This is a genomic window from Portibacter lacus (genome assembly GCF_021533215.1).
Taxonomy (GTDB): Bacteria; Bacteroidota; Bacteroidia; order Chitinophagales; family Saprospiraceae; genus Portibacter; species Portibacter lacus.
This window is the reverse complement of the sequence record NZ_JAJNKA010000006.1, coordinates 1-115,343: the sequence shown is the minus strand read 5'-3', so window position 1 is coordinate 115,343 and position 115,343 is coordinate 1. Positions and strand designations below refer to the sequence as shown.

General features: G+C 36.2%; 108 protein-coding genes, 1 tRNA gene and 1 pseudogene (1 of these 110 running past the window's edge). 57 read left to right on the top strand and 53 right to left on the bottom strand.

Annotated elements, in window-relative coordinates; all coding sequences use genetic code 11:
• The 5 genes in view from L2586_RS11655 to L2586_RS11635 are tightly spaced (at most 38 nt apart) and all read right to left on the bottom strand, a layout consistent with a single transcriptional unit that may run on beyond the window.
• Positions 1 to 1,479 carry the 5' portion of a glutamine--tRNA ligase/YqeY domain fusion protein gene (locus L2586_RS11655; protein ID WP_235293075.1) on the bottom strand. 174 nt of this gene lie to the left of the window's left edge, so 1,479 of the gene's 1,653 nt are visible here — the first part of the coding sequence; it begins with the start codon at positions 1,477 to 1,479; its stop codon lies off the left edge, out of view.
• 12 nt (positions 1,480 to 1,491) lie between these two features.
• Entirely contained in the window at positions 1,492 to 3,336 is a 1,845-nt protein-coding gene (gene argS / locus L2586_RS11650; protein WP_235293074.1) for an arginine--tRNA ligase, read from the bottom strand.
• A gap of 33 nt (positions 3,337 to 3,369) precedes the next feature.
• Complete coding sequence (locus L2586_RS11645; RefSeq protein ID WP_235293073.1) at positions 3,370 to 3,915, bottom strand: RsmD family RNA methyltransferase; 546 nt, start codon at positions 3,913 to 3,915, stop codon at positions 3,370 to 3,372.
• Entirely contained in the window at positions 3,906 to 4,637 is a 732-nt protein-coding gene (locus L2586_RS11640; protein ID WP_235293072.1) for a DUF3822 family protein, read from the bottom strand. Before L2586_RS11640 ends, L2586_RS11645 begins: the two co-directional genes overlap by 10 nt.
• Before the next feature lie 38 nt (positions 4,638 to 4,675).
• Complete coding sequence (locus tag L2586_RS11635; RefSeq protein WP_235293071.1) at positions 4,676 to 5,254, bottom strand: hypothetical protein; 579 nt, start codon at positions 5,252 to 5,254, stop codon at positions 4,676 to 4,678.
• Positions 5,255 to 5,333: 79 nt separating this feature from the next.
• Between L2586_RS11635 and tsaD the strand changes: the two genes are divergently transcribed.
• The 6 genes from tsaD (at position 5,334) to L2586_RS11605 (ending at position 11,325) form a co-directional block, all read left to right on the top strand.
• Complete coding sequence (gene tsaD, locus L2586_RS11630; RefSeq protein WP_235293070.1) at positions 5,334 to 6,338, top strand: tRNA (adenosine(37)-N6)-threonylcarbamoyltransferase complex transferase subunit TsaD; 1,005 nt, start codon at positions 5,334 to 5,336, stop codon at positions 6,336 to 6,338.
• Complete coding sequence (locus tag L2586_RS11625) at positions 6,332 to 6,985, top strand: alpha/beta hydrolase (protein WP_235293069.1); 654 nt, start codon at positions 6,332 to 6,334, stop codon at positions 6,983 to 6,985. The genes tsaD and L2586_RS11625 overlap by 7 nt, the downstream gene beginning before the upstream one ends.
• Before the next feature lie 82 nt (positions 6,986 to 7,067).
• A complete protein-coding gene (locus tag L2586_RS11620; protein ID WP_235293068.1) occupies positions 7,068 to 7,457 on the top strand; it encodes a cytochrome c maturation protein CcmE domain-containing protein in 390 nt (129 codons plus the stop codon).
• Positions 7,458 to 7,463: 6 nt separating this feature from the next.
• Entirely contained in the window at positions 7,464 to 10,271 is a 2,808-nt protein-coding gene (ccsA, locus tag L2586_RS11615) for a cytochrome c biogenesis protein CcsA (RefSeq protein WP_235293067.1), read from the top strand.
• Positions 10,271 to 11,053 (top strand): Rossmann-like and DUF2520 domain-containing protein, encoded by a 783-nt coding sequence (locus tag L2586_RS11610; RefSeq protein WP_235293066.1) that lies wholly within the window; start codon positions 10,271 to 10,273, stop codon positions 11,051 to 11,053. Before ccsA ends, L2586_RS11610 begins: the two co-directional genes overlap by 1 nt.
• On the top strand, positions 11,050 to 11,325 hold the full coding sequence (locus L2586_RS11605; protein ID WP_235293065.1) for a hypothetical protein: 276 nt from the start codon (positions 11,050 to 11,052) through the stop codon (positions 11,323 to 11,325). Before L2586_RS11610 ends, L2586_RS11605 begins: the two co-directional genes overlap by 4 nt.
• Here the strand turns inward: L2586_RS11605 and L2586_RS11600 are convergent.
• The 3 genes from L2586_RS11600 to L2586_RS11590 form a co-directional block, all read right to left on the bottom strand.
• A complete protein-coding gene (locus L2586_RS11600) occupies positions 11,318 to 12,334 on the bottom strand; it encodes a glycosyltransferase family protein (RefSeq protein WP_235293064.1) in 1,017 nt (338 codons plus the stop codon). The two genes, L2586_RS11605 and L2586_RS11600, sit on opposite strands and share 8 nt — an antisense overlap.
• Positions 12,331 to 13,104: a UDP-2,3-diacylglucosamine diphosphatase gene (locus L2586_RS11595; protein ID WP_235293063.1), complete on the bottom strand. Its 774-nt coding sequence runs from the start codon at positions 13,102 to 13,104 to the stop codon at positions 12,331 to 12,333. Before L2586_RS11595 ends, L2586_RS11600 begins: the two co-directional genes overlap by 4 nt.
• A 403-nt stretch (positions 13,105 to 13,507) precedes the next feature.
• Positions 13,508 to 14,557, bottom strand: a complete 1,050-nt coding sequence (locus L2586_RS11590) for a PA0069 family radical SAM protein (protein ID WP_235293062.1) — start codon at positions 14,555 to 14,557, stop codon at positions 13,508 to 13,510.
• Positions 14,558 to 14,676: 119 nt separating this feature from the next.
• Here L2586_RS11590 and L2586_RS11585 point away from each other — a divergent pair, with 119 nt between their 5' ends.
• The 3 genes from L2586_RS11585 (at position 14,677) to L2586_RS11575 (ending at position 17,887) form a co-directional block, all read left to right on the top strand.
• On the top strand, positions 14,677 to 15,114 hold the full coding sequence (locus L2586_RS11585; protein ID WP_235293061.1) for a hypothetical protein: 438 nt from the start codon (positions 14,677 to 14,679) through the stop codon (positions 15,112 to 15,114).
• A gap of 83 nt (positions 15,115 to 15,197) precedes the next feature.
• Positions 15,198 to 17,582, top strand: coding sequence for a TonB-dependent receptor (locus L2586_RS11580; RefSeq protein WP_235293060.1), 2,385 nt, complete (start codon positions 15,198 to 15,200; stop codon positions 17,580 to 17,582).
• The gene (locus L2586_RS11575) at positions 17,579 to 17,887 is read left to right on the top strand and encodes a hypothetical protein (RefSeq protein WP_235293059.1); all 309 of its coding nucleotides are present in this window, start codon (positions 17,579 to 17,581) and stop codon (positions 17,885 to 17,887) included. Before L2586_RS11580 ends, L2586_RS11575 begins: the two co-directional genes overlap by 4 nt.
• Here L2586_RS11575 and L2586_RS11570 read toward each other — a convergent pair.
• The gene (locus tag L2586_RS11570) at positions 17,877 to 18,821 is read right to left on the bottom strand and encodes a hypothetical protein (protein ID WP_235293058.1); all 945 of its coding nucleotides are present in this window, start codon (positions 18,819 to 18,821) and stop codon (positions 17,877 to 17,879) included. The genes L2586_RS11575 and L2586_RS11570 overlap by 11 nt on opposite strands.
• A 234-nt stretch (positions 18,822 to 19,055) precedes the next feature.
• On the opposite strand from L2586_RS11570, the gene L2586_RS11565 reads away from it, so the two are divergent.
• Positions 19,056 to 20,174, top strand: a complete 1,119-nt coding sequence (locus L2586_RS11565; RefSeq protein ID WP_235293057.1) for a hypothetical protein — start codon at positions 19,056 to 19,058, stop codon at positions 20,172 to 20,174.
• A gap of 1 nt (position 20,175) precedes the next feature.
• The gene (locus L2586_RS11560) at positions 20,176 to 20,619 is read left to right on the top strand and encodes a hypothetical protein (RefSeq protein WP_235293056.1); all 444 of its coding nucleotides are present in this window, start codon (positions 20,176 to 20,178) and stop codon (positions 20,617 to 20,619) included.
• Positions 20,620 to 20,807: 188 nt separating this feature from the next.
• Here the strand turns inward: L2586_RS11560 and L2586_RS11555 are convergent, their stop codons facing one another.
• Complete coding sequence (locus L2586_RS11555; RefSeq protein ID WP_235293055.1) at positions 20,808 to 22,031, bottom strand: MFS transporter; 1,224 nt, start codon at positions 22,029 to 22,031, stop codon at positions 20,808 to 20,810.
• Positions 22,028 to 22,504, bottom strand: a complete 477-nt coding sequence (locus tag L2586_RS11550; protein WP_235293054.1) for a DUF6495 family protein — start codon at positions 22,502 to 22,504, stop codon at positions 22,028 to 22,030. The genes L2586_RS11555 and L2586_RS11550 overlap by 4 nt, the downstream gene beginning before the upstream one ends.
• 57 nt (positions 22,505 to 22,561) lie before the next feature.
• Between L2586_RS11550 and L2586_RS11545 the strand changes: the two genes are divergently transcribed.
• The 4 genes from L2586_RS11545 to L2586_RS11530 all read left to right on the top strand — a co-directional run bounded on the left by L2586_RS11545 (position 22,562) and on the right by L2586_RS11530 (position 25,141).
• A complete protein-coding gene (locus L2586_RS11545; RefSeq protein WP_235293053.1) occupies positions 22,562 to 23,743 on the top strand; it encodes an MFS transporter in 1,182 nt (393 codons plus the stop codon).
• Positions 23,744 to 23,947: 204 nt separating this feature from the next.
• Entirely contained in the window at positions 23,948 to 24,577 is a 630-nt protein-coding gene (locus tag L2586_RS11540) for a peroxiredoxin (RefSeq protein ID WP_262914148.1), read from the top strand.
• An 11-nt stretch (positions 24,578 to 24,588) separates the two neighbouring features.
• On the top strand, positions 24,589 to 24,903 hold the full coding sequence (locus tag L2586_RS11535; protein WP_235293051.1) for a thioredoxin family protein: 315 nt from the start codon (positions 24,589 to 24,591) through the stop codon (positions 24,901 to 24,903).
• Complete coding sequence (locus L2586_RS11530; RefSeq protein WP_235293050.1) at positions 24,884 to 25,141, top strand: DUF6952 family protein; 258 nt, start codon at positions 24,884 to 24,886, stop codon at positions 25,139 to 25,141. Before L2586_RS11535 ends, L2586_RS11530 begins: the two co-directional genes overlap by 20 nt.
• A gap of 330 nt (positions 25,142 to 25,471) precedes the next feature.
• Here L2586_RS11530 and L2586_RS11525 read toward each other — a convergent pair whose 3' ends face one another.
• Genes L2586_RS11525 through gatC form a run of 3 tightly spaced genes read right to left on the bottom strand, consistent with a single transcriptional unit; the run spans position 25,472 to position 27,329 of the window.
• Positions 25,472 to 26,452, bottom strand: coding sequence for a YpdA family putative bacillithiol disulfide reductase (locus L2586_RS11525; RefSeq protein WP_235293049.1), 981 nt, complete (start codon positions 26,450 to 26,452; stop codon positions 25,472 to 25,474).
• Between the two features lie 6 nt (positions 26,453 to 26,458).
• Positions 26,459 to 27,004: a cob(I)yrinic acid a,c-diamide adenosyltransferase gene (locus tag L2586_RS11520; protein ID WP_235293048.1), complete on the bottom strand. Its 546-nt coding sequence runs from the start codon at positions 27,002 to 27,004 to the stop codon at positions 26,459 to 26,461.
• A 7-nt stretch (positions 27,005 to 27,011) separates the two neighbouring features.
• Positions 27,012 to 27,329 carry an Asp-tRNA(Asn)/Glu-tRNA(Gln) amidotransferase subunit GatC gene (gatC, locus tag L2586_RS11515; RefSeq protein ID WP_235293047.1) on the bottom strand — a complete coding sequence of 106 codons (318 nt, stop codon included), beginning with the start codon at positions 27,327 to 27,329 and terminating at the stop codon, positions 27,012 to 27,014.
• Between the two features lie 85 nt (positions 27,330 to 27,414).
• On the opposite strand from gatC, the gene L2586_RS11510 reads away from it, so the two are divergent.
• The 4 genes from L2586_RS11510 to L2586_RS11495 are packed head-to-tail and all read left to right on the top strand — an operon-like array spanning position 27,415 to position 31,961.
• Positions 27,415 to 28,047 (top strand): deoxynucleoside kinase, encoded by a 633-nt coding sequence (locus L2586_RS11510; RefSeq protein ID WP_235293046.1) that lies wholly within the window; start codon positions 27,415 to 27,417, stop codon positions 28,045 to 28,047.
• The gene (locus L2586_RS11505) at positions 28,034 to 28,669 is read left to right on the top strand and encodes a YggS family pyridoxal phosphate-dependent enzyme (RefSeq protein ID WP_235293045.1); all 636 of its coding nucleotides are present in this window, start codon (positions 28,034 to 28,036) and stop codon (positions 28,667 to 28,669) included. The genes L2586_RS11510 and L2586_RS11505 overlap by 14 nt, the downstream gene beginning before the upstream one ends.
• Entirely contained in the window at positions 28,666 to 30,294 is a 1,629-nt protein-coding gene (ade, locus tag L2586_RS11500; protein ID WP_235293044.1) for an adenine deaminase, read from the top strand. Before L2586_RS11505 ends, ade begins: the two co-directional genes overlap by 4 nt.
• Before the next feature lie 35 nt (positions 30,295 to 30,329).
• A complete protein-coding gene (locus tag L2586_RS11495; RefSeq protein WP_235293043.1) occupies positions 30,330 to 31,961 on the top strand; it encodes an aspartate:alanine exchanger family transporter in 1,632 nt (543 codons plus the stop codon).
• On the opposite strand, the gene L2586_RS11490 is transcribed toward L2586_RS11495, so the two are convergent.
• Entirely contained in the window at positions 31,945 to 34,134 is a 2,190-nt protein-coding gene (locus tag L2586_RS11490; RefSeq protein WP_235293042.1) for an FG-GAP-like repeat-containing protein, read from the bottom strand. The two genes, L2586_RS11495 and L2586_RS11490, sit on opposite strands and share 17 nt — an antisense overlap.
• Before the next feature lie 36 nt (positions 34,135 to 34,170).
• On the opposite strand from L2586_RS11490, the gene L2586_RS11485 reads away from it, so the two are divergent.
• Both L2586_RS11485 and L2586_RS11480 read left to right on the top strand, forming a co-directional pair.
• Positions 34,171 to 35,247 (top strand): Gfo/Idh/MocA family protein, encoded by a 1,077-nt coding sequence (locus L2586_RS11485; RefSeq protein WP_235293041.1) that lies wholly within the window; start codon positions 34,171 to 34,173, stop codon positions 35,245 to 35,247.
• A complete protein-coding gene (locus L2586_RS11480) occupies positions 35,244 to 36,380 on the top strand; it encodes a BaiN/RdsA family NAD(P)/FAD-dependent oxidoreductase (protein WP_235293040.1) in 1,137 nt (378 codons plus the stop codon). Before L2586_RS11485 ends, L2586_RS11480 begins: the two co-directional genes overlap by 4 nt.
• Here the strand turns inward: L2586_RS11480 and L2586_RS11475 are convergent.
• Positions 36,352 to 37,050, bottom strand: a complete 699-nt coding sequence (locus tag L2586_RS11475; RefSeq protein ID WP_235293039.1) for an SDR family oxidoreductase — start codon at positions 37,048 to 37,050, stop codon at positions 36,352 to 36,354. The genes L2586_RS11480 and L2586_RS11475 overlap by 29 nt on opposite strands.
• A 40-nt stretch (positions 37,051 to 37,090) precedes the next feature.
• Here L2586_RS11475 and L2586_RS11470 point away from each other — a divergent pair, with 40 nt between their 5' ends.
• Positions 37,091 to 37,651 (top strand): TlpA family protein disulfide reductase, encoded by a 561-nt coding sequence (locus tag L2586_RS11470; protein WP_235293038.1) that lies wholly within the window; start codon positions 37,091 to 37,093, stop codon positions 37,649 to 37,651.
• The gene (locus tag L2586_RS11465) at positions 37,652 to 38,719 is read left to right on the top strand and encodes a hypothetical protein (RefSeq protein ID WP_235293037.1); all 1,068 of its coding nucleotides are present in this window, start codon (positions 37,652 to 37,654) and stop codon (positions 38,717 to 38,719) included. It begins immediately after the preceding gene.
• A gap of 3 nt (positions 38,720 to 38,722) precedes the next feature.
• On the opposite strand, the gene L2586_RS11460 is transcribed toward L2586_RS11465, so the two are convergent.
• Positions 38,723 to 39,250 (bottom strand): hypothetical protein, encoded by a 528-nt coding sequence (locus tag L2586_RS11460; protein ID WP_235293036.1) that lies wholly within the window; start codon positions 39,248 to 39,250, stop codon positions 38,723 to 38,725.
• A gap of 117 nt (positions 39,251 to 39,367) precedes the next feature.
• Between L2586_RS11460 and L2586_RS11455 the strand changes: the two genes are divergently transcribed.
• Entirely contained in the window at positions 39,368 to 39,826 is a 459-nt protein-coding gene (locus L2586_RS11455) for a DUF1569 domain-containing protein (RefSeq protein WP_235293035.1), read from the top strand.
• Between the two features lie 90 nt (positions 39,827 to 39,916).
• Here the strand turns inward: L2586_RS11455 and L2586_RS11450 are convergent, their stop codons facing one another.
• From L2586_RS11450 to L2586_RS11440, 3 genes are all read right to left on the bottom strand, one after another.
• Positions 39,917 to 40,078 (bottom strand): hypothetical protein, encoded by a 162-nt coding sequence (locus L2586_RS11450; RefSeq protein WP_235293034.1) that lies wholly within the window; start codon positions 40,076 to 40,078, stop codon positions 39,917 to 39,919.
• On the bottom strand, positions 40,068 to 40,253 hold the full coding sequence (locus tag L2586_RS11445; RefSeq protein ID WP_235293033.1) for a DUF5060 domain-containing protein: 186 nt from the start codon (positions 40,251 to 40,253) through the stop codon (positions 40,068 to 40,070). Before L2586_RS11445 ends, L2586_RS11450 begins: the two co-directional genes overlap by 11 nt.
• A gap of 387 nt (positions 40,254 to 40,640) precedes the next feature.
• The gene (locus L2586_RS11440; protein ID WP_235293032.1) at positions 40,641 to 41,888 is read right to left on the bottom strand and encodes a DEAD/DEAH box helicase; all 1,248 of its coding nucleotides are present in this window, start codon (positions 41,886 to 41,888) and stop codon (positions 40,641 to 40,643) included.
• 121 nt (positions 41,889 to 42,009) lie between these two features.
• On the opposite strand from L2586_RS11440, the gene L2586_RS11435 reads away from it, so the two are divergent.
• The 3 genes from L2586_RS11435 to L2586_RS11425 all read left to right on the top strand — a co-directional run bounded on the left by L2586_RS11435 (position 42,010) and on the right by L2586_RS11425 (position 46,270).
• Positions 42,010 to 43,593, top strand: a complete 1,584-nt coding sequence (locus L2586_RS11435) for an alanine/glycine:cation symporter family protein (protein ID WP_235293031.1) — start codon at positions 42,010 to 42,012, stop codon at positions 43,591 to 43,593.
• A 15-nt stretch (positions 43,594 to 43,608) separates the two neighbouring features.
• A complete protein-coding gene (locus tag L2586_RS11430; RefSeq protein WP_235293030.1) occupies positions 43,609 to 44,088 on the top strand; it encodes a YkgJ family cysteine cluster protein in 480 nt (159 codons plus the stop codon).
• 142 nt (positions 44,089 to 44,230) lie between these two features.
• A complete protein-coding gene (locus L2586_RS11425) occupies positions 44,231 to 46,270 on the top strand; it encodes an alpha-L-fucosidase (protein WP_235293029.1) in 2,040 nt (679 codons plus the stop codon).
• A gap of 74 nt (positions 46,271 to 46,344) precedes the next feature.
• On the opposite strand, the gene L2586_RS11420 is transcribed toward L2586_RS11425, so the two are convergent.
• The 6 genes from L2586_RS11420 to L2586_RS11395 form a co-directional block, all read right to left on the bottom strand.
• Positions 46,345 to 47,733 carry a hypothetical protein gene (locus L2586_RS11420; protein ID WP_235293028.1) on the bottom strand — a complete coding sequence of 463 codons (1,389 nt, stop codon included), beginning with the start codon at positions 47,731 to 47,733 and terminating at the stop codon, positions 46,345 to 46,347.
• A 135-nt stretch (positions 47,734 to 47,868) separates the two neighbouring features.
• Positions 47,869 to 48,522 (bottom strand): 30S ribosomal protein S16, encoded by a 654-nt coding sequence (gene rpsP / locus L2586_RS24665; protein ID WP_284283326.1) that lies wholly within the window; start codon positions 48,520 to 48,522, stop codon positions 47,869 to 47,871.
• A 103-nt stretch (positions 48,523 to 48,625) separates the two neighbouring features.
• Positions 48,626 to 50,905 carry a TonB-dependent receptor gene (locus tag L2586_RS11410; protein ID WP_235293027.1) on the bottom strand — a complete coding sequence of 760 codons (2,280 nt, stop codon included), beginning with the start codon at positions 50,903 to 50,905 and terminating at the stop codon, positions 48,626 to 48,628.
• Positions 50,906 to 50,913: 8 nt separating this feature from the next.
• A complete protein-coding gene (locus L2586_RS11405) occupies positions 50,914 to 51,297 on the bottom strand; it encodes a hypothetical protein (protein ID WP_235293026.1) in 384 nt (127 codons plus the stop codon).
• Between the two features lie 134 nt (positions 51,298 to 51,431).
• Positions 51,432 to 51,788, bottom strand: a complete 357-nt coding sequence (gene rplS, locus L2586_RS11400; RefSeq protein WP_235293025.1) for a 50S ribosomal protein L19 — start codon at positions 51,786 to 51,788, stop codon at positions 51,432 to 51,434.
• Between the two features lie 91 nt (positions 51,789 to 51,879).
• Positions 51,880 to 54,156, bottom strand: coding sequence for a PKD domain-containing protein (locus tag L2586_RS11395; protein ID WP_235293024.1), 2,277 nt, complete (start codon positions 54,154 to 54,156; stop codon positions 51,880 to 51,882).
• A 208-nt stretch (positions 54,157 to 54,364) separates the two neighbouring features.
• Here L2586_RS11395 and L2586_RS11390 point away from each other — a divergent pair, with 208 nt between their 5' ends.
• Complete coding sequence (locus tag L2586_RS11390) at positions 54,365 to 54,928, top strand: Sua5/YciO/YrdC/YwlC family protein (protein WP_235293023.1); 564 nt, start codon at positions 54,365 to 54,367, stop codon at positions 54,926 to 54,928.
• A gap of 2 nt (positions 54,929 to 54,930) precedes the next feature.
• Here the strand turns inward: L2586_RS11390 and L2586_RS11385 are convergent, their stop codons facing one another.
• On the bottom strand, positions 54,931 to 56,565 hold the full coding sequence (locus L2586_RS11385) for a S41 family peptidase (protein WP_235293022.1): 1,635 nt from the start codon (positions 56,563 to 56,565) through the stop codon (positions 54,931 to 54,933).
• Positions 56,566 to 56,733: 168 nt separating this feature from the next.
• Between L2586_RS11385 and L2586_RS11380 the strand changes: the two genes are divergently transcribed.
• On the top strand, positions 56,734 to 57,207 hold the full coding sequence (locus tag L2586_RS11380; RefSeq protein ID WP_235293021.1) for an Lrp/AsnC ligand binding domain-containing protein: 474 nt from the start codon (positions 56,734 to 56,736) through the stop codon (positions 57,205 to 57,207).
• Positions 57,208 to 57,244: 37 nt separating this feature from the next.
• On the opposite strand, the gene L2586_RS11375 is transcribed toward L2586_RS11380, so the two are convergent.
• Positions 57,245 to 58,114, bottom strand: a complete 870-nt coding sequence (locus L2586_RS11375; protein WP_235293020.1) for a sigma-70 family RNA polymerase sigma factor — start codon at positions 58,112 to 58,114, stop codon at positions 57,245 to 57,247.
• 280 nt (positions 58,115 to 58,394) lie between these two features.
• Between L2586_RS11375 and L2586_RS11370 the strand changes: the two genes are divergently transcribed.
• Entirely contained in the window at positions 58,395 to 58,772 is a 378-nt protein-coding gene (locus L2586_RS11370) for an START-like domain-containing protein (protein WP_235293019.1), read from the top strand.
• Between the two features lie 42 nt (positions 58,773 to 58,814).
• Positions 58,815 to 59,573 carry a class I SAM-dependent methyltransferase gene (locus L2586_RS11365; RefSeq protein WP_235293018.1) on the top strand — a complete coding sequence of 253 codons (759 nt, stop codon included), beginning with the start codon at positions 58,815 to 58,817 and terminating at the stop codon, positions 59,571 to 59,573.
• A 69-nt stretch (positions 59,574 to 59,642) separates the two neighbouring features.
• Here L2586_RS11365 and L2586_RS11360 read toward each other — a convergent pair whose 3' ends face one another.
• From L2586_RS11360 to L2586_RS11345, 4 genes are all read right to left on the bottom strand, one after another.
• Complete coding sequence (locus L2586_RS11360) at positions 59,643 to 60,656, bottom strand: T9SS type A sorting domain-containing protein (RefSeq protein WP_235293017.1); 1,014 nt, start codon at positions 60,654 to 60,656, stop codon at positions 59,643 to 59,645.
• Positions 60,657 to 60,769: 113 nt separating this feature from the next.
• Positions 60,770 to 61,540 (bottom strand): enoyl-CoA hydratase/isomerase family protein, encoded by a 771-nt coding sequence (locus L2586_RS11355; RefSeq protein WP_235293016.1) that lies wholly within the window; start codon positions 61,538 to 61,540, stop codon positions 60,770 to 60,772.
• Entirely contained in the window at positions 61,537 to 63,951 is a 2,415-nt protein-coding gene (locus L2586_RS11350; protein WP_235293015.1) for a YfhO family protein, read from the bottom strand. The genes L2586_RS11355 and L2586_RS11350 overlap by 4 nt, the downstream gene beginning before the upstream one ends.
• Before the next feature lie 64 nt (positions 63,952 to 64,015).
• On the bottom strand, positions 64,016 to 65,500 hold the full coding sequence (locus L2586_RS11345) for a S8 family peptidase (RefSeq protein ID WP_235293014.1): 1,485 nt from the start codon (positions 65,498 to 65,500) through the stop codon (positions 64,016 to 64,018).
• A 174-nt stretch (positions 65,501 to 65,674) separates the two neighbouring features.
• On the opposite strand from L2586_RS11345, the gene L2586_RS11340 reads away from it, so the two are divergent.
• The 3 genes from L2586_RS11340 to L2586_RS11330 all read left to right on the top strand — a co-directional run bounded on the left by L2586_RS11340 (position 65,675) and on the right by L2586_RS11330 (position 68,246).
• Complete coding sequence (locus L2586_RS11340) at positions 65,675 to 66,283, top strand: hypothetical protein (RefSeq protein ID WP_235293013.1); 609 nt, start codon at positions 65,675 to 65,677, stop codon at positions 66,281 to 66,283.
• Between the two features lie 158 nt (positions 66,284 to 66,441).
• The gene (locus L2586_RS11335) at positions 66,442 to 67,668 is read left to right on the top strand and encodes a DUF4272 domain-containing protein (RefSeq protein WP_235293012.1); all 1,227 of its coding nucleotides are present in this window, start codon (positions 66,442 to 66,444) and stop codon (positions 67,666 to 67,668) included.
• 113 nt (positions 67,669 to 67,781) lie between these two features.
• On the top strand, positions 67,782 to 68,246 hold the full coding sequence (locus L2586_RS11330; protein ID WP_235293011.1) for a hypothetical protein: 465 nt from the start codon (positions 67,782 to 67,784) through the stop codon (positions 68,244 to 68,246).
• 66 nt (positions 68,247 to 68,312) lie between these two features.
• Here the strand turns inward: L2586_RS11330 and L2586_RS11325 are convergent, their stop codons facing one another.
• The 4 genes from L2586_RS11325 to fbp all read right to left on the bottom strand — a co-directional run bounded on the left by L2586_RS11325 (position 68,313) and on the right by fbp (position 74,343).
• Positions 68,313 to 69,983 (bottom strand): AMP-binding protein, encoded by a 1,671-nt coding sequence (locus L2586_RS11325; RefSeq protein ID WP_235293010.1) that lies wholly within the window; start codon positions 69,981 to 69,983, stop codon positions 68,313 to 68,315.
• A gap of 84 nt (positions 69,984 to 70,067) precedes the next feature.
• Positions 70,068 to 70,859, bottom strand: coding sequence for a DUF4249 domain-containing protein (locus L2586_RS11320; protein WP_235293009.1), 792 nt, complete (start codon positions 70,857 to 70,859; stop codon positions 70,068 to 70,070).
• Between the two features lie 4 nt (positions 70,860 to 70,863).
• Entirely contained in the window at positions 70,864 to 73,185 is a 2,322-nt protein-coding gene (locus L2586_RS11315; RefSeq protein ID WP_235293008.1) for a TonB-dependent receptor, read from the bottom strand.
• Between the two features lie 150 nt (positions 73,186 to 73,335).
• Positions 73,336 to 74,343 carry a class 1 fructose-bisphosphatase gene (gene fbp, locus L2586_RS11310; RefSeq protein ID WP_235293007.1) on the bottom strand — a complete coding sequence of 336 codons (1,008 nt, stop codon included), beginning with the start codon at positions 74,341 to 74,343 and terminating at the stop codon, positions 73,336 to 73,338.
• 127 nt (positions 74,344 to 74,470) lie between these two features.
• Here fbp and leuC point away from each other — a divergent pair, with 127 nt between their 5' ends.
• From leuC to L2586_RS11280, 6 genes are all read left to right on the top strand, one after another.
• Entirely contained in the window at positions 74,471 to 75,877 is a 1,407-nt protein-coding gene (gene leuC / locus L2586_RS11305) for a 3-isopropylmalate dehydratase large subunit (protein WP_235293006.1), read from the top strand.
• Between the two features lie 7 nt (positions 75,878 to 75,884).
• Positions 75,885 to 76,481: a 3-isopropylmalate dehydratase small subunit gene (gene leuD, locus L2586_RS11300; RefSeq protein ID WP_235293005.1), complete on the top strand. Its 597-nt coding sequence runs from the start codon at positions 75,885 to 75,887 to the stop codon at positions 76,479 to 76,481.
• A gap of 3 nt (positions 76,482 to 76,484) precedes the next feature.
• A complete protein-coding gene (locus L2586_RS11295) occupies positions 76,485 to 78,011 on the top strand; it encodes an alpha-isopropylmalate synthase regulatory domain-containing protein (protein ID WP_235293004.1) in 1,527 nt (508 codons plus the stop codon).
• A 49-nt stretch (positions 78,012 to 78,060) separates the two neighbouring features.
• On the top strand, positions 78,061 to 79,116 hold the full coding sequence (gene leuB, locus L2586_RS11290) for a 3-isopropylmalate dehydrogenase (RefSeq protein ID WP_235293003.1): 1,056 nt from the start codon (positions 78,061 to 78,063) through the stop codon (positions 79,114 to 79,116).
• A 121-nt stretch (positions 79,117 to 79,237) separates the two neighbouring features.
• Positions 79,238 to 79,660, top strand: coding sequence for a VOC family protein (locus tag L2586_RS11285; RefSeq protein WP_235293002.1), 423 nt, complete (start codon positions 79,238 to 79,240; stop codon positions 79,658 to 79,660).
• A gap of 11 nt (positions 79,661 to 79,671) precedes the next feature.
• Positions 79,672 to 80,628: a carbon-nitrogen hydrolase family protein gene (locus L2586_RS11280; protein ID WP_235293001.1), complete on the top strand. Its 957-nt coding sequence runs from the start codon at positions 79,672 to 79,674 to the stop codon at positions 80,626 to 80,628.
• Here the strand turns inward: L2586_RS11280 and L2586_RS11275 are convergent.
• Positions 80,625 to 81,227 carry a hypothetical protein gene (locus L2586_RS11275; RefSeq protein ID WP_235293000.1) on the bottom strand — a complete coding sequence of 201 codons (603 nt, stop codon included), beginning with the start codon at positions 81,225 to 81,227 and terminating at the stop codon, positions 80,625 to 80,627. The two genes, L2586_RS11280 and L2586_RS11275, sit on opposite strands and share 4 nt — an antisense overlap.
• A gap of 149 nt (positions 81,228 to 81,376) precedes the next feature.
• A complete protein-coding gene (locus L2586_RS11270; RefSeq protein WP_235292999.1) occupies positions 81,377 to 82,309 on the bottom strand; it encodes a hydrogen peroxide-inducible genes activator in 933 nt (310 codons plus the stop codon).
• A 101-nt stretch (positions 82,310 to 82,410) separates the two neighbouring features.
• Between L2586_RS11270 and L2586_RS11265 the strand changes: the two genes are divergently transcribed.
• Positions 82,411 to 83,904 carry a catalase gene (locus L2586_RS11265; RefSeq protein WP_235292998.1) on the top strand — a complete coding sequence of 498 codons (1,494 nt, stop codon included), beginning with the start codon at positions 82,411 to 82,413 and terminating at the stop codon, positions 83,902 to 83,904.
• A 110-nt stretch (positions 83,905 to 84,014) separates the two neighbouring features.
• On the opposite strand, the gene L2586_RS11260 is transcribed toward L2586_RS11265, so the two are convergent.
• Positions 84,015 to 84,575, bottom strand: coding sequence for a type 1 glutamine amidotransferase domain-containing protein (locus L2586_RS11260; protein ID WP_235292997.1), 561 nt, complete (start codon positions 84,573 to 84,575; stop codon positions 84,015 to 84,017).
• 174 nt (positions 84,576 to 84,749) lie between these two features.
• Here L2586_RS11260 and L2586_RS11255 point away from each other — a divergent pair, with 174 nt between their 5' ends.
• The gene (locus tag L2586_RS11255; RefSeq protein WP_235292996.1) at positions 84,750 to 85,208 is read left to right on the top strand and encodes a hypothetical protein; all 459 of its coding nucleotides are present in this window, start codon (positions 84,750 to 84,752) and stop codon (positions 85,206 to 85,208) included.
• Position 85,209: 1 nt separating this feature from the next.
• Here L2586_RS11255 and L2586_RS11250 read toward each other — a convergent pair whose 3' ends face one another.
• On the bottom strand, positions 85,210 to 85,641 hold the full coding sequence (locus tag L2586_RS11250; RefSeq protein WP_235292995.1) for a hypothetical protein: 432 nt from the start codon (positions 85,639 to 85,641) through the stop codon (positions 85,210 to 85,212).
• 131 nt (positions 85,642 to 85,772) lie between these two features.
• On the opposite strand from L2586_RS11250, the gene L2586_RS11245 reads away from it, so the two are divergent.
• Both L2586_RS11245 and L2586_RS11240 read left to right on the top strand, forming a co-directional pair.
• Positions 85,773 to 87,380, top strand: a complete 1,608-nt coding sequence (locus L2586_RS11245; RefSeq protein WP_235292994.1) for an ABC-F family ATP-binding cassette domain-containing protein — start codon at positions 85,773 to 85,775, stop codon at positions 87,378 to 87,380.
• Positions 87,381 to 87,503: 123 nt separating this feature from the next.
• Positions 87,504 to 87,577 (top strand) — tRNA-Arg (locus L2586_RS11240).
• A 529-nt stretch (positions 87,578 to 88,106) separates the two neighbouring features.
• Here L2586_RS11240 and L2586_RS11235 read toward each other — a convergent pair.
• From L2586_RS11235 to gyrA, 5 genes are all read right to left on the bottom strand, one after another.
• Positions 88,107 to 90,440, bottom strand: coding sequence for a M14 family zinc carboxypeptidase (locus L2586_RS11235; RefSeq protein WP_235292993.1), 2,334 nt, complete (start codon positions 90,438 to 90,440; stop codon positions 88,107 to 88,109).
• Between the two features lie 229 nt (positions 90,441 to 90,669).
• The gene (locus L2586_RS11230; RefSeq protein ID WP_235292992.1) at positions 90,670 to 91,701 is read right to left on the bottom strand and encodes an Omp28-related outer membrane protein; all 1,032 of its coding nucleotides are present in this window, start codon (positions 91,699 to 91,701) and stop codon (positions 90,670 to 90,672) included.
• Between the two features lie 29 nt (positions 91,702 to 91,730).
• Positions 91,731 to 92,345 carry an HAD family hydrolase gene (locus tag L2586_RS11225; RefSeq protein WP_235292991.1) on the bottom strand — a complete coding sequence of 205 codons (615 nt, stop codon included), beginning with the start codon at positions 92,343 to 92,345 and terminating at the stop codon, positions 91,731 to 91,733.
• A gap of 109 nt (positions 92,346 to 92,454) precedes the next feature.
• Complete coding sequence (locus L2586_RS11220; RefSeq protein ID WP_235292990.1) at positions 92,455 to 93,756, bottom strand: tetratricopeptide repeat protein; 1,302 nt, start codon at positions 93,754 to 93,756, stop codon at positions 92,455 to 92,457.
• Positions 93,757 to 93,872: 116 nt separating this feature from the next.
• A complete protein-coding gene (gyrA, locus tag L2586_RS11215; RefSeq protein WP_235292989.1) occupies positions 93,873 to 96,341 on the bottom strand; it encodes a DNA gyrase subunit A in 2,469 nt (822 codons plus the stop codon).
• A 252-nt stretch (positions 96,342 to 96,593) separates the two neighbouring features.
• Between gyrA and porT the strand changes: the two genes are divergently transcribed.
• The 3 genes from porT to L2586_RS11200 all read left to right on the top strand — a co-directional run bounded on the left by porT (position 96,594) and on the right by L2586_RS11200 (position 98,251).
• Positions 96,594 to 97,295, top strand: a complete 702-nt coding sequence (porT, locus tag L2586_RS11210) for a type IX secretion/gliding motility protein PorT/SprT (protein ID WP_235292988.1) — start codon at positions 96,594 to 96,596, stop codon at positions 97,293 to 97,295.
• 87 nt (positions 97,296 to 97,382) lie between these two features.
• Complete coding sequence (gene parS, locus L2586_RS11205) at positions 97,383 to 97,799, top strand: type II RES/Xre toxin-antitoxin system antitoxin (protein ID WP_235292987.1); 417 nt, start codon at positions 97,383 to 97,385, stop codon at positions 97,797 to 97,799.
• Positions 97,796 to 98,251: an RES family NAD+ phosphorylase gene (locus tag L2586_RS11200; protein WP_235292986.1), complete on the top strand. Its 456-nt coding sequence runs from the start codon at positions 97,796 to 97,798 to the stop codon at positions 98,249 to 98,251. Before parS ends, L2586_RS11200 begins: the two co-directional genes overlap by 4 nt.
• A gap of 10 nt (positions 98,252 to 98,261) precedes the next feature.
• Here the strand turns inward: L2586_RS11200 and L2586_RS11195 are convergent, their stop codons facing one another.
• On the bottom strand, positions 98,262 to 98,846 hold the full coding sequence (locus tag L2586_RS11195; protein ID WP_235292985.1) for an acyl carrier protein phosphodiesterase: 585 nt from the start codon (positions 98,844 to 98,846) through the stop codon (positions 98,262 to 98,264).
• A gap of 80 nt (positions 98,847 to 98,926) precedes the next feature.
• Between L2586_RS11195 and ychF the strand changes: the two genes are divergently transcribed.
• On the top strand, positions 98,927 to 100,024 hold the full coding sequence (gene ychF / locus L2586_RS11190; RefSeq protein ID WP_235292984.1) for a redox-regulated ATPase YchF: 1,098 nt from the start codon (positions 98,927 to 98,929) through the stop codon (positions 100,022 to 100,024).
• Positions 100,017 to 100,571, top strand: coding sequence for a pseudouridine synthase (locus L2586_RS11185; protein ID WP_235292983.1), 555 nt, complete (start codon positions 100,017 to 100,019; stop codon positions 100,569 to 100,571). The genes ychF and L2586_RS11185 overlap by 8 nt, the downstream gene beginning before the upstream one ends.
• Positions 100,572 to 100,712: 141 nt before the next feature.
• Here the strand turns inward: L2586_RS11185 and L2586_RS11180 are convergent, their stop codons facing one another.
• Both L2586_RS11180 and L2586_RS11175 read right to left on the bottom strand, forming a co-directional pair.
• On the bottom strand, positions 100,713 to 101,702 hold the full coding sequence (locus tag L2586_RS11180; protein WP_235292982.1) for a pyruvate dehydrogenase complex E1 component subunit beta: 990 nt from the start codon (positions 101,700 to 101,702) through the stop codon (positions 100,713 to 100,715).
• Positions 101,703 to 101,746: 44 nt separating this feature from the next.
• Positions 101,747 to 103,090 carry a UDP-N-acetylmuramate--L-alanine ligase gene (locus tag L2586_RS11175; RefSeq protein ID WP_235292981.1) on the bottom strand — a complete coding sequence of 448 codons (1,344 nt, stop codon included), beginning with the start codon at positions 103,088 to 103,090 and terminating at the stop codon, positions 101,747 to 101,749.
• A gap of 170 nt (positions 103,091 to 103,260) precedes the next feature.
• On the opposite strand from L2586_RS11175, the gene L2586_RS11170 reads away from it, so the two are divergent.
• The 5 genes from L2586_RS11170 (at position 103,261) to L2586_RS11150 (ending at position 106,695) form a co-directional block, all read left to right on the top strand.
• Positions 103,261 to 103,401: a hypothetical protein gene (locus L2586_RS11170; protein ID WP_235292980.1), complete on the top strand. Its 141-nt coding sequence runs from the start codon at positions 103,261 to 103,263 to the stop codon at positions 103,399 to 103,401.
• A gap of 15 nt (positions 103,402 to 103,416) precedes the next feature.
• Positions 103,417 to 103,770, top strand: coding sequence for a bacillithiol system redox-active protein YtxJ (ytxJ, locus tag L2586_RS11165; RefSeq protein WP_235292979.1), 354 nt, complete (start codon positions 103,417 to 103,419; stop codon positions 103,768 to 103,770).
• Positions 103,757 to 104,422 (top strand): tRNA (5-methylaminomethyl-2-thiouridine)(34)-methyltransferase MnmD, encoded by a 666-nt coding sequence (gene mnmD / locus L2586_RS11160; RefSeq protein WP_235292978.1) that lies wholly within the window; start codon positions 103,757 to 103,759, stop codon positions 104,420 to 104,422. The genes ytxJ and mnmD overlap by 14 nt, the downstream gene beginning before the upstream one ends.
• Positions 104,423 to 104,500: 78 nt before the next feature.
• Positions 104,501 to 105,313: a hypothetical protein gene (locus L2586_RS11155; protein WP_235292977.1), complete on the top strand. Its 813-nt coding sequence runs from the start codon at positions 104,501 to 104,503 to the stop codon at positions 105,311 to 105,313.
• Positions 105,314 to 105,384: 71 nt separating this feature from the next.
• On the top strand, positions 105,385 to 106,695 hold the full coding sequence (locus L2586_RS11150) for a dicarboxylate/amino acid:cation symporter (RefSeq protein ID WP_235292976.1): 1,311 nt from the start codon (positions 105,385 to 105,387) through the stop codon (positions 106,693 to 106,695).
• A 13-nt stretch (positions 106,696 to 106,708) separates the two neighbouring features.
• Here the strand turns inward: L2586_RS11150 and L2586_RS11145 are convergent, their stop codons facing one another.
• The 4 genes from L2586_RS11145 to L2586_RS11130 form a co-directional block, all read right to left on the bottom strand.
• Entirely contained in the window at positions 106,709 to 107,323 is a 615-nt protein-coding gene (locus L2586_RS11145) for a hypothetical protein (RefSeq protein ID WP_235292975.1), read from the bottom strand.
• Between the two features lie 70 nt (positions 107,324 to 107,393).
• Entirely contained in the window at positions 107,394 to 108,473 is a 1,080-nt protein-coding gene (locus L2586_RS11140) for a hemolysin family protein (protein ID WP_284283310.1), read from the bottom strand.
• Positions 108,474 to 108,603: 130 nt separating this feature from the next.
• Entirely contained in the window at positions 108,604 to 111,825 is a 3,222-nt protein-coding gene (locus L2586_RS11135) for a S41 family peptidase (RefSeq protein WP_235292973.1), read from the bottom strand.
• A 46-nt stretch (positions 111,826 to 111,871) separates the two neighbouring features.
• The gene (locus tag L2586_RS11130) at positions 111,872 to 112,213 is read right to left on the bottom strand and encodes a hypothetical protein (protein WP_235292972.1); all 342 of its coding nucleotides are present in this window, start codon (positions 112,211 to 112,213) and stop codon (positions 111,872 to 111,874) included.
• Positions 112,214 to 112,451: 238 nt separating this feature from the next.
• On the opposite strand from L2586_RS11130, the gene L2586_RS11125 reads away from it, so the two are divergent.
• The 3 genes from L2586_RS11125 to L2586_RS11115 are packed head-to-tail and all read left to right on the top strand — an operon-like array spanning position 112,452 to position 115,075.
• Positions 112,452 to 112,988 (top strand): hypothetical protein, encoded by a 537-nt coding sequence (locus L2586_RS11125; protein ID WP_235292971.1) that lies wholly within the window; start codon positions 112,452 to 112,454, stop codon positions 112,986 to 112,988.
• Between the two features lies 1 nt (position 112,989).
• Positions 112,990 to 114,303, top strand: coding sequence for a peroxiredoxin family protein (locus L2586_RS11120; protein ID WP_235292970.1), 1,314 nt, complete (start codon positions 112,990 to 112,992; stop codon positions 114,301 to 114,303).
• On the top strand, positions 114,296 to 115,075 hold the full coding sequence (locus L2586_RS11115) for an SDR family NAD(P)-dependent oxidoreductase (protein WP_235292969.1): 780 nt from the start codon (positions 114,296 to 114,298) through the stop codon (positions 115,073 to 115,075). The genes L2586_RS11120 and L2586_RS11115 overlap by 8 nt, the downstream gene beginning before the upstream one ends.
• A 9-nt stretch (positions 115,076 to 115,084) precedes the next feature.
• On the opposite strand, the pseudogene L2586_RS11110 reads toward L2586_RS11115, so the two are convergent.
• Positions 115,085 to 115,216 (bottom strand): annotated as a pseudogene (locus tag L2586_RS11110) (helix-turn-helix domain-containing protein); the annotation flags it as partial.
• Positions 115,217 to 115,343: the final 127 nt, after the last annotated feature.

Below are 115,343 nucleotides of genomic sequence, written 5' to 3'. Positions count from 1 at the left end.
GTTATAAAAGTCTAAAAAGTCTTTGTCATCATGACCATCTGGAGTAGGATCAGTAAACAAGTAATCTAATAATCTTAATTCACACTTGACAGCTTGTTCTGCAGATACAAAATGAAGAGTACCTTTCGCTTTCACGCCTGAAACGTCTTCTCCTGATTTACTGTTTTCATAATAAGTACAGTAGATCTCTTCGATTTCTCCAGTTTCCTCGTTCTTCTTATAGTCCTCACAATGCAGGATGTATCCATTTTTCAATCTTACATTCCTTCCTGGCCCCATTCGGTAGTATTTCTTATTAGGTGCCTCTCTGAAATCCTCTCTTTCTATCCATATCTCTCTTGAAAATGGGATCATTCTAGTTTCAGAACCTTCATCTTCAGGATTATTAATGGCTTCTATCATTTCCACCTTTCCTTCTGGGTAATTAGTAATAATTACTTTTAGAGGATCGATGACTACATGAACTCTATCAGATATTTTGTTTAGTTCGTCTCGCACGCACGATTCTAATAATTCGATTTCTATTAAATTCTCTCGCTTCGCTACACCTGCTTTATCACAAAAAGTTCTTAAAGCAGCTGCAGGATATCCTTTCCTACGCATCCCTGCGATGGTAGGCATTCTTGCATCATCCCAACCTGAGACTAGACCTTTCTCAACCAGTTTCAATAACTTCCTCTTACTCGTAATCATGTATTCAACATTCATTCGAGCAAATTCAATCTGTCTAGAAGGATAGATTCCTAATTTCTCAATAAACCAATTATACAAAGGTCTATGATGAATAAACTCAAGACTACATAAAGAGTGTGTAATGTTCTCAATAGAATCTGACTGACCATGTGCAAAATCATACATCGGGTAGATACACCAATCATCTCCAGTTCTGTGATGGTGCGCATGCTTAATCCTATATATTAGAGGATCTCTTAACAACATATTTGGAGATTCCATGTCAACTTTTGCTCTTAACACTTTAGCACCATCCGGAAAATCTCCGTTCTTCATTGCTCTAAAAAGCTGTAAGTTCTCCTCAACAGAACGATCTCTAAACGGACTATTCTTTCCCGGTTGATTCGGTGTGCCTTTCATTTCAGCAATTTCATCAGAAGTAGAATCATCTACATAAGCCAAGCCATTCTCTATTAACTTTTCAGCAAATTCGTATAACTGACCAAAATAATCTGAAGCAAAATATAGTCTGTCTTCCCAGTCGAATCCAAGCCATTTGATATCTCTTTGAATAGCCTCTACAAATGAGGTGTCCTCCGTAGTCGGATTCGTATCATCGAATCTAAGGTTAGTAATTCCACCATACTTTGCTGCCGTTTCGAAATTGATACATATAGCCTTCGTGTGACCAATATGTAAAAAACCATTAGGCTCCGGAGGGAAACGCGTATGTACTTCGCCATTATGCTTTCCTGAAGCAATGTCCTCCTCTATAATTTGCTCAATAAAATTCAACGATTCATTCATTACTTTTCTTTTCTACATTCTTTCCGGCATCTCTATACCTAATAATTCCATTCCAGTCTTTAAGATTTGGGCAACCGCCTCACTTAACTTCAACCTAAATTGTTTCGCTTCTTCAGATTCTGCACTTAGAATTTTAAATTCATGGTAGAACCTGTGATACATTTTTGCTAAATCATAGCAATAATTAGCCATGTTCGATGGATCTAATTTCTCAGCAGCATCTTCTATTATTGCCGAAAATTGCTCCATCTTTCTAATTAAGCCAATCTCTATTGATTCTAATTCCTTATAATCAACATCTCTAGCCTCAACTAAGTTTTCACTTTTTCTCAATATCGATTGGATCCGAACATAAGCATTCTGAATATATGGCCCTGTCTGGCCTTGCATATCTACACTTTCTTTCGGATCAAAAGTCATCCTTTTCTTAGGATTCACCTTGATGATAAAGTATTTTAAAGCCGCAAGTCCTATCTTTCTAAATATTTCGTCTTGCTCTTCCTTAGTAATATTATCTAACTCTCCTCTCGATTTCGAACCTAGTCTCGCCTCTTCTATTACATCCGCAATCAAATCATCAGCATCAACAACTGTGCCTTCTCGAGATTTCATCTTTCCAGTAGGAAGATCTACCATCCCATATGAAAGATGAAATAATTCATGCGCATACGGTTCGTCGAGCTTCTTTAATATTTCAAACAAAGCCTCAAAATGATAATCTTGCTCATTTCCTACCACATAAACCATTCGATCACAACCATGATCTTCATATCTAATATGCGCAGTTCCTATATCTTGAGTCATATATACAGATGTCCCATCACTTCTTAATACGATCTTCTGATCCATTCCCACATCTTCCAGATCTGCCCATATGCTTCCATCGTCTTTCTTATAAAACACACCGGAAGCTAATCCGTCACTAATTAATTCTTTACCTAACTTATAGGTATTCGACTCGTAGTAATTATGGTCAAAATGTACACCTAGCTCTTTATATGTCTGTTCAAACCCTTCATAAACCCAGCTATTCATTCGCTGCCACAATGCTATGGTTTCTTCATCCGCCTCCTCCCACTTAAGCAACATCGCTTTCGCTTGAAGTCCTAGATTGCTGTAAGTATTGAAATAGGTATTTTTGTAACGACCATAAAAATGAACTTCCTCTTCGCCTTCTTTTTTATTAGCTTCGTAAATTTCTTTTCCCTCCGCAGTTTCTTGCCAAGCAGCATATTCTTCTTTGAAGGAAGTCTCGAATTTAACATAAAATTCTCCGATCAAATGATCTCCCTTTGTCCCTGATTTTTCAGGAGTGGTGCCGTTTCCGAAAAGTTGGTAAGCTAACATTGACTTACAGATAGCGATTCCTCTATCATTTACTATTTGGGCCTTAACTACTTCATATCCTGCTGCTTCTAGCAACTGAGCACTAGACCAACCAAGTAAAATATTTCTAATATGTCCTAGGTGTAAAGGCTTGTTCGTATTTGGGGAAGAGAATTCCACTAATACTTTTTTCCCATTAGCTGGGTGAAAGCCGTACTTTTTGTCTGTATTAATGTCTGAAAGTGAAGATTTCCAATAATCATTAGAAAAGGTAAGGTTTAGAAAACCTTTGATGACGTTAAATGCAATAAGGTTATTTTCCTTTTCTACCAGATATTCACCAAGCATTTCTGCAATCTTCGGAGGAGGCAATCTTAAGGCTTTCGTAAATGGAAAAACCACTACCGTGTAATCACCTTCAAATTCTGACCTTGTTTCGTTAATTAAAATTGCATCTTGATCAACTTCGTATTCCCATAAATCTTTCAGTGATTTATAAACTATCCCTTTTAATTCTTCTATAGCAGTCATATAAATGCAAATTTAAACCTTAAATCGATTATTTTATTTCAAATGGGCAAAAAAGGCGAAAATCGCAGATCCGTAACTTCTCTGTTTCAAAAAATTAGGGTGGTCTGAAAAATCATTTGTATGATCATGCTCGAGTACGAAAAGTCCATCTTTGCTCAATATATTAGTTGCAAATATCTCATCTGGCAGCTTATCTAAGGTAGGAAGTGCATATGGAGGCCCAGCAAATATGTAATCATATGTTTCTGTGCACTTCGCCACATACTTAAAAACATCATATTTTACGACATTTATTTTATCACTCACTTCTAATTCGCCAGCAATTTGGTGGACAAATTTTACCGCAAGCCCGAACTTGTCGACATAAGTAGCATCATTACATCCTCTAGAAATGAATTCGTAACAATGATTCCCAGTCCCGCCAAAAAGATCCAGCATTTTAGTTTCTTCGAAATCAATTTCATTCATCAGCATGTTAAACAAGCCCTCTTTAGCATAATCTGTAGTAGGTCTTGTAGGCCACTTCTTTGCGGGTGGATAAAACTTTCTTCCCTTAAAGGTTCCTGAAATTATTCGCATATCGAAGCTAAGTATAAGTCCATAAGATCTTCGGAATCAGACATATTGCTGAATTTTCCAGGAGCAGTTGAAATGTTTACGACATAGTTTTTTAATAATTCTTTTAATTCATCCTTTCGATCAGTAGTTCCATCAAGAAATAATTTATCCCTTTCAGGATCTAAGCCCAATTGATCAAAAGCTAGCATCACAAAATATAAGCTATCTTCTGCGGTCTCTGTCTGAAATTGGTTGTAATAAACAAACAGACTATTATTTCTGACTAAAATAGTAGTGCCATAAGGAGTAACTGAAATATGAATGCCATCTTCACTGATACCTTCTATAAATGCTAAACTAACATGTCGAAAATTGTTTTCACTCTTTAAAGAATGAAATGCTTTCTGAAACGCTTTCGGATAAGCATGAATGATATTCAAGCGTTCACTACTGCATAAATCTACATTAACTTCGTCATTAGTAAGTTCGAAACTGTTTTGGATAAAGGTAGATTCCGTCCCATAACTATATTCAGCATTAGGTACGAAAATAAATTTACTGCTTCTACTGAATATATTGACAGCGCTATAATAATGATCAGCTAAGGATTCCTCAGCGATGATTCTTGGAATTTCTGTAATGGGATCTTCTTCTAGCTGAAATTTCACAGCTATTTTCAGATTATTATTAATATCAGATACTGCATAAAAAAAACTGTCCGAATCGAAGATTACGGACAGCATGTTATGTTTATATTTTTTTTCCAGCCTGTATTCAGTAATTATTCCCAATTTCCAGATAAGCTTGGTGAGTTCATATTTCCAAATTTCAAGATCGTATTTGGATCATAACTTTTATCGTACTTAGAGTACTTGATGTCACCAAATCTCCCCATAAAATTTGTTCTTTGAGTTCCTGCTTCTACAACATTCACTAATGTCTGCTGATAAGTCAATGTATCTGCATCCATGTCAAATATTACTTTACCATCTGTAAACGGAACATATCTAAGTGAATCCACATTGATACCTAAAGCCTTTAAAGAATCTCTCGTATCATAATATAATGTGTCTACTGTAAAACCTGCAGTAGGATCATCAGGGTTACCGACAACTTTGAATTGTGGAATATCTCTTGTTTTCAAGACATATGCTAGCGTATCAAAATTTGCAGCATACTCTCCCGTAATAACTTTATATAACTCTTGTGAAGTTCTAATGTCTTTTAACCGATCAACCACTTTAGTCTCTCTCCTGGTCTTTTCAGCTTGGAAAGCTATAGGTTCCTTTACATTATAAAATAAAAGGTATGCAAGTCCTGCAATTCCTAATATTAAAAGTACATTTAGTAATAGTCGCATATTTTAATTGTTTTTTCGTTTTCTACACTCACAATAATACTATTTTTATTTAATTCGTGTATCAATATAAAATGAAAAAATGAAATCTATTTATATTTTGGCAATTGAATCATCCTGTGACGACACAGCTGCTGCTATCATTCAAGATGATAAAATAATTGCAAATGGTGTGTCCACGCAAAAAATTCATCAAAATTATGGTGGTGTTGTTCCAGAATGGGCTTCCAGAAAACACCAAGAAAATATTATTCCGCTGCTAGATCACGTGATGAAATTGGCAGACATAGAGCTGTCAGACCTTGATGCCATTGCTTTCACGCGAGGGCCTGGCTTACTTGGCTCTCTCATCGTAGGTGTTAGTTTTGCTAAATCACTAGCTTTAAGTTTAGATATTCCTATTATTGAAATTCATCATATGAAAGCACACGTGATGGCACATTTCATAGAAGATCCGAAACCAACCTTTCCCTTTTTATGTTTAACTGTATCAGGCGGACATACACAAATAATAAAGGTAAAATCGCATAATGACATGAAAATTTTAGGGACTACTTTAGATGATGCAGCAGGCGAAGCATTCGACAAAGCCGGAAAAATGATGGGTCTGCCCTACCCAGCAGGTCCAGAAATTGATCGACTTGCCGCAAAAGGTAATCCTGTTTTTGATTTTCCAGAACCTAGAATCGATGGATTAGATTTTAGTTTTAGTGGTTTAAAAACTGCTTTTCGATATTTCCTCCGAGACCAAACTAAGTTAGATCCTAATTTTATAGAAAATAACAAGGAGGACATCTGCGCCTCTATCCAACATAAAATAGTGGACATCTTACTCAACAAAGTTGAGAAAGCAGTCAAACAGACTGGTTTAAAACAAGTTGCTATAGCTGGAGGTGTTTCCGCTAATTCCGGACTAAGAAATGCGCTACAAGAAAGAGCTTTAACAAATCACTGGACTGTTTTTGTGCCTAAGTTCGAATATTGTACTGATAATGCAGCTATGATTGCTATTTCTGCCTACTTTAAATATTTAGATAATGATTTTAGTGATCATTCTATTGGACCTGAAGCGAGACTTGCATGGTAAGACTAGTGTTTATTCCTTCTTTCGGAACAGATTCTACGCTGTATGACAACCTTAAGTCAAGTGGTGGTATCGACCATCCAGCGCTTTTCACCGAGTGGCTTCCAGTTCAAGATTGTCAGACATTTGAAGATTATGCTAGCCATTTTATTGATCATTATCATATTACATCTAATGATATTCTAATAGGTGTTTCTCTAGGTGGTGTATTAAGCATAGAAATAAACAAAGTACAACCCGTCAAAAAAATAATCGCCATTTCGACGATCAAAACCAAACTTGAAAAACCAATGCTTTTCCGTGTTTTACAAAAATCAGGAACTTACAAATTATTTTCTCCGAATCTCATGAAATTTGGGCTTGATATCCTGATGCCATTTTACGGTAAGAACATCTCTAGTTATCATTGGTTTCGGAGGGTTTTCAAGTCCTCAGATAATGAGTTTCTAAAATGGTCTTTCAATCGCATCGTTTGCTGGGAAAATGAGAGCTTGCCGGACAACATTGTTCATGTTCATGGAACAAGAGACCCACTTTTCCCGTTGAAGAATGGGGCTAACATTGACTATAAAATAAAAAATGGAACACATGCTATGATCAGGTTCAATTCTGAAGAAATAGCATCCATCATAAAACAAGAGCTAAAATAATTTAGAATCAGTATAAAGAAGTCCCTAAAAAGTGGGTTATTAACTTTAACTCATTACCTTTGCGGCATTAAATATACGAACTATGAAAAAAGCATATATTATCGGTATTTTAATGATTGTAGCTGGAATTGGATACTTAATTTCAGCAACAAGCGATGTAAGCACTTATGCTAATTTTAGCGATGCTAAATCTAATTCTAAAGTAAAGGTTTCTGGATTTTTGATCAAAAACAAACCTATTGTTTATGATCCAAACGTGGATGCTAATCTAACCACCTTTTTCATGGAAGATCAGAAAGGTGAATCTATGAAAGTTATTTACCAAAATTCTAAACCACAGGATTTTGAAATGTCTGAATCTTTAGTCGTTACAGGAAAATTAGAAAATGATATTTTTTACGCTTCAGATATTTTGCTGAAATGTCCATCTAAGTATAAGGATCAAGAAGTGATGCTTAGAAAAAATGAATAATAACACATGCAAGAAATTCAATATTTTGGCGAACACTTATGGCCAAAAAATATAGGACACTTCCTAATCATCTTAGGTTTTGTTTCAGCTATATTTTCCTCATTCACCTATTTCAAAGCAACGAATAACGTTGAAGAAAGTAAAGCTTGGAAGACCCTAGGTCGAATTGGCTTTCTGGCTCATACGGTTAGTGTACTAGGGATTATCACGATATTATTCTATATCATGGTTAATCATTATTATGAGTATGCTTATGTGTCGCAGCATGTGAATGATTTCTTACCCATGAAGTACATTGCTTCCGCATTCTGGGAAGGCCAAGAAGGTAGTTTCTTACTATGGATGTTCTGGCATGTTGTGTTAGGATGTATCATTATGTTCAATGGAAAAAAATGGGAAGCTCCAGTACTAAGTATTTTAGCACTAGTAGAAGTTGTACTCATTTCTATGATCTTAGGAATCCAATTTGAAATCGGAGAAACACTGGTAAAAATTGGAAGTAATCCACTCCTGCTCTTTAGAGATACCATGGATATTCCACTTTTTCAAAATGCAGATTATGTAAGCCTTTTGAGCGGTTCAGGACTTAATCCACTTCTCCAAAATTATTGGATGACCATACATCCACCAACTTTATTTTTAGGATTTGCATCGACAGTCGTTCCATTTTGCTTCGCAATTGCTGGATTCTGGCTTAAAGAGCCTCAAGCTTGGATCAAGCCTACCTTAAAGTGGACGTTATTCTCAGGTGGAATTCTTGGAATTGGTATTTTAATGGGTGGAGCTTGGGCTTACGAAGCACTTTCATTTGGGGGATATTGGGCATGGGATCCAGTAGAAAACATGTCGCTAGTTCCTTGGCTGATTATGGTTGCTGCTGTGCATTCACTTTTGATTACGAATAGTACTGGCAGAGGGGTTAAATCTTCATTCATTCTTTTGTGCTTGAGTTTTGTCATGATCCTCTACTCTACGTTCTTAACGAGAAGTGGTGTGTTAGGTGAAACTTCAGTTCATGCTTTTACAGAAATGGGCCTTGAGAATCAGCTGTTGCTATTGATTATTGTTTTCACAGCAATTCCTTTATTCGTATATCTCAAGAACAGAAAAATAATTACCAAACAGCCCGACGATAAAATAAACTCAAGAGAATTTTGGATGTTTATCGGTGCCATTATTTTACTTTTCTCGTCCATTTTAATTACAGCATCTACTTCATTACCTATCTATAATAAAATAGCTGAGTTATTTGATCCTGATTTTGTGGGACTTGTTATTAACGAGCCGATTCAGCATTATAATAAGAACCAGATCTGGATCGCAGTATTCATCGTCTTACTATCTTCTCTAGCTCAATTTTTGAGATATAATGGGCGAATAACGGATTCTTTCAAAAAGAAACTAAAGAAGCATGCGGTTATCTCCATCATTGGGACACTAGTACTAACATTCGTTGTTAATATGTGGTTACAAATCGAGTCTGTACCCTATTTCGTACTGATGGTTGCAGGTGTTTTCGGAATAGTCAGCAACATCGACTATTTTATGGGATTCAATAAATTCCAATGGAAAAATAGTGCTTCGTTTTGCTCTCACTTGGGTTTCAGTATTATGTTAGTTGGGATCTTAGCTTCAGGAGTTAATAAAAGACATATATCTAATAATGAATTCGTCTTCAGAGATATCATGGAAGATGAAAGTCTGAACAAGAAAGTGACGCTACTTAAGGAAAAGCCGATCTTCATGAATGGCTATTGGGTTCAATGGACAGGTGATACTTTAGTAAACAATGAAAGAACTTATGATATTTCCTTCACCAAAGTGGATTCTAATAATTTGATTCTTGAAGAATTTCATATTAATCCAGTTTCTGTCTATTCGAACGACAAAACGGAAATCGTAGCATTTAATCCTTCTACAAAACACTATCTGCATAAAGACATTTTCACTCACATTGCCGGATTACCAGCGCAGTTGATGAAAATGGAGTTTTCAAAGGAAATGGAGGATACCTTAAATTATGCTCCACAAATGATTACGACTGAAAGTCCATTTATCAGTGACACACTAGATATCGAAATCATAGGAATCGATTACAATCCTGTTCATAAGGACTATGAACCTAAAGAAAATGATCTTGCGGTAGGATTTGACTTAAAGGTAACGGACAAGCTAAACCCAGACGAAGTTTTTAATATAAAACCAGTTGTTGTTTTACGAGGTGCAGTTGTATATAAATACTATGAAGAGATTAATGATCTCAACATGCGAATCAGGATTAACGAAAGTTTCTTCGAACGTTTCTTCACGATTGAACAAGATGTGGAATATGAAGAAATTGTTATGAAAGAAGGTGATATCATAGAACTTGGAGACCTATCGCTTAAACACTTAGGCTTCAATAAAACTCCTGATAATAAAGCATATCGAAAAGAAGATGATGACATTGCAATCGGTAGCAAACTTGAATTCATAAGCAATGGTAAGAAGGTAGAATTAGAACCAGTTTACCTCATAAGAGGCTCTAGACAAAGTTCAGTTAAAGACTATGATCCAGAATCTGGTATTCATGCTAAATTTACGAGCATTGATCCTAAGACAGGTAATCTTACTTTCCAAATAGCAAAAGATGAACGAGATCAATTCGAGGTGCCATTAGAAATAGCGAACAATGTTCCTAGATCGGATATCATTGTTATCGAATCTATCGTTTTTCCTGGAATCAATTTATTTTGGCTAGGCTCTATAATGATGCTGATAGGAATGCTAATTGGCATGGGTATCAGAATGCGAAACAAAAAGGCAGTTGCATAATGCTAAATGCTGTCATTTTCGGTACTGGAAATATTGCATCTCATTTTACTCCAGCGATTTCTAAAATTGCGGAATTGAATGTCAGCAGCATATTTGCTCGATCGGAAGAAAAAGCTAGGCTCGTTATAGGTGATGGTCAGATAAACATCATCTATAATTATGCAGCTATTCCAGAAGATACAGATGTAGTTTTCTTAATGGTCAATGATGACGCTATAAAGTCCGTAACAGCTAAATTATCCGAACATTTGCAAAGTTCGACAATGATTATTCATTTTTCGGGTAGCATGGGACTTTCTGAAATTCACGAACATTTCCATCACACGGGAATTATGTGGCCTATCCAGACCATTTCTAAATCTGATTCAAGCTTGGTGTTAAAAGAAACACCTCTTTCCATATCTTTTTCAGATGAATACACCAAGGAAAAGTTAGATCGCTGGGCAGCACATCTTTCGAATCATAAATACTACCTTAGTGAAGATCAAAAAAAGGTGGTCCACCTTTCAGCTGTATTTGCCAATAATTTCACAAACCACATGTATGTTATTGCAAAAGAGCTCCTTAATGCTGAAGGGTTAAACTTTGAATTGATCACTCCTCTTATTTTAAAGACAGCACAATCTGCTCTCTATAATGATCCAGCCCTTAATCAGACTGGCCCCGCTAAGCGTCAAGATAAAAATACAATGGATAAACAGCTAGATCTGCTTTCCGATGTCGATCAAAAAGCTATTTATCAATTGATTTCTAAAAACATTGACAAAAAAAATAACTCATGAGAATTGTTGGATATATAGAACACCCGTTGTGTAAAATAACGATTATGCACATGAATCATCGTTATGCAGTGAAATTTGAAAATGAAGGAATCGAACAAACATACAAAATTCGAGAATCCGAAACCATCAGTAGCGTTAACGATGTGAAAACCGTCATTTCTCCTGAAATTATAGAACGAATAATGGCCCAGTTTTCCGCAATGGAAACCATTCGAATGGATATTCTATCTTCTGGCTTGTCTGATGACTTCGAATTCGAGGAAATTATCTAGCTACATCGAACACCATTTGATTTTGTATCTCGAAAAATGTTATGATACGTTGAGTTAACTCCTCTACATGATCCGGGAAATCAATCTTAATGGGCTCTTCTTTTAACCAAGTCGCAAATCTAGATTCAAATTCCTTTTCAAGATCTTTCAGAACGGTAACACCTTTTCTAGCTAATGCCGCTGCATTGCAGTCTTGCTCGTACTGGCCTTTCATAGGAACGACCATTAATTTCTTTCCTAAATAAAGCGCTTCGGATGGCCCTTCGAATCCTGCGCCCATAATGACGCCTGTAGAACTGGATAAACTCAATAGCCAAGTATCTTGAGAAATAGGATAAACCGTGCAATTATCGTTTTTGATTATACATGATTGCGTCTTAGAAAAGATATGGAAATTGGTATCCTTAAATTTCGTAAACAATCTGGTTAAATGCTTATGACTAAAGGCGGGAAGGTATACAGTGATATGATCTCTTGTGATCGTTTTCAAGGCTCGAACTTCCTTCCTTATGATAGGACTGATAATTTGTTCATCATAGCTGTCAAAGTGAAATCCCAAGTATGACTTAATCGGGGCATATTTCTTAAGGAGCAATTCACCGAGTAAATCTCTTTTCTTAGGTCGAGGCGTATTTTCGCTCATAAAGGAGGCTTGATGACTAAGTCCCAAGCAAGGTATTTTATTCAACTTAGCTGCCCAGGCGCTCACAGGTTCAAAGTCGCTTATGATGGCATGATACCTATAGGCAGGAAAACTGTTTACATCTTTTAATAAGCGCATTATCCTAGCATGCCTTAAAGAGGAGAGAACGTTTAATTTCCCATTCTTACCAAACATGTAGCTCAGTCCTCTATATTGATATTTAACCTTGAATGGCAGTTCAATATCACCTTGGTAACCACTCATTAGCACATCTACTTTTGCATACTTTCTAAGTTGAGGTACTAATTCTGTTGCCCTTATCAAATGGCCGTTTCCTGTTGCTTGGGTCGCATATAATATTCTCATTTTACTTCCATTAATTCGTCTGAAGTAATTTCTATTGATTCGAAATAATCATATAGTTTCCACTCGCCATTTTCATATTCTAGCGCAGTAAGGTTTTCGACCCAGTCTCCAGAATTCAGATAAAGAATCGACCTTCCATTCACCTCTTCTTTTCTAATGATCGGTTGGTGAATATGGCCACACACCACCACATCATTTTTTTCATGAACCGCCATATCTATGGCCGTCTGTTCGAAATCACTGATGAATTTTACGGCATTCTTAACGCTAGATTTAATCTTCTTAGAAAAAGACATGGGTGGCTTATTCATTTTTGCAAGTGTTCGGTTTATGATTCTATTGACTCGAATCAGGAGGTCATATCCTTTTCCGCCCAGTTTAGCTATCCAAGGGGAAATCGTAACGGAACTATCGAAAACATCTCCATGAAAGAACCAGTGTTTCTTTCCATCGATGGTCAGATTCAAATGTTCTTTAATACTGAAATCCGCGATTTGCAAACCTGATATTCTGCGTAGAAAATCATCGTGATTTCCTGTTAGATAGTATATTTTAGTGCCTTGCTTTAGGAATTTTATAAATTTCTGAATGACCGCATAATGATTCGCTGGAAAATAATTCTTCTTAAACTGCCAGCCATCGATGATGTCTCCGTTTAATATTAGAATATTAGGTTGAATCGATTTCAAGTAGTCTAAAAGTTCATCTGCATGACAACCATAAGTTCCTAAATGAATATCTGATAAAACTACAATTTCAGGTCTACGCATCTATTTATATTTTGATAACAATAATAGCTTCTGATTGTAAACCGCATGTTAAGACACATATAACTATATATTAATATGTACTTGAGTTCTTCCTTAAAAAACAAGAAGACAATCACCAGCTTTCGGCATTGTCTTCTTTTCAGCTATATAGTAACGAAACGAGATTCTAATATTTAATCTTTCGATATGTTACAAAGGTAAGTGCTGAATGTAAAATCCACATTGCTCTAATATTAAACATGTGTAAAGTCTTGAAAATATGTTTTTGTTAGTGTCAATCATACCTTAAAAGTATATGACTAAGAAATTACCAGACCTTCGCAAAATTACTTTGTGAAAACGAAAAGCTCATTTCTAGCTACCAGTAAAACATTGACCTACATAAAAAAAGCTGATAAGCTCGTCAAAATAATGACAACTGATTCGACTTGTATTTATAATGTAAATCCAAGTTCAATTCCACTTTTCTAGGATTCGGAAAATATAGTTTTCGTGCCAATGTTACTTGTTGCTTGATAATTTTCGACACCTCTCCATGTCCACTGTGTCTTCCCTCTTTAATCGTAGCGCTCAATTTTCCATTCCTCATACTTTTGATCTTATTCAGCACTTTGTCTTTTCGATCAGGAAGATGATCGTCTAGCCACTGAATAAAAAGCTGGTCTAGATCTTCATTCAATCTAACAATTCCATAGGAAAATGAATTCGCACCGTGATCTGCAGTTTCTTTTGCGAGTGCCATGATTTCAAAGTCTGTCAGTCCAGGTATAATCGGCGCCATCATCGCCATTACTGGTATACCGCTATCGGACAGCGTTTTTATAATTTTCAAACGCCCCTGAGGTGATGCTGTTCTAGGTTCTAATCTTTGTTGCAACTTCTGGTCTAAACTAGTTACACTAACTGCAACATGCAATAGATGATGTTCATTCAATTTCTTGAGAATATCTAAATCTCTAAGAATCAGGCTATTCTTCGTTATGATGGTTACAGGATGACGATAACTATAAAAGACTTCAAGCAAAGATCTGGTGATTCTTAATTTTGCTTCTATAGGTTGGTAACAATCCGTATTTCCAGATAAGGCGATCGGTGCCGTTTTCCATTTCTTAGATTTAAGCTTATTCTCCAGCAGTTCCGCAGCATTTTTCTTAACTAATATTTTCTGCTCAAAATCTAACCCACTACTATATCCCCAATAATTATGAGTAGGTCGCGCATAGCAATAGATGCAACCATGCTCGCAACCTTGATATGGATTAAGTGAGTAACCAAACGGCAGATCATCTGAAACAACAGGATTCACAATGGTTTTAGGGAAAGTAGGAATGACTTGTGTTTTCGGAGATTCTGCTTCTTCATGCGCTAAATCTTGAAAAACATCGTTTATTTTATTAAAATGTTCAAATCGATGACTTGGGTTGATGCTTGCTCCTCGGCCTTTCAATTTCATATTGTCGTATTTAACGGCAAATATAGACGTTTTAATCGACTTTAATAAAATACTTTATATTAATTAATTTTTTAATATTTAAAAATAGGTGTAAATTTGTCACTTCAACTAAAAAACATATGAGAGCATTCTTAATAACTTCCGTATTCTTTATCTACTTATTTTCTGTTTCATGCAACAATAGCGGTGAGGCGAAAATAGATACTTCTGCTTTCGATGCAGCCTACCCAGAAATGTGGACAGAACTTGGACTACCTCAATATAGAAGAGGAACGTTAAAAGGTGTAGAAGGAATCAATGAAGGTGTTAAAACTATCCATTCATTCACTATAGAATCGGATGATCCACCATCGTTTCTACGAGAATTTTTCCAGCCAAATATTAAGGACTTAGGATGGAAAGATCTACAAGCAAGAAGAAGGATTTCTGACATTCATGAAGATGACTTGTACTTCGCTTCTTATGTGAAGGGTAAGAATAAATTGGAAATTAACGCATCAGCCTTACCACAAGGAGGATCTAAGACCAAGATTAAGCTCTCTGTTTTCAACAAATAGAGTTCTTTTTTGACACTATAATGACGATTAACGTAAGGAAAGGAAGCTAGTTCATTGTAATTTTGCGATGGATTAGAAATGTTATGAGAAAAATTCTATTATTTACGCTTTTCGTTTTAGTTGGTAACTTGTTAAATGCTCAGTCTGGATTAATTCAAGGAAGTGTTATTGACTTTCTAGATCGTTCAGGATTGCCATATGCGAATATCTCTATAGATAATGAAGCTCAAGTATTTACTACGGATAGTCTTGGAGATTTTTCTATCGAATTAAAACCGGGTTATCACAATGTAACCGTTTCATACCTTTCTTATGAATCTAAGAAATACCACCAAGTTAAAGTAGATCCCATCAAGCCTAATAATCTTGTGGTGACCTTGAAGCAAAGCAATGTTAACCTTGATGAAATTGTCGTTAAGGGAAAATCACAATCGAAAACATCAGAAACACCACTTTCCATTAAGTCTATCGGAATTAACGAAATCACCAGACTACCTGGAACGACTATAGACGTTTCTAAAGTCATTAAGAACTTACCTGGCGTTCTTCCTAAAGTATCATTTGGTTACAATATTATTGTGAGAGGTGGAGCATCACACGAAAATAAATTCTACATAGAAGGAATAGAAATTCCTTCCATTAATCACTTTTCTGTTCAAGGGGTTTCTGGTGGACCAAACGGAATGATAAATGTCGACCTGTTAAAAGGTGCGAATCTGATAACTGGTGCTTTTCCAGCAAATCGTTATAATGCACTCAGCTCTGTACTTAATCTAAATACAAGATCTGGGCGTACAGACAGACTTGGTGGGAAATTCACACTTGGAGCTACAGATGTAGGATTAAGTCTAGAAGGACCATTGAGCAAAAATTCAAATTTCATCATATCAGGTAGAAAGTCATTCTCAGAATATTATCTGAAAGCATTTAAACTTCCAGTTCTGCCAGCGTACTCGGATTATAACTTCAAGTTTGAGTCCAGATGGAAGCGAAATGAATTAAAAATTATTGGAATAGGAGCAGTTGATCAATCTAGGTTAAATCTAGATGATGCGAATAAACCTGATGCTTCTGTCGGACTATTATACAATACAGGATACATTCCAGAGGGTGACCAAAATGTGCATACTTTAGGTCTGAATTACAAGAAATTCTCTGATTATGGATACTCAACAATCATATTAAGCACTAGCTATTTCAGAAATAAGGCGATTAAATATTTTGACAATTCCTTCGAGCAAGAAGACTTGTGGTTTGATTATGATGCTACTGAAATGAAGACACAAGCGAGATTTGAACAAAACATTTATGTTGGCGATAATGAGCTTCGATTCGGTGTTTCCCTTGAAAACTCAGTATTCAGCCTAGATAATTATGCGATAGAAATTGGACAAGAAAACCTACCTTTTATCGTAGACTTTGATTCTAAATTATCGACCCTTGCTTATGGTGCTTTTGTTTCTTACAGTCGTAAATTCTTAAACGATAAATTAAACATTTTCGGCGGATTAAGAATGGACGCAAACTCATACGGAGATCTTACACAAAATCCATTAGATCAAGTGTCACCTAGGATTTCAGCATCTTATAAAGTAACAAATAAGTCTACAATCAGTACAAATATTGGGTCATATTACCAACTTCCTCCTTCTACTATCTTAGCCTATTCTGAAGATGGAGCGTTGGTTAATCAGAATAGAATCGGATACATTAATTCGAATCAACTTGCCTTAGGTTATAGTTATCAGATTTCTGAAGATAAGATTGTTTCTATAGAGACGTTCTATAAGCAATATGATAAATATCCATTTCTATTAAGAGACTCGATTTCATTTGCGAATGCGAATGCAGATTATGTAGCCGTCGGTAATCAACCAGCGTCCTCTACTACGAAAGGTAGAGCATATGGTGTTGAGTTATTTATTCAGAAGAAATTCCGAAAAAACAGCCTCTGGTCTGCTTCCTATAACTATTCTGTCAGTGAATTTGAAGATAAGAATGGAGACTTTGTAAGTTCTTCATGGGATACCAGACATTTTTTAAACTTGGTATATGCTAAGACATTTGGTAAAAACTGGCAAATAGGCGGGAAATTCACTTTCGCGAGTGCGTCGCCTTATACTCCATTTGACCAATCTGCATCTTCTCAGAAAGCATTTTGGGACTTGAATAGAAGAGGCATTTTCGACTATGATCAGTTAAACACAGCTTTCTTGAAACCATTTCGGACACTTGATTTCCGAATTGACAAAAACGTTTATTACAAGAAATTCACCGCTAATTTCTACTTAGATATTCAAAATATTTCTAGTTCTGCAATAGAATATATACCTTACTTAGTACCAGTTAGGAATGAAGATGGAAGCTTCAAGTTAGATCCTGAAAATCCTAATCAATACCAGACAGAATTGATTACAAGTGATTCTGGAAGGGTTTTACCTACTATCGGAATTATAATCGAAATATGAAAATATTAGCCGCTTCTTTGTTCTTTGTTTTTTCATTTGCTATAACGGAATGCAATCAAACTCCATGTTATACCGATCGTGAAGTGACTAAGAAAATCGAGTCTGTAAAATTAACATGTACTTCTACAGGAGATCTAACTTTATTAGAAGATAAGGAGACTGGCAGTAGGTATTCCGTATGTAATGCTTCGGATTACGCCCTTAAAGATTCTACCGAATACATCATTTCTGGTATCGTCTATAAAGTGAAGCCAAATGAACGCTGGCCAGGAACACCTTTTGAAATCACAAAACTTAAGAATTAAGAATAATCTGTTCTTTAGCCTGATTATACGTTTCCACTTGCTGATCTACTTTCTGTAAGTCACTACCTAATGACTGAACAATTCTATTCACTTTGTCTTTCACAGAATAAACATTAGAAAGCGCATTCTTAATTTTTTGCTGAATGATCCAGTCAGAAATTAAGTTATCGAAGAAAATATCTGTGAATGAACTTAAGGAATCAATTCTAATATCGAAAGTGAATGATCCTGCTCCTAAATTATACAATTCCTGTTGAAATTTACCTAGAACATGCTTAGCCTGAAATGCAGTTTCTCTAGCTCGGTCCACGGCATCATGCTTATTATAACTTGCCATTCTTCCTTTTCCTGCCATATCCCAGTTTCCCCAGTTTTTCGCTTGTTGTAGAAAAGCCAGCATTCTCTCCAAGCTTTTCGCAGCTTCATTTCCTGTATGAATAGCCCTTCTTATTTCATTTCTCAGAATGACCTGCCTATCCATTTTCTTGAGCAACTCGCGTAACTCCTTCCCGATAGGCGAATTAGAATTCATCAATTCTTTAGACCGCTGCTTTTTCAGGGTCTTCAGTTTATTTTCCAAAAGTGTGACATCAATCAACTTTTTCTCTAGTAGTGATTTTTCATATTCTAAGATATCAACGGTTTTCTTCATCCCGTTAAACTTTAAAGATGCCTGAAGGTATTCTTGCCTTTCTTTTTCAATTTGTTCCTCTTTACTTCCTAAAACCTTATGAAATAAAGATTTCAGACTCATCGACTCTAACTGTTTCCAGTCATTGTATTCTTTATCAAGTAATTTTTCAAACTTTTCAAGTTCTTTATACGCTTTAGTAAGTTCAGAAGTAGTCTTAGCATAATGCTTCCTGACATTCTTAATATTCTGAATCTCTTCGAGTGTTTTATGCAATTCAAGCTGAGTATCCTTTGAGTCCATTCTATTTACTTCTGTATGTATTTTAAAAAAATCTTGGTCTGACCATTAAATTAGCAGGGTCAAGTTATCATCTATAGATCACAAAAAAGACCAAAACCGACATTTTTCCATTTCGATAATAGTTAATTTCTTAAAGTAAACGGCTGTATGTACCATTGAGTTCTTAAACCACTTTAATATTTATTAACTTATTTTGCTAATATTAATTATTTTGTGAAAAATAAAATTTAAGATATGGGATTTTTAGGTGAATTCAGAAAACTATTATTCGGAGTTAAGTCTGTAAGTAAGAGCGCAGGTAGAAAAGCTGTAGAAAAAGGTAAAGACATAGGAGAGGATATTCTAGATAAATCTTCTGATTTTTTCGAAGATGCGAAAGACGCAGCTGAAGATGGTTTCGACAAAGTAAGGGACTCATTTAAAGGGACAGCTGAGAAAACTGGCAGTTCTTTAGGAGATGCTAAAGATAAAGTGGTAGACACGGCAAAAGATATCGGAAAAAAGATTGCAGACAGTCCTGTAGTGGAGAAAGCTGCAGATGTTTCTGAAGCAGTCGGTAAGAGAGTTATCGAAGTCGGAGGCGATCTGATGGAAAAAGGAATGGACGTTTCTGAGAAAGTAGGAAAGAAAGTACTAGAAGCCAAAGATAAAATCGTAGAAAGAGCTAAGGAAATCACAGATGATTTAGGTGAGAAATTAGATGATACGATAGAAAAGGCTGAAAAAATGGCTGCTGATGAAAAAGCTAATCCCAAGTCCGAGTTTGCAGATACACCGCTTGACGCTAGTGGATCGCTACTAGAAGATACGGATGATTTCTTTTCTAAAGCTGCAGCCTATGCGGATGGAGATCACGGTGCATTCAGTGAAGGAAAAATCACTATTACTCCTTCTGAGGACGTAACGGATGTCGTGGATAGTGCGAAAAAACAAGTAAAGGCAGCTGGTTTTGAAGATTTAGATGGAGATGGAGACGAAATTGCTGATGATGCAGAAATAATCGTTGACAATGCAGAGAATAAATTATTAGAAATTAAGGCAGATGCCAGCGAAATCTCTCAGGATATCAAGGACGAAGTAGCAGAGATAACAGATTCTGTAGCATCTAAAGCGTCAGATGTTGCTGACAGTGCAGAAACTAAGGCAAATGAAGCGATTGAGGCAGGAAAGGATATTGCTGGAAATATTGGTGACCAAATAGCTGATGTTAAAGAAGATATCGGTAGTAAAATAGATAGCGTAACGGCCGATGCCAAGACCAAAATGGACGAAATTTCTGATATTGCTGAAAACATTGCCGATTCTGCAGAAGAAGATTTAGAAGATTTAGAAAACGATATAAAAGATGCATAACATGAAATACATAATAAAAAGTTTAGCTTTTAGCATTTGTTTTTTATTCAGTGCCAATGCTTTTGCCGTAAATACAATGGCCAATCAATCTGCTGTAGAAACTTACCTATTCCAGAATGAATTAGAAGCAAATGATTTCTTAAGTCTGAGTACCAAAGATATTAGAAAAGCTACCCAGAAGAGATTAACATTTAAAGAACACATCGTATTTCGAGTGATGAAAGCGAAAATGTTCTTAAAAGTTAGAAATGGTGAAGAATTCGATGCGGAAGAATACTACAAAACTGGAGCAAGTGATTTTAATATTGGAGGTTTTCTATTAGGATTTTTCCTTCCTATTATTGGAAATCTAATCGCCCTTCTTTTTGGTGGAAACGCTTTCAAGTGGTCTTTAATAGGTACTTTGACTTCTATCATTGCAGGAATTATTGCTTGGATTTTATAAGCTGTCTTTTAAGATTGAGGAATATAGGGTCTAGTTGATCTTAGGCTTTATTTTCCTGTATCAAGGTGACAGTCGTAGCTGTGAATACTTTCATTCTCAATGTCTATCATTGACCTACATTCGTATTGTTTTTTAACCTAGAAATGTTAGCGCCGTAAATAAATGGTGAATGGGATGACGACTTGCTCTTAAGAAAGACCTAACTTCTTTTGGGATTTCAACAAGTACAAAGTCATCAAACTAGCAGCAATCCCTAGGCCTCCCATAACATACCAACTCGCATCATAACCATAACTTTGGGAGATCCGCATACCTAGATTCGGGCCGATAATGTGAGATAAAGCGAAGGCGCCAGTGTACAATCCCATATACTGCCCCACTCTACCTTTCGGAGCTCTATTCAATGCCCAAGAATTAGAAAAAGGAAAACCTAACATTTCTGCAAATGTCAAAAACAACATGCTCACGATAAGAATCGGAACCCAGAAAACAACATTGAGAATCAAATAAGAAATGGAAATGAGAACACAGGCAGCAAGGACTACTTTAACTGCTTTCGCTTTCTTCAATTCTAAGAAATTAACCAAAGGCATTTCAAGTAAGAAAATGACAACTCCATTCAGGGCCATAATATAACCAATGCTTTTCTCATTAAGCAGGTATACTTCCCTGTAAAAGAGTGGAACATTGACAAATAATTGGAAAAAAGCCAGATTAAACAGGAACAAAATTCCCATCATTGTAAGATAGGGTCGATCATTCCAAACACTTTTAATAGTTTCTGGTTTTATGTCAATTTCTTCTTCATCAGTTGACAGTATTTTCTTAGGCGCAAGGACAATTAAAGTAAAAATACTAGAAGCAAAACATGTGAAGCCATCTATGTAGAATAAATATTGAGCACCATAAGCATAATAAATGACGCCTCCTATCGCTGGCCCGATAGAGTAACCTAGATTAATGGCAAGCCTAATGAGTGATATCGATCTGACTTTATTCTCTGGCTTCGAATAAGCATCTATGGCTGTAAATGCAGCAGGTCTAAAACTATCCGCAATTGTTATTAAGACAAACATTCCGATGCAAATGGCTTCGAAACTTTTCAACTTATAAAAGAGCACGAAGCCAATTCCAGAGATCGCAAGACTCATCACCATGACTTTATAATATGAGAAGATATCAGTTAATTTCCCACCTAGCCAAGACCCTGCTAAAGAACCAAGTCCGAAAAACGACATGATCCAGCCGACTTGAATCAAGTCAAAACCAAGGTCCTGCGTCATATAAATCGCAATAAAAGGAATGACCATTGTTCCTGCTCGGTTCACCAGAAATGCAGCAGAAAGTAACCAGATTTCTTTAGAAAGTCCTTTAAATGAATTGACGTAAAAATTGTAGAATTTTCCGATCATAGCTTATCAATGGCAACGCTAAGCGTCTGATGCAACTTGCCATTAGAAACGAGACAACCGTTTTCGATCATCTTAAATATTTCTAGCTCTCGTGCATCGCTGTACGGTTTTTCAGTTCTATAGACCAGTAGATCTTTCGGTGGGTTCAGCATTGCCTGAGAAATAAAATTCGGGTTTGTGAAATCAGCATCATCTGTTTCTAATTCCATCGTGATAAGCTCGATCTCCTCTGAACCACAACTGAAAGTTCTTATGGATTTCTTTTCGTGAATCTCTAGAAATTTGACATTCCTTAGTATTTTTTCAAAGACGACATCAGAAAAAAGATCAACGATCCTTTCCGCTGAATTAGGGGTTTCCCTTTTCATACTTTCCCAGTCTTCTGCTGCGATTCCGTTCACTACTAGATATTCTACGAACTCTTTTTCTAATCCTTTTAATTCTTCCTTATTGAGTAGTCTATATTTTGCCATCGCACAAATTTATTCAAAAAAAACCTTAGATGTTGATCATAATACCCATTTTTGTGGATGAATTCGAAATCGGACAAACTTTATACCTTCAATTTTCTACTGCTTTGTCTGAGCCAGGTACTTTTCTGTGCGAGTTTCTCCATGATCATTCCGGAACTTCCGCAACACCTGACGAACTTAGGTGGAGCTGAGTATAAAGGACTTATTATTTCTTTATTTACGCTAACTGCGGGGATTTCTAGACCTTTTAGCGGAAAATTAACAGATACCATCGGTAGGATTCCAGTTATGGTTATCGGTACATTATTTTGCGTAATGTGCAGTTTTCTGTACCCATTTATGACGACTGTATATGGTTTTCTAGCGTTAAGATTTTTCCATGGCTTTAGTACAGGTTTTAAACCAACAGCTTCCTCTGCATATGTTGCAGATGTAGTTCCTGTCCATCGGAGAGGTGAAGCAATAGGTATTATGGGAGTTAGTTTTAATCTAGGTGCATCACTAGGCCCTGCAATCGGAAGTTGGTTAACGATTTTATATGGTATTAATGCGATGTTTTATCTTTCCAGTGCAATTGCGTTTGTCTCAATATTCATTTTACTTGGATTAAAAGAATCCCTGGAAAAAAGGGTCAAATTCACCCCTAAATTATTGATATTAAAGAAGTCTGAGTTTATTGATTTCACAGCAATTGCGCCAGCATTAGTGGTTGTGTTCATCTACTTCTGTTTCGGTGGCATCCTAACCATTATTCCGGATCAGAGCGTATTTCTAGGTCTCGAAAACAAGGGAATCTTCTTCACTTATTTCACCGCTTTTTCGATACTTTCTAGACTATTCGCCGGAAAAGCATCAGATCGGTTAGGACGTGTTATCGTTATTCGATTTGCGATCATAGGTCTTGCACTGTCTTTGATGTTGCTCGCATTTGCACACACCTCATTTGTTCTCCTTGCTGCTGGTTGTTGTGTTGGATTTTTTACTGGTGTTGCTGCGCCTTCAGTTTTTGCATGGGCCATAGATCGATCAGCCGTGGAAAATAGAGGGAAAGCAATGGCGACGGTGTATATAGCACTTGAAATTGGGATAGGCATAGGATCCCTAGTTTCTGCCTGGATATATCAAAATGATCCAGCTAATTTCTGGAAGGTTATGTCGCTTAGTTCGACGGTAAGTGTTTTTTCATTATTATACTTAATGCTTTGGAATAATCGCAGAAAGAAAGGATTAACGATTTAGCATATTTTTTTCAAATTATTTTCAATCGCTCAACGGGTTTTTCACCAAAGATTCATTGGCTTTGGCCTAACAAATCAAAACTCCATTTCACACTTCCCAATGTCAACAATATCGGGGTTTTTACCTAGGTTTTACTATGAAACAAACTGCTTAAATTTGTGTTATTATAATACATAATTTACTAAAAATAAAAAGAATATAGATATGGCATTTGTAGGGAAAAAATTTCCAAATATGGAAGTTAACGCAATGAACGAAATGGGAGATACAATCCAAGTTAATGTTTTCGAGGAAGCAGCAAAGAACAAGAAGAAAGTTCTATTGTTTTGGTATCCTAAAGACTTCACTTTTGTTTGCCCAACAGAATTACATGCTTTCCAAGCAGCATTAGGAGAATTCGATAAAAGAAACACAATCGTTATTGGTGCATCATGTGACACACCTGAAGTTCATTTTGCATGGTTAAGCACAGCAAAAGATAACGGAGGAATCGAAGGCATTACTTATAATTTACTAGCAGATTCTAATAGAAATCTAGCAAGTACATTGGGTATTCTTGATACAACTGTTGTAGAGAAAGACGGACTTACTTTACTAGAAGGTGATAATGTTACCTATAGAGCAACATACTTAATTGATGAAGACGGAGTTGTTTTCCACGAAGGAATTAACCACATGCCGATTGGTAGAAATGTGAATGAATACTTAAGACTTATCGATGCTTTCACACATGTTCAAGAAAAAGGAGAAGTATGTCCTGCGAACTGGGAAGAAGGTAAGCAAGCAATGGATGCGAATGCATCAGGTGTTGCTGAGTATTTAAGCATGAACTAAAAAATAATAAGATGGTACAAGAATTAAATCAAGATAATTTAGACGCAGTTATTGGCGAAAACGAAACAGTTGTTGTTCAATATTCAGCTGGATGGTGTGGAAATTGTAGAATTATGAAGCCAAAGTTCAAGAAGCTAGCTGGTGAAAATAAGGATGCAGCTTTTGTAATCGTTGATGCAGAAAAATTCCCTAACTCTAGGAAGTTTGCCAATGTTGATAATTTACCAACGTTTGCAACATTTAAGAATGGACAATTGGTTAATCAAGTACAGACAAATAAATTTGATTTGTTAAAAAATCTAGTAGATGAAGTTGCCAGTAATTAAGCAGTTGATCAATTTTGCAGCGGAAAAGGATGCGGATTATTTACAAGAAACCATCGAGACGCTAGAATCTGTAACGGAGGTGGAAACGTTAAAAGATGAAGAATTAGATGTCATCGGTGAGTTGTTGTCTAATCTTTATGGTGCAATGGAAGTGCAGAGCGAAATTGAAAAAGGAGCAACGCAGAAAGATGCATTGAATGGATTTATGAAGCGAGTGTTAGGATCGATAGATAAATAATCCATATAGATTTTGTTATTTGAATAAATGAACGAGGCTGGTCAATTGTGATTAGCCTCGTTTTTTCTTGTAATGACCCTCGAATTTCAGTGCGAGACTTTCGTCAATCTCATCGTTACAAAGCTGTACTTCCACTAGGACTTATATTTCTTTCATTAAATCAATACCCATAGGACCTCGTACTTCAGTGCGAGACTTTAGTCATTGTGATCGCTACAAAGCTGTACAAATTTGTATGCTGAATTGAACTTCAACTTCTAACTGAACTGTTAAATGGACCTCGTATTTCAGTGCGAGAAATTCAACTATCAATCTCCACATTTAGTGGTATTAAACCACCTCAGCATGTTCCCTTTTCTTTACAATATCAGAAATAATCTTTTCCCCATGATCCCGCGTATTCTCAATGAATAGCTTATTCGTTCTTAATCCAGCACAAATAACACCAGCCACATAAACTCCTGGAATATTGGATTCTAAAGACTCATCATTATGAGCAGGAACACAGTTTTCTTCCGTATTCACCTCTAGCCCAAGCTTCCTCAGAAAATTGTAATCAGGGAGATATCCAGTCATGGCTAAAACGAAATCATTTTTAATCTCTATTTCTCCTTCTGGAGTTACCAATATAACACTGCCGTCTTTTATCTCCTTTACCGTCGTATTAAAATATGCTTTTATTGATCCTTCCTTTATTCGATTCTCAATATTCGGTCGAATCCAATACTTCACCTTTGCATATAAATCATCACCTCTCACCGCCATGGTTACATTAGCGCCCTTATAATGACATTCTAAAGCCACATCACATGCAGAATTTGCAGCGCCGATTACCAAAACATCCATACCGATATATACATGAGGATCATCGTAGTAATGCTTCACTTTCGGAAGTTGTTCTCCTGGGATGTCAAGCAATCGGGGTGTATCATAATATCCAGTAGATACGATGATATTCGCACTCGAATATTGACCTTTATTAGTAACCACATCGAAACCGGCTTCCTTTTCAGCAATATTCTTTACTTCCTCCAGAAGATGGATATTCATATCAAAGGTCTCTACAATTCTCCGATAATACTCCAATGCTTCTCTTCGAGTCGGCTTATCACCATGTGAGATGAAAGGAATACCTCCTATTTCTAGCACTGGAGAAGTTGAAAAAAACGTCATATTTATCGGAAAGTGATAAATGGAATTAACCAAAACACCTTTCTCTATAATGAGGTATGATAAATTTTCCTTATGAGCTGCTATAGCACAATTAAGTCCTGTCGGACCTCCACCAATAATAATTACATCGTAATCCATTAAAGCTTATTTTTTAGGCCTCCATATGGTTTCTTCTACTCCCGTTTCTACTGCAATATAACGAGAGAGAACAAAAAAGTAATCCGAAAGCCGATTCAAGTATTTCTTTATTAAAGGATTTATCTCTTCAGATTGTTCTAGCGTAACCACTCTTCTTTCCGCCCGACGTGAAATAGTTCTGCAAATATGACTAGAACTTATCGCTGCGCTTCCTGATGGCAATATAAAATTCTTCAGCGGTGCTAGTTTTTTCTCCATTCGATCTATCTCTACCTCTATATCTTCAATGTCTGATTCACTAATGATAGGAATATCAAAATTCTGATCAGAAGGCATCGACAACATTGAACCCATTATAAATATCTCATTCTGGATCTTGACTAAGAATGACCTAACTGATTGAATATCTTGACTTGATATCAACTGACCAATAAATGCATTTAACTCATCTGTAGTACCATAAGCTTCTATTCGTAAGCTGTCTTTCGAAACACGCTTACCTCCGAATAGTCCTGTTTCACCAGCATCACCTGTTTTAGTATATATTTTCACAGCTTACTTATTTTATGTCAATGACTTTAGGAACAGAAATATATGGCGCTGAAGATGAAGGAGCATTTCTTAAAGCTTCTTCATTTGTAATTTCATTTCGCGCGACATCCTCCCTTAGCACATTGACATCTTCATTAACATGCATCAGCGGTTCTACATTAGAAGTATCCACTTCTTGTATCTTATCAACCATCTGCAATATATTCCCAAGATCTTTTTTCATGATCTCACGTTCCGCTTCTGAAAGCGAAAGTTTAGAAAGGTGCTCTAACTTATTGATTAATTCATCATTAATTTCCATTCCGTAAAAGTAATCAAATTTCAAAAGTTATCCACATCGTAACAATCTGTTCTGTTTTCATATGTCGAGTTTCTACACAAATTGTATTTTAGCGCCCTTACATTGAATTATGGAAAAGAAACAAATCAAGCACGTCGCTATTGCAGGAAATATTGGAGCTGGAAAAACCACGCTTTCTGAAAAATTAGCAAAACATTACGGATGGGAAGTGCACTACGAAGACACCAATACGAATCCGTACTTAAGCGATTTCTACAATGACATGCAGAGATGGTCATTTAATCTTCAGATTTATTTCTTGAACAGTCGGTATCAGCAACTCATCGAAATAAAGAATGGTAACAAAACAGTTATCCAGGATAGGACGATATACGAAGATGCTTACATTTTCGCTCCGAATCTTCATGATATGGGCTTAATGGCAAAACGTGATTTCGAAAACTATTTCACCTTGTTTAGAACCATGGCTGACCAAGTAGGCGCTCCAGATTTAATGATCTACCTGAAAGCTTCTATTTCTACTCTTGTTTCCCACATCCAAACGAGGGGGCGAGATTATGAAGGAAATATGAGCCTTGATTATCTGAAACGTCTTAACGACAAATATGAACGTTGGATTTCAAACTATACCAACGGTAAATTGTTAGTCATCGAAACAGACAACATGGATTTCAAAAACAATCCTGAAGATTTCGGAAAGATTATTAACATGGTAGACAGTGAGTTATATGGATTATTTTAAAGAATTATCTCAACTGAAAGCTACCCTAGTCGCCGTTTCTAAAACAAAACCTGAAAGTGCGATTGAAGACCTTTACCATAAAGGTCAAAGAATATTTGGAGAAAACAGAGTTACTGAATTAGTAGAAAAACATAAGCATCTTCCCAAAGATATAGAATGGCACTTTATTGGCCACTTACAATCTAAAAAAACTAAAGACATTGCTCCCTTTGTCCATATGATCGAGTCAGCAGATAGTTTCAAACTTTTAGGAATTATTGATCAAGAAGCTGCTAAGAATAACAGAAAGATAAATGTTTTGCTTCAACTTAAGATTGCGAAGGAAGAAACAAAATATGGATTTGAATTTGATGATTTAGTAAAGCACCTTGACGTACAGAAGTATCCTAACCTTAATTTCAAAGGTGTAATGGGAATGGCGACATTCACAGAAGATACGGATCAAGTAAGAAACGAATTCAAAAACTTAGTGCTCTATAACAACGAAATAAAGGCAACCCACTTTAAAAACGATCCCGGATTTAATGAAATTTCCATGGGCATGTCAGGAGACTACAAGATTGCCATAGAAGAAGGCAGTACAATGATTAGAATCGGTAGTTTATTATTCGGAGCAAGATGAAAATAAAAGGACAAATTGTTGACGTTGTAGCATCTAGGATTTTTCCTGGAGAAATCACCATCGAAAGTGGTCAGATTAAAAACATTCAAGAACTTCAGAACGCACCGAAGCGCTACATCATCCCTGGGTTTGTCGATGCACATGTTCACATAGAAAGTTCTATGCTTATTCCATCTGAATTTGCAAGAATGGCAGTTTGTCACGGAACTATTGCGACCGTTTCTGATCCACATGAAATCGGAAATGTATTAGGAAAAGAAGGCGTTCGGTTCATGATTGATAATGGATTAGAAACACCTTTCAAGTTTTGTTTCGGAGCACCATCTTGTGTTCCTGCAACATCTTTCGAAACAGCAGGTGCTGAAATAGATTTGTCAGACTTAGAAGAAATCCTAAGCTGGCCAGAAGTGAAATATCTAGCGGAAATGATGAATTATCCAGGAGTGCTCCATAGAGACCCGCTGGTCATGGATAAAATAAATCTTGCGCTGAAGTTAAATAAATCGGTGGATGGACACGCACCTGGCTTAAGAGGTAAGGATGCGAAACAATACATATCTGCTGGCATCTACACCGATCATGAATGCTTTACGAAAGACGAAGCTTTAGACAAATTGAAGTTCGGCATGAAAATTCTTATCCGAGAAGGTAGCGCAGCGAAAAACTTCAATGCACTCTGGGAATTAATCGATGAATTTCCTGATCAGATCATGCTTTGTTCTGATGACAAGCATCCCAACGATCTAGCGAAAGGCCACATTAACCAACTAGCAATGAGAGCAGTCGCTAATGGCTGCAATATCATGAATGTCCTTAAAGCTTGCTCATTAACACCAGTCCAGCATTATAAAATCGATATGGGCTTACTACAAGTTAATGATGCTGCTGACTTCTGTATTGTCGAAGACTTAGTCAATTTCAAAGTGAATGCAACCTATATCAACGGTGAAAAGGTGGCGGAAAATGGTCAATCTTTCATTCCAAGTGTTGAATCAGACATCATTAATAATTTCAATTGCGCTCCTATACAGGTTAAGCAGATTCAACTTGCAGATAAAAGACTTCCCGTTAAGATTATTAAAGTAGAAGATGGGCAACTGGTTACTAAGAAAATAATTGACCAAGTATTAAACAATAACGGCCAGCTAAGTCCTGATCTATCAAAAGATTACCTTAAGATGGTTGTAGTGAATAGGTACCATACAGCTCCACCTGCAATCGGCTTTGTTCATGGCTTCGGTATAAAAGAAGGTGCCATTGCTTCCTGCGTTGCTCATGACTCTCATAATATTATTGCAGTGGGTACGAATGACGAATCCATAGTCACCGCAATTAACCTAATCATAGAGTCTAAAGGTGGTGTTTCATTGGCCTCTGCTAAATCTACAGCAGTGCTTCCGCTTCCTATCGCAGGTATTATGTCTAGTGAAGATGGCTATCTTGTTGCAGACAAATATGAAAAAATAGACCAGGAGGCAAAACAATTAGGATCTTCATTGGTTTCTCCCTTCATGACTTTATCATTCTGTGCGTTATTAGTCATTCCAGAATTAAAATTAAGTGATAAAGGACTCTTTGATTCAGGTCCTTTTAACATCACTGATCTTTATTCTAGCCAAATTTAATTTTTTCACCTGTTTTTTAGTCGTAAGTTTGCGGTATGAAAATATTCGTTGAGAATCCTTTATTACTATTGTTCATTGTAGCTGCTATAGGCTATGCAATAGGGAACATTAAGGTAAAAGGGATTAATTTTGGAGTATCAGGAGTTTTATTCGTAGGCTTATTTTTCGGTGCTCTGAATCCAGAAATCAAGATTCCACAAATCATTGTACTGCTTGGACTTGTAGTTTTCGTATACACGGTGGGACTTCAGAGTGCTACAGGATTCTTTAGAGCCTTTAAGCTAAGAGGTTTCAAAGACATGATCTTCATAGCTTGCATGCTAATTATTTCCGCGATCCTAGTATATGGTGTTTACCATTTCTTAGACTTAGATAAAGCCATGGCTGCTGGTATCTTTGCAGGTGCAACAACGAATACTCCTGCATTAGCCTCCATTATTGATATCATCAATAACAAAGTAACAGACCCAACTCTAGCTTCTTTATACAACGAAAATGTGGTAGTCGGTTACTCCATTGCCTACCCTATGGCTATAATTGGTATTCTCTTCTCATTAGTTGTTTTCCAAAAAATATTTAAGGTCAATTTTAAAGAAGAAGCCAAGAAGCTTAAGAGAGATTATCCAGTGGAAAGAAATACTACGAATGCGAGTGTAATCATTGCAAATCCAGACATCTACGGCAAGTCCATTCGAGATCTGATGAAAAAGTATTCTTGGAATATCGTATTCGGAAGGATAAAGAGTTCAGATGTTACTAGCCTAACCTCATGGAACACGATTCTAAATGAGGGCGATGAAATTATGATCGTCGGTGATGAAGAAGACTTAGAAGGTGTCATCCCAATCCTCGGACATGAAAATGAGCATAAAATATCATTCGAAACTTCACAATATACCCAAAGACGAATTTTCGTTTCCAATCCAAAGGTAGCTGGAAAGTCTATTGCTTCTTTGAATTTGACAGAGCATTACAATATGATTGTTACCCGAGTAAGGCGAGGAGACATCGACCTTATTGCAAGTAATGATACGGTGATAGAAATGGGTGATAGAGTTCGGATCGTATGCCAGCGAAAAGATGTAGAAGAAATTTCAACCATTTTTGGCGATTCATATGATCAGATAAGTCATGTCAATTTATTTTCTTTTGGACTAGGAATTACGATCGGACTACTAATCGGAATGCTTGAAATTAGCTTTCCTGGTGGTTTCACTTTTTCCCTAGGTTATGCGGGTGGTCCATTGGTCGTTTCTATTATCCTAGGTGGATTACGAAGGACAGGACCGATTCTGTGGGTTCTTCCCTATAGTGCGAATCTAACACTAAGGCAATTTTCTCTCATTCTATTGCTTGCAGGCATAGGAATCAATTCAGGAAATAGTTTCATTTCTACCTTTTCAAGTGGAAATGGTCTACAGATTTTCGGGGCTTCGCTCCTAGTCGTTATCGTTTCTACGGCCTTATTATTAATCATCGGATATCGTATCCTTAAGATCCCATTTTCGATTCTATCTGGAATGGCAGCAAATCAACCAGCAGTCTTAGATTTTGCAAATGATCGAGCAGGAAACAAACTTCCGAACATTGGATATACAACGATTTTGCCAGTAGCGCTCATCTTGAAAATTCTAATTGCTCAATTTCTATTTACCTTCCTAACTTGATGAATTTTACAATTTCATTTTTCGTATGTAGGTAGTAAAAACCTGCCTCATAAGAGGTTACATTTATCTCTGACACATTACCACTCAAGACCTCTACCAACTGACCTAAGTTATTGTAAATATGTACATTAGACTGGGAAGGCTCAATAAACAATTGAGATCTTACAGGATTAGGATACACACTTAAAGCTGAAGGTTTTGCACTTGGTTTCTTAGATGATATTTCTCCAGAAACTTGTACTACTGTATTAAAGAAATTTAAGCCTCCTCTCTCATTTCCTGTTACCATTTCTAGGTAACCATCATTATCGATATCTGCTACATCAATGGTCATACGCCTGCCATAATATTGACCTAATAAATCAGAAAATAGCAATTCGTAAGGTTCATCTTCTTTCACTTCATAGACGGCAATTCGTCCTGTTTCATTTCCAACAAACAATAACATCTGATCACCATTTCTATAAAACTTTGGCGTAGCTGATACTCTACTAACACCAGCGTCTTTAACATTGACCGCTCCTAAACCTAGAACAGCACTATCATTCGAAAATTCAGGAGAACCCACAGATCCTTCATTCGGAAAATACTTAAAAGAACCTATGCTTTCTGGTAATGAATACGAATTCCTACCTCCCACAATGATATCACCGAGACCATCATCATTAATATCTGCAATCGTTGCTTTAGTGGTGTTATTCTTTGCATCCAACATCTTATAATCGAAGATCGGGTTTGCAAATGAGACTGGATTCCCTACTCCAGCTGTATTCTCCAGGTAAATAAAGTCACCACTTAAAGTACCCAGAATCATATCTAGATCTAAATCTCCATCCAGATCGCCGAAACTTGGGGAATAAGACTTATCAAAATCAGAGAATGCAAGAAAATCTAAATAGTTATCATCAACTAATTCATAGACCGGAATATCAATTGTTCCTTTGTTCTCGAATAAAAACAGCCTCGTCTGTGCGCCGCCATCTATGCCGATTAATCCATAAGATCCGACGACAATATCCAATAATCCATCTCCATTATGATCAATAAACCCAGGATGTGAATCAGTCCCCAGATCTACACTCTCCCCGACTAACCAATCCTCGCGCTGTAATTTAAACTTGGAATCCACATTACGATAATATGAAATTTGATTCGTATTCGTCCCAAATTGCGAATTAGGTGCAGTCAAAATATCTTGCGCGCCATCTTGATCTACATCTACAATAAAACTCCCAACAAATATTTGCTGATCTACTGGCACATCATCACTTGGAAAGTCAACCTCTTTAAAAGTAGCGAAAGCATCATCAACAGTCCCCCCATTTTCTACATAGATCAGATTAGAACTACTCACTTCGCCGATTAGCAAATCTTGCACCCCATCTCCATTTTTATCAAATACGGTTACTGTAATTCCTTCATGCCTTGTAGAAGCGGTTTCAGATCCTAATGGTATTGCGCATGATTCATTATCCGCATTAAGCTTAATATCTGGAATCAAACCACCTTCATAAAAATTACCCCAGCAATCGTCTACTCTTTCGAAAACTAAACTATCTAACCCATATCCACGCTCGAGGGACATGTTCTTAAAGTAATACATATATCCTCCAGAAGGCTGAAATCCTAGAATATCTACATCTCCATCACCATCTACATCTCTGATGCCTGGTATTCCGTTATTTCCCACATACAATTGCTTGTGATCTCCATTTCGCTCATAGTAAATGATATTATAAGGCCCATTCGGATGATTATATGCCGTGAATTTCAACTTACCATCTTCTCTGCTTCCTATAAAAACCTCCACACCTGTCACTGGATCCGTCACTCCACAAGTAAATAAATCATCTACACCATCACCATTAAAGTCCCGAACTTTCACCCAGCAAGGAATCGCAGGAAACGCTTCTTCATATTCCGGTGCATATCGATACTTGAATTCATTAGATTCATCATACACGAATGTCCTAATTACACTACCCTTTCGATCAAAGACCATTAGATCAAGCATCCCGTCATCATTCAGGTTAATTTGCTGAATCTGTGGAGATTCAAAACCGCCAGTTAAGGGATTTAGATAATTGGTAAACTCAACTTCTAATGGAAGATTGTTCTGTCCTAAGAGACTAAAAACAAATAGCGTAGATAAGATTGTAAATATGTTTCTCATATGCTTAATTAACGGCTAAAGTTAAAAAATAGTTTTTTGAACAATTATTTATATTTTGGGCAAATGAATGAGTTGAAAAAAATAAAAGTTTTAGTCGTCGGCGTTGGTAATATGGGAAAGTCTCATGCAATCTCTTACTTTAACAATGATGGATTCGAATTAGTCGGGCTTGTGGCACGATCAGATGAGGCGAAAAATAAACTGTCAGCGGAACTAGGAGGCGTTGCGACTTTTTCCGATTATAAGGAGGCCATAAAAACGACTAAGCCAGATGCCGTTTCTATTAATACCTATCCAGACACCCATGAAGAAATTGCATTATTTAGCATCGAGAATAATGCACACATTTTTCTAGAAAAGCCAATGGCAACTACAGTAGAAGGCGCTGAAAAAATTAAGAAGGCAGCTGATCAGAATAGTAAAAAAGTAGTCATCGGCTATATTCTTAGGCACCATCCTTCATGGACTAAGTTTATAACATTGGCACAGAAACTTGGTAAGCCACTAGTTATGCGGATGAATCTTAATCAACAATCCTACGGTGACTTATGGAATACCCATAAGATGCTCATGGCCTCGATGTCACCGATCGTAGATTGTGGTGTCCATTACGTGGATATCATGTGCCAGATGACTAAAAGTCAACCTATCAAAGTGTATGCAAGTGGGGTTAACTTAACTTCGGAGATAGACCCGAATATGTACAATTACGGAATGCTCCAAGTCACCTTCGCGGATGGATCTATCGGATGGTATGAGTCAGGATGGGGACCGATGATGAGCAAAACGGCATATTTTGTTAAAGATGTCATCGGACCTGAAGGAAGCGTCAGCATTATAGAACCTGAAACCAAGAGTTCCGACATAGAAGATCATGTGAAAACTTCTCAACTCCTCTTTCACCATACAGACGGTGAAAAATTGGATGAATATATTAATACAGAGACTGAACCTAATCATCAAGAACTTTGTGACCTCGAGCAAGCTTTCTTCCTTCAAGCCATTCGAGAGAATGTAAACTTGGATGAGCATCTAAATGACGCCATTAATAGTCTTAAAATTGTGCTTGCAGCTGATACTTCAGTCCGTGAAGGTAGAATAGTAGAATTGTGAAAAGTGTCGCAATTATAGGCGGAGGACCCGCAGCAATGGCACTTGGATGTTTTCTAGACACCAGCAAATATGCGGTTACTATTTATGAGAAGAATAAAGCCTTAGGCCGCAAATTTCTCGTCGCTGGAAAGGGTGGATTTAATCTCACTCATGGTATGCCTGTGGATCTGCTGATTCAGCAATATACACCTAGAGGTTTTCTAGATCAAGCACTTCGAAATTTCACTAATGAAGATTTCAGAGCTTGGTTACTAAAAATAGGGATTCCAACTTTCGAAGGTTCAAGCAATCGAATATTTCCTGAGAAAGGAATTAAACCTATCGAAGTGCTAAGGGCAATACTAACTCGTTTAGAGCAAAATAAGGTTCGAATAGAATATGGCGTTGAATGGAAAAATAACATCGAAGCAGATATCGTCGTTTATGCATTAGGCGGAGCCAGCTGGTCAGTAACAGGGTCAGATGGGAAGTGGACGAAGTACTTTGACAACATCATACCATTCAAGTCTGCGAATTGTGCTTTCGAAGTAAAATGGGACAAAGATCTACTTTCATTCATAGAAGGTAAACCATTGAAAAACATATCAATACAATGTAATAACATAGAAATTAAAGGTGAAGTTGTTTTAACTAAATTTGGTATAGAAGGAAATGCAATTTATGCACATAGCCAGCGAATTCAAGAGCAATTACTTATTGGAAATGCGAGTATTTACATTGACCTGAAAACCCACCTAAGCCAGTCAGAAGTATTAGAAAAACTAAAATCTTCCTCAGAAAAAAATGTAGCTAACAAACTTAAGAGAGATATAAAATTGAGCAAAACAGCGATCAACTTGCTCAGAAACAAGCTCACAAAAGAAGAATGGACTCAGTCCGACATCCTTGCCGGTTTCATTAAAAAACTGCCAATTCAGATTGTATCTGCAGCACCCATAGAAGAAGCGATTTCTACGACAGGGGGAATTCATGTTAAAGATTTAGATGAGCATTTTCAGCTTCGTGCAAAGCCTAGCCATTATTGTGTCGGTGAAATGGTAGACTGGAATGCACCTACTGGCGGTTTTCTTCTCCAAGCCTGCTTCAGTATGGGACATTTTCTTGCTACCAATTTAAACGCTTCCCATCTTTAAAAAAGCCACCATGCGGGCCATCATCAGGAATGGTCACTGCCCATACAATACTTTCAGCTCCTTCAGCAATACTCCGATCAGCATCTTCACCGCCCATATCTGTTCGTACCCATCCAGGAGAAACTGCATTAATCAACACCCCACTCCCTTTAGCTTGGCCAGCAAGCTTAATCGTCAGCATGTTTAGCGCTGCTTTAGAAATACTATATCCAGGCGTTCCTATTTCTTCATTGGTTAATGATCCAGCTCCGCTTGACACATTGACAATTCTGCCAAATCCATTCTTCTCCATTAGTGGGTAGAATTTCTGGGCCATTTCCCATGGTCCGAAGAGATTCACCATCATCGTTTTATGGCATTCTTGTAGATCCGCATTCATTGCATTCTGCCAAGTATCATAATTAATTCCAGCATTATTGACAAGCACATCTAATTTTCCGAATTTTGTGTTCACCCAGTCGAAACATCTATTAATACTTTCGCTAGAGCTTACATCTAACTGCTGGAAGTACAGCTTATTTTTGTCAATGTCTAATTCTTCTATTGCTTCCTGCCCTTTCACCTGATCCCGACTCGTTAGAATGACGGTATATCCTAGTTGAAGTAATTTTTTCACGACGCCTAAGCCAAGTCCTCTGTTTGCGCCGGTCACTAATGCAATTTGGTCCATAAGTTGTATATTTGTTATTGTAATAACAAAATGAATTGATATGTTCAAGATTATAATAGGTATTCTGGTTGTTGGGTCTATGATTGCTGCAGGAAATATGTATTCTAACAAAGCTGATGATGTAGAATTTGTAACAAGTACAGATAGTCTAGGACAGTTTGTCGAGAATCTAGATTTCGGGGCGACACTGTATAATGGAACGCATGAAGACATTGTGGAGTTGCTAGACGCACTTAAGTCCAAATACCAAGGAAAGGCAGTGATATTAGACTTATGGGGCACATTTTGTGGACCATGTTTATCGGATTTCAAGAATAGCCCTGCCAAGAAAAAAGAACTGCTAGAAATGGATGTCCACGTGGTCTATTTGTGTGCTGGTATGAGTTCAAATGCTAATGAGTGGAAGAAAATCATCAAGCGAGATAAGCTAGTCGGGGATCATATATACTTAGATCGTAGATTAAGTATGGCGTATCGGGAACATTTTGGAATAAGAAATTATCCGAACTATATATTACTAGACACAAAGGGTGAATTCAAGCAAAACATCATTTCTGCAGTCGGTGACATTTCTATTGAGCGATTCAAGGAACATATATAGGTGGGTGACTTAGCACATGCAACCCTTAATTTTTATGGCTGGTGGCAAGCAGTTACTTGTTGTTTTGCATTTCTTGCTTTAATGTCAATTTGGTGGCACTTAGGACGACTGAAAAACGATTACAGCCAGATATGGCTTGCACTTTCCGTACTTTGCTGGTCATTAACAGGAGTAGCAGAGATTCTCTTTTCAATCGGAGTTTTCGAGGATGCACAAATTTTAAATGGATTAGCTAGCATATTTTCTCTTGCGAATAGCTTTTTTATTCTCCTATCACTTCCCTGGTTCAAGTATATTCCTGAGCGAATCAAACCGATTATCAAGTCTAAATACTGGATTTATATCATCGGATTACCTTTTGTATTTTCTATCCTTCCGACTTTGAGCAAGATGATGAGATCGTCTTCTTATGGATTAATGAGTGAGCTAGATGTATATTATTCTATCTTGACCCTAGCTTTTCTAGGTTGGGTGCTATGGGAGTCATTTGCTAAAAGAAGATTAAAACTACTAGCTTGGTTATCCGTCGCATGCATCGTCATTACTTTCGCAGCTCAAGTATACAAACTAACTGGAAATGAACTAGATATGCGTTTATTTTCTGCGATATTTAAAAGTACATTGATCATGCTATTCTTTGCACTGGCTTTAAGTTGGGTGAAAGATTTATCTGAAAAAGTTGTCGCTATTCCCGGAGCTTTTAAAATTTTCATAAAGGATAAAAGTGTTAAACTAGATGGCTATCCTGGAAAATCAGAAGTTCAGTTTATGCTTAGTAATGCTCCATATGAATTGCTACTTACATTTGCCAATGCGAAAAAGGAAAAAGACGGATGGTTAGAAATTAAGCCCAAGAGTGACCGCAGAAATGAGAATCAATATGCCATCAAGGATCACAATGAAATCAAGCGATTAACACATGCGATGTTGGATGGAATTTATGGTAAAAATAACTGGACGAAGGAGCAACATGAAATTCCATTTAAGAAGTCATTCTATGAAACATCTGCGGAAGCGGCAAGGAAGATTAGACTGTTAATTCCTGCGGAGAATATTACGATCGGATAAGTGCTATTTCCTTCTCTGTAAAGTCAGAATGATCCTTTCATTATTGGTAGATATAAAATTTACAAGATTCTTATTTTCAATATTCATATACATATTTTGCCAAAACAAATCTGAGAATTCAATCAAATTTGTCAATTCCGTATTTACCGGAAAAATCCCACTTCCTTTTGTTCTAAAATAAGCCATAACCAGTTCATCTCCAGCTGTAAATAATCGTTCTATCTTAAAAGTCTCTGAACTACCCAAAGCAATAATATGACAATCGATTCCGACACCGTTTCCTCCTCCGTTCAGGGCTAAAGTATCCATTTCAAATTCAGGAATTAATATGCTGCCTAAATCATAAAAAGTAGTATCCGAGGGATATACTTCATCTTTTTCATGGTTTTTATAAACGCCATTAAATTCAAATGATAAAATATCCCATTCTCCAGGTAAAATATCTTCCACAAGAGCTTCCAGTTGTCTTTGTTCCCGATTACAACTTAGGCTTATCATCAAAATTAAAAATACGTAAAGTCCTATTTTCATTACTATAATGTCAGACTGCAAGATACTAATATCATTAGCGGGCTAATTATAAAAGATGAAAATTAATATTTGATTAACTTTTGTTTCTGTACTTTTATCCAAACAAATATGAAACCTATGACGATTAGAAATCTTTTTGCACAGGACGGGCTAGACGAAACTTTAGAAAGAATATCAAATTTGACTCCAGAAACCAAACCACAATGGGGTAAGATGGATGTTGCACAGATGTTAGCTCATTGCAATGTTGCATATGATATGGCGCTTACCGCTAAGTATCCTATTTCTGGAAAGTTTAAAACGTTCATGATTTCACTTTTAGCTAAAAAAGCAGTCGTTGGTCCTAAGCCTTATCCAAAAAATTCTAGAACAGCACCTGACTTTTTAATTACAGATGAAAGGGAGTATGAGAAGGAAAAAGCAGCTTTGATCGCTAATCTAAAGAAAACGCATGAATTAGGTTCGAAACATTTCGACGGCAAGACTTCTGTATCATTCGGTAATCTGAGCACCGACGAATGGAACGTTTTATTTTCTAAACATTTAGACCATCATTTGACACAGTTTGGTGTTTAAATTTCGTTTTTTTTATTCATCCAGAAATATTCAAACTACTAAACACACTAGAAGGCAGGCATTTTTCTTATCTATGAAAAATACTTAAAACTATTCCAGATCTGTATTTACGAATCTTACTGGTAAGGAAGGCAAAATTTTTAAGATACCATAATTCTCAAATTGACCATCGAACTCTACCCCATCCAAACTTAGAATGTGATTATTAATCAGCTTACCTTTAATCTTAAGATCCTCCAATTTAATTACCACTCGCTGCTCTAGTTTCACTTGCATTACCATCGGATGCGTAATAGCCTGGAACTTTGTAAGTTATACTTCCTTTTGTAAATGTTACTTCTAATCGGTAATCTGAAAAAGGATTCGGAGTGGACGTTTCACTGGTTTCTGGACCATCGAACTGGAGGGTAACCTTATGCCATTTCATTAATTCCCCTATTATATTAGGGTTTTGGCCTTTAAGAAAAGGACTTAGTAATAACGACAAACTAAATAAAAGAAATTTGGGATCCATATTAATATACGACTAGTGTTAGTAATATGGTAAAAATGTAATTCTAGATCTTGAATTTGATTCTGTAATATATTATATGTCTTGGTTGACCATATAGATGTTATAAAATGTCTTCTCTGCACTATGAAACCACGAAGATGAGCATGATCTTAAGCCTAACATTTAGAAATAAAAGCTAATTATGGCTATCTAATTTTCCAAAAAACACAAAAGATTAAAGTCCCTTTGATTAGAATAGCTTCATCTTTCCAACTTAAAAATGCATTGCTCAATACCCACATAATGCTTTAAAACCCCAACCTACTTCTTCTTTCGTTTTTTCTTCTTTCTGTTATCATCGAAAGAATTGATCTCATCCATCAAAGTCTTGTAATCATTTTTACGTTCTAGGTCCACATGCAATGTATCTTCATAATCATTGAGATCAACAGTAAGTACCTTGATTTCTTTATGGATAAAACCCTGAATTTCTTCTAATATTTTCACTTCTTCTGGCGAGCAAAATGTATAAGCAAAACCTTTATTATTCGCTCGGCCTGTCCGCCCTACTCTATGAACATAATTCTCCGATTCATCAGGAAGATCATAATTCACAACAATCTCTACATTCGGAATATCAATTCCTCTTGCTGCAACATCCGTAGCAATCACTAATTTTATATCTCCGTTCTTAAACTTATTTAACACATCTAATCTCTCTTCCTGCTCCTTTTCGCCATGAATCGTTAAAGCTTTAATGCCAGCTCTTTCCATTGCCTTCATTACTCTTTCGGCTCTAACCCTTGTTCTCACGAAAGCAAGAATTTTAGCATCTGGATTTTCCCTCACGACCCTTTCTAGAAAGAATCGCTTATGATCCATATCCACATACATGACCGAATGATCTACTTTCTTGGCAACTGGATCCTTAGGAGACAGTTGAATCCTAATTGCATTCTGCCTCACTAGAGAATAAGCTATTTTCTTAATCTTGTCATTAATGGTAGCTGAGAAGAATAACGTCTGCTTTCTTTTCGGTAGCTTTCTGATGAGATCTTCTATATCCTTGATAAACCCCAGATCTAACATGTGATCTGCCTCATCAAGCACGAGAATTTCGATGTGATGGGTCAGCAAAGCTCCTTGGCTAATGAGATCGAATACTCTTCCTGGTGTCGCGATAATTATATCTATCCCTTTGTAGAGTTTCATAATCTGAGGATCTTGGTCTACACCTCCGATTAATGCCATGGTCTTCAAGGTTGTATATTTTGCGATTTTCTCAAAAACCTCATGAATTTGTAATGCTAATTCATGTGTCGGAACTAGAACTAAGCAATTCACATCTGACGCCCGACGCTGATTAATCTTCTTTTCATACAGTTTATCGATAAGTGGAATAGCAAAAGCCGCAGTTTTCCCAGTCCCTGTTTGTGCAACAGCAAGTAAATCTTCCCCTTTTAAAATATTTGGAATTGATTTATACTGTATATCCGTAGGTCGTTTATAGCCTAGTTCAGAAAGTGCTTTCTTTATTTTTGGATTAAAATGGTATTCGTCAAACTTCATAATTGCGAAGATACTTGAAATGTGATTGTCTCAAAACATGTTACAGACAAAATTAAATTGCTTCCGACAAATCCTTCCGACAAGCATAAAATCATTCAAATTTATCAAAAATATTACTCGAATGATGAAATTACTCAGAACTCTTCTTATTCTTTTATTTCCCACAGTCCTTTCTGCTCAATCTCGTGGAATTGATGAAATGATAAATGATGGCTTTATGCCTGTTGCTATATGGTGGGAAAATTTAGTCTTCACCGAAATTGGTGGAATACCTTTTATACTTTTTTTGCTGCTTGGAGGCGCAACCTTATTTACCTTATACTTTGGTTTTGTGAATATCAGGCATTTTTTCACTGCTATTCAAGTTGTAAGAGGTAAGTATGATGACGTCGAACAGATGGAAGAAGATATCCCTGATACCATAAGAGACGAGTCACATCATGGGGAAGTAAATCACTTTCAAGCATTAGCAACTGCCGTTTCTGGGACTGTAGGACTTGGAAACATCGCAATGGTAGCTGTAGCGATATCAATAGGTGGCCCAGGAGCTACCTTCTGGATGATTATTGCTGGTTTATTAGGGATGTCATCGAAGTTTGTGGAGTGTACATTGGGCGTGAAATATCGGGACATTAATGAAGAGGGAAAAGTTTTTGGTGGCCCAATGTATTATTTATCGAAAGGCCTAAAAGAAGATAACAAAGCGCTCCTTGGAAAAATACTAGCAGGAATTTTCGCTGTAATGTGTGTCGGTGCTTCTTTTGGTGGGGGTAATGCATTTCAGTCTAACCAAGCTGCTGCGCAATTAATCGAACGTTTCGGAATAGAAGGAAGCAGCGCAGGAACTATACTTGGGATTGTTTTCGCCGTGTTAGTAGGCATCGTAATCGTAGGAGGAATTAAAAGAATAGGAAAAGTAACGGAAAAGTTGGTTCCATTCATGGCCCTACTCTATGTGCTCGCTGCATTATTTATCATCATTTCTAAAATAACAGTAGTAGACGATGCATTGTATCTGATTTTTTCCGAGGCCTTTTCACCACGAGCAAGTATAACTGGTGGAATTGCAGCAGTCATGATACAAGGATTTAGGCGAGCCGCATTTTCGAACGAAGCTGGAGCTGGATCTGCAGCCATCGCACATGCTGCAGTTAATACCAAATATCCAGCTTCTGAAGGCTTAGTTGCTTTACTAGAACCATTCATTGATACGGTTCTCATCTGTACCTTAACAGCATTAGTCATTGTTATTTTCAATATGGATGGTGCTTTCATTTATGGTGATGTGATCGAAAATCAAGCTATTTTAGTAGAAACTGGAGAGCGAATCGGTGGTGTTAACATCACATCGATGGCATTCGATTCTGCAATTCCTGGCTTTTCCTATGTATTAGCTATAGCCGTCGTGCTCTTTGCCTTTTCAACCATGTTATCTTGGTCTTATTATGGATTACAATCCTGGAAATACCTTTTTGGAAGAGGGAAAGCGGCTGACATTGTATTTAAAATCATATTTCTTCTTTTCACTGTTTTGGGATCAGCGGTTACTCTTGATGCAGTCATTAAGTTTTCGGACGCCATGATTCTTGCATTAGTATTTCCGAATATGATCGGCTTACTATTTCTATTTCCCAAAGTTAGGAAAGAACTTCAGTATTTTCTCAATCAAATTCGAAATATGAAGTTCAATAAAAGTCGTGAATAGCGCTATCTTTGCCAGATGAAGGAACTTGAACTAGCACAACAGAAACTAAAAGAGAACCGAAGTTTTTTCAAGAACCTTTCTAAGAAAGATCGAAAAGCGTTAGACCAAGTAGCTGAGGAGGCACATGATGAAGCATTTTCTTCCTTTGATTGCTTGACTTGTGCGAATTGCTGCAAGACAACAGGACCGCTTTTCACAAAGGCAGATATCGATCGGCTTGCTAAGGTATTCAGCATGAAATCCTCTCAATTTATTGAAGCGTATTTGAGAATGGACGAAGAAGGAGATTATGTTTTACAAACCACTCCATGTCCATTTCTGCTCGATGATAACAAATGCTTAGTCTATGATCAACGCCCAAAAGCCTGCAGAGAATTTCCACATACCAATCGAAAAAATTTCTATCAAATCAGGAATTTAACATTGAAAAACACCTTAGTGTGCCCGATCGCATTCAAGGTAGTCGAAAATATAAAGGCAAATTATCCATTTTAGAAATTTCTCTGGAACACGTCTTTTTGTTAAAATTATATAACTTGTGCCAATGAAAAAGGCGATTAAAACATTCCTATCACTTGTTTTAATAATGCGCTTTAGAATCATTTTTTTAAATCAGTTAGCACAATATATTATCCAAATGAAAAAATTACTTTTCCTTCTTATCCTCTTTTCCCAATGCAAGCAACCTGGAATTGCACCAGAAGCTATAGGACCACTTCCATCTGATGCACAAGTGAACTACCAAAGAATGGAGTTCAATGGTTTCGTGCATTTCAATATGAATACCTTTTCTAATATGGAATGGGGCTATGGAGATGAAAGTCCATCTCAATTTAATCCAACTGAATTAGACGCTGAACAATGGGTCTCTATCATGAAAGATGCTGGAATGAAGGGTGTAATTATTACTGCTAAGCATCACGATGGATTTTGCCTATGGCCATCTGCCTATACAGAGCATTCGATAAAAAATTCACCTTATAAAGATGGAAAGGGTGACATATTACGAGAATTGTCTGATGCTTGTAAGAAGTACGGTCTCAAGTTTGGGGTTTACTTATCTCCTTGGGATAGAAATCATGCAGATTATGGTACACCGGAATATATTACTTATTTTAGAAATCAACTTAGAGAATTATTAACCAATTATGGTGACATTTTCGAGGTTTGGTTTGATGGTGCTAATGGAGGTGATGGATATTATGGCGGTGCCAATGAAGTTAGAAAGGTTGACAAATTAACCTATTATGACTGGGAAAACACTTACGACATTATACGTGAGCTCCAACCAGAAGCCATCATCTTTAGTGATGCTGGTCCAGGATGCCGATGGATAGGAAACGAACATGGATTTGCATATCCTACCACATGGTCAATGTTAGTCGTTGATTCTGTGTATGGAGGAATGCCTGAATACGGTTCTAAGTATTCTATGGGACAAGAACATGGAACAGCTTGGGTACCAGGTGAAGCTGACGTATCTATCAGACCAGGATGGTATTATCATGAACATGAAGATCATAAGGTTAAATCATTAGCCGATTTGATGGAGATCTATTATAGATCAGTTGGCCAGAACAGCACATTGCTTTTAAATTTCCCTGTTGATAAGAGAGGACTTATTCATGAAAAAGACAAAGAACAAGTTCTAAAAATGGCAGCTAAGATTAAGGAAGATTTCAGTAACAACTTAGTAGCTAATGCGTCTATTAAAGCTGAGTCTGACAGAGGAAGTGACTTTGATGCTGCTAAGGCAATAGACTCCGACATAGAAACATATTGGGCAGCAGAGGATGGAAACTTGAAAGGGAGTTTAACATTGCAATTTGATAAAGAAGAAACCATTAATAGAGTCGTTCTTCAAGAGCAAATCAGACTAGGACAGCGTATTAAAACCTTTAACATTGAAGCTAATATAAATGGCCAATGGGATATTATTGCTAATGGAACAACTGTCGGATATAAACGAATATTCAAGTTTGATCCTATCCAAACGAAATCTTTAAGAATAAATATTACTGATGCTCGAGCCTGCCCGACCATCTCAAATATCGAAGTATATCATGCGCCTTCTCTTCTTTCAGCACCTAAAATCAAAAGAAGCCGTATGGGTTTAATTACGATGGAAATTCCAGAAAATGGACCTCAGATTCGATATACAACAGATGGATCAACACCAACTGCAAATTCTGATATTTTCAAAGGTAATATTAGATTTCCGAGAGGTGGATTACTTAAAGCGATTGCCGTAGATGGTAATCGTCAAAGTGAAGTCGCTATTGCAGACATGGATATGGGACCTGGTAAATGGTATGTGCTTAACGCTGGAAGTTCTTCTCAACAAGCCATTGACGAAAATCCGGATACTTGGTGGGCCGGAAATGAATTGATCATCGATCTCAATGAAAACTTAAGATTACTCGGTTTTACCTACTTACCTACTCAACAGAGATATCCGACTGGATTTATTGAAAAGTATGAATTCTATACCAGCTTAGATGGTAAAATATGGACCTTAGCTAAAAAGGGAGAATTCGGAAATATCGTGAACAGTCCGATTAAGCAAAGCGTAAAATTTGATAAAGTGGAAGCTGCTTATATTAAAATTAAGGCAATCAAAACGGCAGATGGAAACCCAGCATCATTTGCAGAATTAGGGATCATCACCAAAGGCTAATAAAAAGCAATAAAAAAACCCAGCAACTTTACCAGTTGCTGGGTTTTATATTTTCTAAGTTAGAAGAATTAAAATTACTCAACTACTTTTTTCTTTCTCTTCGTTTTAAAGAGTTCTTTAAGCTCTTTTTCTTTCATAAATCCAAGATCTAAGAAAGTTGTTGTCACAAACTTTTTAATGTCTTGGTAATCTCTACCTCTCTTATCCGTATAAAATCTAAGAAGTTTCTTAATGTAGGTAAGACTTAGGTCTTTTACATCTTGGTTGAACTTCTGATTAGAGAAGATATTGATATAATTAACAATTGTTTTATTCAATTCAAAGTACTCACTATATTCAGATGGAATTAAATTATTGAATACTCTTCTGAAATTTGCGAAAATCGCGTTTCTCAAACATCTATTTTGAATAGATAATCCTGCGTGCTGGTAGTAATAATCTCTAGCAGCATCAATTGCAGATTCATCTTCGTACCCATTCGCATTAATGATGTCAAGGGTTTTGATGTATTTACTAAGCTCATCCTTCTTAGTTTTATCTACTAATTCAGAGAACCTCTTTTGATTTTCAGCACTAATTACATGCTTGCTATCCTGCATTTCTTCAAGTAAACTAAAAAATGCTTCATCGAAATCCTGATGAGTCGATCTAACTTTATTCAGCGTCTTTTTATAAACTTCTTGAATATCTTCTGGAAGATCATAATACAAACCAATAAGAAGCATCAGTTCTATAAATTCTTTCTGGCTGTAGAAAGCATCATTTTCTAATAATTGCTTAATGTGAGCATATAGACTTTCATTATTCAATTTATGCTCTGATCTGTAGAACAAGAAACTTTTTAATGATGGAGCTAGAATTTTAAGTCTTCCAACTGTTTTAGGAAACTCAGCAGTGTAGTAGTTCAAACTTTCAAACTGCTTAGCAAATTTTACATTTCCAGTTCTTCTATTTCTTACATCTCTATATTTCTCTAATTTCTGAGACTCCAGAAAGTAGATTACTCTTTTATTTTTTATGGTATTCATGATATTTGTAATCCAAATATCAGAACTTAGTGCAAATCCTAATTGTACAGCCTGTCCTACTCTATTTTTCAAAACATCGAAATTGCTAGAATTGGCAACAGCTAGTAAAATATCTTTAAAATGATTCTGTGGTCTAATGTATTTAAAATCTTCGTTGACTTCACCTCTTAATACTGCATAACCGATCACTCTTGATAAATATAATCCTTCGAACTTCTCATCCAGCAGTTTTTTCTCTAAAGATACGATCTGTAAAGGATCGGTAGCTGCTACTTCTTGATAAACTTCCTGAATATATGGTTCAAATTTCTCTCTTAACTCATTATACTGCTCCTCTTCTTCCTCTTCTATATATGCTGCTAACTCTTCTGAATTCTGAATAGCTTCTGCAATTTCATCAAGTTGCTTAATGTATTTATCTGTTAGTTTCTCCATTAGAAATAATATTTATGTGGGTTGCATTTAATAAATCAAAACCTAGTAAGACAATTAAGCCTTACTAGGTTCGAAAATTTCTTGTACAGTTGTAAATATAATGATTTATGCTTAAAATCATTACATTATCTTAAATTACTCTTCGTCTTTCGCTGCAGCTTCTGCTTCATCTTTAACTTCTTCTCCTGCAGGTGCATCACCAGCTGGAACTTCTGCTAAAGGAGTTTCTTCTGCAACTGGAGCTTCTTCTACTGCAGGTGCTTCTTCAGCCACAGGTGCTTCTTCAGCAGCTGGAGCTTCTTCAGCAACTTCAGGAGCTGCTTCTTCATTAAATGCATCTGCTGCATCAGCTTCCGCTGTTTCAGCTACAGGCATAGCACCTGGAACACCACTAATTGCAGCCCATCTGTCTAATTTATCTTGTGCCGATTTTGCTTTTCTTGCAGCAATTTTTTCATCCTTAGCTGCGATCCAAGCGGTCCACATCTCATCTGCTTTTTCAGCAGTAAATGCGCCTTTATCCACACCTCTTTTAAGGTGTTTCTTATAAAGAACTCCTTTAAATCGTAAAATAGCTCTTGCTGTTTCTGTAGGTTGAGCACCTTTCTCCATCCACTCTAATGCTTTATCCTGATCTAATTCGATCGTTGCTGGACTTGTCATCGGATTGTATGAACCAATGTTCTCAATAAATTTACCATCTCTCGGTGATCTTGAATCAGCCACAACGATGTGATAAAAAGGTCTTTTTCTTCGGCCCCTTCTGGCCAATCTAATTTTTACTGGCATTTCTGCTAAAATTTATTTGGTTAAACCATACCCAGTTAATCCGATTCAAGCGGACGGTGGGATTTTTCGGCTGCAAAGGTAATATTATTTTATTTATAATTTACTAAAAGTTTATTTTCATGCCTAAACTTGCAAGAATAGGTAACTGATTCACCCTATTATAGGTCACTCTGTCAAAATAAAATATATTTTGACGATTGTAAACATTCGTTACACTCGCGTCTATTTTCATATTAAAGTACTCTGTAAAGGTGATTATCTTAGCTAAACTTAGGTCTAATCTATGATAATATGGCAGCCTTCCAGCATTTCTATCGTCCTCATATAAGATCCCTATATTCTCAGGATTTTCTTGAACATAATTCGTCCCCAGTCCATCCGAAAATGGATTAAAATTATAGAATCCCTGTGTTCTGGTAAAAGGGAATCCAGACCCCAAGTTCCATCTTATACTCGCTTCCCAACTCTTATCACCTCCGAATTCATAATTAGTTAATACATTGACATTATGCCTTCTATCAAAAACAGGTGGATAGGTTTGTTCTCCATCATATCTGAAAACATATCCTAGTGCATAATTTGTTTTGAAAGAAAAATTAGCATACTTATAATCTAATGCCACGTCGAAACCATATGCACTACCCTCTTCGGTAGAGAAATTAGGATCAGAAGCTTGAACCTTATTTCTATTGACGATAATAATCTGTGAGAAATCCTTGTAATAACCTTCTATATTTATACTCAATTGACTATTCAGATCTATTTCTATACCTGCTACGGCATGATTCGCTGTCTGTATATTTTTGTCCGCAACGGTATTACTTCCTAATTCAAATATTTGTTCTTCTGGCCCGCTTAGAAAGCCTGTAAATAGATTCACCACATCTCTTTCATTAGATGAAGCCAGCAAATTCTGGGAATACATTCCTGCTGCCAATTTGAACCTTAGATAATCTGTAACATTATACTTCAATGCTAACCTAGGTTCTGGAGAAAACTCACCTAGCGACGCATAATATTGCAACCTAAATGATCCCTCAAGGATCAAGTTACTAAGCACATATCGATATTTAGCAAAGGCTGCTACTTCTGTTGTGTTTTGTTCTTGTCCTAGGATAATTTTAAATGGGTTCTGAAATTTAAACTGGGTGTTAAAGCTATTGAACTCTACTCCGTAATTTAATTCACTTTGATTGCCGAAAAAATTAAAATCGATTAACGCAGTAAATCCTCTAATCCTACTTTGTCTTGGAGATCCATCAGCTTCATTCAAATTAATACCGTAATCGGTATAACCAAGCATACCATTCAGGATAAAATTAGAGTTTCCTGGAATAAGCTTAAAATCAGCACCTCCACCGGCATTGGTCCAGTTTAAATCCGCAACTAAAGGATTATCATATCCATCTGTAAAATTAAATCCAAATAAATTAAGCTTACTCCCATTCTCATTGACAAAGCTTAACTTACCATACAAATCATTAAAATGGAATGGCAGCCCTATACTATCATTATAAGAAGCATGCTTATATAATATATCAGCTGTTTTATCAATGATCGAATTCTTAGTACTAAAAACAAAAGATGTACTTCCTCCGCCATCTTTATATTTCACTATCGGCCCTTCGAAATAGGCTTTATATAGAAATGGATTAGCAGCAACCTGTCCGCCAAATCTCTTCTTGTTCCCATCTCTTGTGGTAATATCTACAATAGCAGAAATCCGGCCACCATATTCTGCACTAAATCCTCCTGTATACACATCGACATTTCTTATTAATTCTGTTTCAAAAACAGAAAAGAAGCCTATTGAATGAAAAGGATTATAAATGGTCAATCCATCAAGTAAAATCTTGTTTTGTATAGGCGAACCACCCCGAATAAATATCTGCCCACCTTGATCTCCTGTGGAAATCACACCAGGTATAATCTGCAGGTATTGTGCGATATCTGCTTCGCCACCGATCGAAGGCAATTTCAGAATTTCTTTAGCGCCAACACTTATTTTCGATATCTGAACCTCTGTTCTAGCAGTTTGCCTTGCTGCTGAAATATTGACAACTCCTAGGTTTACAGAACTTTCATTCAGTGTATAGTTCTTAAAATAAATTTCGCCTGGTTGTAGCGTAAACTCTGACTGTAAGGTATCAAATCCGAGATAAGTTATCGTCAATTTATTAGCGCCTGGATTTACCTTTCCTAGAGTGAAAAAACCATCGATATCAGTTGTCGTTCCTAGCGACTGTCCATCTAATACAATATTAGCCGCAATGATTGGCTCTCCTGACTCACCATCGAGCACGTATCCACGCACCACAGCTGATTCTTGACTGGATAACAAACAGCAATAGAACATTGCTGCAAAAAAGAATAATTTCCTCATGTTGTGTGTTAATTACTTGGAATCGTATCTAGTGTTTTATGGAGTAAAAATTTAAACTTAAAACCTCTAATTTCTGTGTTTAACTCCATAGAATCTGTAACATAAGAATCTATTTCATATGTTACAGGAAGCTCACTTTCGTGTGTAAAGTTATGCCCATCTAAGATATACTTTCCTGATATCGGACTTCCTAGTATGTTGGTTTCCATTAAGCTGTCTGAAAACTTAAAGTAGCCGTCCTCTAATGTAGTGGTTACATCGTTATTTCGATATGCTTCATAAATGGTCCAATTCCCTTCTAAATCTAAGGCTTCGCCAGATTTCTGATCCGAGTTACAACCAAATAATAATACCACCAATAAAAAAACAATCCGATTCGCGTATTTATTCATAATCCAAAGGTAAAAAACCAAAACGAATATTTCATGATAATTGTTTAAACAAGAAATCTTAAAATTATCAATAAAAAAAGAGCTTATACCATTTTCAGATATAAGCTCTCAGCCTATTAAAGCTATTTATTTTCTTAGTTCTTGAGGAACTTTCTTTCTTTAATTCTAGCTTTCTTACCTACAAGATCTCTAAGGTAGTATAACTTAGAACGTCTTACTTTACCTCTCTTGTTGATAACGATTTCAACGATGTTAGGATTTCCCATTGGGAAGATTCTCTCTACTCCTACACCACTAGACATTTTTCTAACAGTAAAAGTTTTATAACCTTCGAATCCACTTATCTTAATCACATCTCCTTTAAAAATCTGGATTCTTTCTTTATCTCCCTCCACAATTTTATAACTTACAGAAATATTATCACCAGATCTAAAAGCTGGTAAATCATTAGCCACTGAAGACTGTTCCTGTACAAATTTTATAGCGTCCATATTATATGCATTTGAAATTGGACTGCAAAGATACACTTATTTTTATATCTAGCTAATACAAATCAAACTTTTTTAAGATATATATATAAATTTATCTAATAAGTGTTGCAAATCCCTTCTTTTCGAAGAGCATCCCACGTGCATCCCTATAACTTAACTGGAATACATATACACCTGATTGGGCCTGTCCTCCAGTATTGTATTTTTGACCATTCCATCCTTCTAACGGATCATCAGTCTCGAATACCATCTCGCCCCATCTATTGAATATTCTCAATTCAAATTCCGACATTCCAGAAATTATACCTTTTCCCATGAATAAATCATTAGTTCCATCTGCATTAGGCGTAAATGCGTTAGGCATCTGGTAACTTACAAACGGTGTAACGTCGATTATTTTAGTGATGGTATCTGGACAGCCACTTGGATGAAAAGCAACTAGTTGAATGGCATGCAACCCAGTATCTCTAAATGTGAAATTGGGATTTCTTTCAAAAGATGCACCTTGTTCACCAAACTCCCATTGCCATTTCACAGCATTCGTAGATAAATCCGAAAACTGGACCGTTGTATTCAGTGAATTAGGTTCTTCAGGAGAAAAATCAAAATCCGCTTCAGGCTTCAGATCCACTTCTATTAGGTTGTTAAAAGCTTTGCTTATTTCACAACCTATAGGCGAAATAATTTCTACGGAGACATCATATTGGCCTACTTCAGTGAAAACATGATATGGACTAATCTCATTCGATGTCATTCCATCACCAAAGTCCCAAAATATATCATAAGTACTATCTACTGGTGTCGATAAATTATTGAAAAATATTTCAGCAGGCGAGCATCCGAAAAAGGTACTCGGTTCTATGATAATGATCGGAGGAGCAGGCAAATACTCGAAAGTTTGCTCTAAAGTATCTTGACACTCATTCGCATCTGTAACGATAAGTCTTACATCCTTCGATCCTGGCTCCTGATAGGCGTGTGCTGGGTTTTTAACAAAGGATGAATCTCCATCATCAAAATCCCATTCCCAAGCTAGAATATTTCCAGCTCCAGAAACAGACAAATCTCTAAAATTTACCGGACCACCTACACATGTATCAAATGAATAGCTATAATCTGCTTCAATATCTGGATATACAAATACTTCAAAATATGCGGTATCCTTACACAAATCATCTGTTTCATCAGGATTTACAATCATTGATCCGCTAAAATTTCCTAAACCAGGAAAAGTAACGGAAATATCTTTTTCTGTACTCGTTACGATATTGCCATTAATATTAAAATTCCATAAATACCCGTCTATGAAGGCAGGATCTTGTGATTCGTTAATAAAATCAATTGTAAAATCACCACATGAATTCACTTGATATTCATTAGGTCCGATCTGAACATCATGTTTTACACTCGCTGAAACAAAGTTTTCACATTCTGTAACATTGAATTGAAAATCTCGGCTTACTTTACTGAGAAGAACACCATCTCTATATTCTTTCACACATACACCAACTACAAATTGCCCTATCAAATTAGGCGTACCTGTAATAACACCTGTCTGACTATCTATCGATAATTGCGGATCTGCAGCGACTGGATTACTAAAAGAATAGTTAGGCAACTTAAATACTACATCAGGATATGGCGGTGGGCATTTACTTGGATCTGGAATAATACCGTTGCATGCCGTCTGATCTCCTGGGTTTTCTGCTGAACCGAAAGGTCCACCACCTTGCTTAGGGCTGCAAAACTCATAAACTAACAAATCTCCTTCTGCATCAGATGCCGCTTGAGAAGCAAATAAAGGTTGATCTACACAAATTAATATCGGAGGAAAAACATCAAATTTCGGAGATGTATTACATACTTGCTGAGCCGCTGCCGTAATTTCAATTCCGAAAGAAGCTCCCGTATCTTCTGCATTTACGATATTGTTAATGGTAACATTTCTGCAGCATCTCTGGTAAGATAAAAAGTAGCTGAATTCGCTGATCGGTAGATTCACTTCGAATTCATAACGCCCCTCTTGGACACAGATCCCTGTCGGTATTTCTTGACATGGACTTTTTTCTATTTCTAGATTAACTACTTCCCGTAAAGGGACATTAAATTTGGTAAGAAAGAAAACACCACCATTAGCAGCTCCTCTAAAAACTCCTATCTCAGGAGAATCATCAAATGCAGCACCACCGTTAGGACCACAATCTCGATACATTTTAAATACTATATTATAAGTAGCAATCATCGTAGTAGAGTCTACCCCCAAACACTCATACGTGACATCACCTCCAATAATGTGCTTCGCATAAAGTGAATTAATACTTATTCCAAGAATAAAAAATAAAACTACAAAGCTAAATCGCTTCCCCATATAATATTGTTTCTCATTTATAATACCCAAAAATAACATATTTCGCTGCTTATAAAACAAAGTCTATAATTTATGAACGATTAATGACGTTCAAATAATCTATTTAATGAACAACTTTTACACTACTGACACCGACTGACCAATTTTTAACTCATAGATAGCGTTTAAAAATTGGATTATAAACGAAAAATTTATTTTGATTACGCTTATGCAGATTGAAGACAATTTAACCCTAATTACGTCTATATTAGAAAATGGTGATTCAATACTTTTCCAAGCCGATGGTATTTGGGGTGTTTCATGCAATGCACTCAATAGTGATGCAAGTCTTAGGATTCTCGAGCAGGCAAAATTTTCTGGTTCACACCTTGTAGAAATTTTAGTTTCTGATCTAGATATGCTTAAAAAATATACCGCAAGTCTACATCCTCGGATCGAGACTTTACTCGTATATCACGAACGTCCTATTCGACTAAAATGTAAAGCGGCAAAATCTCTATCATCTCTTCCAGATCATTACGATATTTTCTTTAGAGTTGTAAAAGATAAAGCGTGCAGAATATTAATTAAGGAAGTAAATAATCCGCTATTATTTGTCTCATTCCTAGAAAATGATCGACTGACTCACGCTCCTCTTCACAAAATTAGAACAAATAATTTTAAAAATGTAGAGTTCATAGCCAGCGAAAGACTACTAGAAGATGAATACGAATACACACCTATCATTAAGATCTCGTTTGATAACGAAGGTCTAATAGATGTTTTGAAATAAATTTATTGTAATTCCGCGAAAATATTTTGCTTAGACAATGCTAAAACACTTTGCATTACGAAATCATCATTAGCTAGTTCTGCCTCTAAAGCAACAATATTTCCAAAGTAAAGCTTTGCAACTTCAACTTTCAGAATACTTTCTAAATAAGGAGATACTTCAGAATAGTCTCTACCATCTCTTTCTAAGAATTCTTCGAAACCTGCTACCAATTCAGGTGAAGGAAGCCACTCATTTATAAAACTTAAAGTGTCTGATGGAATTGTAAGATCATTGTTCAGAAATTTCTTAAAAACATATTCTGCTCTTTTAGATATGGCTGTTATATATTCTATAGAAAGATGCAAACTATCCGTAGGAATATAGATATCAGGACTAATTCCACCACCACCGTATACCACTCTCTTTTTAATCTTCGTTTTATATTCGGTCGAATCCATTATTGGTGAATCTTGTTCTCCTAGCAATTCACCTGACTCAATTCGCTGGGCGATATCATCTTTATATTCTTTTTTATTTTCGTATGATCGCTGGATTAGCCTTCCACTTGGTGTGAAATATTCAGCAACTGTCAATCTTAATGCTCCGCCATTACTGAGATCATACTGTTCCTGAACCAATCCTTTTCCAAAAGTTCTTCTCCCTACGATAAGCCCTCTATCCCAATCCTGAATAGCGCCAGCCATTATTTCACTGCCAGAAGCAGAGCCTTCATCGACTAGAACTGCAATTTTATCAATGTTGAAAAAGTTTTTTCCTGTAGACTTATATTCTGAGACACGTTCATTCCGACCTTGGGTATAGACTAACAGTTTGCCTTTTTCTTTAAAGATCTGGTTCAACATTTTCGTTGCTTCTGGCAGAAAGCCACCAGGATTCCCTCTTAAGTCCAAAATTAAGCTCTTAAAACCACCGTTTCTTTCTAAGTCAGATAGACAATCCATAAATTCTTTATAAGAATCAGAACTAAACCGTTGGATTTTCACGACAGCGAATTCACTATTTAATTTAAATCCTTCTACAGACTTCACATCTACTTTTCCGATATTCAAGCTGATATCACTCTGCTCTCCATCAGAAAAATGAACAACACTTAATTTCATCTGATCACCTGTATCGCCTTTAAGTTTTTCTCTTATTTCGTTAAATGTTAAGGTTTCTCCGGCAATGATAGAATCATTAATCGAAATGATCTGATCACCAGGTTTCAGACCCGCTTTATAAGCTGGCCCGTCTAATATGACATGATTGATATAAAGCGTATCATTAATTAAAATGGATTCTATCCCGATTCCTTCGAAAGAACCTCCCATCTGATCATTCAGTTGTTTCATATCCTCAGGCTTGAGGTAGATAGAGTGTGGATCTAAATGATCTAACACATTCCGAAAGGCATCTTCGATTAATTCATCGCTATCAAGATCGCTTACATATCTCGATTCGATAAAACGAACTAATTCTTCTACCCTACCTGTGTTACCGTTGGTTTCATGATCTGTTTTGACAATTAAGCCAGATAAGGCATCATTACCAGCCATCTTATATCCACCAATTAAACCTATAAGGGCTACAACAGAAAATAAAAGGGGTATCCAAATTTTATACGATTCCTTCTGCTCGTCAGGACTTTTACTCACATTATTAATTTTAATAAATATAGCTATTTCTGCAAATTGAGCACAAAAATACAATAGTTTAAATATTTTTTAAGACTTTCTTTGAAAAAAGCTTTCGCATTGTATAATTTGCAAAAACAAATAGATATTTTTTTAATAATTTCAAGTTTTAATGTAAAAAGCCACCTTATGAATAAAAAACAACTCGACATAGACGAATTAGATTTGAAGATTCTCTCCGTTTTAATGGAAGATGCGAAAACTCCTTATACAGAAATAGGGAAAAAGTTATTTGTTTCTGGGGGAACCATCCACGTTAGAATGAAGAAGCTGCAAGATATAGGAATCGTTAAAGGAGCTTACTTGAATATAGACCACGTTTTGTTGGGATATGACTTAAGTGCTTTTTTAGGAATTTACTTAAAGGAGAGTTCTATGTACTTAGATGTTATTGCTGCTTTGAAAGAAATTCCTGAAATAGTATCTGCACACTACACCACAGGAGTATACAGTATTTTTGCTAGAGTAATCTGTAGAGATACGGATCACTTAAGAGAAGTTCTTTCAGGCAAGGTTCAGAAAATAAAAGGAATACAACGGACGGAAACATTCATTTCTCTAGAAGAGAGTATTCAGAGACCAGTTTCTCTTTCGAGCATATAAAAAAAGAGGACTAAAAGTCCTCTTTTTTTATTTTTGATTAAGCACCTAAATAATGCTTTAACAATTTACTTCTGGATGCGCTTCGCAATTTATTAATTGCTTTATCCTTAATCTGTCTAACTCTTTCTCTAGTCAGACCGAATTTTTCTCCGATATCTTCTAGTGACATAGGATGTTCTACTCCTATCCCAAAATACAATTTAATGACATCGCACTGCCTGTCAGTTAATGTACTTAAAGATCTTTCTATCTCTCTTCTCAGCGACTCCCCGTATTCTAACTTAGAATCCGTTAACGGTGTTTTAGAGTTTTCTAAAACATCTAATAGTGAATTATCTTCACCTTCCACAAATGGAGCATCCATAGAGACATGCCTTGCAGCAACTCCAAGTGTTGTTTCCACTTCTTCAGTAGGAATGTCTAAGAGTTCAGCTAACTCTTCAGACGATGGCTCCCTTTCAAATTCTTGCTCCAACTCAGAGAACGCTCTATTAATCTTATTTAAGGACCCTACTTTATTTAGTGGTAACCTTACAATTCGAGACTGCTCTGCTAATGCTTGGAGGATAGATTGTCGGATCCACCATACAGCATACGAAATAAATTTAAATCCTCTAGTTTCATCAAAACGTTGTGCTGCTTTGATTAGACCTAAATTTCCTTCATTGATCAAATCACTCAATGATAAGCCTTGATTTTGGTATTGCTTTGCCACTGACACGACGAATCGTAGATTGGCCTTTGTTAACTTTTCAAGTGCTTCCTGATTTCCTTCTTTGATCTGCTTTGCTAATTCTACCTCTTCTTCCGGAGTAAGTAAATCTACTTTTCCGATTTCCTGAAGGTATTTTTCCAGAGATTGACTCTCTCTGTTTGTAATAGACTTCGTGATTTTAAGTTGCCTCATTAATCTACTTTTGGTATTATTAGCTAATTAGAAAATATTGTACCAACTTCTTATTGGCACATTAAAAAAATATACAAGGGCGCAAAATTATGTAATATTTACTGATTAGCAAATATTGTAACCCATTGTTTTACACCATTACACAAGTTATTAAGTAATCCACCATAAAAAAAGTTCAAAATATTTGATAAAATGGATTATTTATTTTTAATTGCGCCTATTCGATTAGAATCGTCGAACTTTTTAATTAAAAATTAAATTAATAGATAAAAGATTGGAAATGAGTAGAGTGCAAATAAAGATGGAATTCATATTCAGAGCGTCACCAGCTATCTTATATAGCTTCTTGACGACTCCTTCTACACTGATTAGATGGTTTTGCGATGAAGTAGATATCGAGAACGACGTTTACACATTTTCATGGGACGGTGCTGAAGAAGTTGCAGAACTGATAGATGATATAGAAGAAGAACGATTAAAGTTTCAATGGGAGGACGCTGATGACAATGAATACCTTGAATACAAAATGTATAAGTCAGATGTAACGAACGAAACAGTTTTGGAAATAATCGATTGGTGTGATGACGATGAAGCTGAAGAGCAAAAAGATCTGTGGGAAACTCAGATCAATAAGCTTAGAATCGAATGTGGAGGTTAACCCATGTTTGAATTTCATAAAGATAAAAAACGGTATTTTGAAATGCAGAAGGAAACTTCTGTTGAATTTGTCATGCCTTTTGTTCAAGAATTCCTCGATCTTTCTACGCCTAAGCAGATTCTTGAAATAGGATGTGCTGAAGCTGGCGTATTGAAAGCATTTACAGAAAAAGGTCACCAGTGTACCGGAATTGAATTATTACAAAGTCGTGTAGATATTGCTGAAACATTTTTCGAAGATGAATTAGCAAGTGGTCAAATTAAATTTGTAGTCAATGATATCATGAAAATTGATATCGAAAACGATATTGGACATCGCTTTGATTTAATCATCCTTAAGGATGTCATAGAACACATTCCTAATCAAGGAACATTTATTGAAAAATTAAGAAGTTTCCTAAATCCAGGAGGTCTTGTATTTTTTGGTTTCCCACCTTGGCAAATGCCTTTCGGAGGCCACCAACAAATCGCATCAAATAAATACCTTTCGAAATTACCATACTACCACTTGCTTCCTAAGTCTATATACAAGGGAATCTTGACATCAGCAAAGGAAAAAGATACAGTTGTACAAGAATTGCTAGAAATTAAAGATACGGGTATTTCTATCGAAAGATTTCAATCCATTGCGAAGAGCGCTGGTTATAAAATATTAAAACGAAAACTGTTTCTAATCAATCCTATTTATAAATACAAATTTAACTTAAAGCCGAGAAAACAGCTTCCAATTTTAAAGGATCTACCCTACTTTCGGAATTATTTAAGCACTTGCGCTTATTTCTTAATTACAATAGATGATTAAACAATTGCTGTCTAACCATCTATTATAAAGTTTATAAGCTAAAAGACGGGCCTGGTTAACCTAAAGAACTTATCGTTTAATTACCCTTTTCACTTCTATTCCATCAGCACTGACAATTTTTAAAAAATAAATTCCGCTAGGAAAATTCTTCATGTCTAAACTAGACTTTGAAAAATTATTTTGAGATAATACAGAGTTTCCACTACTATTAAATAATTCAATATTTTCAAAAGTTCTACTTGTTCCTGAAGAAATATTCAATTTTCCTTCTACCGGATTTGGAAAAACCTTTATGTTATTTGCTAATTTCTGAAGACTTACAACAGAACTACTTAATCCTTCATAATAGGTAAGAACAGACTGAACGTTATCTTTGATCTTACTAAATTCACTAACGACTCCCATGTCAAAAAAGTAACTCAATACAGAAAAGTTCTCTCCCTCATTAAAAACAGCAGCTACTTTATCATTGTAAGCATATGTGGTATCCGAACTTCCATATAAATAAACACTCTTAGCCCCTTCTTTAAGTTTTACAGCATCAGCATAATAGATTGTAGAAAAGATCCAATCCAAATCCTTTAAACTGTCAATAGGGCTTTCTTCAGATGGCTTCACAAATGGCGCTCCTAAGCCACCATCATCAACGTTAGTCTGACCTTCATATTCTGTAACTCCAACATAATCATACAAGAAATCACCTTCCGCGAAAGTATCTAAAGGAAAAAATCTATCATAAAGGAAATCAAGTCCAGTTACCCAAAGATTACCTCCTTGATCAAGATATTCAGCAATAGCTGGATTATCTTCGTCATTTCCATTCCATAGTAATAATTCCGTTCCATCATTCGATGTTGTCCATATTACTAAATCAAAAAATGAAAGTGTTTCTGCAGTTGGACTCACACCTTCTGCTTGAGCATCAAAAAATTCGTATTCGTATCCGAGAGAATCCAAGGCTGATGCAAACAATTCTGCATTTCCGAACGTATCATCAGAATCATCTACAAATAGGATAGAAAGTTGAGCTTGAGCCGGTATGCTTAGCAAAACAGAAATCAAAATGGCATATAAATATTTCATCGTAAATTTAGATTATATTTAAAATCAAATATTGAAAAATTTCAGTTTTTCAAGAAGGAATTACGACGCTATAATTTTTTAATTTCGCTAAAAATGTGATGTCCAAAACGCATTTATTTTCTAAAAACAGGCTTTCTCTTTTCAATAAAGGCAGCAACTCCTTCCTTACATTCACTTGATGCTAACAATTCACCGAAAAACTTCATCTCCAATTCAAAACCATCTATTTCAGGATTTACCGAAGCATTTATGCTTTCTATTGCTTTAGAAACAGCTAATGGACCGCGTTTTGCGATCTTATATAACATATCTCGGCTAGCTTCTATCAACAGACCTGAAGGCGCAACTGAATTTACTAAACCAAGATTAGCAGCCGTAGGAGCATCCATCATCTCAGCTGTCAAGATATACTCCATAGCCTTCGCTTTTCCGATAAGGTGCACTAGTCTTTGCGTCCCTCCATATCCAGGAATGAGGCCTAACTTAGTCTCGGGCATTCCGAAAACAGCATTTTCTGAAGCGATTCTTAAATGACAAGCCATTGCTAGTTCTAATCCACCACCTAATGCATATCCATTTACAGCTGCTATTACAGGCTTAGATAGATTTTCAATTTGATTAAAAACGTGATGCCCAGATTGAGAAAGTGCCTTTCCTGAAACTTCATCTAATTCAGGAAATCCCTTAATATCAGCTCCTGCTGCAAATGCCTTCTCACCTGAACCCGTTATGATAATACCATGTACTTCATCATCCTTATCCAATTCAGAAATAGACGCACCGATCTCTACTATTAGATCATTATTCAATGCATTCAGTGCATCAGGACGATTTAAAGTGATCGTTGCTATATTACTTGAAACTTCGACTTTTATAAATTTCATTTACGCTTTCTTTTAAAGTATAGAAAAATCATAAATCCAAGCAAACCAACTAGGATTAACGAACTTATAAGAGAAATAACGGTACCTAGTTTATACGTTTGCGGATCGAATTCAAAGACAATTGTATGACTTCCAGCTGGGACTTTCATTGCTCTTAAAGCATAATTCACTCTTATGTGATCTACTGGTTGTCCATCTAAATAAGCTTGCCATCCTTTATTCGGACCATACCACATTTCAGAAAAGACTGCTAATTTATCCCCAGTTCCAGTGCTGGTATAGGTTAACTTATTAGGCTTATATTCAGTAAGTTGAATCCTTGCATTTTCAGATTTACTAACCGTCCAGCCTTCGAAGTAATTCGAGAACTCACTATTAACCAATGCAGTCTTATTCGGATCGAAGCCAGCAAGACCATTTATTTCTTCTAGATTGGTCTTAAGCATGATAATATCTTCTACAAACCATGCATTTCCTAATGCCTGCATATTGGGTTGAACAACCGCTTTTCCTTCATTATTATTGGTAATGAAATACTTCGTATTCAACATATTCAACACATTCATATTCCCTTGGGAAATATGGTAATCAATTAAATCCTGTGCCCGCTGCAGTTTAGCAGGGTTGTATCCACCTATTGTCTTATGAAAGTAAGATGCAAATGAAGAATTGAAAGGATCTTGAGTCATATCATGAACTCTGAAATGCGGATCCGTATCTTTCATAATATAAATATCTACATCTCTTGGCTGATATTTATTCTGAATTTCTCTTGCTGAAACGAAATCATCATTATTCAAGTATCTTTTTCCAATTCCGAATAAATCAATTATCGTAAATAATGACAGTCCTAGAATTACATATACTGATTTTAATTTATCTTTTAGGTACAACCAAATCAATCCAGCTGCAAGCGCGATAAACGCAAAAGATCGGAATGAATCAGACCTTAGTAAACTTTGTCTATCCTTTATTATTGCATTCACATCATAACCCATCTGACCATATCTTGCATCATTCGGCGCAGAGAAATCAAAAAGTGCTGGTCCTGCAAGTCCAAATATTACACATGAGCCTAATAAAATTCCAGCAGCTATATATAATTTTTTGATAAGATCTTCTTTGTCAATGTCTGACTTGAAAAGCTCATTAAGCCCTAATATTCCAAGAAAAGGAATCAAAATAGCAGTTACACTTAACACCGAATTAGGAGTTCTAAACTTATTAAACAAAGGTACATAATCGAAGAAAAAGCGATTGAACCACTCCAGATTCTTCCCCATTGAGAACATAAAAGTGACGATGACTGCTGACAGCATCCACCACTTAATGGGCCCTTTAACTACAAACAATCCGAAAATAAATAAGAAAAACATAACTGCACCAAAATAAATCGGCCCAGATGTACTCGGCAAACCACCCCAATATAAAGGCCCTTTATCAATGTTTGCTCTACCTTTTAACGATTTTGCTAAGGCTGAGCTTTTCGAAATAGGTTCCGCACTTCCACCACCCACAAATCCTGGTATATATGAAGAAAACAAGTCCAATGCATTATTAGACCAATTCATCGCGTAATTAAATTCTAAACCATCTACCTGACTACTGCTAGTCACATCTCCAGCTGCAGTTTCAATAATGGGTTTTCCTCTCATCGTATCTTCAGCGAATTCCATGGTCGTTAGCAACTTCGAAGCTGATGTACCTAAAGCTACAAAAGTACAGAGTAACAAAACAGCACTTGAAATTCCAAAATCCTTTAGTTTACCGCTTTTAATATGACTGACCAATTCGAATATGACATAGATCATCAAGAGTATGCCCAAGTAGTAGGTCATCTGATAGTGATTCGCATATATATTCACGGCTAGACCTACAGTGAATGCAAAGGCACCAAGCAATAATTTGTTCTTATAGGCTAGAATGGTTCCACCTATAATCATGGAACTAGCCATCAGCGCCCTTATCTTACTGGTATGCCCGGCCTCGAAAAGCACCAGATTATTTGTAGTAAAACTAAATGCAATCGCCCCCAGAATACTCAACCAGGGATTCACTCCGAGCAAGATCAGCGCAATATAAAAGAATACCATCCCAGAAATAAAGTAACCGATAGGTCTATCAAAAAACATCTGAGATACTTGCTCTATCCTTTTAGCAACATTATTCTTTTGCCTAGCAGTAATCTGATAGGTAGGCATTCCACCGAACATCGAATTCGTCCACAAGGTCTGTTCCCCAGTCTCTTTCTCGAAATCAGTTGCCTCCTTTGACATTCCGAGAAAAGAGGTGATATCACCCATTGGTAATTTTTTCCCTTCTAACTGAGGATTAAAATATACTACAGCTAGAAACATAAAAATTGCTAATGCACTTACATGCGGAATTACTTTACTCCAATTAAACTTCATCTTTTGCTTTCGAATTTTTCGTCAGCAAAGTTAATTTTTTCTTATAAACATTGACCTATAAAATTTAATTTCCATTAACTGCTGCCGCTGCGTCTACTCTACCCCATCCATATTGCGAACTTCTAGAAGGATAATATTGAGATGCATTCTTTAATCTTGTCAATACTTGATCCCTGCTCATCGATGGATTCGTACTCCATACAAGTGCTGCAATTCCTGACATCATAGAAGTTGCACAAGAGGAACCTCCTGTATATTTTGGCTGATTAGAACTTAATGCTAATGTGATCGGAGTACTTCCACCACTTGATTTTTCCATAGTCAATACAAAATCCACTTTAGATCCTGAATGACAAGTAGAACAACGTTGCAAGCTATTACTGTCTTTCACACCCGTCACTCCAATCGTCTGACTCATCGTTGCTGGGAATATAACACCCACCCAATTCGTCCAAGTAAATGAAGTTCCAGCTGCAGACATCATAAGTTTACCTCTATTGTAGGCATAATAAACCCCATCAGCGACTGTTCCACTGTAGAAAATATCTCCTATAGACATACTAATCACTTTCACATCTGATCTCTGTCCAGCAAGCGTTAAACCATCTCTCACACCCTTTTTCTCATTAGAGCTATTCACTAATACGTCGCCAGTCCCTCTAATGGTAAGAAGATCAGACTTATATGCAATACCTACAGCATTTCCGTCAGTACCACGAGGTGCTACTGCCATACCTGCCATAGCAGTTCCGTGCCCACAATCATCGTTAGGGGAATCCTTAGATTTCCACCACCAAGATCCAGAATACTTTGTACTTACTTTCTGTACAAATCGGCCACCTGAATTTCCTTGTGTAAAAGCAGATCCTATGTTATCCTGGTTATATGAACCACCAGTATCAAGAATACAAACCGTCACACCGTCTCCTTGAGCAGTATTCCATGCGGCAGGTACATTTGCATTTGAATAATTCCAATTCTGCTTTGTATTAGGAGCAATCGTAGAATAATCAGCTGATGAAATACTATAATCAGGACTTCCATCACATCCTGAACCAGAACGCAGATCTGCCTCTTCTGTACTGTAACCTAATGGTTCTACAAAACGAATATCTTCTCTTTCTCTAAGATCTTTAACTAAAGCTAAACTAGAATTGATAAATTGGATTTGAGGTAATACAGGGTGTACTTCCATATAAGTTCCAGGATTAAACTTTAGGATGAGGTCTTTTAATTCTTCTTGCTTCTCTTGCCATTGCTCTTCAGACAAATCTATTAGATGAATATTTTTTTCCATGTCAATGTTGTCCATCGTATATCCGATAGAAATCATAGAATCTGATTGCATAGATGCGCTCCAAACCATCTCATCAGTCATATTAGACCAATATAGTATATCACCTTTCGACATCTGCTTATCTATTTCAAGATTTATTTCTTGTTTTGAATAAGGGTCAGCTAGCAGGTTTTCACTAACGGTTTCTGTCATTAATTCTTTTTGGCACGATACCACAGCGAATGCAAAGAGAAGATAAAGTAGATTTTTCATAATTAGAGGTATATTTTGTTTTGTATTTAATAAATTAGGCACAACTTTATATCATCTATTGACTCAAAGTCAGCTGATTATTTCTTGCAATATAAACTTTAGTATAAATATTAAGTTAATTATTAACATGAAATTTTCATTATATTACTTTTTAATCAATAAAACCTTTGCGCATTGTTTGATGAACTGGTAAACATATATGATGATTTCACGAAGAATGAGAGGACTCAATCTCTTTCGAGGTTAGCATTTGAAAACGATTTAACTTTTGTAAAACGTGAAAGTTTTGGGAACCAATCCATAGATTTACGTGGCTTTAAAATATTCAAGAAAAAAGGTGTCAAGAGATTTCTAGGCATTATTAACATTCCACTAAGAGAAGATCTCGAAGGAGCCATAAGGTTTTATGACTACTTGGTCACGAAAGACCTAGAAACCAAAACCACTTCCATCATTGAAATATACTTTCCTGAAATTAATACGGATCCTTTTATAATTAGTCCAAAATCAGGACTTTCAAAACTAATTAAGTTTCAACGAAAGAATTCTTTGGAATCTCAATTCTCTAAGGTTTTCAAGAAGGACTTGGATATACATTTATCTGAACATCAGATGGAAACAATGCTAGCCAATCCTAAGTACACCATGGAAGGTGACGGAAGTGTTTTTCTATATTACAGAAAAAATAAGCAAATTGACATTTTGGAATTATTTGACCTTATAGGTACCGCCGAAGATTTCGTACTCAATTTTGACGGAGGGAATTTCGATGATTTTGTCTAGAAAGAAACTTGCTAGCCTATATCCATAAAGACTTGGGCAGAATTGTTATATAAATAATAGACCAACTTGTCTCCAAGCATTCACACCGATATACACATTATTGTTTTACATATTTGTATTATTGTTATATATTACAACGATTTTTAATATATAATCCAATGAGCAATTACATTAGTACATTATATGCACATGATGCAAGTTTTGATCTGATCACGAATGAAGCCAAAAAAATATTTCCAAATGCAGAATGGAAATACGACAGACAAAATGAATTCACTAATGCATCTTTAATTATGAAAGGTGGTTTCTTAAAACCAAAGAAACGCCTCAAAATCACTTATCGTGAACGTGACCAGCTTTCTTTCGAGTTAAAAGATGCGCAATGTCCTGTAACTTCGAATTTACTAGGAATGCACAAAATGGTGGATTCTATTCAAACGAAAAATAAAAAAATCCAAACGCAGCTCTTGAACAAGATCAAGACAATTAACTCTGAATTCTCCATTATTATGGAAGAAAAAAGTGAAAAGGAGTTTAAAATTCTTGTCGATCGACTCGCCGCGAAGCTAGATGCGATAGTTTTCGCACAACCCAGAACTGGACTTATGAATAGTTTAGCTCAAAGTTTTCTGGACAAAGATCTGAATCTTATTTTAGATGTGAACGGAAATAGTGAAATCGAAGACCTACCTGTTAAGATTAGTCCAAAGTATTTCGATAGTCAGAAAGAAGAGGTTCCTGAACAAATTGCAAGAAAGAACAACTCTGAACTCGAACTAAGAAAATTCGGTATTAAAGTAAATGACAAGCTCCCTTCGATACCAAATACCGAAAGCACTGTCATTCGAAGTCCAAAAGAAATTGCGGAACGTACGGTTGCACTAGCATTGACAAATCTTGTAGCATTTAACAACATCACCGGCGACCAAGCTATACAATTCGCAAACAAGCACGAAATCATAAATCTATTAACACCTAAGGAAATTGAATTTCTGAAGAACCCAACTCCAGAAGCAAAGAATCACGAAACATGGAAATGTGAAGGAATCTGGACCCTATGCTGGGCATTAGGAATTGTTCCCGAATTAGCTTTCCCAAAAGATTTAGCAGACTTATCCAATATACCAAGCGACAACTACCCTATCGGTTCCGAGATTAAACCGTTAGAATTTATCAATAAGAATAAAACTCATATTGATAAAAATTTAATTCTGGATGCTAACGATTTATACTATAGAATGGATTGGGCATGTGTAGATGCACGATTACAAGAAAAAGAATTAACACAAGTTCATCCAGGTGTAGTCTATGAGCGCCATTACGCCTTGAACTGGCTAATTAATTATCGCAAACAAGATTGGGACAACGTTTCGACGGATACCTAAGTTAGTCATATTTGATTATTTCTTAAGGCCAATACCAGACGTCATCGACTGAGCCCGTTAAGTAGTTAGTCTAAATTCCTAGGGTAGAATGAACATTTCATGTCTTTAGTAATATGAGGTATATCTTGTTTTTAGGAATTTTATTAATGGCATCTTGCGGAAAGAAAAAAGGCTGCATGAATGAATGGGGAATTAATTATAAGCAAGAAGCAATTGTAGATTGCTGTTGCGAATTCGACCTAGATGCAATCCTAGCAGATGTTGTAGGCAATTACACGATGATAGAAAAATGCTCTGGAAATTCAGAAACTTATGACATCATTATCTCGAGAACTGCTAATACAGACGATGGAATTTCCGTTTCCAACTTTAACAATTCTGGATTCAGCATCAATGCAACTTGGAATGAAGGTGAATTTAGACTAGAAAATAAATGGCAAAATAACGAATGTGTTATCACGACTACAGGCTCTATCCATAAAGCAAGTGGTAAGCTTTTCTTTGTTTACGCCGCCTTCCCCGAGAATACTTGTAACGACACACAAGGGATTACGTGTGAAGCGCGAAGTATCAATTAAAAAAATAATACTTCGCGAATCCAACGGCCTATTTAGATATAAATCTCAATTCAAAGATTGCTGCTTCTATTCGAAAATAACTTTATCACCACTTTGTGACCAATCGTCATATTTATCTTTATACATATCGTGTATAAAGCCTCTTCTAACTTTAAGCGTCGGTGTAATTAATTTATTACCGATCGTCCAGTCATCTTTAGTGATGACAAAACTGGAAACTTTTTTATAGGATTCTAGCTTGCCATTCACCTTAACCAAAAGCTCAGTTAGATTTTCTTCGACGTCTTTTCTTGAAGCAGACTTTCCTGCTTCTGAAAGATTAATTAATGCGAGAGGTTGAGGCAAGCCTAATCCTACTAAACATATCTGTTCTATAAAGCCACTGTTCAGAAGCTTATCTTCTATCGGAACAGGCAGTATGTATTTCCCTTTTGATGATTTAAATGTATCTGTAGTTCTACCTACAATCTTTAAGAAACCATCTTCATCCATCACACCTTTATCGCCAGTGTATACCCATCCGTCTTTCAGAACATCCTTTGTCTTTTCTTCTTCTTTATAATATCCTGCCATATTCCAAGGCGCCTTAGAAATAATCTCACCTGTTTCAGGATCTAACTTAACTTGCGTTACTCCAATTGCCTTACCAACAGTTCCTTCTCTGTCTTCATTTTTCGGCATAAGCGTGATACCTCCGCAAGTTTCTGTCATCCCATAAATTTCCTTAAGATTAATCCCTAATTTAGCATACCATCTTTTCAGTGCTACAGGAGTCGGAGCTGCTGCTGTTAGGAATATCTGAGTATTTCCTAGGCCTAGCCCATTTATAATTTTCTTTTTTATAATTCCAGAAATAATTGGAATCTTAAGTAAAAGATCTAACTTTTTCTGATCCATTTTCTTGTTAACACCTTGCTGGAATTTTGTCCAAATTCTAGGTACTGCGAAAAATAAGGTTGGATTTGTATTATTAAGATTATCCACAAACGTATCTAGAGATTCGGCAAAAGAAATTGATCCTCCAGAAGTTATAGCTGCTATTTCGACTAAAACTCTTTCAGCGATGTGATTTAATGGTAAAAATGAGAAATACTTCGGATTAGTCATTTCATACAAACCCATATTTGCTTCTTCTCTTTCCTTATCTATCAAGACACTGATATGCCTATGATTCAACATCACTCCTTTAGGTGTCCCCGTTGTTCCAGAAGTAAAAAGAATGGTCCATAACGCATCCATTTCAGGTAATGGATCTCCCTGCATAGGTTCTGCCTGAGCAATGAGATCATCCCAATTTTCACCTCTATCCACAACTGCATTTCCTTGGTATTGTGGGAATTTGATAACTGGCATAGACTCAGGAACACCTTTCGACATATCGTCCCACTCATCTAACTTTCCAGCGATTAGCAATTTAGCATCACTTTTCTTCAGCACTACATTTAACTGCTCATTATTCAAGTTAGCATATAGTGGAACACTGACATAGCCACCCATCATTAGTGCTAAATCAGCCATTATCCAGTGGCAACAATTCTTAGAAGAAAGTGCAATATGATCACCTGCAACGAGACCTTTAGATCTTAATACATTTACAAATTTACGGGCAATTTCACCCACTTGTCCCCAAGTATATTCAGTATATACTCCTCCATCGGGTTGACGTAGAAAAACTTCATTTGGAGAAGATTTTTCCATTTTATAAAAATCGTTAATAATAGGTTCTAGTGTTGGCATTGATTTAATATTTTATATCGCAATATATTAAATCAGAAATATTTTAACCTAGTAAAACACTTAAATTAAAAAATTAAAATTAATCTATTCGATAATTACCCGTTCTACACCGCCATTATATAGTGCAAAATAACCTAGTGCGTTGTTGGAAAAGTTAGAATTTGGATTTGCAGGTGCTGCACTGGGCTGGCCGTTCCCTATAATTGTATTCAATGTCAACAAGTAATCATAGGCTTTGGGATCAATACTTACAAAATTTACATCCACCGTATCACCTTGCTCGAAAATCTGGGTGAACAATGGAATTTCGATGCTCCCACCATTAGTAAAGTTATCATCAAGAATATAGACATCTTCACGGCTTCGGAGTTCTTCACCATTCAAAGTCACAATTGCTCGGTAATAATTATTCACATCTGGATCATCCTGCCAATACATGAAAACAATAAAACCATCACCTGGTCCGAACGTACCATCTAATGGTCTACTAACCAATGAATCAAGCATTACCGCTGCAGGCATCGTTGCTGTAGAACTATATGTAACGCCATCTACAACAACATCTAATGTATAATCCTTATTATCTCGGGCAATATAATTATCAAGAACATATAAACCACTGTCTAGATAATTAATATTTGTCGATTCGCCACCTACTTCGGTAAGAGTTACCGTTGCATCTGAGATAAACGCTTGTTCTTCTTCCTTGAAAAAGGAGCTGGTATAACTTAATTTGACTTTAAATTTATTCTCTCCCTTGAATAATTCAGACTCAACTACAATTTGAGGATTCGCATTGTTCAGATCAATCTCTATCACCTTTTCACAGGAAACTAAAACCAAAAGAACGCCCAATATCATTAATACACTTTTCATCATTCTAAAATTTAAAATTGTAACTCAAAGAAGGAACCCATTTAAACAAAGCAATCTGAAAGGCTTCATTTTCATTTGGATTATCTTCGCTTTGTCGGAAGTCAATGGTAAAAGCATTTTCCCTCCCATATACATTATAAATAGATAAGTTCCAGCTAGATTCAAATCGATCACTCTTACTACTAATATAAGTAGCTCCTAAATCCATTCGGTTATAATTCGGAAAACGATACCCATTCCGCTCCGTATAATACGGCACACTGATACCTTCTAACTTATATCTTCCTGATGGAAAAGTTGCTGCATCGCCAGTATAGAAAACAAACGTTCCTGATACATTCCACCTTGCCGTTATATTATAGATGCCCACTACCGCTAAATCATGAATTCTGTCTTGTCTTGCAGGAAAATATTCACCATCATTAATTTCTTTAAATCTTCTAAATGTTCTTCCCACAGAATAACTAATCCATCCTGTGAAATCTCCCTTCCGCTTTCTCAAATAAAACTCAGCGCCATAGGCATATCCATCGCCAAAAACCAACTCTGATTCTACTTCAGGGTTCAATATCAAATCAGCACCATTCTTATAGTCGATCTGATTTTCTAAAGTCTTATAGTATGTCTCTACTGATAATTCATACTGATTCTTGAAAAGATTTCTAAAATATCCGAAAGCAACCTGATCACTAATCTGAGGTTTCACATTTACACTACTCGGAACCCATACATCCGTAGGAGTTGTTGTCGTTGAATTAGACAGCAGGTGTACAAATTGATAATTCCTTGTAAAGGACAATTTTACAGAACTGTTTTGGTTAATTTGGTATTTAGCAGATGCACGAGGCTCAAATCCACCATAATATTTCACACTCTCCCAGTCACCAAAGGTATTTTCACTAGTTACTGTACCTTCCGGATCATACGTTTTTATTAGTCCAGGTCCTAGTTGATTAAACATCGCATATCTAATCCCATAATTCAGACTAATCTTATCGCTAATTTTCTGATCATTTTGGATGTAGAGGGCACCTTCCATTGCATAATTCTCAGGAATCTTTTCATCATTGAAAATGCTTCCTTCATTAGATGAAATTTCACCAGGTAGAAAAGTATGATAGACCGCATTAAATCCAAATTTCACTGTATTATTTGGAGATGGAAACCATGAAAAATCTTGTTTTAAATTGATATCTTCTATCCCTGATGACACTGAAAAACTTGCATTCTCTCCGAAAGACGCATTAAATTTATAGTCGTAATCACTATAAATCAATGAAGTATTAGAGAATAGCTTCTCACTAAATAAGTGATTCCATCTCAACGTTCCCGTTGTATTTCCCCAGTTAAAACCAAACTGGTTATCATTAAAACCAAATATATCTCGACCAAAATACCCAGACAGATAAATCCTGTCCTTCTTCGTTATTCTATAATTGGCTTTCGCATTTAAATCATAAAAGTAGAGCGTTGAGTTCTTAAGAGCCTCATTCGTCGCTAATCCTAGAAACACATCTGCATAAGTTCTTCGACCAGAAATCATAAAAGAACCTTTATCCTTAACAATAGGTGCTTCCACTGTTAACCGAGACGAAATTAAGCCGACACCACCTGAAACTCCTAGTCGCTTACTATTTCCATCTTTCATCTTAATGTCCATAACTGATGAAGCTCTTCCTCCAAACTCAGCAGGAATTCCTCCTTTATAGAGTGTCACATCTTTAATCGCATCAGAATTGAAAACCGAAAAGAAACCTAGTAAGTGACTTGCATTGTATACTGGTGCTTCATCTAATAAGATTAGGTTTTGATCTATTCCTCCACCTCTTACATAAAACCCACTATTTCCTTCACCAGCCGTTTTAACTCCTGGTGTTAGTTGTAAAGTCTTAATGATGTCTTTCTCTCCGAAAATGACGGGCACAGAAGCAATGTCTTTAGGATCTAATTTCGTGACACTCATCTTTGTTTCAGAAACATTCGCATCATCTCGTTCCGCTTTGATAACCACTTCTTCCATCTGAATAGAAGACTGTCCTAATTCGATATTGATTTCAAGCGGCTGATCCAAGTTGATTTTTCTCACCACTTTTTCTAGGCCAATATATTCATAGACTAAGGTGTATTCACCTTTCTCTAAGGTTAGAGAATAAAATCCATATGCATTGGCACTTGTCCCGACGCCAGGTAATTCTTCTACCGATATCGTGGCGCCTATTAAATCCTCACCGGTTTCTCCATCTCGTAAGCTACCACTCACGGTAAAATTTTGACCAAAAGCACTGTAGAAAGAGAAAAATAAGATAAATAGTATACTTGCTCTCATTAAATTAATTTAATTATAGAGCTGTAACGCTAGAATTATTCGATTGTTTCCAAAATAATAACCTTTAAGATAAAGATCATAAATTCACCTACGAATGCGGTATCCTTTCTAGATAAAAATCACTGATTTCTGAGATAAATAAAATTGACCTTAAGTATAGTGTGCCATAAACTCTTCCGCTTTTTCGACCATTGACTTCACACCAGAAAAGAAAGGAACTCGTTGATGCAATTCCGTTGGCTTAATATCTAGTATTCGACCAAAACCATCAGAAGCTTTACCACCTGCTTGTTCCGCAATAAATGCAAGTGGATTACACTCATACAACAATCTCAACTTACCATTTGGACTTTGAGATGTTTGCGGATAAAAATAAATGCCACCTTTCAACATATTCCGATGAAAATCACTGACCATAGATCCTATATATCGAGAAGTGTAAGGCCTATCTTCCTCTTCTTTCTGGCAATATTTAATGTAGTCTTTTACGCCTTGTGGAAAGTGGACGTAATTCCCTTCATTTACAGAATAGATATTTCCTTTATCAGGGAAAGTGATATTAGGATGAGATAAATAGTAAGTGCCTATCGCAGGATTCAGCGTAAACCCATTAACACCGTGACCTGTCGTATAAACGAAGATCGTACTTGTCCCGTATACGATGTAACCTGCAGCGACTTGCTTATTTCCAGGTTGGAGAAAATCCTCTAACTGTACTGGTGTTCCAACCTCAGATATTCTATGATAAATTGAAAAAATCGTTCCCACAGAAACATTGACATCAATATTAGAAGATCCATCTAGCGGATCTATTAACACAACGTATTTATTTTCATTTTTACCTTTTCTGCCTTTAATAGAAAGAAAGTCATCTTCTTCTTCAGAAGCAATTCCGCACACGATTTCTCTGTTCACCAGACCATTCACAAAAACATCATTCGCATACACATCCAGTTTCTGCTGGTCTTCACCTTGTATATTGGTATCGCCAGCCTTTCCTACGATATCTACGAGCCCAGCCTTATTTACTTTATGATTTACCATTTTAGCGGCTAGCCTGATGGAATTTATAAGTCGAGAAAGCTCACCAGAGGAGTATTTAAATTCATTTTGATTTTCAATAATGAATTCTCCTAAAGACTGATTTAGATTTGACATCGTAATTATTTAGTAGTTTGATTTATATGACTAATTGTAAATTTAGAAAATTTGTGCAATGAACTCAGTGGATCAGTAGTGATTTGGCTATAATTTTTTAAATTTGCAATCTTTCAAAAATAAGCAGATGAGTAAGACACTATTTGATAAAGTATGGGATTCCCACGTTGTTAGAAGTCTAGAAGATGGTCCAGATGTACTATTCATAGACCGACACTTGGTACACGAAGTAACGAGTCCCGTTGCATTCCAAGGAATTAAACAAAGAAACGCAACTGTATTATTTCCAGCAAGAACATTCGCGACAGCTGACCATAATACACCTACTATAAACCAACATTTACCTGTAGAAGATCCTCTTTCGGCTAATCAATTAAAAGCCTTAGAAGAAAATGCAAACTCTTACGGTATTAGTCATTGGGGACTAGGCCATGAGAAAAATGGTATTGTGCATGTAGTAGGACCTGAGTATGGAATCACCCAACCAGGAGCAACAATTGTATGTGGTGATTCACATACTTCTACGCACGGAGCATTCGGAGCTATTGCATTCGGAATTGGTACGTCGGAGGTAGAAATGGTACTTGCAACGCAATGTATTATGCAGCCTAAGGCAAAGAAAATGCGTATTAATATTAAAGGTGAATTGAGTTTCGGTGTAACTCCTAAAGATGTTGCTTTATATATCATTTCTAGATTAACAACTTCTGGAGCAACTGGATACTTCGTAGAATATGCAGGTGAGGTATTTGAAAAAATGTCAATGGAAGGTCGAATGACAGTGTGCAACCTTAGTATAGAAATGGGAGCAAGAGGAGGAATGATAGCGCCAGATGAGAAAACTTTCGAATACATCAAAGGAAGAGAATTTACTCCTAAAGGAGCTGCTTGGGATAAGGCGATGGAATATTGGAAGACGCTCAAGACAGATGATGATGCTGTATTTGATAAAGAATTCAACTTTGATGCTGCTGATATAGAACCAATGATTACTTATGGTACAAATCCTGGAATGGGAATAGGCATCAGTAAAAATATTCCAAATGCTGCAGATATTTCTGGTGGTGCTTCTACTTACCAAAAATCTTTAGGCTACATGGACTTCCATGAAGGTGAGGAAATGATTGGTAAGCCAGTTGACTATGTTTTCATAGGTTCATGTACTAATGGAAGAATCGAAGATTTTAGAGCTTTTGCATCGATCGTAAAAGGAAGAAAGAAAGCTGATCACGTTACTGCATGGTTAGTTCCTGGATCACACAAAGTAGAAAGTGCAATTAAAGAAGAAGGAATTCTTCAAATTTTAGAAGACGCAGGATTTGAGTTAAGAGAACCAGGTTGTTCTGCATGTCTTGCGATGAATGATGATAAAGTACCAGCGGGCAAGTATGCTGTTAGTACTTCTAATAGAAATTTTGAAGGACGTCAAGGCCCAGGAAGTAGAACACTTCTTGCAAGCCCCTACTCTGCTGCAGCTGCGGCAGTCACAGGAAAAGTAACAGATCCTAGAGATTTTTTAAAAAACAATAACTAAGAATAACATGGCTTACGATAAATTTATAGTTTTAAAAAGTTCTGCAGTTCCAATGCCTATTGAAAATGTGGATACTGATCAAATTATTCCTGCTAGATTTTTAAAGGCTACAGAAAGAAAAGGATTTGGAGATAACTTATTCAGAGATTGGAGATACAATCCAGATAATACTCCGAAAAAAGATTTTGTTTTAAACAATGATACTTATTCTGGAAAGATATTAGTAGGGGGAAAAAATTTCGGTTCAGGCTCTTCGAGAGAACATGCAGCTTGGGCAGTATATGATTACGGATTCAGATGTGTCATTTCTAGTTTCTTTGCAGATATTTTCAGAAACAACTGTCTTAATGTAGGCGTATTACCTGTTCAAGTAAGTGCTGGATTCTTAGATAGTATTTATACAGAAATTGAAAAAGATCCTAATACTCAGATTGAAGTTAATCTTCCGGAGGAAAAAGTAACTATTTTATCAACTGGCGAAAGTGAAAAGTTCGATATAAATGGGTACAAAAAGGAAAACATGTTGAATGGATTCGATGATATCGATTATCTATCAAGCATGAAATCTGAAATTGAGCAATTTGCCGCAACTTTACCTTTCTAAATAATGGCAACCAGGAAATTAGAAATTATGGACACCACTCTTCGGGATGGTGAACAAACCTCTGGTGTTTCCTTTTCAGTATCTGAAAAATTAACGCTAGCGAAACTTCTACTAGAAGAATTGAATGTTGATCGGATCGAAGTTGCTTCTGCTAGAGTTTCAGAAGGCGAACTGAAGGCGGTACAGCATATAACTTCCTGGGCTAAAGAAAGTAACAACCTTAATAAAATTGAGGTTTTGTCATTTGTAGACCGTGGAAAATCTATCCAATGGATGGAAGATGCAGGTGCCAAGGTGCAGAACCTTCTGACTAAGGGCTCACTAAATCATCTGACACATCAGCTTAAGAAAACTCCAGAACAACATTTTAATGAAATAAAGACTGCTATCCAGTCTGCAAGTGATGCAGGAATAGCTTCTAATGTCTACCTGGAAGACTGGAGCAATGGAATGCGAAATTCTATTGAATATGTTTTCGAATACTTAGATTTTCTAAGTGAACTAAATGTAGATCGAATTCTGCTGCCGGATACACTAGGCATTCTAACGTATACTGAAACATATAAATACATTAATCAAATCGTTCATAAATATCCGAAGTGCCACTTCGATTTTCACGGGCATAATGATTATGATCTAAGTGTAGCTAATGTTATGGAAGCTCTGAAAGCTGGGTGTCATGGATTACACTTGACCATTAATGGCATGGGAGAACGCGCAGGAAATGCACCTATGGCTTCTGTTATTGCCGTCATTAATGACTTCATGCCAGATATACAGATTAATGTTAAAGAATCCTCATTACACAAAGTAAGTAAGTTGGTTTCCACATTTTCAGGGTTTTCGATTCCAGTAAACAAGCCAGTTGTAGGTGATAATGTATTCACACAGACAGCAGGAATTCATGCCGATGGTGATAGTAAAAAGAATTTGTATTTCAATGATTTACTACCAGAACGGTTCGGACGAAAAAGAAAATATGCGCTCGGGAAAACTTCTGGGAAAGCCAATATCAAAAAGAACCTACAAGAGTTAGGTCTAAGTCTAAATGATGACGAACTAAAGAAGGTTACTCAAAGAATCATTGAATTAGGAGACAAGAAAGAAATCGTTTCCAAAGATGATCTTCCATTCATCATTTCAGATGTATTGGATTCGAATACTTTTACTCAGAAAGTTTTTATTAGGTCATATGTGCTAACGCATGCGAAAGGTCTTAAGCCTTCCACCACAGTAGCTGTAGAGATCGATGGTAAATTATTCGAAGAGCATGCACAAGGAGATGGACAGTATGATGCCTTCATTAATGCCTTGAAAAAAATCTATGATGCGAAGCAATTAAAGCTTCCGAAATTAGTAGATTATGCGGTAAGAATTCCGCCTGGTAGTGACTCGGACGCTTTGTGTAAAACGATCATTACCTGGAATGATGGTAAGAAACAATTTAAGACAAGAGGATTAGACTCTGACCAGACTGTGTCCGCCATTAAAGCAACTGAGAAGATGCTTAATTTAATTGACAATGAATAATAGAAATATAGAGAAACGACTTTCTATTAAAACTAAAATTTAAAATAAAATGAATTTAGACATCGCATTATTAGCAGGGGACGGAATAGGACCGGAAGTAATAGATCAAGCTGTAAAAGTATGCAATGCCATTGCAACAAAATACAACCATAATATTAACTGGAAACCAGCATTAACTGGTGCGGCAGCGATAGACGCTGTAGGTGAACCCTACCCTGATGAGACTCATGAAATATGTGCTTCTTCGGATGCTGTACTTTTCGGAGCAATCGGTCATCCAAGATTTGACAATGATCCATCTGCTAAGGTTAGACCAGAGCAAGGATTATTGAAAATGAGAAAGAAATTGGGATTATTTGCCAATGTTAGACCCACTTTCACCTTCCCTTCACTTATCGACAAATCTCCATTAAAAAGAGAAAGAATAGAAGGCACAGACTTGATTATTCTTAGAGAATTAACTGGAGGAATTTACTTTGGAGAAAGAGGAAGAAAAGACGATGGCGAAACTGCATTTGATACTTGTACATATACAAGAGCGGAAGTAGTAAGAATCGCAAAGAAAGGTTTCGAATTAGCAATGACAAGAGACAAAAGACTTTGTTGTGTTGATAAAGCGAACGTTCTTGAATCCTCGAGATTATGGAGAGAGACTTTCCAAAGAATGGAAAAAGACTATCCTGAAGTAACTGTTTCATACGAATTTGTAGATGCCGTTGCCATGAGACTTGTACAGTGGCCTAATTCATATGATGTGATGGTTACGATGAATCTTTTTGGAGATATTTTAACTGATGAAGCTTCCGTAATTTCTGGGTCAATGGGTCTAATGCCTTCTGCTTCTGTAGGAGACAAAATTGGCCTATATGAGCCGATACATGGATCATATCCACAGGCAGCAGGAAAAGATATTGCTAATCCATTAGCAACTGTATTATCTGCAGCAATGATGTTAGAGGATTTTAAATTGACTGAAGAAGCTGCTGCAATCAGAGCGGTTGTTAATAAATCTTTAGATGCAGGAATCGTGACAGAAGACTTATCTGAAGGTGGAAAGTCTTACAAGACAAGTGAAGTTGGTGACTGGCTAGCTGCTAATATATAGGGCTTAAAGATTAAATTATAACAAAAAACATTCATAGTTTCACGAAATGTGGAGTTGTGAATGTTTTTTTTTGATTGCTATGAAAATTGATCTTATCAATTGTAAATCCTAACTTAGTATAATGGAAAATATTCAACCTTTTCATTTAGCAATTCCAGTTCAGAACTTGGAGCGTGCAAGAGCATTTTATAGAGATATTCTAGGTTGTCCTGAAGGAAGAAGCGCTTCCCATTGGGTTGACTTTAATTTTTTTGGACATCAACTCGTTATTCATGTTAAAGAAGATATGCAAAGAGCATCTACTTCTAATCCAGTAGATGGTCATGATGTTCCAATTCCACACTTTGGAGTTGTACTAAAGTGGGAAGATTGGGAGAATCTTTCAGCACAGCTAAAAGCTAGTGATATTCCTTTCGTAATCGAGCCATACATTAGATTCACTGGATTACCAGGAGAACAAGCAACTATGTTCTTCATGGATACAGAAGGCAATTCCCTTGAATTCAAGGCTTTCAAAGATATCGGGCAATTATTTGCTAAGTAAAATTAATAGAAATGACTGATGCGCATATACTAAGAGTTGCACTTGCTCAGATTGCTCCAGTCTGGCTGAATAAGGTAGAGACCATTTCCAAAATTGAGACGTGGATCAAAAAAGCTGCAAAAGAAGAGGCCGAATTGGTTGTATTTGGAGAATCTTTGCTTCCAGGTTATCCATATTGGATTTCATTAACCAATGGCTCAGCCTTCAACTCAAAGATCCAGAAAGAAATCAATGCTCACTATATAAGAAATGCAGTGGAAATAGAGTCTGGTGACTTAAACAACATCTGCGAATTAGCAAAGCAGCATAAGATTGCGATCTACATCGGAGTCATCGAAAAAGCACTGAACCGCGGGAATCATAGCATTTATTGTACACTAGTATATATCAATCAACTAGGTGAAATAAGATCAGTACATCGAAAACTCCAGCCTACTTTTGAAGAAAGACTGACTTGGGCACCTGGAGATGGACATGGGCTTCGGACACATTCATTAAAAGCTTTTACGGTCGGCGGACTTAACTGCTGGGAAAACTGGATGCCTTTATCCAGAACAGCACTTTATGCTATGGGTGAAGACCTGCACATTGCAGTATGGCCAGGCGCTAAGAGGAATACAGAAAACATTACAAGATTTATTGCTGAAGAATCTAGATCTTATTCCATCGGTGTTTCTGGTTTAATGAGAAAGTCGGACTTCCCTTCCAATACACCTCACTTAGATATCATCTTAGAAAATGCTCCCGAAATCTTATCAGATGGTGGTTCATGTATCGCTGGACCAGATGGAAAATGGATTGTAGAGCCTGTTATAAATAAGGAATACTTGATAGTTCGTGACTTAAACTTCAATAGTGTTCTCGAAGAAAGACAGAATTTCGATGTCGCGGGTCATTACAGCCGACCAGATGTTACAAAACTTTTTGTTAATAGAGAACGTCAATCCTTAATCGAGATAAAAGACTAACCCATATTCATTTCATTCTTATTCAGCTCATCTTGAAGCTTTCTCATAAGAACTTGCTCTTTCTCTAAAGTTTTCTTTCTAAATGCATCGAACTCTTCTTTCGTCTTGCTTAGATTTTCTTTTGCTTTAGCAGTAACAACATGACTTCTCTTAAATCTATAAATGAAAAACAATAATGCACCTAATAACCCTAGAATCAGACTCCACATCAAAGTGTTATACGTAACTTTATTCAGCAATAGTCCGAAAAGTGAAAAACTATTTTTCTCTTTATTTACCTGAGTCAAATCAGCATTTAATGTCATCATCTGCGACTTCATGGAATCTACGCTTATTTGCTGTTCATAGATGGTATTATTCAGCTTTGTGATTTCTTCATTATTAGAAGCCAAAGAATCTGAAATATTTTGAAAAAATTTACTGATAAAATCTTTTCTAACAACCTTATATTGCTGATAGTTATTCGATTTTGAAATCAAATAATCAAATTGGCTCTCAATGGTGCCACCATCTAGAGATCCTTCATTTTCACTAGCTTGTTGCGCTGTTCCTAAGGAAAAGGCAAATATCATCATTAATAAAGTAAGGATATTTTTCATTGGATTTATTCTATTTCTTTATTTATACATGCATAAATTGTTCCATTCTTCCTCTCGAACGAATTTAAAATTGAAATCTATATATATTTAATGTCATAATCACAATTACTTATCCAGATTATTCATCATATGTCACGACGAACAAATTTTTAAAAAGGTGAAACGATCTTTAGTTCTTCATTTAGATTTGATATAACTTTTTCCACTGCAAGCAGAATGGCCTCCTTTAGCTGAACCAGCAAATCATTCTTTGCAAAATGTTTATGTACAATGAGACCAATGGACCTAGCTGGTACAGGATTAGAAAAAGCTTTTAGATATTGCTTCTCTTCTTCTTTCAGATCTTTCGTTGCTAACTGTGGCAGAAAAGTTAATCCGTTGTTATTATTCACGAATTTCATCAATGTTTCTAGGGAACCTGACTTGTAATGCAAGTTTCCATTGATCATTTTTCGAGGAGGAAGATCGCATATTTTCTTAACCTGATTTCTTAAGCAATGTCCTTCTTCTAATATCCATAATCTATCTAGGTCAATTTCAGAGATATGAAGTAAATCGTTATTCTTATTCAGCCGATCATATAAATAGAATGATTCATCATATAGATGGTGTTCCTTCAAGTCCGGATGATTAAGTGGAGTGGATACAATTCCTATATCAATTTCTCTGGACAATATTTTCTCGACAATCTGCGCTGTGGAAATTTCAGAGATTTCAAATTGATATTCGTTAAATTTCTGGATGAAAGCACTCAAGAAAAGTGGAAAAAGATAAGGAGCGACGGTCGGGATAGCACCAATCTTCAGATTCACATCAAGTTGACCTTTGATCCTTTTCACAACATCAGAAAGATTATCTAATTCATTCGAAATAATCTCAAGTTGCTTAATGACTTGAGCGCCTTCTAAAGTGATCGTTACTGGTTTAGTTTTCCGATCAAAAATCTTCAATCCTATTTCATCTTCAAACCTAGCAATCATGGTACTAAGTGTAGACTGAGTGATAAAACACTGGTCTGCAGCTTGCCCAAAATTCTTGGAATCTTTAACGGCTAAGATGTATTCAATTTGCTGGATGTTCATTGACAGTATCAATTATGCTATTCACAATATAGTTTTTATCAATCAAATGTAGTGACTAAATTAGCAGCAGGATTAAAATTTAACAACAAAAAAATACGAATATGAAAAAGAAATCGATAACGACGAATTCAGGGTGTCCTGTTAATCACTATGAAGATTCACAGTCTGTCGGGCCTAGAGGACCGTTATTATTGCAAGACTTTTTTTTACATGAAAAGTTAGCTCAGTTTAATAGAGAGCGAATTCCAGAAAGAGTAGTTCATGCGAAAGGATCCGGAGCATTTGGAAAATTTGTTGTCACTCATGACATCACCCAATATACAAGAGCTAAACTTTTTTCAAAGGTAGGAAATGAGTGCAAGATGTTACTGAGATTTAGCACAGTCGGAGGAGAAAAAGGATCTGCAGATACAGAAAGAGACCCTAGAGGTTTTGCTCTAAAATTTTACACAGAAGATGGAAATTGGGATTGTGTGGGAAATAACACGCCTGTCTTTTTCATCAAAGACCCGAAGAAATTTCCCGATTTCATTCATACGCAAAAACGGCATCCAAAAACGAATTGTAAAAGCCCAACAATGATGTGGGATTACTGGTCTTTAAATCCGGAATCTCTTCACCAAGTTATGATCCTTATGTCAGATCGCGGTACGCCTTATGGACACCGATTCATGAATGGCTATGGTAGTCATACTTTTTCATTAGTGAATGCGAATAATGAGCGCGTATGGGTTAAGTTCCATTTCAAGTCTGACCAAGGAATAAAGAATTTCAATGATGCAAAGGCAGAAGAGATGAAAGGTAAAGATCCTGATTTTGCACAACGAGATTTAGTAGAAGCGATCGAACGAGGAGAATACCCAAGATGGAATATGAAGATTCAGGTCATGAATGATGAACAAGCTAAAGCATTCCCGTGGAATCCATTTGACTTGACTAAAGTATGGCCACACAGTGATTTCCCACTCATCGATGTTGGATACTTTGAATTAAATGAAATACCAGAAAACTACTTTCAAGATATAGAGCAGTCGGCATTCGCACCAGCTAATTTGATAGATGGAATTGGATTTTCCCCAGATAAAATGCTTCAGGGCAGAATCCTTGCCTATCCAGATGCGCACAGATATAGAATAGGTGCGAATTATGAACAACTACCTGTAAATAGATGTCCTTTCGCTGTGAAAAATTATCACAGAGATGGAGCGATGAGAATGGATGGAAATGGTGGAGGAAATCCTAACTATTATCCTAATAGTTTCGATGATCTGCATGAAGATGAGGCTTATAAGGGCCAGCCATATGAATTAGAAAGCAATATCGCAGGATATTTCGATCGAAATGAAAATGATAACGATCATTATTCTCAGCCGAAAGCTTTGTATGAAAAAGTGATGAGTGACAGAGATAGAGAAAACTTAGTGAGTAATATCGTAGGGGCGATGAGTGGAATTAGTGGACCTAAAAAAGATGAGATCATCCTGAGACAATTATGCCACTGGTTCAGATGCAGTGAAAAATTGGGAATGGGAATAGCTAGAGGATTAGGGGTAGATATGAATAAATTAATGGAATTCATGCCAAGCCATTCATAAATTGCAAACACTTTACACCCTTTATAAATACCCCTGATACCAAATTTGATATCAGGGGTTAATTTTGAATTCTATCTATTCAAGTAACTAATCAATTAAGATAGAATGTTTTATGCAGTCTGAAGTTGATGTTTCCCCTCTTTTATTTCCTCTACTAATTTCTTATTAAAGGCAGGTAAATCATCAGGATTTCTACTTGTTACTAACCCGTGATCGGTTACAACTTCACTGTCTCTCCACTTAGCTCCCGCGTTAATCATATCTGTTTTTATGGAATTAAAAGAGGTAATCTCTCTGCCTTCCAAAACTCCCGCTTCGGCTAATAACCATGGAGCATGACATATAGCTCCTACTGGTTTGTGGCTTTTGAAAAATGATTTAACAAAATTAATTGCATCATCATTTCTTCTTAACTTATCGGGATTAATAACTCCACCGGGCAACATCAGACCATCATAGTCTTTTTCATTTGCCTCATTAATGGTTTTGGTAACTGAAAATTCGGATCCCCAATTACCATCTTTCCAAGATTTAATTTTACCGGATTTATCGGAAATAACGTCCACTTTGGCACCTGCATTTTCTAATGCTTCTTTAGGCGAAGTAAATTCTGACTCTTCAAATCCATCCGTTGCTAATATTGCAATTCTCTTCTTACTTAAACTTTCCATTTATTGGTATAATTTTATTTGGTGAAAAAATACGTAATACTTAAAAACTTAATCTCTCATATTACATTTATCATATCAACAAACAAGACTATTTGTTCGATGTAGATCAAAAAAATCTATCTTTGTTCTCTTTAAATTTTATACAAAATTACCGTGTCAGCGCGTACCTATTCTATGAAACAAAAAATAAAATTACTCTGGATTACTTTTGTTGTAGGAACATTAATCCCACTGCTTATAATTATTCCTCTTAGTTTCATAGGTTGGTTTGAAAACAGTTCGGGAACGATTGCTTTTGTGGCACTAATTTGCATAATTCCACTTGTGCTTTATTACTACTTTAGCAACCAAATTATAGAGAAAGGCTTAAAAGAAGATAACACCAATAACACTATATTAAGTATCACTTTCTATGTCAATTTTTTAATCTACATGATTGCAACATTGATCGCTTTCAACCTAATTATCATAGGTGGTTTTCTCGTCGGAGGAGATGTCCCAATGGGAATGGAACTGGTTCCTTCACAGATTCCCTATCTGATCGGAGGTGGAACTTACCTTCTAATCATAAGTATTTTAGGAATGATATATCTTTCTCAATCTAAGAAACTAATACGCAGCAAAAAGTTTTAATTTATTTCAACCATCCTTTTTGATCGCAACGTCGAGCATACCAATATAAGAGTGCTGAGACAATAGGCAATGATACTAACATGATATATTGGGGCATTGCATAAAAGGCTCTTCCAGCATTATAGAATAGATTATAACTGGACTGTATAAGAACCGCAATAAAGCCAATCAAGAATAATGGAACCGCGAGTTTTCTTCGTACTAGTAAAAAAATACATGCTAATGCAGACGCAAATACAGCAACTGCAAAAACCAATATGTACCAAAGTGGTAAAGCATCGATTATAGCTAACTGATCGGCAGGAATACTAGCTCTATAAGAATCTGAGTTCATTGCTTGTGTAAAAAAGGCCATAACGCCCATAAGATTCCAAAGAAGTGCGACAGCACCTATGATCCAAAATACGATGTTGGGTCTTGTTGGATTATTCATAATTATAAGTTTCGTTTTTTCTAGAATTTAAATTAAGAAAAAAACCAGACATTTTATAGCGCTGTTTAACACAGACATAACAAAAGAATAACAAGAAATGCTTACCTTTGCAGGCTCTAAAATAAAAGTTAATGATTTCAGCAAATAATATTTCCCTTCAGTACGGCAAAAGAATTCTATTCGATGAGGTTAACATCACCTTTACACCAGGTAATTGCTATGGTGTTATTGGAGCAAATGGAGCAGGAAAGTCTACCTTTTTGAAAATTCTTTCGGGAGAAATTGACGCTAATACCGGTAATATCGGAATTGAACCAGGAAAACGGATGGCTGTACTTTCTCAAGATCACAATTCTTTCGACAATCATACCGTGCTTGATACGGTTATGAAAGGACACAAAGCATTGTGGGATTTAATGAAGGAAAAAGATGCCATCTATATGAAACCTGATTTCAGTGATGCAGATGGTATCAAAGCTGGAGAATTAGAGGAAAAATTTGCTGAAATGAATGGATGGAATGCCGAACCAGAAGCAGCAAGTCTGCTATCAGGAATAGGAATTCATGAAGATCTCCATTATAAGTCAATGTCAGAGCTTTCCGGAGCTGCTAAAGTTAGGGTTTTACTAGCTCAAGCACTTTTCGGTGATCCGGATATCCTTATTCTAGATGAGCCTACGAATGATTTGGACATCAAAACCGTAACTTGGTTAGAAGATTTTTTACTGGATTTCAAAAATACAGTCATCGTTGTTTCTCACGATAGACACTTTCTTGATACCGTTTGTACGCATACCGTGGATATTGACTTTTCTAGGATCAATTTATATACTGGTAATTATACATTCTGGTATGAATCGAGTCAACTTGCTCTAAGACAGAAACTTAATCAAAACAAAAAGTCAGAAACCAAGCGGGCTGAATTACAAGCATTTATTGACAGGTTTAGTGCGAATGCATCTAAGTCAAGGCAAGCAACTGCAAAGAAAAAGCTCTTGGCAAAAATAAATGTGGATGAGATCAAGCCAAGTTCTAGAAAATATCCTGGAATCATCTGGGAACCTAAAAGAGAAGTTGGTGATCAAATCTTAGAGGTTAAAAACTTAAGTAAATCTATTAATGGAGAATTGATGTTTTCAGAAATCAATTTCACCATGAATTCCAAGGATAAGATTGCTTTACTTGGAAAAAACAGTGTTGTTCTAGATGCCTTTTATGATGTCCTAGCAGGCAGATTAGAACCTGATACAGGTGAAATCAATTGGGGACAAACAATAACGATGGATGATCTTCCGAATGATCACGAACACATGTTCCACAGTGAGGTCAGCTTAATCGATTGGTTAAGAGAATTTTCTAAAGATAAAGATGAAGCATTTATTAGAGGATTCTTAGGTAAAATGCTGTTTTCTGGACAAGAAAGTTTGAAAATGGCAAACGTACTTTCTGGAGGAGAAAAAGTGAGATGTATGTTATCTAAATTAATGCTTTCAGGTGCCAATTTTATGATGCTGAACGAACCTACGAATCACTTGGATCTAGAGACGATTACGGCATTAAATAATTCTCTAATTAATTTCAAAGGAAATTTAATCTTTACATCTCGAGATCATACTTTCACACAATCCATTGCGAATAGAATAATAGATCTAAATGATAATGGCATTGGATGTTATGATAGTTTGAAAACATTCGATGAATACCTTGCGATGAAGGAAGAATTAGCTTCTAAAGCATAGTAACAAAAAATAGTATTTAGGTTATTGCGTTTTAATATCCAATTAATTCAAAATAACTGAAATAAATTTTACTTTTGCAACAAGTAAAATAGAAAGTAGTTTTTGGACTATTTTCAATTTAATGGCTGCGTAGTTCAACTGGATAGAATATCAGATTTCGGCTCTGAGGGTTGAGGGTTCGAATCCTTCCGCGGTCACAGAGAATAGAAGCTTTTCGGCATTGTCGAGAAGCTTTTTTTTATGTGAAGAAGAAAAGGAGTTTACTTCTTTTCGAATGAGCTTTAAAAAAAAGATTCACCTACGAAGTAAGAAAGCTTCTATTTTGACCTTTGACTAGGTGAGGATCATTGTAAAATAATTCTTCTGAAAATTACACTCTCAAGTTTGATACTAAAGGATAAATTGTAATTCTAATAGATGTCTAAGATTATCAATGATAGCCAAGAGAGCTGGATTATAAATTTACAATGTCGGTACTACGAACCTTAGCCATATCATACAGATCCATATAACAGCCAACTTCGGCTCTACAAGCCTGTCGGTAATAAATATTAATACGAGCACTTACAGAAAATAAATGGACTGGTAAGCCTGCAGTGAAACGGAAGGACAGCTAAGCCATTTATTGTATTAAGATTCCACGTTCTATTTCTAGCTCACTACAAGAAAACATCCATAATAAACTGATTAAGTCCGAAAACCATCCCACAAGTCTAACCGAAAAACCTACGGCAACTTAACCATTTTTACGGTCTGAACTTTTTCGCCCTCCTCAGCAAACTCAATATAATAAACTCCAGTAACAAGACTTCTTATATCTATCGTAAAGTCAAGCCCACCATTTGCAGGTTTTGACCTTTCTAACATTAGTCTTCCCAACTGATCATAAATTCTGACATCAACATCAACTTCTGAAGCTCCTTGGATATTTATTCTTTGCTTTGCGGGATTGGGAAAAATCGAAAACCGATTATCTAATCCTAATGAATGAGTAGATGAACTCTGTTGCTTTTCAACAATTTCAACTTTTATATTATCAATATATATTCCGTCTTGCTCCTCCACTGCATCTGAAATCAATCGAAATTGGATCCATATTTTTTCTCCTAGATAATCTGCTAAGTCTATCTCTTCCTTCACCCATGTTGGTTGATACCCTTCATAAACTGGCTGGTTTAAATCTTGGAACTCATTTCCGCGAGTGGTATACTTACCACAAATCGGGTTAAAATTTTCACCATTAGTTGAAATCAAAACTTGTGCATAATCAAAATCTTCTTCTATTTCCCATGTCGCATAGAATGTAAGCAATGCTTTTTCAGCATCTACTAAGTCTATTTCATCTGTAAGTGTAATCATAGATTCCGAAAATGGTAAATAATCTGCCTTAGGACTATCCGTTAAGCTTCCAGGATTCGAAACAAATTTACTACTACTTACTCCCCACTTTTTAGTCCCCCAATCCTGAAGATCTTCTCCATTTTCACTGTAAATGACTTCAAAGTCTTCGTTAATTATTCTTATTAAGACTGTATCAACGATGGTATAATACTTATAGTGAGACTCAACTAAAACAGGGACCTCTTCTTTTACAATATAATCTTGTATCACTTCGTATGGGAATAATACCGTATCTCGCTCCAGATGGTTCAGACCCAATTCTACAGAATCAGCCACAAAAACTAACGCTTTATCTAGACTTTTAACTTTTACTTTAAGTAGGTTTTCATCTTTACTCAGCTTTACGATATCAAGGTCTAATGATTGATTAGTATCAGGTAAAACATTGACCTTAACATAATCATGTAACAACTGAGCCGCCACTAAATTTTGCTTAAATACAGATTTATTCAGTCTATCAATTTCTGTTCTTGGAGGCCAAAATCCGAAATCAATGTGACCAACTTCCGGAGTAAATGCAAAAATTCCCAATTCACCGTACATCCAATCATCACTACTACCATTCACACCGTAACCTACCGTTTCTACACTCGTTCCCGCATCAAAATTATTTTCAGCAGTCAATCCATCACCATATCCCTTAAAGGTCAAATCATCAGATGAAGCATTCCCATCAAAACCCCACGGATAGATCAAGTAATTCCCGAATGCGTGATAATTCATAACGATTTTGAAATCATGTTCTAAACTAAAATCTCTAACCGCTTGTGTTTCCGCTTCTGAAAACCCGGATGTCCCTCTAAAAGTATTACTGTTCGGGTTAGAAGATGAACCAGACTCATCATGACCCCATTTATAATCATAATTTCTGTTGATATCTACTCCTTTCGCTCCCCCATCTGCTGGTTTTCTATTTTTTCTCCATAGACCGCCACCATTCGAATCTGTCATTTCATTATGTACATAACCATCTGGATTAATACATGGGATGAAATACATTTCTGTGTGATCTACTAAACCCTTAATCAAGGCATCATTTTCATAATTTTCTAACAAATACCACATGTAGAATAACATCTGTGCAAGACTCTGAGGCTCCCGTGCATGATGAAGTGCAGTATAGAGAATCTCTGGTTCATCTTCATCTACATTTGGTTTATCACCTATTTTTAACCAAAATATTGGTCTTCCTTCATATGTTGTCTTGCTCCCAATCATCTTTTTCTTGGAAATTAGATTCGGGAAAGCAGCATGCATAGAATCTAAGGTGGAAAGGAGTTCATCATACGTATGATATCCACCCATACTTCCATAAGTATAATTATCAGGTGTCCTATAATTATAAGCCTTTACATTACAGGTATACTTTTCAGAACGCGTTTGGACAGCATTCTGATTAACATAATGTTGCTTTACATCTGAAACTATTATTTTATATGGAATTCCATGCTCTTCTAATAATGTTAATTCATCATCAGAATAGTCATTAATTAAATATCTATTTTTCTGAAGTACGCCATGATCCACCTCTAAACCTAGTGTGGCTATTGCTTCCAGAGGAGTTTCTTGTAGATTAATCTTTACTCTAGCGTAATTAGTTTGGGCTGAAATGCTATAAATCGTACAGAGGACGAAAAATAACATATTAAATATTTTCATAAAGTAAGTATTCGATGCGAATTTAATAATTCCATCCTACTTTATAAGTTTTAGAAGAAATTTCTTGGGATAAATATTTCTTTCTATCGTGGGTAAAGCCTACTCTTTTACCACATTCAGTAACTCCAGATCCCTAACGCAATGCTCTTTATCTAGGATGATAAGCGCATAGATTTTCTAGTAACTGCCTCATAAAGCATGTTAATACTTCAAATTTTAAAACTAAGTACTATTCGATATAGACTTTTTTAGAAATCAATAGATTTTCATCTCCTATCACAGAAACAACAACAAAATTGCCCTTGACATTAGCTACTGGAATGGAGACATTATTTTGATCAAGCATTGGTTTGAATACCTTTGAAATAATCTTTTGACCATTCATCTGATAAACCTCTACCCTGCCTGACTTCATCGAACTAAGTAATGAAAAGCTTAATTCAAGATCATTACCTACAGTGATCGCCTTAAAATCATCCTCTTTTATTAAAGATGTATAAGTACTCGCTGACAAACCGACGGATACATCGTGCAAGTTTTCAACTTGATAATTACCGCCATCAACTTTCCAAACAATAGCTAAAACTCTCAAGTGTCTATCTTCTATCGGACCTCCATCTACCTCTAAAGTTAGAGATCTGTTAACCATTTCACCTACATCTGCACTACCACTTACGATAGAACCTCCAAAACTTAGTCCACTAAATGTTGATCTTAGCACTCCATTATGAACCGCACTGCTTCCACGACCAGCTTGATTATTAACAAGGCTATCTTCTACTAGATATATACCAAGATTGTAATTCCCAGCAACTGCCGATAGGAACTCAAGATCCACATCTGCTGTAATTTCATTCCCATTCACTTCTGTTTTAATATCAAAAGATACCTTTGCATCGTTTTTTGAATTAGCTTCAATTTCCGCTCTAAATTCTTGCAATTTGCTTGACCAAGTAGAACTCCCTACATCCTGCTTTTCTTCATTAATAAAAAACTCTGGTTGATATGCAGCATTCCAGTTATTTGTAATATCGATTGCTACTTGAGTTTCTAGATCGCCGCTATAATGAGCTTTCAGTAGAAATACATCTTCATTATTGAAAGCCTCGATTCCTTTCGCCATGTCCCAGCCCCAGCCTCCGCAAAGTGGACACCAAGTTGCAGTCCTTTTTGTTATTAACGTTCTCTGCCTATTGCTTGTACCTTGAGCAAAAATCTGAAATGAAATAGCTAGAAAAAATAAAATTAAAATACTTCTCATCATTTTTATATTTATAAAAGACTGCAAGATTAAAGTTGAACTCCCAAGTCTTTTAATGATTTGTCTAATTGTTCTGCATTAATAAAATGTATACTTTGAATACCTACTTGATTCGCTGCGATCACGTTTTTTAATGAGTCATCTATAAAAACAGCACTTTCAGCATCTATATCATACCTATCTAAAATCAAATGGTAAATATCGTGATCTGGTTTTATAAGCTTTTCTTTTCCACTCACTAATATACCTTCGAATAATTTAAGAAATTCAAAATTCTCCCAAGCATAAGGAAAAGTCTCATGAGACCAATTTGTCAGCGCATACAATCTGATGTCTCTTAGCCTGCTTAACTTTCTCAAAATTTCGACTGACTCTGGGATATCCCCGCTAACCATATCACTCCATCTGGTATAGTACAATTGTATTTCCTTAGCGTATTTAGGAAATTCCTTTGTTTTCAGGTCAATGGCTTCTTGAAATGGTCGCCCTCTATCTTGCTCTCCATTCCACTCACCGTTACACACTTCACTTAAGAAAAAATCTACTTCTTCACTTGAGTCAAACACCTCATCAAAGACATATCTAGGATTCCAATCTATCAGAACGCCTCCCAAATCAAAAATTATGGTATTTATTTTTCTCATGATTAATAGGTATAAAAAAAGCTTGCCTAAAGTTAGGCAAGCTTTTTATATTTTTAATTCTTATTCGTATTGTAATTAAAAATTAATTCTCAACAACCCTAAAGAATAACTATTGTCCACCAGTGTTAAGTGCTTCTAATCTAGCTTTGTATTCATTAGATTTTTCAACATCACCTTTTCTAGCATAAATCTCTTTTATCGCAAGTAATGTATTCATATCTTCAGGATTAATAGCTTCAGCTTTTTTGAAATACGGGAATGCAGTATCAAATAGATTATCCATTTTCGCTTTCAAAGCATCGTATTTTTTATTTCCTTCAGCTGAAAAATCATTCGCTAATTCATTAAGAGGATCAGTGAAAGTTGCTGCTTTATTATAATATAATGCACCTAAGCTATAAAGTGCATCAAAATTACTTTCATCTAGATTAAGCGCTTTCTCAAACCATTCTTGTGATTTATCAAAGTACATTTGTGCTTTTCCTTCTGCTGCAGTACTATCTTTTAAAGATTGAGAAGCAAGATTATCATAAACTGCTCCTAGCGTAGTATATACCGAAATATTCTCAGGATCTTTTTTTACAGCATCTTCTAACTTTACGATTAATTCTTCTAGTAAACCTTCAGCAACCATGTAATTAATCTCAGCATATAATAAAGCTGTGTCATCCGGATATTTTGCTCTACCTTCTTCTAAGATAGCTCTCGCAGCATCCATGTCGGTTTCTTTTTTAATATTATAAAGACCTTCATAGATAAATGGATCTGCATCTCCCATTTCTTTAGCCTTCAAAAAGAAAGGCTCAACTTCCTCATATTCTTTAGCATAAAAACCACTAATAGCAGTATAAAAGTATTGTTCTTTTTTATTCGCCTCATCTATAAAAGTAGACTCTTCTCCTTGTGCCACAAGGATTTCATCTAAAGCAATCGAACTTCTAAAGTTTTTAAATGCAGCGTTATAATCTTTGTCTTGGAAAGCTGTAATTGCTTCATTTGAAATATGCCCTGCCGTTAATTTCAGTTGATTAAGAGCTTCTTTAATTTCAAATTTTTTCTCAGACACTTCGAGTGCTTTTTTCAAAGCAGTGTAGGCCTCTTGCGCATAACCTACATTCTTAACCACATATTCAGGGTTAAGTAACTTCTGGTTCATTTCATTGGATACCAGCTCATTGTATATTTTACCTTTTACAATCCAAGCTTTCCCCATTGCTTCTACTTCTGGATCTTCTAATGCAGATCCAATCAAGTCTTTCGCCTCTTCTAACTTATCCATATTCGCACTTGGATCTAAGTTGTAAGTCCCTAAAAGTCTATTTGCTTTCTTATAAGCCTTTTTCCCATCTTGGGCAATAATTGAAGACCCTACAAACAGGACTCCAACAAATAATAATAAGAATTTTTTCATACTAGTCATTTTCTAAAATTTTCAGATTCATAAATTTATAACGATCTATCCTTAAGACGAAATATTAGAACAATATATCTTTAAATAATGTTAAAATCACCCTATTAAAGTGTTAATTATTCTTCTTCGTCGTCGTCATCTGAAGGTGGAATGATGGCCACATCAGATATTGAATCATTTTTTATTAATTTAATTACTCGAACGCCTTGAGTCGCTCTACCCATTACTCTAAGTCCAGAACCTTTAATTCTTATAACAATTCCAGACTTATTAGAAATCATAATATCGTTTTCATCAGTCACCATCTTTATAGCAACTACTTCACCCGTTTTATCAGTGACTTTCATGGTTTTCACACCTTTCCCGCCTCTGTTAGTCATTCTGTAATCTTCAAGCGCCGTTCTTTTTCCATATCCATTCTCAGATATAACAAATACACTTTCTTCTGTGTTCGTTGGATCTCCTATAATCATCCCCACAATAAAGTCTTTATCACTATCTAATTTCATACCTCTTACCCCAGCAGCTGACCTTCCCATAGATCTTACTTTGCTTTCTGGGAATCGTATAGCTCGACCGTTTCTGTTCGCAAGCACGATTTCATTCTTACCATTTGAAAGCTTAGCTTCTAGTAGTGTATCACCTTCATTAATAGTAATGGCGTTAATACCATTCACACGAGGACGAGAGAATGCTTCTACTAAGGTCTTCTTAATGTTACCTTTTTTAGTTGCAAAAACAATGTAGTTTTCGTTAATAAAGGTTTCATCCGTTAGATCTTCTATTTTAATATATGCTTTCACTTTATCTTCCTTCGGAATAGCAATGATGTTCTGGATAACTCTACCCAATGATCCTTTGCCTGCTTCTGGAATTTGATAAACTCTTACCCAATGACATCGACCTTGCTCTGTGAAAAACAATAGGTAATTATGGTTCGTAGCAACGAACATGTGCTCTATAAAATCTTCACCACGCGTCTTACTGCCTCTAGCTCCTACTCCACCTCTTCCTTGTATTTTGTATTCAGAAGTTTTTGTTCTTTTCACATATCCAAGATGAGAAATCGTAATAACAACTTCTTCATTTGGAATCATATCTTCAATACTTATCTCTCCTTCTGCAAATGAAATCTCACTTCTTCTTTCATCGCCGAACTTCTCTTTCACATGCTCTAACTCTTCTTTAGCGATTTCTTTCTGAAGCTCTTCACTTTCTAGAATTGACTTTAAGTACTCAATTCGCTTCATCAACTCATCGTACTCTTCCTTGATTTTGTCCATTTCCAGACTAACCAATTTCTGAAGTCTCATTTCAAGAATCGCCTTTGTCTGAATTTCAGTTAAATCCAATTCTTTCATTAATGATTCTCTCGCTTCATCTACCGTCTTAGATGCTCTAATTAATTTTATAACCAAGTCGATATTATCGATGGCTTTAATTAAACCTTCTAGTATATGTGCACGCTCTTCTGCCTTATTTAATTCAAATTTCGTTCTTCTTACAATGACCTCAATTCTGAACTTAATAAACTCAACGATCAAATCCTTAAGATTTAATATTTGAGGTCGTCCATTTACAAGTGCAACATTATTTACTCCATACGATGACTGTAATGGAGAAAACTTGTACAACTGACTAAGAATAACAGAAGCCATCGCATCTCTACGAACCTCAACAACAATCCTAAGACCATTTCTATCAGATTCATCTCTAAGGTCTGTAATTCCTTCTATTTTCCCATCATTCACTAACTCAGCCATCTTAATCATCAGATTAGCCTTGTTAACTTGGTAAGGAATCTCATTGATAATGATAACTTCTTTGCCGTTAGCTCTAGTTTCGATCTCTGCTTTTCCACGAAGTACAACTCTTCCTCGACCTGTCTCGAAAGCTTCTTTCACACCGCCCATACCGTAGATGATTCCACCTGTTGGAAAATCGGGTGCCTTAATGTGCTCCATTAATCCGTCAATCGTAATTTCTGGATCATTTATAGTTGCAATGATACCGTCTACCACTTCTGTTAAGTTATGTGGCATCATATTCGTCGCCATACCTACAGCAATACCAGAAGCACCATTAACTAATAAGTTAGGAAGCGTCGTAGGAAGTACAGTTGGTTCTTCTAATGTATCATCAAAATTTAATCTAAAATCAACTGTATCCTTTTTCAGATCCGAAAGTATCTCGTCACTAATCTTCTCTAGTCTTGCTTCCGTATACCTCATTGCCGCAGGACTATCTCCATCCATGGAACCAAAGTTCCCTTGTCCATCTACTAGCGGATATCTCAGCGACCAGTCCTGTGCCATACGCACCATCGTGTCATATACTGATGAATCACCGTGTGGGTGGTACTTTCCTAATACCTCTCCGACTATCCTCGCAGACTTCTTGTGTGATTTATTATTGGTCAATCCTAATTCTGACATTCCAAAAAGCACTCTCCTGTGTACTGGTTTTAAACCATCCCTTACATCTGGTAGTGCTCTGGACACGATAACCGACATTGAATAATCAATATATGCGGATTTCATTTCGTCCGTTATATTGATATCAATAATTCTTTGATTTTCAGCCATTTATAAATAATTAATTTTATATTTTATAAGCTCGCAAATATAAGTAAATCATGGGATTCTACATATAATTTTAACCATTAAAACTTATTTTTATTTTGAAGGTTAAAAAAGTAGATTAAATGAAGTAATTTTTAGCAAAATAAGGGTCTTTCATAATAGTATTGTCAATTATTGAGTGAAGCACCTTTTATTCTTAAAATAAATACAATAGTGGGCAAGTTCTATTCGTTCGTCTTTCAGATGGAGAAAAAAATGAAATTTTGTGGAGTATTTCTAATACTCTTTTTAGCCGCATTTTCTTTGAATGGTCAATATATAAGTAAGAACAATTACAATTATTTAGACTTTCAAAAAAAGCCATACTACTTTGGTATTACTATGGCCACGAATTTTTCTGGTTATCGTTTAGGCCATTCTAAAAAGTTTATTCTTAATGATAGTATCTCTATAGCAGAGTCTAATTTGACTCCTGGTGTCAGCGTTCATATGATTACCAATGTCAAAGTTGGGGAATATTTCGACTTTCGATTTACTCCAGGATTTTCATTTTCTGAAAGAAATTTGCTCTACAATGAATCCATCGGTAATGCTGGAGACCGAAAACGATTTGAATCCGTATTCTTTGAAGCTCCATTTGCTGTCAGGTACAAGTCCCTACCCTATAAGGACAAAAGAATGTTCGTTGTGGCTGGACTGAAATACTCCTTCGATGTTGCGAGTAACTCTAACTCTAGACAAGCGGACCAGCTAGTTAAAATTTCACCACATGACTTTCAAGTAGAAGGTGGATTCGGAATGCAATTTTTCTTCGAGTACTTTATTTTTTCTCCTGAATTAAAAGTTTCTCAAGGCATAGGAAATACGCTTATCTACAATGACAATCTAGTAGAGTCTCGTGTATTGGAAAAATTACTTTCTAGAGTCTTCACACTTTCCTTCCACTTCGAGGGGTAAGCACTTTTTTAAAAAACATTTAACTTTCGAACTAAATTGCGACAAATGGCGTTATATTTATGACAGATGTCGTAAACTATAAGAATCATGACTGCACTTAAGAAATATAATTATGAAATCATGGATGATGGGAATGCCTTATCCATGGTTACTCTCGTTCGAGAAGGAATTTCATACTATGGATTTAATTCCATTATTAAGCATACTCCATTTTCTTCTGATGAATGGTCTTCTTATCTCCATATGTCAGAGCGAACCTTACAGCGTTACAAGAAAGAAAAGAAGAAATTTGATGCGATGCAATCTGAAAGGATTATTCAGATTACGCAGCTATATAATTATGGTAGTGAAGTTTTCGGAAATGAAGAGAAATTTGATAAGTGGCTTTCTACAGAGAATGTTGCTCTTGGTAATACTGTTCCGAAAAGCTTACTAGATAGTTCTTTCGGCATCAGCATGCTTAAGGATGAATTAGGACGTATAGAATATGGGATTCTTGCATGATTGTTTACCGCTTAAGTAAGGCTAAATATGCGGATACCTTATCTGGTATAGGTGCTGAAAGATTCGGCGGAAGGTGGAACAGTCGGGGTACTTCCATGATTTATACTTCTTCTAGCAGAGCGCTCTGCACAGTAGAAATTGCAGTTCACACGCCTCTAGGAAATATTCCTGATGACTACTACTTAATTTCTATAGAAATACCAGATCTATCATTCGAAAAATTGGACTTGGGTAAATTATCAAAAACTTGGGACCGTGCACCACATGGTCATGAGACTCAAAAAATTGGGGATCAGTTTGTTACGGAAGGCAAGTCACTTGCTCTAATGGTACCTGCAGCCGTTGTTCAAGGGGAGTACAATTACATTATTAATCCTAGACATCCAGATTTCAAAAAGGTGAAAATTATAGGAAAGGAGCTTTTCAAATTTGACAAAAGACTCTTCAAATAGCCAGCCATCGTTAATTCGAAGCTAAAAATTCATTGCATTTCTGGATCAGTTCAGGAAAGAATATATTAAATTCCTCCGTAAACAGCTCTTCTTCTTCATCTAACTGTAGAGCGGCAGATTTAAAATCAGATGGAAATTTCGTCCGCCGATCCATACTTGCGAGTGCTCTTTCTATTCCAGCTTTAGATCTATATTTTAATAAAAAATTATCAGCAACCATTAAGGGCACTTTTTTTCTAAGTTTATCTGGCATATCTGGAAGCCTTCTATAAAGAATTAAATAGGAATCTTGTGCAAACTCTTCTAAAGATTTGTCATCGTATAAATGCCAATTCTTTGCCAAGATATTATCATACAATATATCGATAACCACAGGCGCATACTTGCCATGCTTCTTCCTTAATCGCTTTGTTCCCTGCCTAACTATGGGATGATTATCGGTAAAAGTATCGATTAGACGGTGAAGTAAAATCCCCCGTTTAATTTCATCCGAGTACTTCTCAACTTGCTTATTTGATATAAAATCTGCCATGAAATTTCCTAGAAGAAGTTCTTCATTATCGTAAGATAAAAATATATGAGCTAGAAAATTCATGTATGAAGTTCTTTGATGGGTAAAAATAAAATATCTTTGCGGCTCCTAAGAAAAATTGACAATTATTAAAAAAATATATAATGGCTTTAAAGTGTGGAATCGTAGGCCTACCTAACGTAGGAAAATCAACTTTGTTTAATGCATTAACTTCTGCTAAGGCTTTGGCAGCAAATTTCCCATTTGCAACAAAAGAACCCAATGTAGGAATGATTACTGTTCCAGACAAAAGACTTGATAAATTGTCTGAATTAGTGAATCCTCAGAAAATCCAACCTACGACTGTAGAGATTGTGGATATTGCGGGTTTGATCAAAGGAGCATCGCAAGGTGAAGGGCTAGGAAATCAATTTTTAGCGAATATTCGTGAGGTTGATGCCATCATCCACGTCATCAGATGTTTCGATAATGATAATGTGATCCACGTTGAGACGACCGTAGATCCTGTAAGAGATAAAGAAATCATTGATACGGAATTGGTATTAAAAGATTTAGAAACTGCAGAGAAAGCACTTGAGAAGTTAAAGAAGAATGCGAAAGGCGGTGACAAGCAAGCTGTAGCCAAGTTAGAAATTGGTCAGAAAATATACGATCACCTATCAGAAGGTTTATCTGCACGGGACTTAGAATTAGAGGACGCAGACAAAGAGATCTTCAAAGAAATGTCATTGCTTACAGCTAAGCCAATTTTATATGTTTGTAATGTGGATGAAGGTTCGGCTCTTAACGGAAATGATCACGTTACTCGATTTAAAGAATTAGTAAAAAATGAGGATGCAGAAATCATTCTTGTCAGTGCAGCAATCGAAGAAGAGATCGCAGAACTCGAGGACTACGAAGAAAAAATGGAATTTGTTTCTGAAATGGGACTTTCAGAACCAGGTACAGTAAGATTAATCATCGCGAGTTATAAATTGCTCAACTTGATCACTTATTTCACAGCAGGTGTTAAAGAAGTTAGAGCTTGGACGATAACGAAAGGTACTAAAGCCCCAGGTGCAGCAGGTGTCATCCATACAGATTTCGAAAAAGGATTCATTAGAGCAGAAGTTATCGGATATGATGCTTTCGTTCATTATGGGTCGGAAGCAGCTGTTAAGGAAGCTGGTAAAATGCAAGTAGAAGGGAAAGAATATGTAGTGAAAGACGGTGATGTAATGCATTTCCGTTTCAATGTATAAAACTTACAAGATATATAAGCCTTTCGGTGTACTTTCTCAATTTACAAAAGAGCACGAAAGTCATCAGGTTCTCGGAGATTTATTTGACTTTCCTAAGGATGTCTATCCTATAGGAAGGTTAGATAAAGACAGCGAAGGGCTATTATTGCTTAGCAATGATAAATCACTAACAGATAAGCTATTAAATCCAAAGCACAAGTTAGCCAAAACGTATTGGGTTCAAGTAGAGGGAAGTCTAACTGAGGAAGCGCTTCAACAACTATCAGCTGGCGTTACAATTAAAGTAAAAACTGGCAAATACCATGATACTTTACCTTGTGAAGTGTCAATTATTGATGCTCCCTTGATTCCCGAAAGAGATCCTCCCATTAGAGAAAGGAAAACAGTTCCGACCACTTGGGCTTCTATCACTATTTCAGAAGGCAAGAATCGGCAGGTTCGAAAAATGTTTGCAAAGGTGGGATTTCCAGTCTTGAGATTGGTTAGGTATGCTATAGGAGAGACAAGCATCGATGGCATGGACGTGGGAGAGGTAGTATCAGTTTAATTTTCAGAAAAATAACATGAAGGATTATTTATCTATAGATAAGATATGGACCTATAAAAAAGAAAATGTAAGATTTCAGAAAACTAAGACCTTACATTTTCTCGCAATCGCTCATATCAAAGCCTAAAAATTTCAGGTCGACTAAGCGTTTCTATACATCACTTCCTTAACCGCTTTCACAACTTTCGCTGGGTTCGGCAAGTATTCTTCTACAAATGTAGGAGCATAGCCTAGTGAAGTATCTGCTGAATTTACTCTTGTTACAGGAGCATCCAAATAATCAAATGCATATTTCTGAATTTCATATCCGATCTCAGCAGCCACACTTGCAAAAGGCCAAGATTCATCGACTACTACTAATCTGTTCGTTTTCTTCACGGAATCTACAATCGTCTGGTAATCCAATGGTCTAATTGTTCTAAGATCAATCACCTCAGCAGATATTCCTTCTTTCTCTAATTCTACAGCAGCTTCTTTAACTACTTCCATCATCTTGTTAAAAGATACGATAGTTACATCTGTTCCTTCTCTTCTTATCGCTGCTTTACCGATTGGCACTAAGTATTCACCATCTGGCACCATTCCTTTATGACCATAAAGCAACTCTGACTCCATCACACAAACTGGATCTTCATCTCTGATTGCAGATTTCAATAAACCTTTAGCATCAGCTGGATCAGTACATGAAATAACTTTTAAGCCAGGTACATTCGCCATCCATGCTTCGAACATCTGCGAATGTTGTTGAGCTAACTGTCCAGCAGAACCCGATGGTCCTCTGAATACAATCGGGCATCCGAACTGGCCACCTGACTGTGTTAATGTTTTCGCTGCATTGTTTACAATTTGATCAAATGCTAAAACCGCAAAATTCCAAGTCATAAACTCAATGATAGGTTTCAACCCATTCATTGCTGCTCCGACACCTATTCCTGCAAATCCAAGTTCGGCAATCGGAGTGTCTATTACTCTTTTAGGCCCAAACTCGTCTAACATGCCTTTACTTACTTTATAAGCACCGTTATATTCAGCAACTTCTTCTCCCATAAGAAAAACGTTTTCGTCTCTTCTCATTTCTTCGCTCATTGCCTCTTTTAGGGCATCTCTTAATGTTAGTTCTCTACTACTCATGTTAAATTGTTTTGGACTAATAATAAATTGGACTGCGAAAATAATTATATTTTCTTGATTAGGATTCCTTTCACGTCAATTTTATCAAAATTACCTGAAGACATGAATACAATTACACTTTTTCCTAGCTCTAAATCCTCTATTTCTTGTTGTAATTCCTGTTTATCATCTAACACGCTAATCCCTGGTTTATTAAATGCTTTCGCCACTTCCTCCTTATCCAATGCTGGCATATGCTTTATGCTCAAGGTATGAGGAGAATAATAAACATATGCTTCATCAGCACTATCGAGAGAATGACTATATTTTGGTAAGAATGCTGAATTCAGACTACTAAATGTGTGTAATTCTAGAAAAGCAACAATCTTTCTGTCTGGAAAATGTTCTTTTAATGCATCTACAGTAGCTTTTACTTTAGAAGGTGCATGCGCAAAATCTCTGTAGACCACACCATCATCCGTTTTATGCATAACCTCTAATCTTTTTGAAGCACCTTTAAACGTTGAAATAGCGGCGAAAAAATCAGGAGGGCGAATTCCTAGTTTCAAGCATACTTGCAATGCTGCCATCATATTCGCTCGGTTATGTTTCCCGAAAACTCTTATTTTATACTGCTTATTATCGTAGACTACATTTCCATTTTCTAATTTCTCAAGTGCATGGTACCTCTGAATATTATAGTCCTTAGCATATTTTCCAGCTAAAATATCTAAATTATTATCTTCAGCATAGGCAAAAATCGGTGCTTCTTCATCATGCGTTTCTATAAATGCGTCAAATAAATGATTGTATTCAATTTCGGTCTTGAAAACATTAACGTGATCCCATGCAATCCCTGTTATAATCGATATATCTGGACGGTAATGTATCATTTTAGGTCTTCTGTCAATGCTAGAGCTGAGATATTCATCACCTTCTATTACTATAATAGGAGCATCTGTAAGCCTAATCATTGAACCAAATCCATCTAATTCCGCACCGATTAAATAATCAAAATCAATGTCACGGAATTTCAGCACATGCATAATCATCGCAGTTGTAGAAGTTTTCCCATGAGACCCAGCAACAACGATTCTTTTCTTATCCTTACTCATTTTATAAATAAAAGCTGGATAGGAAAGGATTTCTATATTGAGCTTCTGTGCTTTGATTAATTCAGGATTATCAGCTCTCGCATGCATTCCTAAGATAATTAAGTCTATATCTTCAGATATTCTATTCTCATCCCAGCCGAATGCAGAAGGAAGTAGGCCTTTCGCCGCCAATTTAGATTTAGAAGGCTCATAGATTTCATCATCTGAACCTGAAACACGGTGTCCCTTTTCTGCTAAATTCAAAGCTAGCGTGTGCATAATTCTTCCTCCAACTGCAATAATATGTATTCTCATGAGTACAAAGAAAATGAAAAAATTGTTAAAAAAATGAGGGGGTTTATGATTTTCGGAGTCATTAATATGTAGAACGACACAATTTATTGTTTTTTAATATTTTAGAATAGTAATAATCTTTTTGAACTATTCGTTATTGTCAGTAGTTTAAAAAGTGTAAAAGGTAAAACATGAAATCAAAGGTATCAAGAAAAGTAGCAGGATTATTTGCCCTTCTAATGTTAGTAGGAGTTTTAAGTTCATGCAACAGAGGCGTAGGTTGTCCAAGTGCTTTTAAAGCAGTATCTGATGTTATTACTGTTATAAAGTAATTTTCAATCTCAAGTATGCACTGGAATTCGTTAAGTTCTGTGAATGAAATTCACGGAATTATTGAATCGTCTAAATCTACCCCCCAAGTAATTTTCAAGCATTCAACTTCCTGTTCCATCAGTGGAATGGCTAAAATGCGTGTAGAAGATAATATCTCTAGTCTTAAATCAAATGCTGAATTTCATTATTTGGACTTGTTGAGAAATAGAGATCTCTCTAGGCAAATCGCAGAAATGCTTGAGGTGCATCACGAATCTCCGCAGATTATTATGTTGATCGGTGGAGAAGTTGTTTATGATGCTTCACATTTTGATATTTCTATTGATGAACTTAATGAATCATTAGACTATCATCTTGCAGGAAAATAAGCTTAGTATTACTTCGGATGGATCACATTCCATCTTTTCTGATCAATTTCAGGCATTATATCACTCTTCGCACGGAGCAATCCAAGAGAGTATGCATGTATTTATTGCTGCTGGACTACTACCTCTACTTGAACAAAAATCAGTTAATATATTGGAAATGGGATTTGGTTCTGGATTAAATCCATTGCTCACCCTCATCGAGTCTGAAAAATCAGATCACCTCATTCATTTCGAAACGGTAGAAGCCTACCCTATTTCTCTAGATCAAGCAAGTCAACTCAATTATTTATCACAATTAAATCGTGGAGATTTAAAAGATATATTTTTAAAATTTCATACTGCTCAATCCGGAGAACTCGTCCGTCATGGTCATTTTAGTTTTGCTAAGCACCTCACAAAACTGGAGGACGCTCACTTCGAGACTAAGTTTGACCTTGTATATTATGATGCATTTTCACCTTTGGATCAAGAAGAACTTTGGACACCGGAAATTTTCATCCACATTACAACTTTTCTGAATCCAGGCGCTATTCTAGTTAGCTATTGTTGCAAGGGAACATTTAAGCGTTCACTTAAAGCTGCAGGATTTCAAATTGAAAAAATCCCAGGCCCTCCAGGGAAGAGAGAAATGATTAGGGCTGTTTATCCTTAATTTAAACCATCGTTTTCAAGACTAAAAAAATTTCATCTCGAACATCCAGAATTCAATGGAAGTAAGATCTAAAAAAAGATGAAAAATATTAGATCATATGTAACCAATCCTGAATTCCTCAATAAAACATATTTAGATTTTAATGTTGCTCTTGCTAAAGCACTGGATGCTCAAGTTAATTTTGTAGTGCACAGTAAAGAAATCTTTGAGCCGTCCATAAGTCCTATTATAGGAAACGGATTGCCAAGTTTGCAAATCGAAGAAATAGATCGATTAAGATCCAATCTAAAAACTTATGCAAGCGCTCGCCAACATGTCAAATTCAACTTGAGTCAAGATATTTTTGCAGAAATATTTAGCAATGCAGATGCTGATCCAAACTTAATATTGCATTCATTTTCAGGTAAAGGCGCTGATTTCGTGTTGCATAACATTTACACTACGAATGAATTAGATGTAGCATTTGATAATATTTCTCCCGCCATGTTTATTCCTGATCAATATCATTATATAACTCCGAAAAACATTTACATTTTACTTTTTTCAGAAGATCTAGGTTCCAACTTTGATCCAATTCTGTCACTAGCAGCGCAATTAGGAGCCAAAATCAACTTCATCATTCAACAAGTAGAAAAGGATCATAGAGAAGAATCCATATTAGAAAAAATTACACTGGCCAACAACATTAATCTAAAGGATATCAATTTCTCAGCGAAATTTGTTGATAAAATCGATGAAAAGTTAATCAAGAATTTGTCTAATGGAGCAGAAAATTCTTACTGGACTATTTTCCAACATTCCTTTCTGATTAAAGATTTAAAAGATAAAACGCTTACAATTGATATGTATGAATTACTATCAGATTCGGATCATCCTATGATAATTGTTTAGATTTTTTATTTTTTGCTTATTTTACCAAATCGAAAAGGAAAACTAAATGATCCTTTAATAAAATAAGTAACATGAAGCTAGCTTTACATTGGAAGATATTGATTGGGATGGGCCTTGGAATTGTATTTGGAATTCTAATGTCCTATTTGGGGTATAATGATTTTGTGACGGATTGGATTTCTCCCTTCGGTACCATTTTCATAAGTCTCTTGAAAATGATCGCCATTCCATTAATTGTAGCTTCATTAATCAAAGGAATTTCTGATCTAGAAGATATCGCAAAATTTTCTAAGATCGGAATCCAAACCATTGTCATTTATGTCATCACGACTGTAATTGCAGTCTCTATAGGACTAACGGTTGTTCATATCATCAATCCAGGAAATGCTGTTTCAGAATCCACGATAGCAGATATTCTAGACCGTAATGGTGCAGAAGCTGATTCTAAAATTTCTACAGCAGCAATGACTAAAGATCAAGGACCACTTCAGTTTATCGAAGACCTTGTCCCTAGTAATGTTTTTGGTGCACTTTCTGACAATGGATCGATGCTTAAGGTGATATTCTTTGTTGTTTTCTTTGGTATTTGTTTGTTATTGATCAAGAAAGAACATCGAGATCCATTACATAATTTCTTTGTAGGACTTAATGAAGTTATCCTGAAAATGGTTGACTTAATTATGCTCTATGCACCCTACGGAGTATTCGCATTGCTAGCCAATTTAGTGGTCAGCACAACTAACCCAGACTTGTTTATTGCACTCGGAATGTATGCATTAACGGTCGTATTAGGTTTACTTTTGATGTTAGGTTTTTACTTAATAATCGTAAAAACGATAACTGGCAGATCTCCTGGGTTTTTCTTTAAAGGTATCGGACCTGCACAATTGGTTGCATTTTCGACCAGTTCAAGTGCCGCTACCTTACCAGTTACGATGGAGCGTGTAGAAGAACATTTAGGAGTAGATGAAGAAGTTGCGTCATTTGTGTGTCCAGTTGGAGCCACTATAAATATGGATGGAACCAGTTTGTACCAAGCCGTTGCAGCCGTATTTATTGCTCAAGCCTTAGGTTTCGATCTAAGTATAGGTATGATTGCAACTATTCTTGCCACTTCAGTACTGGCAAGTATCGGTTCAGCTGCTGTTCCAGGCGCTGGATTAATCATGTTAATCATCGTACTTCAGTCTATTAATTTCCCAGCAGATAAGTTAGCGATAGGAATAGCTATGGTTATGGCGGTGGATCGACCATTAGACATGCTACGAACCGTTATCAACATTAGTGGAGACGCAACCGTATCTATGGTTGTTGCTAAGCGAGTGGGTAAACTAGGAGATCCTAATGTTAAAGACTGGGATGATAATTATCAGAAAGGATAGATAGGACATATAGTTATAGGCCGATTTTACTTTTTTCAGTCCCTCTGATTATAATAGTATTTGCTTTTTCTAAGTTATATGCATTTCTTGTCAGCACTGAAACAAAGTACAAGTCTTTATGCGCTTTTAGATTATTTAATTGAGATACATCTATCTTCATGATGTACTTTTCATCAACAAAGACATCCTTTATCTCACCATTAATAATCTTGTAATCCAGTTCACAAATGTACTGGCCATCATCTAGATCAGTGTACTTAGAAATTAATTGCTCCAAGCTTATGATTTTAGGCGTGTAATTCTTCTTCGTTTTTATAATTATATGGCCTTCATACTCCCTTCCTTGGAAGTTCATGACTTTTTTTTCGACAGACAAAGATTCAATATTTTCTGCTTCTATGATTGCAGAAGAATTAGACCCAACCATCTGACCATCTATAGAAATTAATGCCTTATTAGATGAGTTTTGATTTGGATAAAAAACCTTAGGAATGGTATCATTTTCAGAAAATTGCTTGGTAATCTTTTTTCCAGGAACCATACCAAATAAACGATCCTCAATTTTAACCTGTGAAAGGATAATGGTATTAGCAGTAAATATTAATACAAGTAAAATAGACAATCTCATTATTTCAATTTCATAATTCAACAATAAAGACAGTTAATTGCATATGAATACATGAAATAAAATCTGATTGCTATTTTTCTAGATTTTTAGCATTCTCCTCTTTTACTTTGTCTCGTGCTAAAGCTTGCAAGTCAACCACTTCATCAGATTCATCTACAATTTCTTTCCCTAATAACGTTTCGAATACATCTTCCATCGTTACTAAACCAACTACATTTCCAAATTCATCTCTTACCATGAATAAATGTTGCTTCTCATCTGTCAATTGATTAAATAAATCATGTAGCTTCATCTGACCAGAAATAAACTGAACAGGTCTTGTGATATCCCCGATGACTTTATGCTTTCCTTCTTCTGTGAGGTAAGATAATAAGATATCATCTTTAAGAACCATCCCTTTGATATCATCTTTATCTTCTCCGAATACAGGAATTCTAGAATAAGTAGAAGTAGAAGGATTCTCTATAAATTCTTTCAATGTGGTATCGTCTTTCGTCATATAGGCAACTGTTCGAGGCGTCATAATATCACGAACACTCTTTCTTTCGAAATTCAAAAGATTTCTGATAATATCTGATTCACCTTGAGCTAATGCACCACTCTCCTGCCCTACAGATGCAATTGCTGCAAAATCTGCTCTACTTAGAACCGACGCATTTTTATCACTTTTCAGCCTGCTCGTAATTAACTTACTCAGCCACACGAATGGATATAAAACCCAAATGATGACTCGAAGAGCTTTTGCTGTGAATGGCGCGAGCGCTTTCCAGTTATTTGCACCCAATGTTTTCGGGATAATTTCGGATAACACAAGGATGAAAAAAGTCATTAATCCAGCGATAATTGCTTCATAACTTAGATGGATTCCAGAACCAAATAAATCAATGTCTTTATCACCGAATAAATTTCCTGCTTGAACACCGACCATAATCGCACCGATTGTATGTGCAATAGTATTCAACGTTAAAATTGCTGAAAGCGGCTTATCCAAATCTTCCTTGTAGCCGCTAAGCAATACCCCTGTACTAGTATTTTTCTGGACTTCTTGAGTTACATAAGAAGGAGTAATACTTAACAATACTGCTTCCAAAATGGAGCACAAAAAAGAAAACGCTATAGATATCGAAAAATAAAAAAGTAGTAAACCCACGTAATTTTGTTTAAATGAAGTTGCAAAGTTAACAATTACCCTTTAACATTGACATACATCTTTGAAATGAGATCGTTAAAATCAATCATTAAAGTCAATATAAGCAGAAATCATTTTTTTTGCAACCGAATTATTTTTTATTGTTTTTAAACGATTTATCCGGAAAAGCAGGAGCTGGAGTCACTTCTCTCGGATCCTCTTTTATCAATTTCTCTAAATGTTCTATAGCAGCCTCTAGTTGGGCATCCTTCCCCTTAAATGTCTCATGCGGCTTATTCATAATGATAATATCCGGCACGAATCCATGTCCTTCTATCAGCCACTCTCCATTTTCTCCATATACTCCAGCCATCGGAGCTCTTGCTAATCCATTATCCGACAGTCTGTTCTGAGAGCCCAACCATATTTCTCCACCCCAAGTTCTAGTCCCAATCGCAGTTCCCATATTGAGTTTTTTGAAACCATCCGCGAACGCTTCTCCATCTGACGCCGTATTTTCATCCACCAGAATAACGATGTGTCCCCTGAAAGCATATTGCATATTCCATGTTGGTTTTCCAGATCTTGATTTCCAGAACATCCAAGCTTTTCTCATCAATTTTTCAAGGATGAAACTTTCTATATTTCCACCTCGATTATGTCTGACATCAACAATTAACCCTGGACGATCGAAAACTGGGTAAAACTCCCGATACCATTGATTCAGGTCATTCGCACCCATTGCTTGCAAGTGAACATATCCGATTTTTTGATCTGATTGCTCTTCCACCATAAGTCTTCTAGAATATTCCCAATCACGATACTTAAGTCTGTAAATACTTCCAATAGGCTCTACGATAATTTCCCTTTTTTCACCTGCTGAAGCTAATCCTAATCTCACTTGCTTTCCAACTTGGTTTCTTAGTAATTCACCGATATCTGTTGCAGCAATTGCGGTCTGGCCATTTACTTCTGTGATCACATCACCAACTTTCACATTCAAATAAGGATCATCTAATGGCGACTTTTCATCCGGATAATCTGGATCTGCCTTATAAATGTATTCTATTACAAATCCTCCTTTAGATTCATCCCTTGTCAGCATCGCACCCAGATTCGCAACTGGTATGTTTTCATCGTCTGATCGCATATCGCCACCATGAACACTCGTATGAAGTGCAGATAATTCACCCACAAATCTTCCGATGAGATCGGAAAGTTCACTTCGTGTAGTTACTCTATCCACTAATGGAAAATACTTATCATGCATCCCTTTCCAGTCCACACCATGCATATTCGCATCATAGAAGTAGTCTCTTTCCATTCGCCATGCATCCGTGAAAATTTGCTTCCAATCTTCTCTTGGCGTTATTTCAAATTTCCAACTTGAAAAATCAATCTTCCCCTCATTAAAATCACTAATCTTTCCTGTGCCAGCACTCACCATATGATAATTCTTTCCTTTCGTAACAAGCAACTTCTTACCATCAGCGGTCATTTCATAACTTCTAATATCTTCTATTCCCGTTTCTAACTTAACATCTTCGTTACCAATCTTTAGAACCTTCAAGTGTGATTTCGCACCCACTCCAGTTTCACTTTCTACCACATAGATAGCCTTATCATTCACAGCTAGGTTTCGGAAATTTCCAGGTTTGATCGGAACCTCCATGATCCTTTCTTGAATCCCCGATTTATCGATCTTCACATCGACTTCTTCCTTTTCAGACTTTTCTTCTTCATACAATTCATCCTTCGGGCGGAAAGGTGATCGGTTCCCAGCTTCCAGAGCAATATGATATATTTTTTCACCTGCATCAAAGTAAGGTTCAGGTTGCCTCGGGCCCCAAGGAGAACCTACTATGGTATTAAAATTTCGATCAGAAAGGAAGTAGATGAATTTACCATCAGGGCTCCATTGTGGATTCGAACTATTCGCTCTATCCGTCGTTAATGGAAATTGTTCTCCACTCGATAATTCATAGATATGTATCTGATTCATGGTATTTCCAGCCGCCTGAACATAAGCAAGCCACTTACTGTCGGGAGACCAAGAGAACTGACCAATATCCTCATCCGATAAGGAGATTAATTTACTCTTTCCATTACTTTTATTTAAGATATACATGTGGCCATGCAGGTCATCGTAGGCAATCCATTTCCCATCAGGTGAGGGATTTCCTTCGTACCTTAATAAGGCTCCATCAGTAGTTAACATTTTCTCTGCACCAATTCCATCAGCAGGCAATTCTACAAATTCAAACTCTCCAGTCTGGTCTGATAAGGCAATAACTTTATCGCCATTTTCAGAAAATACAGCATCCCGATATCTTACATTCTTTCGCTTTGTAAATTCAACAAATCGACCGCCTTTTACAGGCTTCACGAATAATCGACCTCGAGCGGTAACGACCACTTTCTCTCCTGTGGAATCTGGAGCAATCGCGGTTAAATTATCAGCAGGCGAATCATCCCATTTCACTTGTAATTGTTCGAAATCAGAAAGTAATGTTATTTTTATCTTCTTTTCTTTTTTTAGGTCAATGTCATAGTGCCAGATATCTGCACCCACCTGGTAAACGATGTTATTTTTATGACCTTTAGCATACCTCACATCAAATTCGTCTTGTTTCGTATGCTGCATAAGATCCCCACCGTCAGTATTCATTGACCAAATGTTCATTGTACCATCTCTGTCAGAAATAAAATATACTCTCCCACTAAGAAACATTGGATGGTGACTTCCTCCATCATAGTCCATAGTTAACTGAATGGCTTCCTCACTGCCTGCAGTATATTTCCAGATCTGTCTAGCTGTTCCTCCTTTATATCTTTTCGTTACGTTGCCATGAAATGCAGGTCTTACAAAAAAGACGGTTTTTCCTGTTTCATCATAGGATGCTTCACTTGCTTGACTTAATGGAACCCGTTCTTTTGATTTATTCTTCATATCAATGACCACTAACTGACGATCAGGTAACGTGGAATATGCTCTTGTATCATAAATTATTTTCCCATCTGGTGTCCATCCATTGACCATCGAAAAATCACTTTCATAAGTCCATCTCGCGGGAATTCCGCCATCTACAGGCATCGTATACACTTCTGTCGGGCCTTCATAACTAGCTGAAAAAGCGAGCAGTTTTCCATCAGGTGAAACCATCGGATATCTTTCTTCTTCCGCATGTGTTGTGAGCCTTGTGGCCACCCCACCTTTGTGATCTGCCTTCCATAGATCCCCTTCTGCAGAAAAGTAAATGGTATTTTCGTGAATACTAGGGAATTGATAATAGCCCTCCATTCCTTGCCCGTGAAGAGGAATATAGCAAATTACTGCTAGTAGAAAAGCCAAGTTTAGTTTAATGCTAGACATGTGTGACATTTTTTGGTGAATTAAGATCAGCTAAATCTACAAATTTCTAATTCCACCAAACAGCATATCGCTGCTTTTTTAAAGACAATGCTAGCTCCTTTTCCATTTTTATGGCCTCTGTTCTTGATAAAGGATTATACTTTTCGTATAAGCTAGGTCTTAGATACAGCCCATATTTCTGGACTAAACTAGAAGAAATCTTGTGACCTTTCTTACTGATATAACCTGATTTATGTTGTTCGAATCGCTCTTTCGGTGTTCTGCTTGTCATACCTACATACAAGCATTCAAGGACTCCATTGAATTGTGGATTAGCATCTCGAAATTTGGCACTTTCAGACCAAACTTTCTTGGATAATTCTATCACATAAACATGATATGACTTCATACCTAAATATATGACAGTATTTATGCCAAAAAAAATTTATGCCTAGATTGTATTCACCACCTTACTTGGTCTGAAGTCAGCCGATCATTCAACGCGTCGCTCAAGGCAGTCTCATCACCTCAATGATTAGGCTGACATTACTTAATCTTGTTTATATTAAGTTTTTAATTTCCTACTACATATTCACATTATTTATCATATTTTTGCAGCAATATTTAGAACATTTAATTTAATTGATATGAGTAGTGAAAATCAAATCTTGGGTGTGGGATCTAGAGTAGATCATAAAGCCTTTGGAGACGGAGTTATTATCGGAGTAGACGTAATTTCATACAAGGTGTGTTTCATCCTTCATGGTATAAAAAATGTAGGAAAGGAAAACCCGAACTGGGACGTGATGGATGCCATAGAAACGGAAGAGGAAGTAAGTTTTACGAAAGCTGAAAAAAGCTTAATCAGAATTCTAAACACTTATAATGCATTAAACTCTAAAGTAGAATTAGGTGATAAGTGGTTAAATGGAACTTTAATATTAAAGCCCAACGAAGACAATCTCAAACCAAAAGAAATGCCTATTGACACTTTTTTCCATAAAATCGTAATGGTTCGAGATCGAATTAGAGTGATGGAACAACGTATCAATAGTTCAAAATTGACCGATGAAGAAAAAGTAAACCTTCAACAATACATTACAAGGATTTACGGAAGTCTAACGTCTTTCAATGTTTTATTCAAATACAAAGCGGATCATTTCGTAGGTGAAAAATCAAGCTAATATGCTAATCAAAAAGGTGTTATACATTTGTGCTGTTCTTTTTTTAATAAGTAGTTGTGTAGAAGTTCGAAACCAATACAATGTGATTCCTCCAGGAATCTGGAGAGCCACATTAACGGTAGGAAGTGAAGGGCAGGAACGTTTTATAGACACTGAAAATGAAACAGATAGAGTTTTTACAGAATTGACGGAAGGAGAACTTCCGTTCAATTTTGAAGTGGAATACGTAGGAAAGGATGATATTAAAATTTACATTTTAAACGCTGATGAGCGAATTCTGGTAGATGATATTACTTTCGGAAGAGATCCAAAGACTTTAGAAGATTCCGTTAGGATTAATTTTCCAATTTTCGATTCCTACATTATCGGAAGATATGAGGAGAATAGAATTGAAGGTTATTATATCGTCAATTTTAGAGATCAATATAAAATTCCATTCAAAGCTGAATTCGGAAGATCGCATAGATTTACGAACCTGAAAAAAGAACCGGCTGCGGATTTATCTGGGAAGTGGGAAACGACTTTCGAAATCGGAACAGAAGATGAGTATAAAGGCATCGGTGAATTCAAGCAAGAAGGGAATAAACTCACTGGAACTTTTAGAACGGAGACTGGTGACTATCGATACTTACAAGGTACTGTCCAAGGAAATAAGGCTTATTTATCTTGTTTTGATGGAGCACATGCTTTTCTATTTCAAGCTAAAATCATGGAGGATGGTTCATTAATCGGTTCATTCCGATCAGGCAACCACTACTCTACTTCCTGGAATGCTAAGCGAAATGAATCCTTTGAATTAGCTGATCCGAATTCCTTAACACTCTTAAAAGGTCAAGAGAAATTCTACTTTGAATTTGAAAACACAGAGGGAAAAATGGTCAGCATCAATGATGCTAAATTTGAAAACAAACCTTTATTGGTAGTCCTATTCGGAACCTATTGCCCTAATTGTAAAGACGAAATGAACTTCTTGAAAAGCTACTTCAGTGAAAATCCTGACTTAGACATAGAAGTTGTGGGCATTGCATTCGAAAGGTATAAAGAAAAAGAAAAGTCAATGGCTGCAATAAAACGTTACAAAACCAAAATGGATATTCCGTTTGATCTATTGTATGCTGGATACTATGATAAGGAGACCGCTCTCAACCAGTTCCCAATGTTGAATAAAATCATCTCCTATCCTACCCTAATATACATTGACAAAGAAAAAAATGTACGCCAAATCTACACCGGATTTTCTGGCCCAGCCACTAGTAAATATGAAGAATTCACTACTAACTTTGATGAATTAGTTAAAAAATTAGAAAATGAATAAAGTAAAGCTGAGAAAAATAGCATTAATCACTGGAGCTACTTCAGGAATAGGAAAGGCAACCGCTGGCCAATTTGCAAAAAATGGATATGATCTGATTATCACTGGAAGAAGAAAGAAAAGATTAGAAGAGATTAGAAAGAAAATGCAGGAGAAATACGGTGTCAAGGTTAAAAGTTTAGTCTTCGACATCAGACAACTCAATGCAGTTAAAAAGGCCTTAGGATCACTAGAAGAAGATTGGCTAGAAATCGATGTCTTGGTTAACAATGCTGGATTAGCTAGTGGATTCGATCCTATTTTCCAAGGAAGCACGAAAGATTGGGACACGATGATCGATACCAATGTGAAAGGTTTACTTTATATGACTAGACTGGTTAGTCCGAAGATGGTCAATAAGAAAAGAGGCCATATTATTAATGTTTGTTCTACAGCTGGGCATGAAGTTTACCCAAATGGCAATGTCTACTGCGCTTCAAAATATGCTGTGGATGCATTAACGAAATCCATGAGAATAGACTTGCACAAATATAATGTTCGAGTTTCTCAAGTGAGTCCAGGACATGTAGAGGAAACAGAATTTGCCCAGGTGCGTTTTCACGGCGATAAAAAGAAGTCGAAAATCTACGAAGATTTTCAACCTTTAAAATCTAAAGACGTTGCTAAAGTGATCTACTACATTGCTTCACAGCCAAAGCATGTAAATATTCAAGATGTACTGATGATGGGAACTCAGCAAGCAAATAGTAATTTTATAGATAGAAGCGGAAGGTAATTTACCAACCTATTTTATTCTAAAATCTGTCGGTCTCATTGAAGTATGTTTCTTAAAGAAATTATTAAAATGACTTACCTCATTAAAACCCAAGGAATATGCTATTTCAGATATATTCCAGTTTTTCTGTCTAATCAATATTGCTTATTCCTATGTGTTTGACCCCCTAGTTCTTGAGGTTTGACCCCCTATGTGGATAACTCGCTATTTCAAATTTACAATTATATTTTAGATCTGTTTCTGAGGCTTTCCCCTTTGAGATCAATTC

Coding starts and splice junctions, on each gene's coding strand:
- L2586_RS11600 (WP_235293064.1), bottom strand. CDS start 12,334: ATGAGAATATTATATGCGACCCAAGCAACAGGAAACGGCCATTTGATA.
- L2586_RS11265 (WP_235292998.1), top strand. CDS start 82,411: ATGAAAAAGAAATCGATAACGACGAATTCAGGGTGTCCTGTTAATCAC.
- L2586_RS11260 (WP_235292997.1), bottom strand. CDS start 84,575: ATGGAAAGTTTAAGTAAGAAGAGAATTGCAATATTAGCAACGGATGGA.
- L2586_RS11180 (WP_235292982.1), bottom strand. CDS start 101,702: ATGAGTAGTAGAGAACTAACATTAAGAGATGCCCTAAAAGAGGCAATG.
- porT (WP_235292988.1), top strand. CDS start 96,594: ATGAAATTTTGTGGAGTATTTCTAATACTCTTTTTAGCCGCATTTTCT.
- L2586_RS11640 (WP_235293072.1), bottom strand. CDS start 4,637: ATGCTGTCCGTAATCTTCGATTCGGACAGTTTTTTTTATGCAGTATCT.
- L2586_RS11405 (WP_235293026.1), bottom strand. CDS start 51,297: ATGAATAAATACGCGAATCGGATTGTTTTTTTATTGGTGGTATTATTA.
- L2586_RS11365 (WP_235293018.1), top strand. CDS start 58,815: ATGCAGAAGGAAACTTCTGTTGAATTTGTCATGCCTTTTGTTCAAGAA.
- L2586_RS11390 (WP_235293023.1), top strand. CDS start 54,365: ATGCAGATTGAAGACAATTTAACCCTAATTACGTCTATATTAGAAAAT.
- parS (WP_235292987.1), top strand. CDS start 97,383: ATGACTGCACTTAAGAAATATAATTATGAAATCATGGATGATGGGAAT.
- L2586_RS11185 (WP_235292983.1), top strand. CDS start 100,017: ATGTATAAAACTTACAAGATATATAAGCCTTTCGGTGTACTTTCTCAA.
- L2586_RS11275 (WP_235293000.1), bottom strand. CDS start 81,227: ATGAAAAATATCCTTACTTTATTAATGATGATATTTGCCTTTTCCTTA.
- L2586_RS11470 (WP_235293038.1), top strand. CDS start 37,091: ATGTTCAAGATTATAATAGGTATTCTGGTTGTTGGGTCTATGATTGCT.
- L2586_RS11285 (WP_235293002.1), top strand. CDS start 79,238: ATGGAAAATATTCAACCTTTTCATTTAGCAATTCCAGTTCAGAACTTG.
- L2586_RS11620 (WP_235293068.1), top strand. CDS start 7,068: ATGAAAAAAGCATATATTATCGGTATTTTAATGATTGTAGCTGGAATT.
- L2586_RS11200 (WP_235292986.1), top strand. CDS start 97,796: ATGATTGTTTACCGCTTAAGTAAGGCTAAATATGCGGATACCTTATCT.
- L2586_RS11435 (WP_235293031.1), top strand. CDS start 42,010: ATGATGAAATTACTCAGAACTCTTCTTATTCTTTTATTTCCCACAGTC.
- L2586_RS11225 (WP_235292991.1), bottom strand. CDS start 92,345: ATGAGAAAAATAAATACCATAATTTTTGATTTGGGAGGCGTTCTGATA.
- L2586_RS11350 (WP_235293015.1), bottom strand. CDS start 63,951: ATGAAGTTTAATTGGAGTAAAGTAATTCCGCATGTAAGTGCATTAGCA.
- L2586_RS11610 (WP_235293066.1), top strand. CDS start 10,271: ATGCTAAATGCTGTCATTTTCGGTACTGGAAATATTGCATCTCATTTT.
- L2586_RS11155 (WP_235292977.1), top strand. CDS start 104,501: ATGAAAAATATTAGATCATATGTAACCAATCCTGAATTCCTCAATAAA.
- L2586_RS11335 (WP_235293012.1), top strand. CDS start 66,442: ATGAGCAATTACATTAGTACATTATATGCACATGATGCAAGTTTTGAT.
- L2586_RS11395 (WP_235293024.1), bottom strand. CDS start 54,156: ATGGGGAAGCGATTTAGCTTTGTAGTTTTATTTTTTATTCTTGGAATA.
- L2586_RS11430 (WP_235293030.1), top strand. CDS start 43,609: ATGAAGGAACTTGAACTAGCACAACAGAAACTAAAAGAGAACCGAAGT.
- L2586_RS11560 (WP_235293056.1), top strand. CDS start 20,176: ATGAAATACATAATAAAAAGTTTAGCTTTTAGCATTTGTTTTTTATTC.
- L2586_RS11325 (WP_235293010.1), bottom strand. CDS start 69,983: ATGCCAACACTAGAACCTATTATTAACGATTTTTATAAAATGGAAAAA.
- ychF (WP_235292984.1), top strand. CDS start 98,927: ATGGCTTTAAAGTGTGGAATCGTAGGCCTACCTAACGTAGGAAAATCA.
- rplS (WP_235293025.1), bottom strand. CDS start 51,788: ATGGACGCTATAAAATTTGTACAGGAACAGTCTTCAGTGGCTAATGAT.
- L2586_RS11170 (WP_235292980.1), top strand. CDS start 103,261: ATGAAATCAAAGGTATCAAGAAAAGTAGCAGGATTATTTGCCCTTCTA.
- L2586_RS11455 (WP_235293035.1), top strand. CDS start 39,368: ATGACGATTAGAAATCTTTTTGCACAGGACGGGCTAGACGAAACTTTA.
- L2586_RS11355 (WP_235293016.1), bottom strand. CDS start 61,540: ATGAAATTTATAAAAGTCGAAGTTTCAAGTAATATAGCAACGATCACT.
- L2586_RS11145 (WP_235292975.1), bottom strand. CDS start 107,323: ATGAGATTGTCTATTTTACTTGTATTAATATTTACTGCTAATACCATT.
- argS (WP_235293074.1), bottom strand. CDS start 3,336: ATGACTGCTATAGAAGAATTAAAAGGGATAGTTTATAAATCACTGAAA.
- L2586_RS11330 (WP_235293011.1), top strand. CDS start 67,782: ATGAGGTATATCTTGTTTTTAGGAATTTTATTAATGGCATCTTGCGGA.
- L2586_RS11370 (WP_235293019.1), top strand. CDS start 58,395: ATGAGTAGAGTGCAAATAAAGATGGAATTCATATTCAGAGCGTCACCA.
- L2586_RS11425 (WP_235293029.1), top strand. CDS start 44,231: ATGAAAAAATTACTTTTCCTTCTTATCCTCTTTTCCCAATGCAAGCAA.
- L2586_RS11510 (WP_235293046.1), top strand. CDS start 27,415: ATGGAAAAGAAACAAATCAAGCACGTCGCTATTGCAGGAAATATTGGA.
- L2586_RS11550 (WP_235293054.1), bottom strand. CDS start 22,504: ATGGCAAAATATAGACTACTCAATAAGGAAGAATTAAAAGGATTAGAA.
- L2586_RS11220 (WP_235292990.1), bottom strand. CDS start 93,756: ATGAAAAAATTCTTATTATTATTTGTTGGAGTCCTGTTTGTAGGGTCT.
- L2586_RS11230 (WP_235292992.1), bottom strand. CDS start 91,701: ATGAGAAGTATTTTAATTTTATTTTTTCTAGCTATTTCATTTCAGATT.
- L2586_RS11375 (WP_235293020.1), bottom strand. CDS start 58,114: ATGAGGCAACTTAAAATCACGAAGTCTATTACAAACAGAGAGAGTCAA.
- L2586_RS11135 (WP_235292973.1), bottom strand. CDS start 111,825: ATGTCTAGCATTAAACTAAACTTGGCTTTTCTACTAGCAGTAATTTGC.
- L2586_RS11645 (WP_235293073.1), bottom strand. CDS start 3,915: ATGCGAATAATTTCAGGAACCTTTAAGGGAAGAAAGTTTTATCCACCC.
- L2586_RS11445 (WP_235293033.1), bottom strand. CDS start 40,253: ATGAAATGGCATAAGGTTACCCTCCAGTTCGATGGTCCAGAAACCAGT.
- L2586_RS11150 (WP_235292976.1), top strand. CDS start 105,385: ATGAAGCTAGCTTTACATTGGAAGATATTGATTGGGATGGGCCTTGGA.
- L2586_RS11380 (WP_235293021.1), top strand. CDS start 56,734: ATGAATAAAAAACAACTCGACATAGACGAATTAGATTTGAAGATTCTC.
- L2586_RS11525 (WP_235293049.1), bottom strand. CDS start 26,452: ATGGATTACGATGTAATTATTATTGGTGGAGGTCCGACAGGACTTAAT.
- L2586_RS11635 (WP_235293071.1), bottom strand. CDS start 5,254: ATGCGACTATTACTAAATGTACTTTTAATATTAGGAATTGCAGGACTT.
- L2586_RS11580 (WP_235293060.1), top strand. CDS start 15,198: ATGAGAAAAATTCTATTATTTACGCTTTTCGTTTTAGTTGGTAACTTG.
- L2586_RS11440 (WP_235293032.1), bottom strand. CDS start 41,888: ATGAAGTTTGACGAATACCATTTTAATCCAAAAATAAAGAAAGCACTT.
- L2586_RS11540 (WP_262914148.1), top strand. CDS start 23,948: ATGGCATTTGTAGGGAAAAAATTTCCAAATATGGAAGTTAACGCAATG.
- L2586_RS11585 (WP_235293061.1), top strand. CDS start 14,677: ATGAGAGCATTCTTAATAACTTCCGTATTCTTTATCTACTTATTTTCT.
- leuB (WP_235293003.1), top strand. CDS start 78,061: ATGAATTTAGACATCGCATTATTAGCAGGGGACGGAATAGGACCGGAA.
- L2586_RS11270 (WP_235292999.1), bottom strand. CDS start 82,309: ATGAACATCCAGCAAATTGAATACATCTTAGCCGTTAAAGATTCCAAG.
- L2586_RS11360 (WP_235293017.1), bottom strand. CDS start 60,656: ATGAAATATTTATATGCCATTTTGATTTCTGTTTTGCTAAGCATACCG.
- L2586_RS11495 (WP_235293043.1), top strand. CDS start 30,330: ATGAAAATATTCGTTGAGAATCCTTTATTACTATTGTTCATTGTAGCT.
- L2586_RS11130 (WP_235292972.1), bottom strand. CDS start 112,213: ATGAAGTCATATCATGTTTATGTGATAGAATTATCCAAGAAAGTTTGG.
- leuC (WP_235293006.1), top strand. CDS start 74,471: ATGAGTAAGACACTATTTGATAAAGTATGGGATTCCCACGTTGTTAGA.
- L2586_RS11245 (WP_235292994.1), top strand. CDS start 85,773: ATGATTTCAGCAAATAATATTTCCCTTCAGTACGGCAAAAGAATTCTA.
- L2586_RS11570 (WP_235293058.1), bottom strand. CDS start 18,821: ATGGACTCAAAGGATACTCAGCTTGAATTGCATAAAACACTCGAAGAG.
- L2586_RS11545 (WP_235293053.1), top strand. CDS start 22,562: ATGAATTCGAAATCGGACAAACTTTATACCTTCAATTTTCTACTGCTT.
- L2586_RS11575 (WP_235293059.1), top strand. CDS start 17,579: ATGAAAATATTAGCCGCTTCTTTGTTCTTTGTTTTTTCATTTGCTATA.
- L2586_RS11295 (WP_235293004.1), top strand. CDS start 76,485: ATGGCAACCAGGAAATTAGAAATTATGGACACCACTCTTCGGGATGGT.
- gyrA (WP_235292989.1), bottom strand. CDS start 96,341: ATGGCTGAAAATCAAAGAATTATTGATATCAATATAACGGACGAAATG.
- L2586_RS11345 (WP_235293014.1), bottom strand. CDS start 65,500: ATGAAAAATCTACTTTATCTTCTCTTTGCATTCGCTGTGGTATCGTGC.
- L2586_RS11120 (WP_235292970.1), top strand. CDS start 112,990: ATGCTAATCAAAAAGGTGTTATACATTTGTGCTGTTCTTTTTTTAATA.
- L2586_RS11460 (WP_235293036.1), bottom strand. CDS start 39,250: ATGAAAATAGGACTTTACGTATTTTTAATTTTGATGATAAGCCTAAGT.
- L2586_RS11505 (WP_235293045.1), top strand. CDS start 28,034: ATGGATTATTTTAAAGAATTATCTCAACTGAAAGCTACCCTAGTCGCC.
- L2586_RS11475 (WP_235293039.1), bottom strand. CDS start 37,050: ATGGACCAAATTGCATTAGTGACCGGCGCAAACAGAGGACTTGGCTTA.
- L2586_RS11255 (WP_235292996.1), top strand. CDS start 84,750: ATGAAACAAAAAATAAAATTACTCTGGATTACTTTTGTTGTAGGAACA.
- L2586_RS11555 (WP_235293055.1), bottom strand. CDS start 22,031: ATGATCGGAAAATTCTACAATTTTTACGTCAATTCATTTAAAGGACTT.
- ytxJ (WP_235292979.1), top strand. CDS start 103,417: ATGCACTGGAATTCGTTAAGTTCTGTGAATGAAATTCACGGAATTATT.
- L2586_RS11125 (WP_235292971.1), top strand. CDS start 112,452: ATGAGTAGTGAAAATCAAATCTTGGGTGTGGGATCTAGAGTAGATCAT.
- L2586_RS11195 (WP_235292985.1), bottom strand. CDS start 98,846: ATGAATTTTCTAGCTCATATATTTTTATCTTACGATAATGAAGAACTT.
- L2586_RS11590 (WP_235293062.1), bottom strand. CDS start 14,557: ATGAAATTGAAAGGCCGAGGAGCAAGCATCAACCCAAGTCATCGATTT.
- tsaD (WP_235293070.1), top strand. CDS start 5,334: ATGAAATCTATTTATATTTTGGCAATTGAATCATCCTGTGACGACACA.
- rpsP (WP_284283326.1), bottom strand. CDS start 48,522: ATGCCAGTAAAAATTAGATTGGCCAGAAGGGGCCGAAGAAAAAGACCT.
- ade (WP_235293044.1), top strand. CDS start 28,666: ATGAAAATAAAAGGACAAATTGTTGACGTTGTAGCATCTAGGATTTTT.
- L2586_RS11490 (WP_235293042.1), bottom strand. CDS start 34,134: ATGAGAAACATATTTACAATCTTATCTACGCTATTTGTTTTTAGTCTC.
- L2586_RS11235 (WP_235292993.1), bottom strand. CDS start 90,440: ATGAAAATATTTAATATGTTATTTTTCGTCCTCTGTACGATTTATAGC.
- L2586_RS11625 (WP_235293069.1), top strand. CDS start 6,332: ATGGTAAGACTAGTGTTTATTCCTTCTTTCGGAACAGATTCTACGCTG.
- L2586_RS11605 (WP_235293065.1), top strand. CDS start 11,050: ATGAGAATTGTTGGATATATAGAACACCCGTTGTGTAAAATAACGATT.
- leuD (WP_235293005.1), top strand. CDS start 75,885: ATGGCTTACGATAAATTTATAGTTTTAAAAAGTTCTGCAGTTCCAATG.
- L2586_RS11565 (WP_235293057.1), top strand. CDS start 19,056: ATGGGATTTTTAGGTGAATTCAGAAAACTATTATTCGGAGTTAAGTCT.
- L2586_RS11595 (WP_235293063.1), bottom strand. CDS start 13,104: ATGCGTAGACCTGAAATTGTAGTTTTATCAGATATTCATTTAGGAACT.
- ccsA (WP_235293067.1), top strand. CDS start 7,464: ATGCAAGAAATTCAATATTTTGGCGAACACTTATGGCCAAAAAATATA.
- L2586_RS11410 (WP_235293027.1), bottom strand. CDS start 50,905: ATGAGGAAATTATTCTTTTTTGCAGCAATGTTCTATTGCTGTTTGTTA.
- L2586_RS11115 (WP_235292969.1), top strand. CDS start 114,296: ATGAATAAAGTAAAGCTGAGAAAAATAGCATTAATCACTGGAGCTACT.
- L2586_RS11420 (WP_235293028.1), bottom strand. CDS start 47,733: ATGGAGAAACTAACAGATAAATACATTAAGCAACTTGATGAAATTGCA.
- L2586_RS11280 (WP_235293001.1), top strand. CDS start 79,672: ATGACTGATGCGCATATACTAAGAGTTGCACTTGCTCAGATTGCTCCA.
- L2586_RS11175 (WP_235292981.1), bottom strand. CDS start 103,090: ATGAGAATACATATTATTGCAGTTGGAGGAAGAATTATGCACACGCTA.
- L2586_RS11530 (WP_235293050.1), top strand. CDS start 24,884: ATGAAGTTGCCAGTAATTAAGCAGTTGATCAATTTTGCAGCGGAAAAG.
- L2586_RS11535 (WP_235293051.1), top strand. CDS start 24,589: ATGGTACAAGAATTAAATCAAGATAATTTAGACGCAGTTATTGGCGAA.
- fbp (WP_235293007.1), bottom strand. CDS start 74,343: ATGTCAAATCTAAATCAGTCTTTAGGAGAATTCATTATTGAAAATCAA.
- L2586_RS11320 (WP_235293009.1), bottom strand. CDS start 70,859: ATGAAAAGTGTATTAATGATATTGGGCGTTCTTTTGGTTTTAGTTTCC.
- L2586_RS11250 (WP_235292995.1), bottom strand. CDS start 85,641: ATGAATAATCCAACAAGACCCAACATCGTATTTTGGATCATAGGTGCT.
- L2586_RS11315 (WP_235293008.1), bottom strand. CDS start 73,185: ATGAGAGCAAGTATACTATTTATCTTATTTTTCTCTTTCTACAGTGCT.